This window comes from Desulfospira joergensenii DSM 10085, from assembly GCF_000420085.1.
Classification (GTDB): domain Bacteria; phylum Desulfobacterota; class Desulfobacteria; order Desulfobacterales; family Desulfobacteraceae; genus Desulfospira; species Desulfospira joergensenii.
Window position 1 is genome coordinate 515551 of the sequence record NZ_ATUG01000002.1, and the last position, 115343, is coordinate 630893.

General features: G+C 51.5%; 100 protein-coding genes, 1 tRNA gene and 1 riboswitch (2 of these 102 only partly in view). Of the genes, 57 read left to right on the forward strand and 44 right to left on the reverse strand.

The features are described from left to right. From F608_RS0114710 to F608_RS34885, 7 genes are all read left to right on the forward strand, one after another. Positions 1-260 carry the 3' portion of a response regulator gene (locus F608_RS0114710; RefSeq protein WP_022666410.1) on the forward strand. Its footprint begins 193 nt before the window's first position, so the window shows 260 of its 453 coding nt (coding positions 194-453); its start codon lies beyond the left edge, outside the window; the stop codon is at positions 258-260. 19 nt (positions 261-279) lie between these two features. After that, a complete protein-coding gene (locus F608_RS0114715) occupies positions 280-2127 on the forward strand; it encodes an SLC13 family permease (protein ID WP_022666411.1) in 1848 nt (615 codons plus the stop codon). A gap of 25 nt (positions 2128-2152) precedes the next feature. Further along, the gene (locus tag F608_RS36570; protein WP_167332203.1) at positions 2153-2299 is read left to right on the forward strand and encodes a hypothetical protein; all 147 of its coding nucleotides are present in this window, start codon (positions 2153-2155) and stop codon (positions 2297-2299) included. 43 nt (positions 2300-2342) lie between these two features. Then, complete coding sequence (locus F608_RS0114725; RefSeq protein ID WP_027362784.1) at positions 2343-2870, forward strand: YIP1 family protein; 528 nt, start codon at positions 2343-2345, stop codon at positions 2868-2870. A 63-nt stretch (positions 2871-2933) separates the two neighbouring features. After that, positions 2934-3158: a hypothetical protein gene (locus F608_RS0114730; protein ID WP_153307512.1), complete on the forward strand. Its 225-nt coding sequence runs from the start codon at positions 2934-2936 to the stop codon at positions 3156-3158. Beyond that, positions 3155-4066: a response regulator gene (locus tag F608_RS0114735; RefSeq protein ID WP_022666415.1), complete on the forward strand. Its 912-nt coding sequence runs from the start codon at positions 3155-3157 to the stop codon at positions 4064-4066. Before F608_RS0114730 ends, F608_RS0114735 begins: the two co-directional genes overlap by 4 nt. 401 nt (positions 4067-4467) lie before the next feature. After that, positions 4468-6156, forward strand: a complete 1689-nt coding sequence (locus tag F608_RS34885; protein ID WP_022666416.1) for a HAMP domain-containing methyl-accepting chemotaxis protein — start codon at positions 4468-4470, stop codon at positions 6154-6156. A gap of 10 nt (positions 6157-6166) precedes the next feature. On the opposite strand, the gene F608_RS0114745 is transcribed toward F608_RS34885, so the two are convergent. The 11 genes from F608_RS0114745 to F608_RS34895 all read right to left on the reverse strand — a co-directional run bounded on the left by F608_RS0114745 (position 6167) and on the right by F608_RS34895 (position 18160). After that, entirely contained in the window at positions 6167-7591 is a 1425-nt protein-coding gene (locus F608_RS0114745; protein ID WP_022666417.1) for a sigma-54-dependent transcriptional regulator, read from the reverse strand. 11 nt (positions 7592-7602) lie between these two features. Continuing rightward, a complete protein-coding gene (locus F608_RS0114750; protein ID WP_022666418.1) occupies positions 7603-9060 on the reverse strand; it encodes an ATP-binding protein in 1458 nt (485 codons plus the stop codon). 16 nt (positions 9061-9076) lie between these two features. Further along, complete coding sequence (locus F608_RS0114755) at positions 9077-9517, reverse strand: response regulator (RefSeq protein ID WP_027362785.1); 441 nt, start codon at positions 9515-9517, stop codon at positions 9077-9079. A 46-nt stretch (positions 9518-9563) separates the two neighbouring features. Continuing rightward, on the reverse strand, positions 9564-10721 hold the full coding sequence (locus F608_RS0114760) for a sensor histidine kinase (RefSeq protein WP_022666420.1): 1158 nt from the start codon (positions 10719-10721) through the stop codon (positions 9564-9566). A 16-nt stretch (positions 10722-10737) separates the two neighbouring features. After that, a complete protein-coding gene (locus F608_RS0114765) occupies positions 10738-12318 on the reverse strand; it encodes an SLC13 family permease (protein WP_022666421.1) in 1581 nt (526 codons plus the stop codon). Positions 12319-12327: 9 nt separating this feature from the next. Continuing rightward, the gene (locus F608_RS0114770; protein WP_022666422.1) at positions 12328-12768 is read right to left on the reverse strand and encodes a response regulator; all 441 of its coding nucleotides are present in this window, start codon (positions 12766-12768) and stop codon (positions 12328-12330) included. Positions 12769-12776: 8 nt separating this feature from the next. Beyond that, entirely contained in the window at positions 12777-13208 is a 432-nt protein-coding gene (locus tag F608_RS0114775) for a response regulator (RefSeq protein WP_022666423.1), read from the reverse strand. Position 13209: 1 nt separating this feature from the next. After that, positions 13210-14949, reverse strand: coding sequence for a sensor histidine kinase (locus F608_RS0114780; RefSeq protein WP_022666424.1), 1740 nt, complete (start codon positions 14947-14949; stop codon positions 13210-13212). Positions 14950-15467: 518 nt separating this feature from the next. After that, complete coding sequence (locus F608_RS34890; protein WP_022666427.1) at positions 15468-16235, reverse strand: enoyl-CoA hydratase/isomerase family protein; 768 nt, start codon at positions 16233-16235, stop codon at positions 15468-15470. A 20-nt stretch (positions 16236-16255) separates the two neighbouring features. Continuing rightward, positions 16256-16933, reverse strand: a complete 678-nt coding sequence (locus F608_RS0114800) for a CBS and ACT domain-containing protein (protein WP_022666428.1) — start codon at positions 16931-16933, stop codon at positions 16256-16258. Positions 16934-17353: 420 nt separating this feature from the next. Then, a complete protein-coding gene (locus F608_RS34895) occupies positions 17354-18160 on the reverse strand; it encodes a substrate-binding domain-containing protein (RefSeq protein ID WP_022666430.1) in 807 nt (268 codons plus the stop codon). A gap of 516 nt (positions 18161-18676) precedes the next feature. Between F608_RS34895 and F608_RS34900 the strand changes: the two genes are divergently transcribed. From F608_RS34900 to F608_RS34910, 15 genes are all read left to right on the forward strand, one after another. Further along, the gene (locus F608_RS34900; RefSeq protein WP_022666432.1) at positions 18677-20866 is read left to right on the forward strand and encodes a sensor histidine kinase; all 2190 of its coding nucleotides are present in this window, start codon (positions 18677-18679) and stop codon (positions 20864-20866) included. Next, positions 20863-22278: a sigma-54-dependent transcriptional regulator gene (locus F608_RS0114825; protein WP_022666433.1), complete on the forward strand. Its 1416-nt coding sequence runs from the start codon at positions 20863-20865 to the stop codon at positions 22276-22278. The genes F608_RS34900 and F608_RS0114825 overlap by 4 nt, the downstream gene beginning before the upstream one ends. Positions 22279-22514: 236 nt before the next feature. Further along, positions 22515-23573 (forward strand): calcium/sodium antiporter, encoded by a 1059-nt coding sequence (locus F608_RS0114830; RefSeq protein ID WP_022666434.1) that lies wholly within the window; start codon positions 22515-22517, stop codon positions 23571-23573. 62 nt (positions 23574-23635) lie between these two features. Continuing rightward, positions 23636-24688 (forward strand): sulfite exporter TauE/SafE family protein, encoded by a 1053-nt coding sequence (locus tag F608_RS32085; RefSeq protein ID WP_022666435.1) that lies wholly within the window; start codon positions 23636-23638, stop codon positions 24686-24688. Between the two features lie 89 nt (positions 24689-24777). Next, a complete protein-coding gene (locus F608_RS0114840) occupies positions 24778-25275 on the forward strand; it encodes a hypothetical protein (RefSeq protein ID WP_022666436.1) in 498 nt (165 codons plus the stop codon). A gap of 28 nt (positions 25276-25303) precedes the next feature. After that, positions 25304-27025: a sensor histidine kinase gene (locus tag F608_RS0114845; RefSeq protein WP_022666437.1), complete on the forward strand. Its 1722-nt coding sequence runs from the start codon at positions 25304-25306 to the stop codon at positions 27023-27025. Beyond that, entirely contained in the window at positions 27015-29369 is a 2355-nt protein-coding gene (locus F608_RS34905; RefSeq protein WP_051148580.1) for a histone deacetylase family protein, read from the forward strand. Before F608_RS0114845 ends, F608_RS34905 begins: the two co-directional genes overlap by 11 nt. 240 nt (positions 29370-29609) lie before the next feature. Beyond that, the gene (locus F608_RS32090) at positions 29610-31310 is read left to right on the forward strand and encodes a sensor histidine kinase (protein ID WP_022666439.1); all 1701 of its coding nucleotides are present in this window, start codon (positions 29610-29612) and stop codon (positions 31308-31310) included. 31 nt (positions 31311-31341) lie between these two features. Further along, a complete protein-coding gene (locus F608_RS0114860) occupies positions 31342-31791 on the forward strand; it encodes a response regulator (RefSeq protein WP_022666440.1) in 450 nt (149 codons plus the stop codon). Positions 31792-32135: 344 nt separating this feature from the next. Next, the gene (locus F608_RS0114865; protein WP_022666442.1) at positions 32136-32843 is read left to right on the forward strand and encodes a hypothetical protein; all 708 of its coding nucleotides are present in this window, start codon (positions 32136-32138) and stop codon (positions 32841-32843) included. 140 nt (positions 32844-32983) lie between these two features. After that, a complete protein-coding gene (locus F608_RS0114870; RefSeq protein ID WP_022666443.1) occupies positions 32984-33181 on the forward strand; it encodes a hypothetical protein in 198 nt (65 codons plus the stop codon). Next, the gene (locus F608_RS32095) at positions 33168-33647 is read left to right on the forward strand and encodes an oligopeptide/dipeptide ABC transporter ATP-binding protein (RefSeq protein WP_051148581.1); all 480 of its coding nucleotides are present in this window, start codon (positions 33168-33170) and stop codon (positions 33645-33647) included. The genes F608_RS0114870 and F608_RS32095 overlap by 14 nt, the downstream gene beginning before the upstream one ends. A 659-nt stretch (positions 33648-34306) precedes the next feature. Beyond that, positions 34307-34822: a hypothetical protein gene (locus tag F608_RS36205; RefSeq protein ID WP_153307514.1), complete on the forward strand. Its 516-nt coding sequence runs from the start codon at positions 34307-34309 to the stop codon at positions 34820-34822. A gap of 408 nt (positions 34823-35230) precedes the next feature. After that, positions 35231-36370, forward strand: coding sequence for an ABC transporter substrate-binding protein (locus tag F608_RS0114885; protein ID WP_022666446.1), 1140 nt, complete (start codon positions 35231-35233; stop codon positions 36368-36370). Between the two features lie 3 nt (positions 36371-36373). Further along, positions 36374-40120, forward strand: coding sequence for a PAS domain S-box protein (locus F608_RS34910; protein ID WP_022666447.1), 3747 nt, complete (start codon positions 36374-36376; stop codon positions 40118-40120). A gap of 95 nt (positions 40121-40215) precedes the next feature. Here the strand turns inward: F608_RS34910 and F608_RS0114895 are convergent, their stop codons facing one another. Further along, entirely contained in the window at positions 40216-41496 is a 1281-nt protein-coding gene (locus F608_RS0114895; protein ID WP_022666448.1) for an aspartate aminotransferase family protein, read from the reverse strand. Between the two features lie 11 nt (positions 41497-41507). After that, on the reverse strand, positions 41508-42296 hold the full coding sequence (locus F608_RS0114900; RefSeq protein ID WP_022666449.1) for a TrmB family transcriptional regulator: 789 nt from the start codon (positions 42294-42296) through the stop codon (positions 41508-41510). A 173-nt stretch (positions 42297-42469) separates the two neighbouring features. On the opposite strand from F608_RS0114900, the gene F608_RS0114905 reads away from it, so the two are divergent. Then, entirely contained in the window at positions 42470-42997 is a 528-nt protein-coding gene (locus F608_RS0114905) for a single-stranded DNA-binding protein (RefSeq protein ID WP_022666450.1), read from the forward strand. A gap of 125 nt (positions 42998-43122) precedes the next feature. Here F608_RS0114905 and F608_RS0114910 read toward each other — a convergent pair whose 3' ends face one another. The 12 genes from F608_RS0114910 to F608_RS0114955 form a co-directional block, all read right to left on the reverse strand. Beyond that, a complete protein-coding gene (locus F608_RS0114910) occupies positions 43123-43755 on the reverse strand; it encodes a thermonuclease family protein (protein ID WP_022666451.1) in 633 nt (210 codons plus the stop codon). A gap of 74 nt (positions 43756-43829) precedes the next feature. Further along, the gene (locus F608_RS0114915; RefSeq protein WP_022666452.1) at positions 43830-44642 is read right to left on the reverse strand and encodes a 50S ribosomal protein L11 methyltransferase; all 813 of its coding nucleotides are present in this window, start codon (positions 44640-44642) and stop codon (positions 43830-43832) included. Continuing rightward, a complete protein-coding gene (locus F608_RS0114920) occupies positions 44629-44982 on the reverse strand; it encodes a hypothetical protein (RefSeq protein ID WP_027362789.1) in 354 nt (117 codons plus the stop codon). Before F608_RS0114920 ends, F608_RS0114915 begins: the two co-directional genes overlap by 14 nt. 46 nt (positions 44983-45028) lie before the next feature. Further along, entirely contained in the window at positions 45029-45718 is a 690-nt protein-coding gene (locus tag F608_RS0114925; RefSeq protein ID WP_022666454.1) for a YkgJ family cysteine cluster protein, read from the reverse strand. Between the two features lie 12 nt (positions 45719-45730). Continuing rightward, positions 45731-47128, reverse strand: coding sequence for a tRNA uridine-5-carboxymethylaminomethyl(34) synthesis GTPase MnmE (gene mnmE, locus F608_RS0114930; protein ID WP_022666455.1), 1398 nt, complete (start codon positions 47126-47128; stop codon positions 45731-45733). A 6-nt stretch (positions 47129-47134) separates the two neighbouring features. After that, on the reverse strand, positions 47135-47983 hold the full coding sequence (gene jag, locus F608_RS0114935) for an RNA-binding cell elongation regulator Jag/EloR (protein ID WP_022666456.1): 849 nt from the start codon (positions 47981-47983) through the stop codon (positions 47135-47137). Positions 47984-47995: 12 nt separating this feature from the next. Continuing rightward, complete coding sequence (gene yidC / locus F608_RS0114940; RefSeq protein ID WP_022666457.1) at positions 47996-49681, reverse strand: membrane protein insertase YidC; 1686 nt, start codon at positions 49679-49681, stop codon at positions 47996-47998. A gap of 77 nt (positions 49682-49758) precedes the next feature. Then, a complete protein-coding gene (yidD, locus tag F608_RS35740; protein ID WP_425248199.1) occupies positions 49759-49980 on the reverse strand; it encodes a membrane protein insertion efficiency factor YidD in 222 nt (73 codons plus the stop codon). Positions 49981-49985: 5 nt separating this feature from the next. Beyond that, complete coding sequence (rnpA, locus tag F608_RS0114945) at positions 49986-50333, reverse strand: ribonuclease P protein component (RefSeq protein WP_022666458.1); 348 nt, start codon at positions 50331-50333, stop codon at positions 49986-49988. Between the two features lie 12 nt (positions 50334-50345). After that, entirely contained in the window at positions 50346-50480 is a 135-nt protein-coding gene (gene rpmH / locus F608_RS35745) for a 50S ribosomal protein L34 (protein WP_022666459.1), read from the reverse strand. Positions 50481-50623: 143 nt separating this feature from the next. Further along, positions 50624-52162 carry an Rne/Rng family ribonuclease gene (locus tag F608_RS0114950; protein WP_022666460.1) on the reverse strand — a complete coding sequence of 513 codons (1539 nt, stop codon included), beginning with the start codon at positions 52160-52162 and terminating at the stop codon, positions 50624-50626. Between the two features lie 10 nt (positions 52163-52172). Further along, entirely contained in the window at positions 52173-54692 is a 2520-nt protein-coding gene (locus F608_RS0114955; protein ID WP_022666461.1) for a TIGR03960 family B12-binding radical SAM protein, read from the reverse strand. Positions 54693-54779: 87 nt separating this feature from the next. On the opposite strand from F608_RS0114955, the gene asnS reads away from it, so the two are divergent. From asnS to F608_RS0114975, 4 genes are read left to right on the forward strand one after another with little or no spacing between them, the layout of a single operon-like run. Continuing rightward, complete coding sequence (gene asnS, locus F608_RS0114960) at positions 54780-56159, forward strand: asparagine--tRNA ligase (RefSeq protein ID WP_022666462.1); 1380 nt, start codon at positions 54780-54782, stop codon at positions 56157-56159. 10 nt (positions 56160-56169) lie between these two features. Further along, a complete protein-coding gene (locus tag F608_RS0114965; RefSeq protein WP_022666463.1) occupies positions 56170-56373 on the forward strand; it encodes a hypothetical protein in 204 nt (67 codons plus the stop codon). A gap of 16 nt (positions 56374-56389) precedes the next feature. Further along, positions 56390-57238: a class I SAM-dependent methyltransferase gene (locus F608_RS32105; protein WP_022666464.1), complete on the forward strand. Its 849-nt coding sequence runs from the start codon at positions 56390-56392 to the stop codon at positions 57236-57238. Between the two features lie 23 nt (positions 57239-57261). Then, positions 57262-58842: an imidazole glycerol phosphate synthase HisHF gene (locus F608_RS0114975; RefSeq protein ID WP_022666465.1), complete on the forward strand. Its 1581-nt coding sequence runs from the start codon at positions 57262-57264 to the stop codon at positions 58840-58842. Here the strand turns inward: F608_RS0114975 and F608_RS0114980 are convergent, their stop codons facing one another. Continuing rightward, positions 58843-59949: a chemotaxis-specific protein-glutamate methyltransferase CheB gene (locus tag F608_RS0114980; RefSeq protein WP_022666466.1), complete on the reverse strand. Its 1107-nt coding sequence runs from the start codon at positions 59947-59949 to the stop codon at positions 58843-58845. Positions 59950-60375: 426 nt separating this feature from the next. Between F608_RS0114980 and F608_RS32110 the strand changes: the two genes are divergently transcribed. The 10 genes from F608_RS32110 (at position 60376) to F608_RS34920 (ending at position 71784) form a co-directional block, all read left to right on the forward strand. After that, on the forward strand, positions 60376-61392 hold the full coding sequence (locus tag F608_RS32110; RefSeq protein ID WP_161626865.1) for a sigma-54 interaction domain-containing protein: 1017 nt from the start codon (positions 60376-60378) through the stop codon (positions 61390-61392). 295 nt (positions 61393-61687) lie between these two features. Next, on the forward strand, positions 61688-62056 hold the full coding sequence (locus F608_RS0114995) for a response regulator (RefSeq protein WP_022666469.1): 369 nt from the start codon (positions 61688-61690) through the stop codon (positions 62054-62056). A 47-nt stretch (positions 62057-62103) separates the two neighbouring features. Further along, the gene (locus F608_RS0115000) at positions 62104-62628 is read left to right on the forward strand and encodes a chemotaxis protein CheW (RefSeq protein ID WP_022666470.1); all 525 of its coding nucleotides are present in this window, start codon (positions 62104-62106) and stop codon (positions 62626-62628) included. 36 nt (positions 62629-62664) lie between these two features. Further along, on the forward strand, positions 62665-65076 hold the full coding sequence (locus tag F608_RS34915) for a methyl-accepting chemotaxis protein (RefSeq protein WP_022666471.1): 2412 nt from the start codon (positions 62665-62667) through the stop codon (positions 65074-65076). A 90-nt stretch (positions 65077-65166) separates the two neighbouring features. Beyond that, a complete protein-coding gene (locus F608_RS0115010) occupies positions 65167-67650 on the forward strand; it encodes a chemotaxis protein CheA (protein WP_022666472.1) in 2484 nt (827 codons plus the stop codon). Positions 67651-67695: 45 nt separating this feature from the next. Next, the gene (locus tag F608_RS0115015; protein ID WP_022666473.1) at positions 67696-68175 is read left to right on the forward strand and encodes a chemotaxis protein CheD; all 480 of its coding nucleotides are present in this window, start codon (positions 67696-67698) and stop codon (positions 68173-68175) included. After that, positions 68172-69020: an HDOD domain-containing protein gene (locus F608_RS0115020; protein WP_022666474.1), complete on the forward strand. Its 849-nt coding sequence runs from the start codon at positions 68172-68174 to the stop codon at positions 69018-69020. The genes F608_RS0115015 and F608_RS0115020 overlap by 4 nt, the downstream gene beginning before the upstream one ends. Before the next feature lie 26 nt (positions 69021-69046). Continuing rightward, positions 69047-69472, forward strand: coding sequence for a response regulator (locus F608_RS0115025; protein ID WP_022666475.1), 426 nt, complete (start codon positions 69047-69049; stop codon positions 69470-69472). Then, positions 69429-69878 (forward strand): chemotaxis protein CheX, encoded by a 450-nt coding sequence (locus tag F608_RS0115030; RefSeq protein WP_027362791.1) that lies wholly within the window; start codon positions 69429-69431, stop codon positions 69876-69878. Before F608_RS0115025 ends, F608_RS0115030 begins: the two co-directional genes overlap by 44 nt. A gap of 37 nt (positions 69879-69915) precedes the next feature. Then, a complete protein-coding gene (locus tag F608_RS34920) occupies positions 69916-71784 on the forward strand; it encodes a PAS domain-containing hybrid sensor histidine kinase/response regulator (RefSeq protein WP_022666477.1) in 1869 nt (622 codons plus the stop codon). Positions 71785-71792: 8 nt separating this feature from the next. Here F608_RS34920 and cobT read toward each other — a convergent pair whose 3' ends face one another. Both cobT and thiC read right to left on the reverse strand, forming a co-directional pair. Then, positions 71793-72854, reverse strand: a complete 1062-nt coding sequence (gene cobT, locus F608_RS0115040; RefSeq protein ID WP_022666478.1) for a nicotinate-nucleotide--dimethylbenzimidazole phosphoribosyltransferase — start codon at positions 72852-72854, stop codon at positions 71793-71795. Beyond that, a complete protein-coding gene (gene thiC, locus F608_RS0115045) occupies positions 72851-74164 on the reverse strand; it encodes a phosphomethylpyrimidine synthase ThiC (RefSeq protein WP_022666479.1) in 1314 nt (437 codons plus the stop codon). The genes cobT and thiC overlap by 4 nt, the downstream gene beginning before the upstream one ends. Before the next feature lie 87 nt (positions 74165-74251). Next, positions 74252-74413, reverse strand: a riboswitch (cobalamin riboswitch). Between the two features lie 179 nt (positions 74414-74592). Here thiC and F608_RS32125 point away from each other — a divergent pair. Further along, on the forward strand, positions 74593-75294 hold the full coding sequence (locus tag F608_RS32125; protein ID WP_022666481.1) for a flavodoxin family protein: 702 nt from the start codon (positions 74593-74595) through the stop codon (positions 75292-75294). Positions 75295-75326: 32 nt separating this feature from the next. Here F608_RS32125 and F608_RS32130 read toward each other — a convergent pair whose 3' ends face one another. From F608_RS32130 to mobB, 4 genes are all read right to left on the reverse strand, one after another. Then, positions 75327-76418 carry a GGDEF domain-containing protein gene (locus F608_RS32130; protein WP_022666482.1) on the reverse strand — a complete coding sequence of 364 codons (1092 nt, stop codon included), beginning with the start codon at positions 76416-76418 and terminating at the stop codon, positions 75327-75329. Positions 76419-76597: 179 nt separating this feature from the next. Continuing rightward, positions 76598-77176, reverse strand: coding sequence for an HDIG domain-containing metalloprotein (locus F608_RS0115070; protein WP_022666483.1), 579 nt, complete (start codon positions 77174-77176; stop codon positions 76598-76600). Positions 77177-77451: 275 nt separating this feature from the next. Beyond that, positions 77452-78339 (reverse strand): hypothetical protein, encoded by an 888-nt coding sequence (locus F608_RS32135; protein ID WP_022666484.1) that lies wholly within the window; start codon positions 78337-78339, stop codon positions 77452-77454. After that, positions 78336-78848: a molybdopterin-guanine dinucleotide biosynthesis protein B gene (gene mobB / locus F608_RS0115080; RefSeq protein ID WP_027362792.1), complete on the reverse strand. Its 513-nt coding sequence runs from the start codon at positions 78846-78848 to the stop codon at positions 78336-78338. The genes F608_RS32135 and mobB overlap by 4 nt, the downstream gene beginning before the upstream one ends. A 385-nt stretch (positions 78849-79233) precedes the next feature. Here mobB and F608_RS0115085 point away from each other — a divergent pair, with 385 nt between their 5' ends. Further along, positions 79234-80154, forward strand: coding sequence for a helix-turn-helix transcriptional regulator (locus F608_RS0115085; RefSeq protein WP_022666486.1), 921 nt, complete (start codon positions 79234-79236; stop codon positions 80152-80154). On the opposite strand, the gene F608_RS0115090 is transcribed toward F608_RS0115085, so the two are convergent. Further along, positions 80151-80903, reverse strand: coding sequence for an anaerobic ribonucleoside-triphosphate reductase activating protein (locus tag F608_RS0115090; protein WP_022666487.1), 753 nt, complete (start codon positions 80901-80903; stop codon positions 80151-80153). The genes F608_RS0115085 and F608_RS0115090 overlap by 4 nt on opposite strands. Before the next feature lie 5 nt (positions 80904-80908). After that, complete coding sequence (locus F608_RS0115095; protein ID WP_022666488.1) at positions 80909-82999, reverse strand: ribonucleoside triphosphate reductase; 2091 nt, start codon at positions 82997-82999, stop codon at positions 80909-80911. Positions 83000-83180: 181 nt separating this feature from the next. Here F608_RS0115095 and F608_RS0115100 point away from each other — a divergent pair, with 181 nt between their 5' ends. Next, positions 83181-83423, forward strand: coding sequence for a hypothetical protein (locus tag F608_RS0115100; protein ID WP_022666489.1), 243 nt, complete (start codon positions 83181-83183; stop codon positions 83421-83423). On the opposite strand, the gene F608_RS0115105 is transcribed toward F608_RS0115100, so the two are convergent. Then, a complete protein-coding gene (locus F608_RS0115105; RefSeq protein ID WP_022666490.1) occupies positions 83420-83989 on the reverse strand; it encodes an NUDIX hydrolase in 570 nt (189 codons plus the stop codon). The two genes, F608_RS0115100 and F608_RS0115105, sit on opposite strands and share 4 nt — an antisense overlap. Positions 83990-84079: 90 nt before the next feature. On the opposite strand from F608_RS0115105, the gene F608_RS32140 reads away from it, so the two are divergent. From F608_RS32140 to F608_RS32145, 3 genes are all read left to right on the forward strand, one after another. Further along, positions 84080-85351: a response regulator gene (locus tag F608_RS32140; RefSeq protein WP_022666491.1), complete on the forward strand. Its 1272-nt coding sequence runs from the start codon at positions 84080-84082 to the stop codon at positions 85349-85351. 234 nt (positions 85352-85585) lie between these two features. Further along, the gene (locus F608_RS0115120; protein WP_022666493.1) at positions 85586-87151 is read left to right on the forward strand and encodes an SDR family oxidoreductase; all 1566 of its coding nucleotides are present in this window, start codon (positions 85586-85588) and stop codon (positions 87149-87151) included. 172 nt (positions 87152-87323) lie between these two features. Further along, the gene (locus tag F608_RS32145; protein ID WP_022666494.1) at positions 87324-88754 is read left to right on the forward strand and encodes a response regulator; all 1431 of its coding nucleotides are present in this window, start codon (positions 87324-87326) and stop codon (positions 88752-88754) included. Here the strand turns inward: F608_RS32145 and F608_RS34925 are convergent. The 3 genes from F608_RS34925 to F608_RS0115145 all read right to left on the reverse strand — a co-directional run bounded on the left by F608_RS34925 (position 88751) and on the right by F608_RS0115145 (position 91242). Next, entirely contained in the window at positions 88751-89458 is a 708-nt protein-coding gene (locus F608_RS34925) for a lysophospholipid acyltransferase family protein (protein ID WP_022666495.1), read from the reverse strand. The two genes, F608_RS32145 and F608_RS34925, sit on opposite strands and share 4 nt — an antisense overlap. Further along, positions 89455-90342: a diacylglycerol/lipid kinase family protein gene (locus F608_RS0115135; protein WP_022666496.1), complete on the reverse strand. Its 888-nt coding sequence runs from the start codon at positions 90340-90342 to the stop codon at positions 89455-89457. Before F608_RS0115135 ends, F608_RS34925 begins: the two co-directional genes overlap by 4 nt. Positions 90343-90513: 171 nt before the next feature. Beyond that, the gene (locus tag F608_RS0115145; RefSeq protein ID WP_022666498.1) at positions 90514-91242 is read right to left on the reverse strand and encodes a MurR/RpiR family transcriptional regulator; all 729 of its coding nucleotides are present in this window, start codon (positions 91240-91242) and stop codon (positions 90514-90516) included. A gap of 381 nt (positions 91243-91623) precedes the next feature. Between F608_RS0115145 and F608_RS0115160 the strand changes: the two genes are divergently transcribed. The 5 genes from F608_RS0115160 to F608_RS0115180 all read left to right on the forward strand — a co-directional run bounded on the left by F608_RS0115160 (position 91624) and on the right by F608_RS0115180 (position 97167). Then, entirely contained in the window at positions 91624-93096 is a 1473-nt protein-coding gene (locus tag F608_RS0115160) for an FAD-binding oxidoreductase (protein WP_022666500.1), read from the forward strand. A 64-nt stretch (positions 93097-93160) separates the two neighbouring features. Continuing rightward, a complete protein-coding gene (locus tag F608_RS0115165; protein ID WP_022666501.1) occupies positions 93161-93955 on the forward strand; it encodes an electron transfer flavoprotein subunit beta/FixA family protein in 795 nt (264 codons plus the stop codon). Between the two features lies 1 nt (position 93956). Continuing rightward, complete coding sequence (locus tag F608_RS0115170) at positions 93957-94916, forward strand: electron transfer flavoprotein subunit alpha/FixB family protein (protein ID WP_022666502.1); 960 nt, start codon at positions 93957-93959, stop codon at positions 94914-94916. Position 94917: 1 nt separating this feature from the next. Continuing rightward, positions 94918-95697: an SDR family oxidoreductase gene (locus F608_RS0115175; protein WP_022666503.1), complete on the forward strand. Its 780-nt coding sequence runs from the start codon at positions 94918-94920 to the stop codon at positions 95695-95697. A 36-nt stretch (positions 95698-95733) separates the two neighbouring features. Beyond that, positions 95734-97167: an FGGY-family carbohydrate kinase gene (locus tag F608_RS0115180; RefSeq protein WP_022666504.1), complete on the forward strand. Its 1434-nt coding sequence runs from the start codon at positions 95734-95736 to the stop codon at positions 97165-97167. Between the two features lie 356 nt (positions 97168-97523). Here the strand turns inward: F608_RS0115180 and F608_RS34930 are convergent, their stop codons facing one another. Then, on the reverse strand, positions 97524-99140 hold the full coding sequence (locus F608_RS34930; RefSeq protein ID WP_022666505.1) for a methyl-accepting chemotaxis protein: 1617 nt from the start codon (positions 99138-99140) through the stop codon (positions 97524-97526). A gap of 356 nt (positions 99141-99496) precedes the next feature. On the opposite strand from F608_RS34930, the gene htpG reads away from it, so the two are divergent. From htpG to F608_RS32165, 6 genes are all read left to right on the forward strand, one after another. Then, positions 99497-101419 (forward strand): molecular chaperone HtpG, encoded by a 1923-nt coding sequence (gene htpG, locus F608_RS0115190; RefSeq protein ID WP_022666506.1) that lies wholly within the window; start codon positions 99497-99499, stop codon positions 101417-101419. Beyond that, the gene (gene rimO / locus F608_RS0115195; protein ID WP_022666507.1) at positions 101416-102750 is read left to right on the forward strand and encodes a 30S ribosomal protein S12 methylthiotransferase RimO; all 1335 of its coding nucleotides are present in this window, start codon (positions 101416-101418) and stop codon (positions 102748-102750) included. The genes htpG and rimO overlap by 4 nt, the downstream gene beginning before the upstream one ends. Beyond that, positions 102747-103730, forward strand: a complete 984-nt coding sequence (locus tag F608_RS0115200) for a polyprenyl synthetase family protein (RefSeq protein WP_022666508.1) — start codon at positions 102747-102749, stop codon at positions 103728-103730. The genes rimO and F608_RS0115200 overlap by 4 nt, the downstream gene beginning before the upstream one ends. A gap of 2 nt (positions 103731-103732) precedes the next feature. Continuing rightward, positions 103733-104998: a hypothetical protein gene (locus F608_RS32160; protein ID WP_022666509.1), complete on the forward strand. Its 1266-nt coding sequence runs from the start codon at positions 103733-103735 to the stop codon at positions 104996-104998. 56 nt (positions 104999-105054) lie between these two features. Next, a tRNA-Val gene (locus F608_RS0115210) sits at positions 105055-105130 on the forward strand. A gap of 125 nt (positions 105131-105255) precedes the next feature. Continuing rightward, positions 105256-105939, forward strand: a complete 684-nt coding sequence (locus F608_RS32165; protein ID WP_022666510.1) for a DUF1722 domain-containing protein — start codon at positions 105256-105258, stop codon at positions 105937-105939. Between the two features lie 22 nt (positions 105940-105961). Here F608_RS32165 and F608_RS0115220 read toward each other — a convergent pair whose 3' ends face one another. After that, complete coding sequence (locus tag F608_RS0115220) at positions 105962-106396, reverse strand: GNAT family N-acetyltransferase (protein WP_022666511.1); 435 nt, start codon at positions 106394-106396, stop codon at positions 105962-105964. 40 nt (positions 106397-106436) lie between these two features. After that, positions 106437-106622 carry a DUF2080 family transposase-associated protein gene (locus F608_RS0115225; protein WP_022666512.1) on the reverse strand — a complete coding sequence of 62 codons (186 nt, stop codon included), beginning with the start codon at positions 106620-106622 and terminating at the stop codon, positions 106437-106439. Positions 106623-107143: 521 nt separating this feature from the next. Between F608_RS0115225 and F608_RS0115230 the strand changes: the two genes are divergently transcribed. After that, positions 107144-108121, forward strand: coding sequence for a TAXI family TRAP transporter solute-binding subunit (locus tag F608_RS0115230; protein ID WP_022666513.1), 978 nt, complete (start codon positions 107144-107146; stop codon positions 108119-108121). 21 nt (positions 108122-108142) lie between these two features. Further along, on the forward strand, positions 108143-109864 hold the full coding sequence (locus F608_RS34935; protein WP_022666514.1) for an ExeA family protein: 1722 nt from the start codon (positions 108143-108145) through the stop codon (positions 109862-109864). A 36-nt stretch (positions 109865-109900) separates the two neighbouring features. On the opposite strand, the gene F608_RS0115240 is transcribed toward F608_RS34935, so the two are convergent. Beyond that, entirely contained in the window at positions 109901-111316 is a 1416-nt protein-coding gene (locus F608_RS0115240) for an HD-GYP domain-containing protein (RefSeq protein WP_022666515.1), read from the reverse strand. Between the two features lie 200 nt (positions 111317-111516). Here F608_RS0115240 and F608_RS0115250 point away from each other — a divergent pair, with 200 nt between their 5' ends. Next, on the forward strand, positions 111517-112545 hold the full coding sequence (locus F608_RS0115250) for an asparaginase (protein WP_022666517.1): 1029 nt from the start codon (positions 111517-111519) through the stop codon (positions 112543-112545). Positions 112546-112609: 64 nt separating this feature from the next. On the opposite strand, the gene F608_RS0115255 is transcribed toward F608_RS0115250, so the two are convergent. Both F608_RS0115255 and F608_RS0115265 read right to left on the reverse strand, forming a co-directional pair. Continuing rightward, on the reverse strand, positions 112610-113911 hold the full coding sequence (locus tag F608_RS0115255) for an N-acetylmuramoyl-L-alanine amidase (RefSeq protein WP_027362795.1): 1302 nt from the start codon (positions 113909-113911) through the stop codon (positions 112610-112612). 373 nt (positions 113912-114284) lie between these two features. Continuing rightward, a protein-coding gene (locus tag F608_RS0115265; protein ID WP_022666521.1) for an NAD(P)/FAD-dependent oxidoreductase crosses the window boundary here: on the reverse strand, positions 114285-115343 show its 3' portion. 219 nt of this gene lie beyond the right edge of the window; only the last 1059 of its 1278 coding nucleotides appear in the window; its start codon lies off the right edge, out of view; the stop codon is at positions 114285-114287.

Genomic DNA, 115343 nt, shown 5'->3' on the forward strand with positions numbered 1-115343 from the left:
CCTTGAAAGCCATTAAAGCCCGATACCCGCTTGTGGAAGTCATTATGCTCACCGGCCACGCCACCTTGGATTCGGCCATTGACGGCCTCAAATCCGGGGCCAACGACTATCTGGTGAAACCTGCGGATATCGATGAAATTATCGAAAAAGCCAAGGCAGCTTTTGAAAAAAACCAACTTCAGGAGCAAAAGATACGTGCGGCCCAGACCAAACGATATATGCGGTCCCCCCGTGAAATCCTGAAAAATGATGACGAATGAAAAAACGGGAGGAAGATAGATGAAAAAAGTGAAAAAAGTAACCGGCTATGACAAGTACATCAACTGGAAAATTTTCATCATACCGGTGATCCTTTTTTTCGGGGTACTGGCTTTACCCACCCCCTATGGGATGAAGGATGTGGGAACCGAGTACAATGTCGGCCCCAAGGCAGTCATCAACCATATTACCGGAAAGATTTTTAAAAAGACCGCCCAGGATGCCGAACAATGGCAGCTGCTCGCCGCGCGGATCATGGAACAGAACATCCGCATCGGGGCCGTTCAAAAGGAGCGCTTCTTAAAACGGGATCTGAAATGGTGTAAAAAATATGGAATCACGGCCGATCAAAAGAATTTTGACCGGGCCCGGGAATACATCAAAACCCGGTTGAGTGATCAGGAATTTTCCACCCTAATGGAGGGGGCCTTAACCTTCAGAAAACATGATCTTAAATATGAAACCCTGGAGGGTAAGGATAAAAAGGCGGCAGACAAGGGGGCCTGGCATATCAAGGTCGCGATTGCCATGGGGCTCTTTGTGGTGGTCTGTTTTTTAACAGAGTGTATCCCCCTTCCTGCGGTTGCCTTCTGCATCGGTCTGATCCTGGTGTTTACCGGGGTTCTTTCCAGAAAGGAGGTGGCCATGCTGTACTGGAGTGATGCCTGCTGGTTCATCATGGGAAGCCTGATGTTTGCCGCCGCCTTTGTCAAGACAGGTGTGGACAAGCGGGTCTGCCTGATGATGTTCAGAAAACTGGCTGTCCCCAACACCAAATGGATTACCCTGGTCTTCTTTCTGATCATCAGTCCCCTGGCCGCCTTTATTTCCGACCATGCCCTGGCCGCCATGTTTCTTCCCATTGGCATGCTCCTGTATCAGAACAGCCTCACCGACGAAATTCCCGAGGACAAGGAGCTGGCCAAGCTGCTCATGATCAGTATTGCCATGGCCTGCAATATCGGCGGTCCCGGGGCCCCCTCAGGCGGGGCCAGAAACGTGATCATGATGACCTATCTCACGGATATGTTCGGCATGGATATCGGATACTTCCAATGGATTACCTATTGCTTTCCCTTTATCCTTGCCATGATTCCCGTGGCCTGGTTTATCACCAATTTAAGGTTCAGACCCAAAATTCTCTCCCTGGCCCCTGCCATGGAACATCTGCAGGTTGAAACCGATAAAATGGGCGGCTGGAGCCGGACCCAGATCTGGGCCCTGGTTATTTTCCTGATCATGGTGTTTGGCTGGTTCACGGAAAAAACCTTTTACAACATGGGGATCTATCCCATCCGACTGGGGATCGGCGTCATCGCCGTGGCCGGTGCCATGGGCTATATCATGACCGGGGTCGTCAACTGGCGGGATTACCAGGAAAAGGTGGACTGGGGAGTTGTCTGGCTCTATGCCGGTGCCATCATATTCGGCAGGACCCTGGATCAGACCGGGGCGGCCTACTGGCTGGCTAGATCGGTCATTGATTTTCTGGCCCAGTTCGGCATGGAATCGGGCATGTCTCTGATGATCATCAGCAACGGACTGACCGCCATTCTTACCAATCTCATGGCAGACGGGCCTGCTGCCGCATCCGTGGGCCCCATTACCCTGAATATGGCCGGTATGGTCCATCCCGGAACCTCCTATCTGCCCTTTATGGCCATGACCACGGCAATTTCCTCTTCATTTGCATATTGCCTGATCATCGGAACGCCTCCCAATGCCATTGTATATGCCAGCGGATACCTGGAGCCCAAAGATTATCTGAGGGCCGGTATTCCCTTGTTTTTCTTTGCCAATATTATTCTGCTGGTTTTAACCGGGGTTTACTGGACCTTCAGGGGCTTTGGATCCCTGCCCGGTTTCTGACCCCATCCAAAAAAGGAATGCCAAAATGAATGGAACCCTAGAAGATAAAAAATCCCGGAAAACCCTGTTAAAGAACGGGATCCTGTTTTTCAGTAAAGAGGCGGAAAGAAAGTTTTTTTTCGTCTTGACCATGATTATGCTGATCATGGGTCTGATTTACAAATGGATATAAGCCAATGCCCGGCAGATCAAAAAAATATCCAAAGGAGGATGTGATGAACCGCCAATCCTTTTTAAGAACCGGCCAGTATTACGCCCAGGCCATGGTGCAGCTCTTAATTGAGCCGGGCCGGTTTTTTTGTGAGCTCCGGGAACAGAGCAGCCCGGGCAGGGCCCTGGGATTTGTCCTGATCAGCTGCGGTTTTTTTGCCCTTGCCAGCCTGCTCACCGGCACCTTTGCAGAACCCCTGTGGCAGATGGCCCCGGCATTTTTTTTCGGGGCTTCGGGCATGATCCTGATCTCCTCTCTTATCGGTTATATCACCATGGTCACGATCCTGGGGAAAAGGACTCCATTTGGCATGGTTTTCAGTCTGTATACCTTTGCCACGGGGATCACCCTGTTTGTTTCCTGGCTGCCGTTTTTACTCTGGCTCACCGAACCCTGGAAATGGTTCCTGGTCTTTCTCGGGTTTAAAAATGTCTGCAGGACATCCGGCAGACAGGCTTTGGCGATTCTTTTGATGTCCATGGTTATCCAGTTCGGTTTGATGATTTCGGCATACCTGGCCTTTGGCCGTTGAAAAAGGACAAACTTTTACAGGATCAGGCGCACCCCAACATTGCATAAAAATTTGAGAAAAAAGATGAAAACATTTGAATTCGCGGAACATGATATGGGAAATAAATGCAACCCAGGACTTCACCCAATAAAGGATTCCGGAAACTCATCTTTTTCCCTCCGGGAAAATGCACAAAGGCTCCATCTCCTTGGTTATCAGGGCTTTGGATATGAAACCTTTCTGACTTTTGCACCGTTGGGGTCTATAAAACCCAAAATCAAACGCTCACTTAAGGAGATAGGAGAATGAAGATAAACGTCTTGATGGTGGATGATGAAAAAAGGTTCCGGGAGACCACCCGTAAACTATTAATGAGAAAAGGATTTGAAACCGAGGTGGCGGAAAGCGGTGAACATGCCCTTGAAATCCTTGAACAGGAGGGAGAGGGAAAAAGGCCCGATGTCATCATCCTGGATATCAAAATGCCGGGCATGGACGGACATGAGACCCTGGAAAAGATAAAGGCCATCCTGCCCCGGGTCCCGGTGATCATGCTCACCGGCCACGGGGACAGGCCCTCTGCAAAAGAGGCCCTGTCAGGGGGGGCTTTTGACTATCTGTCAAAGCCCTGTGACATTGACCTTTTGGCGGAAAAGATCCGGGAGGCTCTGGGCCGTCCGGACAGGCTTTCCGGTGGGAAAGAGAATCCCCTGACCGTCGTGATGATCCCCCTGGCAGAGTACACCATGATCCAGGAGGACAGAACCATAGAGGAAGCCGTGGACGAAATAAAGAGGTCCTTCAGGACCCGGATGGCCACCCGCCAATTGATGGAAACCGGGCACCGGTCCGTCCTTGTCATGGAAAAGGACGGGGGGATTATGGGGATACTGACCATCAGGGATCTTCTGGAAGCGGTCATGCCCGCTTATCTCAATGCGCCCAAACCCTCTCTGGCCGACAGCATAGAGTATTCTCCCATGTTCTGGAAGGGGCTGTTCCATGTCCAGATCCGGGAAAACAGAAACAAGAGGGTCCATGAGATCATGTCTCCCTCTCCCTGTTCCATAGATGCAGGCTCCACCCTCATGGAGGCGGCCTTTCTCATGGTGACGAAAAATCACAGGCGGCTCATGGTAACCCAAAAGGATCAACCCATCGGGGTGATCCGGGAACAGGACCTGTTCTTTGAAATGGAAAAGATGTTGACGGCTTAAATATATCCGATTCTCCGGCCCTTCCGGCCGGTTATGGACGGTCCGGAGGCCACTTCCCTTTGCCGCGCCTCCGGGCCGTCCCGTTTTTACGGGATTCCGGGTACGTTTCGTCTTGATATCCAAAAAAATCATGCGAAGAGGAGAGGATATGGGTAGGCCGGCAGCTTCTTGTGGGGCTCTGGAGTTTTTGGCGATTTCCCTCGGCTGCAGAGAATCGTAACCCTTTGCCTTGATGATCAGAAAAAATAGACGATAAATTTCTTGCTTTCTACGGGGAGAAAATGTATTACGATGCCTGCAATTCGCTTGGGAACTATCTTTGGCCTTTCTCAGCGATTGTTAATTTTTTACAAATCATCAATTTTTTTGGGTGTTGGATCCCGTTCAATAGGAGATCGGTAATGAATTTTATTTTAAATATTAAGATCAGGGTTAAGCTGTTAATTGGGTTTGGTATCATGATTTTGTTGATGGGAATCATCGGCTATACGGGGTATAGAAGTGTGGCAGGGATACAGAAGAACCTCCAGGAGATTTTCGCCGTCCAGATGCCGAGTATTGACCTTTTGATTGAGGCTGACCGGGATCTGCAGCAGCTCTTGGTGGCTGAAAGATCCATGCTTTTCGCCGATCCGGGTTCTCCGATATTTGACAGTTTTCTAAAAGAATATAAGGATAATTTTGAGCAGTCCGATACCCGCTGGAAATCGTACAAGGCCATCGCCGGGACTGAAAAGGAAAAACAGATTTTTCCGGAATACGACAAGGCCCGGAAAGCTTGGGAGTCTTCATCCAAAAAGGTGATTGACCTGGCCCAGAAAAATGAGAACAAGGCCCTTCAGCAGGCAAAGGAATTGAGCCTGGGAGAGGCAAAAAAGCAGTTTGAACATATGCGGGGCTATATCAATCAATTGACTGAAATCAACCTGGAATTGGCGGATTCGGCAAATGAAAATGCAGAGGCCACCTATGGATCCACCGTAAAAATCATCCTTGGTGTGATTTTACTCGGGGCTTTTATCGGTGTCGGATTGGGTCTGGGCATGTCCAGGTTGATCACCGGCCCGGTCAATGCCATTGTCCATGGACTGCGGGACATTGCCAAGGGAGAAGGGGACTTGACCAAACGCCTGGAGCAGAGCTCCAAGGATGAAATAGGGGAATTGGCTTCCTGGTTTAACATCTTCATGGACAAGCTGCAGAATCTTATCAAAGACATTTCAGATGGTGTGGAAACCCTTTCATCCTCCTCCAGCGAACTTTCTTCCATCTCCGGAGAAATGACCCAGGGCGCCCAGGACGTGTCAAACCGTTCAGATACGGTGTCCGCCGCAACGGAAGAAATGAACGCAAACATGGGCAATGTGGCTTCGGCCATGGAACAGTCCAGTGCAAATACCGATACGGTTGCCACGGCAGCCGAAGAGATGAATGTAACCATCAATGAAATTGCCAAAAATGCAGGACACGCGCGCAATATTTCAGACAAGGCCGTTACCGAGGTTGATGATTCCACCCGAAAAATGGATGAGCTCGGGGAGGCGGCACGGGCCATCGGAAAAGTTGTGGAAACCATCAACGATATTTCCGAGCAGGTCAATCTCCTCTCCCTGAATGCGACCATCGAAGCGGCAAGGGCCGGCGAAGCCGGGAAAGGTTTTGCCGTGGTTGCCGGTGAAATAAAAGACCTGGCCGGGCAGACATCCGCGGCCTCAATGGACATCAAACAGAAAATCGATAATATCCAGGAAAGTGCCTCAAGCTCCCTTTCCGGCATGACCGGGATTGCAGATATCATCAGCAACGTAAATGATATTGTGGCCACAATCGCCGCAGCAGTAGAAGAACAGTCCTCCGCCACAAGGGAGATCGCCGAAAATGTCAGCCAGGTGTCCGCAGGAATACAGGAGGTGAATGTAAATGTCAGCCAGACATCCGCAGTGACCGGTGAAATCTCAAAAGATATCTCCAGGGTAAATCAATCCGCCTCGGATATGGCGGAAAGGAGTGAGCAGGTCAACGGAAGAGCCGTTGAACTCTCCCAGCTGGCCGTTGAACTTAAACAATTGGTGAACCAATTTAAAATTTAAGCCGAATCCCTTAGGAAATTTCAGTTTTCAGCCGGATTTGGTACTTATCGATCTTGGCATGAAGGGTGGGCCTGGACACATCCAATAATTTTGCCGCCTGGGAGCGGTTTCCATTGGTGATCTTCAACGCCTCCTCAACCACGATGCTGGAAATGGTATCCACAAAATCATCCAGGCTGCAGGTTTCGGGATGATGGGATAGTTTTTGGGAAACCCAGCCCCGGATTTCATTGAATTCGATTCTTTCTTCCGGGGCCACCAACCCTTCATTCCCGCCGATGATCTGATCCAGCTCCCTGACCGAGACAGGGGCTCCCCGGTTAAAGATCAGCACTTTTTGGAGCAGGTTGGCAAGCTCCCGGATGTTTCCCGGCCACCCATAGCCGATCAGCCGTTTCATGGCTTCGGTCTGGATGCCGGGATTGTCCATATGAAGTTCATTGGAAAACTTTTCCATATAATGGGACACCAAACTCTTGATATCCTCTCTGCGCTTTCTTAAGGGGGGCAGTTCAATGGTCACCACTTTTAACCTGAAGTAGAGATCCTCACGGAAGGTTCCCTTTTCAATGGCCTGTTCAAGGTTTTTATTGGTGGCCGCGATGATTCTGACATCCACGGGGATGGTCTCCTCCCCCCCGATCCTTTCAATCTTTTTTTCCTGGAGCAGCCTCAGGATCTTGGCCTGGATATTCAGGGGCATATCCCCGATTTCGTCCAGAAAAACCGTTCCCTTATTTGCCTGTTCTATTTTGCCGATATGTCTCTGGGAGGCGCCTGTGAACGAGCCCTTTTCATAGCCGAAGAGTTCGCTTTCCAGCAGGTTTTCAGGGATGGCCACGCAGTTGATGATCAAAAACGCCTTCTGCGAACGGACCCCGTGCTGGTAAACGGCCCTGGCCACCAATTCCTTTCCCGTTCCCGATTCTCCCCGGATCAGCACCGTGGCATCGGTTTGGGAAACCCTGCCGATGGCCTTGTACACCATCTGCATGCTCTTGCTCTGGCCGATGATGGCATCTCCCGACTGGGCCTGGGGGGAGGCATCCATCTGTACCGGTGATCTCATGAAATAGCCGGCTTCCAGGGCCTGGCTTATCAGGCTCAGCATCTCCGGGACATCAAAGGGCTTGAGAATATAGTCATATGCCCCTCTCTTGGTGGCCTCAATGGCGATTTCAGTGGTGCCGTAAGCCGTCACAATGATAACGGGAAGTTTGGCGTCCATGGCTCTGATCTTCTTGAACACCTCAAGCCCGTTCATCCCGGGCAGCCGCATATCCAGGATGACCAAATCGAGCCGGTTCTGCTGGGCAACCTCCAGGCCCGCCTCTCCGGAGGCCGCACCGATCACCGCGTAATTTTCTTCCTTGAGCAGCTTGCAGAAACTCTTTCTCAGCTGATCGTCGTCGTCAATAACCAATATGGTTTCCATTGGATTCATCCTTATATGGGAAGGGTGATGGTAAAGGTCGCACCCTGATCCTTTTCACTATGTACGTCCAGCCATCCCTTGTGCTCGTTGATGATATTGAAAGCGATGCTCAATCCAAGTCCTGTCCCTTCGTCTTTGGTGGTGAAAAAAGGATTGAATATCTCATCCATGATCTCCCGGGGGATCCCGGGGCCATTGTCACTGATCCTTATCACGGCCACCTTTGTAGAGGGCTCCAGATATTTTTCTTCTTCCTGGATGGTGATCAATCCCCCCTGGTCCATGACTTCGCAGGCATTGATAATGATGTTAACCAGGACCTCCTTGAGCTGTTCCAGGTCAATATGGGTTTCCGTGAGGGGAAGGCGCCGGATTAGTTTTGTCCTCACCCCGTAAGACTCCAGCCGCTGCTCCAGAAGATGAAGGGCGTTGTCCACGGCGGTTGACGGGCTGATTTTCTTTGTTCTTAATTTGGGGGGGCGGGAAAATTCCAGGAAATTTTCAACGATTTTATTGATCTGTTTGATTTCGCCTGAGATCACGTTGAAATCATCCTGCTGGTCCCCTGTGAAGTGGCAGGACCGGTTCAGGGAAAAAAGCCTCATTTTTACCGAAGTCAAAGGGTTCCGGATACTGTGGGCAGTCCCTGCGGCAAGCCTGCCCAGCAGGGCCATCTTCTCCGACTGCATCAGGGTTTCCCGGCTGTGCTTCAACTCTTCATGGGTCTTTTCGGCATTTTCAATCAGTCCGTATACGCTGTTTTTCAAAGCGGTAACCTCGTTGCCGGAAAATTCGGACCTTCCCATTTTATCGGTTTCCCGGGCAAGCATGCGGATGGGTTCCAAAATATGCCGGGTAAAAATATAATTGATCAGCAGACTGAAAACGATCACCGTGACAATCCCCAGTAAGGCAATATACCGGAGCCGGTTGGATTCTTTCTGACTTTTTTTGACGGCCTGGGCAATCTTATCCTTGTGAAAGGATTTAAATTTTTCGCAAAGTTCAAGAATATTTGAAAAATCCTCCCGGATGTCTTTGTGAAGAACAGATCCTCTTTCGTATTTGCCTGATTTATACAGGGCAATCACCTGGTCTCTGACACGGACATAATTCTCATACCGGGAATGGATCTGGACAACGGCCTGGCGCTCCCATTCCTCGCTAACAATGGCCTCCACTGTTTTCAGGTGTTCATCAAACCGGGCGCGGTACCGGCTGAGCTGGTCCAGCCATGAGGGATTTTTATCCAGAAGATAATAGGATACAAACCCCTTCTGGTTGACAAGGGAGGTGCCAAGGGCTTCGGCAGACTGGTACACAACGATGTTCTTATCAATGATATTTTTAAAAATCTTCTCGGTCTTGTAGGTGTACCAGATCATGAGAACGGCTCCGATCAGGGTGATGAGCAGGAGAATGGCGTTGACCAGGTAGACTCTGTTTTTAAGGCTTAATTGGAAGTTCATTCCGGCAGGTCCAAGGTTAAATGTCTCCGCTTCTTCTGAGCAGGAGCCTTGCCTCGGCCTTACGGATTCTCTCTTCCTGCTCGTCTTTCCGTTTCCTGGCATTTTCCAGTTTGATCTTTATATCCTGGAAATCAGCCGGTTTCATCAGATAGTCAAATGCCCCCAGTTTCATCCCCTCCACCGCGGTTTCCGTGGATCCGTGTCCGGTAAGCAAAATCACCTCCACAATGGGAAAACGGGACTTTATCTGCTTTAAGGTTTCTATTCCGTCCATTCCGGGCATCCGTATATCTAAAATGACCACGTCAATGGCCATTTTATCAAGTATGTCCAGGGCCTGCCTTCCGCTGTAGGCAATTGAAACCTTTTCACCCTGCTCCCCAAGCCGCAGGGAAAACATCTCCACAAAATCTTTTTCATCGTCCACGATCAGGACTTTTGCCGGTATCTTTATCATGGAACCTGTCTCCTTTTCTATTTTTTTAATCAAATTATTTATTTGGTTATTTGTCCGGGCCGGAGGATTCATGCCGGGGCAGGCTGACCCTAAAACAGGATCCCTTGCCCACCCGGCTTTGTACATCGATTTTCCCGTTCAGCTTGGAAAGGATCTTGTGTACGACAAAGAGTCCCAGGCCGGTTCCCTCTTCAAAAGGCTTGCTTGAGAAGAAAGGATCAAATATTTTTCCCAGGTTTTTTTCGGGGATGCCCATCCCGTCATCCTCAATGTCCAGGCGGACGTCATCTTCTGTTTCCAGGACGGTCAGGGTGATGGTCCCCCTCTCCTTTACGGCGTCGATAGCATTGTCCAGAAGATTGATCAACACCTGCCTGACCTGATAGGGATCAGTCCATATCATGCAGGCGGCCGGGCCGGTTTCCCGGACCATCCGGATGTCTTTGTCCCGGATCTCTTTTTCCAGCAGGCCCAGGGTGTCGTTGAGCAGTTGAATTATATCCACTTGGGAACAGGCAGACTCCTGTTTTTTTACATGGCCCAGAAGCTGAAGGGTGATTTTCCGGGCCCGCTGGATGCTGGTGTCAATTTTTTCAAGCCCCTTTATCAGGGCATCCCGTCTCGGAATGGACTGCATCTCCGGCGAAGCCAGCACCTGGCTCATGAATCCGGCAGACTCGTTGATCACGGCCAGGGGATTGTTGATCTCGTGGGCAATCCCTGTGGACAATGTCCCCAGGGCGGCCAGGCGCTCGGTATCAATCATCTTTTTTTCCAGTTTTTCCCGGTATCGGGCCTGGGTCTTCCTTTCCGCCTCCAGCCGGATCATATCAAAAGCCTGGGAAATCTTATTGGCCAGGTGCTCGATCTCCACAGGCTTGGTCAGATAATCAAAAGCCCCTGCCTTGATGCCTTCCACGCCGTCACAGATCACGCCGGCCCCTGTCAGCATGATGACCTGGGTCCCCGGGTGCCTCTGTTTGATTGCCTTTAAGGTGTCCATGCCGCCCATGCCCGGCATTTTAACATCCAGGACAACCACGGCCACAGGGTTGAGCCCAAGGATATCCAGGCACGCCTGTCCGCTTGAAGCCTGCAGGGGAACAAGGCCCCTTTTGCCAAGCCTTCTGGCAATGGCATTCCTGAAGTTGTCTTCATCATCCACCAATACCAGGGGATATGACCGGTTCTCTTCTTCTTTCATCTTTTATCCCTATATATTAAATCAATCCCAGTATTTTCCACCATACCGCGGCAACCCCCACCAAAACCGTGAGCAGAATCGGAGTGGTCACAAGGCCCAACCGGGTCAGATCCGATGATTTAAAATACCGGTAAGAGTAAGCAATGGCATTGGGCGGGCACCCGATGACCAGGAGCATGGCAAAGGAGGTGGCCATGCCCAGGCAGAGAGCCAGGATCGTGGGATTCACCCCCTCCAGCTGGGCCATGGGGATGACAATGGGCAGGATCAGGGCCGCTGCTGCCACGTTTGCCATGGCATTGGTGACCAATGCTCCGAAAACCCCGACTCCGATAAAGAGAAAGAGCCAGCCCTTTCCCTGGATCAAAGGAAAAAACAGGTGGGCAAAATAGTCGGCCGCACCGGAATACCCCATGGCAAGCCCCAGGGAGATGCCGCCTCCAAAGATAAACAAAGCAGTTCCCCATTCCAGGTTGTCGTTGATATCCCGCCATTTCAATACCTTGAACAGGACCAGGGCCGTCACCCCCAGCATGCCGGACACCGAATAGTCAATGCCGTGAAGTCCCTTGGTCAGCCAGAGACCGAACGAGGCGGCAATAATGATCAGGGCTTTTTTTTCCAGCAGGGTCAGAGGGCCCAGGTCTTCGTCAAAATCGGGCAGTTTGAACTTGGGATCCGGACGGTATACCAGATATACGACAAACACGGCAATGGGAACCGTTATCACTGCCGCCGGCATGGCGTATAAGATCCATTGGAAAAAGGTAATCTCAATTCCGGTAAACTCCTTTAAAAATGCAGCCGAGACCATGCACCTTCCTCCGCCCACAAGGGAACCCATGCCGCCGCAGGAACAGGCAAAGGGAAGGGAAAGCATCATGAACTTTGCCGTATTGGTATGGGGTTCTATGCCCACGGCCCGCATCATGGGCAGCATGGTTACAATACCGATGGCGCATGCGGCTGCATCGTGCATAAAAGAAGAGGAAATCCCCAGTCCGATGGCAATGATAAAGGTAAAACGGGTCACGCTGTTTCCTGCCGTTTTTATGATATAGTATCCCAGGCGTTTTGTTAAGCCTGCCTTGTCCAGGGCAATGGCAAAGATCAGGCAGCACATGATGAAAATGACCACCGGATGCATGTAAGGGGCCCAGGCGCTTTTTACATCTGTGATCCCCAGGACGACCAGGGATGCCCCGATGCAGACGGCGGTAATTTCCAGGGGCACGGGTTCAAAGACAAAAAGAAAGACCAGAACCACAAGAATGGCCAGAAACCTTTTGGCCTTTGGGGAGAGTCCGTCCACATAATCCACCTGAACGGCTTCAAGGTTCAGATCAAGGGCCTTTTGGGTCAAAAAATTTGCGCTTGCTTCAGAAGTTCCGGGCAGTTTGGCCTCTACAATATAGGCCTGGGACGAGTTCTCCCCCTCCGTTTTCATTGAAAAATACGGGCCAATATTTTCCATAAGTCTTTGGCCGACATCTCCTGTGATTTTAAATTGTGTTCCCTCGGGTCTCGGCACAAGGAACACGATCACCCCAAGCAATACAGCCACACAAAGCTTAAATTCATTGGTTTTATAAAACATCTTTTCTCCTTAGGTTCTGCGAATTTGAAATCGGCTGTCATCGTCTGTATTACGGTCCCCAGGCCGGTTCAGGGTTTGGTAGGCCTGATCAATTTTATCCATGAGTTCGGCCAGGTCACAGGGCTTTGTCAGATAATCAAAGGCGCCGAACTTCAATCCCTCACGGGTTGATGATCCGTGTCCGGTCAGGATGATGACCGGAAGCTCGGGCGCCATGGTTTTCATTATTTTCAAAACCTCTATGCCGTCCATGTCTTCCATCTTCAAGTCAAGGACAATCACGTGGAAATCCTTTTTGCGAAGAATCTGTATGGCCTGGGTTCCGGAATATGCTTTGGTCGCCTGGATGGACCGCCTGGAAAGCCGGTTGGACAGAACATCCAGAAACCCTTTTTCGTCATCCACAAGCAGAACCTCTATGTTTTTTTTCTTTCGGGAATCCCGGGTCATGATGTCACCTATGCCATGCGCCCGGTGATCTCTTTCATCCGGGCCTCAACGATTTTTTCTTCATGTCTTCTTTTTTTGTTTGCGGCATCATTGGCCTTGCCCAGCAGAAGATCGATGTCACAGGGTTTGAGCAGATAATCAAAAGCCCCGAGTTTCATGCCGTCGATGGCGGTTTCCACCGTGGCATGGCCGGTGAGCATGATCACCTCCACAAGGGGATATTGTCTTTTGATTTCATTTAATGTCTCAATTCCGTCCATGCCCGGCATTTTCACGTCAAGGATGACCGCATCAATATTTTTTTTCTCCTCCAGTTCAGCCAGGGCATCCTTTCCGCTGCAGGCCTTGTGGACGATGACCTTTCTTTTTTCCAACCGCTTTGCAATGGTTTCCAAAAAGGCTTTTTCATCATCTACGAGCAATAATCTTATGGATTGCATCTTAATTCTCCTCGTTCTCTGTTAGTGATTTTGTGCCTAAATCTGTTTCTCCGGTCCCTTCATCCGGGCAGGGCAGGCAGATCTTAAATTGAGTTCCCACATCCACCTGGCTTGCCACCTCTATTTCCCCGCCCATCTTCTGGATGATGCCGTAGCATATGGACAGTCCTAGGCCGGTTCCCTTGCCCACCGGCTTGGTGGTGAAAAAAGGATCAAAAATCCTGTCCAGGTTGTCCTTTGGGATCCCGGGACCGTTATCTTTTATGGAAATAATCAGGCCGTCATTTTTAATGAGCCTGGTTTCGATCTGGATGATTCCCCCTGTTTTTTCCATGGCGTCAATGGCATTGTTGATCAGATTCAGAATGACCTGCTGGAGTTCAGAGGGAGATATCCGTATATATGGGATGTTTTCGCCCAGGCGGGTCTGGATGGTGATATTGTTGTATTTTGCCATTTGAAGGGTAAGAGATACGATTTCCCTGACCGCATCGTTGATCTGGACATCTTTTAATTTGAAATCGGTCTTTCTGGCAAAACTGAGCAGCTTGTGGGTAATTTCCTTGCATCTTCTCCCCTGGGTATTGATCTGCCGCAGGGCCCGGGAGATCTCATCCATATTTTTTACCTGGTCCGGATCCTCTTCTTCCATGAGATCTTCGATCCAGCCCGCCTCCTCAATCATGATGGCCACGGGATTGTTGATTTCGTGGGCTATGCCTGCAGCAAGTTCTCCTATGGTGGCCAGTTTCCCGCTCTCCACCACCTGTTTGTTCATATCCTCGCTCTTCTGGTCCGCATTTGAGATTAATCTGACAATGTTTCTGGGAAGGACAAAGGCCAGGGAGAGAACCGCGCCGCAGCCCAGGATCATTATGATCAGGGAGGGCAGCTGGGCTTTCCATACATCATGAAAGGCATCCTGCAGGTCCTGGCGGAACACCATGAGCCAGTCTATATTTTTGAGCATGGATGTGACATGGATGTATGGGTTGCCGTCGGCATCCTTTTTCCTTGTAAAGAGAGTCTTACCCTCCCTGTATTGGTTGCGGTCGGCCACGGGGAGAATGCCGGCCCGCCTGATTCTGGCGTTTGTCTGGGTCTGCAGGAGACCCTGGGGATTGACGATGAAGGCGATACCGGTTTTTCCGATATGGATATTCTCCACAAGGGAATTAAATTCGGCAAAGTTAATGGTGGACCGGAGGATATAATCGGCATCGTTCAGCCGGACTTTCACCGCAATGATAAAATGGGGGTGACCCCGTAATCCTGCAAATACGTCGCTGATATAATAGGGCATGTCCATTGCTTTCCGGAACCAGTCTGCCTCGGCATAATCGGCTTCCTCAAGGTTGAAAGGCCCCTCATAGGCAAACTGGATTCCCCTGTCGTTGATCAGCCCAAGATCTGTGAATGTGTCTCCGTATTCCTTTTTCAACAGGTTCATGCTGTTGTGCAAAAAACGTTCGGGTTTCTCGTCACTGATCTTTAAAAACCAGGCAATGGTCCGGATGTTTCTCAGCTTTTCCGATAAAAAGGTGTCGATATTCTGGGTATGCTTTTGAACCAGCTCTGAAATATGGGCCTGGATCTTTTCCGTATAGGTATGGTTGAACCGGTAAAACAGGATGCCCGCGGCCAGGACCATGGGAAGAAATGAAACAATAAGGATAAGAACCCGGATTTTCCGGGTCAATGTCAGATAAAATGTCTGCCGGCTGGATAAAGAATCTACCATTGCATCCTCGTTTAAAGTGTCCGTCCAAAGCCCTACAGATCTTGAATTTACAAGATATATGCCAGGGGAAATTCAAATCATTTCAGCCGCAACCTTTTGGAAAGATGGGGAAAATGGATTTTTATTTTTATGGACAGAGAAAGGGGGTGTCAGGTTATTTTACAGAATGTAAATCATCTGAACAAAAAGCAAGGGGATGTCCCGGGCATAAAAGATCGGGCCTTATTCCTCGATCATTGAGTGAGCCAGGCCAGGGGCTCTGGTTCGACAATACCTGAACCAGAGGCGGGAGCTTTAAAGCCCCCCCCTATACAGGGGCGGACGTTTGTTCAAGAGAAAAAGGTCCCGGCTCAGTATTGAAAAACAAATTATCTGCCGGGGCGTCCATTGAAAGCCTGGAAATGGATCCGATGATCTGCAGAAATGATTCATGACCGGCACGATACCGGCCATTCCGTTAAGATGCGCGGCCGGGAACATGGCGGGATCTTTGTTTTTTTGGGAAGAAGCGCTCATCTTCACTGCTCCTTTTCCAGATTGCCGGAATCAATTATTCTGAAAATCTCCTTCTCTTCCATTTCAAAATATCCCTTTAAGTCCTTTTGGGTAAAATTCACAAGCCTTTTTAGCCCTGCAATGGTTCCCAGGCTGCAGGCGGCGAACTTGAAGGCAGTCTCCCGGGCTGTACCGTCCAGATTCCAGGGAGGCACGACACGGTCCACAAGACCGAGTTCCAGGGCCTTGTCAGCATGAATATTCCTGTTTAGAAGAAGGGTTTCCCAGATATTGGCGCTTCTTGCCAGCTTTGAAAGGAGAAAGGGACTGCCGCCCACCGGGATCATTCCCAGGTCAAGATAGGGATTGTGGAATATGGTGTCATGGGAAGCGATCCTGTAATCGCAGGCCAGGCTGACATTGAGAAAGAGTGAAATCACGGAGCCCGAGCAGACATGGATGACAATCCGGTTCAGGTTGATAATCCCGAGAATCAACTGACTTGTCATGTTGAACAGCCTGTGGATGCCGATCCTGTCCATGGTTCGGCTTTTTTCCCTGATGAAACGGGAGTAGGCCTCACAACCGGTTTTACTAAAATCAGAGTTAAGCAGGATTACTTTGATTCTGTCTGATTTGGAAATGCTCTCAATAAAATTGATCACAATGTCCCGCCGGGTAAAATCGATCAGGTGATCGAGAAGATTTTCCTTGAATCTGATCTGGAGGATTTCGTTCTCCTGACGGGCCGTAAAAAAGTCGAAATTTTTTTCCAGTGTATGCGTTTCCATTCATGCCTCCTGATCCTTTTTTAGTAAAGCTTTCTGAAATTCCTAGACAAGTCAGCGACATAATTGAGTTCTCCTGCCTGGAGAAAGCGTTCCACCAGGCTGTCGAATTTTTCAGGGTCAATGTCAAATGTGTGAAAAACCACCTTCCTGAATCCTTCTTCAATATCATCGTAGGAGGTCATGATGCTGCACAGCCGTCCCCCGCTGCCGCGGACCATATCTGTCAGAAGCTTGATGGTACCGGGCCTGTCCTGGAGCTTAAATGAAAAAATCTGTCCCTTATTGGCCACACCGGTAAAAGAAACAAAACACCTGAAGATATCGCTTTTGGTGATCACTCCCCGTAATTTTTCTTCATGATCCACTACGGGCAGTCCGGAGATGCCGTTACCCAGCATGAGCCCGGCCGCTTCGTCAATGGTCTGATCCCAATCTATGGTGATCACGGGTCTGGACATTATTGACCCGATTTCAACGGAATCCATTAAAGATCTTATTTCATACTGGTCCAGGGTGGTGGCATCCGAGGGCATGGCCTTTTTAATATCCCCATCCGTTATAACCCCGGTAATTTTCCCTGAGTTTATTACGGGAAGCATGGAAATCACCCGTGTCCGGAACAACTTGGCCGCATCGTTCATGGAATCCTTGGGGTCAATGGTTACAACGGATTTGCTCATCCAATCTTTTATCAACATGTTCGCCTCCTGTTTATTTCAGATTCATTTGCTGCCCTTATCCTTGATCTGAGCAACAGGTGTGCCACTGGAACGAATAATGGCAAGGTTATGTTTTTAAAGGGATTTATATCAATGGAACAAATTAAGATTACGGGATGGAAGGAAATGATTTTGTCAAAGTGTAAAAAAAGAAGACAGTTGACCCCTGCTTTGATCCGAAAGGGCCGGTTTCAATTTTCCATGACTATAATTGTTTCTTTTCACACGCAGCCAATGAGAATACCCTGGGCAATGAAACGCCCCGCCGTAAGCGGCGGAGCGTTGAATCCAAAGCTTCGAAATCAAGATGTTTTTTAAAAGCTTATTGACGACCTGACGTTCCTAAATCAATGTCCCGGATTTTTTTGATTGACCGGCTGACCCTAGAAATTCCATTTTCTATTCCATGGGCAGCATTCCCCGTTCCTTGATAATGGATTTGCCCTCTTTGGATTTTATGAAATCTACAAATTTCGCGATGGAACCGGCAGGCTTCCCTTTTGAAATCAGATAAAAAATCTGGTAGTATTCATAATCTGAATCCCCTGGTTTTTTCTCGTCAATACTCAGGACCTTTATTTCAGGATGGATGACCTGAGCTCCTTTGGAAACAAATGAAACCGCACCGATGGGCAATCCTTCAACAGCGTCCAGAACACTGGTCGATTTATAGGTCATATAATCATATTGGATATCCTTATGCTTCATGATTTGGCGTCTGAAATTTTTATGGGCCCCGGTATCTGCATGGGGAACCACCAGCCAGATCTTCAAATTAGGTCCGCCCACCTCTTTCCAGTTGGCAATGCTGCCTGAAAATATACCCCTTAACTGGTCAGAAGTCAGTTCGTCCACGGGAAGGGCTTTGTTGACAATTACAGCCAGAGGATCTTTACAGAAAGGGATCTCTATCAGTCCGTAATCTTTATGCCGTCTGTAAATGGGCCGGGTTGAGCTGGCAACATCGGTCATATCCTGCATGACACGGTAAATACATGAATTTGAGGATGCAATGAACAGATCAACGGGAATCCCGGTCTTTGCCGTAAAAAGCTGCAACCTGGAATTTTCAAAGGCTTCATAAACCTGGGCAGAGCAGCTGTACCGAAGACCTTGCTCCGAATTTGCGAAACCATTGGGAATTCCGATCCAGAAGGCCGCCAACATAATTACCAGAGAATAAATAATGGTGTTTCTCATTTTCATGGTTCTTCCTCCTTAAAAAAATTTGATTATCGTTTGAATATCGAAAAGTTCATCAACTTTTCTTTTTCTATAAGCCATAGCACATTGCGTGCCGTTTTCCGGCCGGGCACCGGAACCTGGATCATGTCTTTGTCCAAAACATCATCAATAGATGGTTTGGCTCAATTTTTAATGGAAAGAAGTGGATATCGCCGGAATTAAATCATGCTGAAAATCCATGGCTGGCGATATCCAATCCTTACAACCTGTAAAGTTTTCAGACATCTTTTGCCGGGGAGGGGCAAGTGAAAGCAGGGATGGATATCAAGTATCTTTTCAGACTATCTTTTATCTTTGCCCCAAAGGTTGGCCCCGGCCCCGGCTTTTTTCCCGACCAAGAAGGGATGTCCCCTTTGCCCGGCCTGCTGTCCCGATTCTGGCACGAATGTTGATACACGGGTTTCCATAGTTGGCAGGCGTTGAAATGAAAAGCTCAGCCGGACGGATAAAACAGAGGGAGGACTTTAGATCTCGACATTGTTCAATCCCATAAAACCCCTGGGGGGCCGGGACCGGAAAGAGGGAGAGGCATCCCAGCCCCGGCGTCCGGGCGTTCAAAAGAGCATCATCGTTATCGTTGCCCTGACGGCCCTTGCCTTTGTGGCGGCCAGTGCTGTGATGTCCCAGTGGTCCATCCGGGAGATGAGCAAAATCGTGCGCAATCAGTTCAACCAGGAGCAGATGGTCATCGCCCACAACGTCAAGCACTATATTGAAAACCGATTTTCGTTTCTGAAACGGGAGGTGGATCTGGCAGCCAAGGCCCTGGGGCGGGGAGACTCTCCTGACCGGGCCATCCGTTCCGCCCTGTCCCGGTTAGTCGAATGCGGTGTTTCCCGTATTGAAGTGAGGGACAGGCGGACCGGCAGGGCGTGGTACGGTAAGCCTTTTTGCCGGGACGTAATTCACACATCCGTTGAACAGACCCTGCCGCTTCCCCCGGCACTCCCCCCCGGCACTCCCCTTGATCAGCAGGTGACAGATCCCCGGCTTTCGTCCCAGGGAATTTCACTTGCCATCATCTCTCCTGTGGCCCCTGGAGGAGATCATCTGGTGGTCTGCCACATCAACCTTGCCTGGTTCCTGGGATCCTATCTGAAAACCATCCGGTCGGGAAGGACCGGTTATGCCTGGATCATTGACAAATCCGGTCGGTTTCTATTTCACCCGGATGTCTCCTTTGCGGGGAAAAGCGCATTCGAGGCCCGGCAGGAACGGGATCAGAACATCTCCTTTGTCGAGATCAACAAAATCCAAAGAGATGAAATGCTCCACGGCCGGGAAGGCACCGGCCAATACATCTCCGGCTGGCACCGGGGGCTTACCGGGAAAATGGAAAAGCTGATCGCCTATACCCCCATTTCCATTCATGATCGCCCTTCCCAGAACTGGTCCGTTGCGGTGGTGGCGCCTGTGTCCGAGATCGAACAGGCGGTCAGGGACCGGTACATGCGTCAGTTCTTTGTCCAGCTGGGCGTGGTTTTTGCCATTATTGCCGGAGCCTCGGTCATCATGTTTTTTGAGGTCAAATGGTCCAGACGTATGGAAAAAGAGGTGACCCGGCAGACCGGGGAAAGGGTGAAAACCCAATCCGAATACCGGTCCCTTGTGGAAAGCGCCGAGGACATCATCTTCACCGTAGACCGGCAGGCGGTTTTTCTCTCCATGAACAGTTTTACCGCCGGTTTTTTCGGATGCAGGGCCGGTGACCATATCCGAAAGGATATCTCTTCACTGGTTCCGGAAACCATTGCCCGGGAATTGCGAATGATGATCCAGGCGGTATTTCAAGGCGCGAAGAGTATGCGCAGAGAGCTGGGATTCTTGCATCATGAAAACCTGGTTTTCCTTGATGCCAATCTGGTTCCGGTCCGAACCGGGAACCGGCCGGTCACTTCGGTACTCTGCATTGCCAGGGATATCACCGAGCACAAGAAAATGGAGCGTCATCTGGTCCAAACGGAAAAGATGGCCTCACTGGGGACCCTGGCCGCAGGGGTGGCCCATGAAATCAACAATCCCCTTGGCGTCATCTTAGGGTTCTGCGAATTGATGCTCGGGAAGAAAGAGCCTTGTTCACAGGAGTATGAAGACCTTAAGATCATTGAACGACAGGGATTCCACTGCAAAGAAATCGTAGAAAATCTCCTGGATTTTGTGCGCACCGGGGAAGAGTCCGACTACCAGCGCACCGGGGTGAATTCCTGCCTGGAGAACGCCATTAAAATCATTCGGCATAGGTTTGAAAAAGAAGGAATCGATCTGAACACCGAGCTTGGGGTAAACCTTCCCCCGGTAAAGGCGGGTTTTCGAAAACTCCAGCAGGTTTTTTTGAATCTGATCAACAATGCAGCGGACGCCATGCCCCGGGGAGGGACGCTGACCATTCAAACCTTGATGGACCTTCAATCCGATATGGTGGTGATCCGGTTCAAGGACCAGGGAGTTGCCATTGATGACAAAGACATGGATCATATCTTTGAACCTTTTTTCACCACCAAACCCGAGGGAAAGGGAACAGGGCTCGGTCTGTTCGTGAGTTACGGAATTATCACCGGGTTCGGCGGGGCCATGGAATGCCATAGCCGGAAGACCCGGGCGAAAGATTTGGTCTCCGGGGGCACAACCTTTACCATAAAGCTGTTGAAGGCAAGGGAGGAAAAATGAAAGAACGGATTCTGGTGATAGACGATGAACAGGACATGCTGACCCTGATCGACCGGATCATCTCCGAAGACACGGACTACGAGGCTGTCATTGAAAAGGATCCCAAAAAGGCTTTGGAGCGGTTCAAAAGCCGGTCCTTTGATCTGGTAATGACAGACCTTAAAATGCCGGGCTTGTCCGGCATTCAGGTTTTGGAGCAGGTAAAGGCCCTTCGGCCGGAAGTTGCGGTGGTTATCCTCACGGCCTACGCCACCATAGAAACGGCTGTGGAGGCCACCCGCAAGGGTGCCGACGATTACCTGACCAAACCTTTCCGCAGGGACCGTCTCCTGGTAACCCTGGAGAGAGCCATGAAATTGCAAAAAATGGTCCGGGAGAACAAAAAGCTTAGGCTGGCACTGGAAAAAATGCCCAATATGTCCATGACCGGATCCTCTCCCTCCATGAAAAAGGTATTTGAAAAAATCCGCCAGGCAGCCCCCTCATCTGGAACCGTGCTCATCACAGGTGCCAGCGGCACTGGAAAAGAGCTGGTGGCCAGGGCATTACACCGATACAGCCGTCGAAGGGACAAACGCCTGGTGATTGTCAACTGTACGGCCATTCCTGAAAACATGATAGAAAGCGAGCTTTTCGGCCATGTAAAAGGCGCCTTTACCGGGGCTGTCAGTGACAAGAAAGGCCTGGTCCAGGAGGCAGACGGAGGAACCCTTTTTCTGGATGAGATCGGTGATCTTAGTCCGGCTCTGCAGACCCGGCTTCTCCGGCTGCTTCAGGAAGGGGAGTACCGGCCGGTGGGAAGCGTCAAAACCTGCAGGGCTGATCTGCGTTTCATTGCCGCCACCAACCGGGACCTGGAAGAGGCCATTCAGGAGAAGACCTTTCGGGAGGATCTGTTCTACCGGCTCAATGTAATCCGTTTGCGCCTGCCTTCCCTGGAGGAAAGAAGAGAGGATATCCCTTTGCTTTCCCAGTATTTCTTATGTAAATACGCCGCCATCAACGGTAAGGAGATCAAAGGGATCACTTCGGCTGCCCTGGCTGCCCTGGTGAAAATGAAGTTCCCGGGAAATGTCAGGGAGCTTGAAAACACCATTGAAAGGGGGGTTATTTTCTGCTCCACAGATACCCTCACCCTCTCCGACCTGGGCCTGTCCGTGCCGGAACAAGGCCTTCCCGGCCCGGTACGGGACCCGGACCGGCCATTCATGAACTTTAAAGAGGCAAAAGAAGAAAATATCCGTCTCTTCCATGCCCAATATATCCGGGCACTTCTCAAAAAAAACGAGGGCAATATCAGCAAGGCAGCGGATATGGCCGGAATCCAGAGACAATACCTCCACCGGCTGATGAAGGAGTCGAGGATCGCATCCGACGACTTCAGGGGTAAAAAAGATCCTGTCTCCTTATAGGTGTCACCCCAAGGCTTCACTGTCCACCCCCAGGTGTTACTTCCCTGGGTTCTGATCGAGTCAACTCTAATCTTACCATTATAAATAGTATTTAATTTCAATATGTTGTAAGCAAAGCCTCCGCTTTCATCCCCCTGGCACACCTTTTGTTATCTCTCTTTTTAAAATGGGTAACGGAAACAGGATGAAATCCTTTTCCACAACCCAAGTTCATATTTCTAAATCAAGGAGGCAACATGCAACATTCAATCTGGCAATGGATCGGAGATGAGGCGGTTCTGGCCCATGCATTATCCGGGATGTCCACCCCCATCCTCCTCGGCCTCGTTACCCTGTGCATCATCCTCTTGTCCAAAGGCGCTGACTGGATGATCGACGGGGTGGTCGATCTGGCCAAGCGAACCGGAATTCCCCGAATCGTTATCGGCGCCACCATCATCTCCCTGGGTACAACCCTTCCCGAAGCCTTTGTTTCCGTAATGGCCGCCTTCATGGGAAACCCCGGTCTGGCCCTGGGCAACGGTGTAGGATCCATCATTGCCGACACCGGTCTCATCTTTGGCCTCACCTGCATCCTGGCAGCGGCAGTTCCTGTTAACCGTTTCATTCTCAACCGCACCGGCTGGGTGCAGGTGGGTGCCGCCACTCTGCTGGTGGCAGTTTCCCTGATCTGCCTGGCAGTATCACCGGATACCCCCATGATCGGGAGGCCCGTGGGAATCTTTTTTCTGATTCTCCTGGTCTGCTATCTCTACCTTACCTATTGGTGGGCCAAATCCGGTTCCGCCCAGATGGAGGATGAAGATGAGGACGAGGAACTCAGGGACATCCTTCAATGCTGGCTGATGGTGGGCGGAGGTCTTGTCCTTGTCGTTATCGGAGCCCGGATTCTGGTGCCCGCTGCATCGGAAATCGCATTTCGCTTCGGTGTTCCCGAGGATGTTATCGCTGCAACCATGGTTGCCTTCGGCACCTCCCTGCCGGAACTCATGACGGCAATCTCTGCCATTAAAAAGGGGTATCCTGAGATCACCGTGGGCAATATTGTGGGCGCGGATGTGCTCAACTGTCTCTTTGTCATTGGTGCAGCCGCAACGGCAAGGCCCCTGGCCATTCCCAGCAATTTCTTTTTCTTTCATTTCCCTGCCATGCTCATCATCCTCTGGTCTTTCAGACTCTTTATCACCATGAACAAGGACGGCCGGTTCAAAAAATGGCAGGGATTCTGGCTCATGGGAATTTATCTGGGATACGTGGTGCTTCAATATGCCCTGAATGTGGAAATGCCCGCATAATCCATGGATCAGGTTTTCTATATCTAACCCAATAGTACTCATAAATAGAGGAGGAGTAACCAATGACCGAAAAAATCGAAAAAACCGAAAAAAACATGGGCTGGGAAGTTGCCCGGAATCTGGAGAAGGAAAAACAGAGCATCGCCGACCGCTTCATTCCGGAATGGCGGCAGGTCCGCGCCGCACTGGGAGGCATCTTCGTCTTCTTTCTGGTATTTCTGCTGGGAACCTGGCTGGCCGGTAATCCATTTGAACCCACCGTAAGGATTCAATCCCAATGGACCATTGCCCACGGTCTCCAGGGCAATGACTGGACTATTGTCTGGAGTGTGGTGCTGCTGGCCGCTTTTTTTGAATTCATGGACGCTTCGGCGGGCATGGGATTTGGTACGGCACTGACCCCCATTCTGCTGGTGATCGGATTCGATCCCAAACAGATCGTGCCCGTGGTCATGATCCAGCAGGGCGTGGCCGGCCTGGTGGGTGCCTTCCTGCACCGGGAATTTGAAAATGTGGAGTGGAAATTCAGTCCCATGTCCGAAACCGTTAAGCTCTGGATCATCATTGCCGTAACCGGATGTATTGCCGTGGCCGTGTCCATCTGCGGCATTTACAAGGTCATGCATGTGGACAAGATCTGGATCAAGCTTTACGTGGCCATCCTGCTTTTGATGATGGGATTTATCTCCGTGGTCAGCGCCAAAAAAGATCGTCCCTACAGGCCCAAGAAAATGATAGGGTTTGCAGCTCTGGCCGGTTTTAACAAGGGAGTCGGCGGCGGCGGATACGGTCCTGTGGTTACCATCGGCGGCCTTTTGTCCGGGGTCCCCGTAAAGAGTATGCTTGCCGTGACCGCCATCTGTGAAGGAACGGTCAGCACCTTTGCCATCATCGTTTGGCTGGCATTGCTGACTTCCGGGGTGCAGATCGACTATCTGCTACTTCCTTCGTTCATGCTGGCCACAATGTTTTCGGCCGTGGCCGCGCCTTATATGACCCGGGTGTTTCCCGAGAAGCTCTGGAAGATCATTGTGCCCGCTTACTGCCTGTTTGTTGCGGCCCTTTGTTTCTATAAAATCGTTCCCGGCATCTATGCCAAACTTGTCGGAGGATAATTCCCTCAATCGTCCGGCACCCGGCCGGCGCAGGATGTCTGACTCTCCTGCGCCGGCTTTCCCGGACCCACCATCTTGGAGGACCTGCCATGTCAAATCAATTCCTTACCCAAAAGACCTATCTCCAAAAGCGGGCCCATAATCTGGGCATGACCATGATGGTCATGGGGGCTTGCTTTTTCTTTTATTACCTCGGCCTGTTCGGCAGCGTGGAAGGTCCTCTTTCCCCTGAATCCATAGGCTCCTGGCTGGCCGGCCACGGCGTTACATGGCTCCATGTCAAAATCAGTTTTTTTTCATTTTTTATCCTGAGCCTGGTGTGGAACCATCTGATCAATCTGGTCTGCTTTTTTTCCGGCAAACGCCGCACCTGCATTCATCCGTCCCGGCAGGAGGGAATGTGCGGCCGGTCTGTTAGGAAAATAAAGTTAAATTCAGCAGGAGGAGGCACCGAAATCCTATATGTCTGCAGAAAGGGTCACTCTTCTTCTTCTGCCTGTTTTCATCCCCTTAAAAAAGGATCTGCGGCACATCTGGTCTGGATGACAGTCCTGGTGTGCACCGCCATTTTAATGTTTTACCGATGAAATGGATGAACCCACGGGGAATTTCTCCATGTCCGGAGATGAGGAAAAAACCATGAACAACCGCCTGACACCTTCAATCCGCCGGGATTTCCCCTACTATCGCCGTCTGTGGACTCGTGTGGTGGTGATCCTTACGGTATCGGCCTTTCTTCCCCTGGCCGTTCTTGGGGGAGGCCTTTACGCTTATCTTTCCCGCTCCATCAAGGATAAAACTTTGGAAAATCTTGAGATGGAGGCCGTATTCCATGCACAGACCATCGACGCATTCTTGAGTGACCGGATTCGAAATTTAAGGCTTATCTCAAAAAACAATTCCTTGCAGGATTTGACCGCGCCGGGTAAAATCGAAGAGGTTCTTGGATCCCTGCGGTTGGAACGGCCCTATTTCCAGGACTTAGGGGTCATCGGGCCCCAAGGTTCCCACCTGGCCTATGCCGGGCCCTATGACCTCAAGGCCCGGAACTATCTGGAAAGCCCGTGGTTCAAGGAGACCATGGCCCGTGGCCTATATGTCAGCGATGTTTTTACCGGGTTCCGGAACTCCCCCCACATCATCATTGCCGTTCTGGGCCAGGAGGGGGACACCCGGTGGATTCTCAGGGCCACGGTCATGTCGGAGCTGCTTGACAATATCGTTACCCAGGTGACCGGACAAAGAAAGGGGGATGCCTTTTTGATCAATCAAAACGGGTTGTACCAGACCACTCCCCGGACAGGCGGCTCCCTGATGACCCTTTCTCCGATATCGGTTCCGGACTCGTTCCGGGGGGTGTGCCTGGAGGAGACCCGGGGCTTTGTCCGGCTGACCACCTGGCTGAATACGGTCCCCTGGCTGTCGGTGGTCTCCATGGAAAAACAGGACATTTTCATTGATCTGCAGCGGGTGAGAAACATCTGTCTGCTTGTGGCCCTTTTGGGGGGATTTCTCATGGTTCTGGCCATCTTACTGACCACGGACAATCTGGTTTCCATGCTCGAAACCAAGCAGAAAGACATCCATATTCTGGACCGGCACCTCAGCCGGATTGCTTACATGGCATCCAGCATGGAACTTTCCAAAGGCCTGTTAAGCGACCTTACCGAGATTCTTTCCAATCTTCACGTTACCGCAGCCCTGATCCGTGAAAAGGATTCCATTAACGGCCGGGACCCCTTATCCGGCCAGATCTTATCCGAGGCCAAAAGGGGGCATCTGCTCATCGACCGGTTTGTCCGGTTTGTGGAAAGTGATAATCCAGTGGTCATGGACCTTGATCTCAATCGTATTCTCAGACGGATCATTGATTTTCTCAACACCCGCCTCATTGAAAAGCAGGTCTGCCTCCATACCGACTACGACGAAAATCTTCCCCTGGTAAAAAGCGAAGGAAGCGCCCTGAGCCAGGTTTTACAGAATATCCTGCTCAATGCCGCCCATGTCGTGAAAAAGAACGGCACCCTGGAGGTGGCCACCTCAACCTTTGACCGGGCCGCCGTGGTGACCATTGGGGAGAACGGCCCCGGACTGGAACCTGAAGACATGGAACGCCTCTTCAGGCTGGATCACCGGACCGCCCGGGGGGACCTGGGTTTCAGTCTCTCCATCAGCCGGTCGGTTATGGAACGCCTGGGGGGTAAAATTTTTGCGGAAAACCGGCCGGATCAGGGGGTGATGATCCATATCCATATTCCTTTTTCATTTTTCGGAAAAGAGCCGGTTTTTTCCCCGGATCCTTCCGCCCCCGGAGATGCTGCCGGACATGAGAATTAGGCGGGAAGACCTCAAACGGGCCATTGATGCCATCGCCGGGTATAGACCGGAAATTTCCCACGCCCTTGATACCATGCTGGCCCGGGGGCATATTGACATTCCAGCCCCCGGTAGGGAGGGTGAGTCCCGCCTTTTTTTCCGGTTCGGCAGCCGAAAGATATTCATCAACAAGTTTCAGTTCTTTAACAGCGGTACGGTCCCCCTGGAGCAGGCCCTGGTCATTCAGTACGCAGAGATGGCCCGGGCCCGGGTTCTTCTTCACCAGGATCCTGACGGACTTCCAGGGGCCATTGCCTCCCAGACCCATCGGGCCGGGCTCTCTTTTCTTGTGGACTTTGAGATGGAACGGGCACGACAAAAAATCGAATCCCGCCTGAAGCGGCTTGATGGGAACAAAAAAAAATCTGTCTCTCGAATCTCTGCCTGTCACCGGGGACTGGACCGCCTGGCCGAAATCTCCAGGGAACCCTTGGGATTGCCGCTTTTTGAAGACCCTTCCCAGGATTCACAGATTCTGTTTCGGGGTATCCTCCCAGGCCCTATCCGGGCGGAGTTCCATTCTTTTCCTTTTTGCCGGGAAGCCCTTATTCAGGCAGCTGCACTTGATCTTGAGTTTTTCCACATCCGCTTTCTTATTGACTGCCTGATGATTGGCCGGGCTCCTTTTCTCTTTGCCTGTTCCGTTAAAGGACGGCTCAAAGGCCTGGTCTTCTTGGAACTGAAGAAAAAACTTTTTTATACCGGTCTGGAAATCAAATATATTGCCACCAAGACTGCAGGTCCTGTCAGGGGAAGAAATTCTTCCGGGGGTAAGGGGGCCGGTACTTTTCTTGTGGCCGGGGTATGGATGCACTGGAAAACAGCCCTGCCCCAGGTCAGGGAGATTTTTCTGGAGTCCGAGATTCCGGCAGAAGGGTTCTACAAGGCCATGGGATTTCATCAACGGGGACCCTATCGTTATGTGCTGACCTTCCCCGAAGGCCGCCTTCTCAACGCCGTAGCCGCCATGGCCGCCATGGCAGAACCCTGTTCCCCGGCCATCACCAGCCATCTGTGCAAGCGGGTTTCCGGACGGATCCGCAGGCTGAAAAAACAAAATCCCCGTCATAAAGAGGGCCGCAAGCGGGCCCTTGAGTTTCTTAAGGTCGCTCTTCATCCGGCAAGTTCCCATCTTCTGGCCCAAACTGCCGTGGATCTGATTCGCAAAAACCGGGACAGGATTCCCGAGGCAACCGCCCTTCTGGACCTTGCCAAAGCCTTTGGCCGGACCCATAGTGATCCAGGGGCTTTGTCTTTGCCGGCAGCCATAGTCAGTGACCGGCGGTACCACCGCCATCTGGAAGGGATCACCCACCTGGAAAGCCGGAAACGGATCCTGGCCATGGAAGAAGTCCTCTCTCATCCGGATCTTAAGGGCAGGTGGTTCAAAGTCCCTCCCCGCCATGCCCGGGAAGAGGAACTGGCCTGGGTACACACCCGGTCCCATATCGAAAAAATTCGTCAGACCTCGGGCAAGACCCTGTTGACCCTGGACATGGACACCCAGACCACCGAAACCTCATGGGATACGGCAAGACTGGCCGCAGGCGGCGTATTTTCCCTTGTGGACGCCATCATGGAGAAAAAGGCCTTCCGGGGGTTTGCCTCTGTCCGGCCTCCGGGTCATCATGCCGGAATTGACCGGGCCATGGGATTTTGCATCTTTAACAACATCGCTTTGGGTGCCCGATACCTGAAACATCAATACCAGGCCTCCCGGGTGATGATCATCGATCTTGACGCCCATCACGGCAACGGCACCCAGGAAATCTTCTATGACAGTGACGAGGTGTTGTTCCTGTCCGTCCACGAGTCAAAGTCCTTTCCCGGAACCGGTCTGGTTCATGAGAAGGGCCAGGGCCGGGGCCAAGGGTTCACCATTAACATTCCCCTGGAGAAGGGCAGCCGGGCCAGGGATATCGGAAGGGCGCTCTACTTTATCGCAGGTCCGGTGGCCCAGTCCTATAAACCGGAAATCATTCTTGTCTCCCTGGGGTTTGATTTTTTTATCCACGATTGCCTCTCAGGAATGAAGGTCACACCGGGCGGCTATGCCGTTCTCACCGCCCTTCTTCTGGAAATCGCCTGCCGTGCCTCCGGGGGAAAAATCCTTTTTGTTCTGGAAGGAGGCTACAGCGTCCAGGGGATCCGGGAATGCGGTCTGGCCGTGATAAAGGAGATCTGCGGGATATCAGCCGTGGATCCCGGGCGGGTTGACCGCGTCAGGAAAAGCGACCCCACCCGCCTGGCCTCCCTGCAGAAGGTGGTCCGGGCCCACCGTCCCCATTGGAAAGTTTTGCTCTAACCGGCACGGCTGTCACATCCCATATTCCACCTCTGTCAATTGGTAAGAGACACTTTTTAGATTCAGTCCCGGTGGCGGCAAAATTGCAGAGGCCCAGGACCCAGCCCCTATGGCCTATGCGGGGATCCTTCTCACCCATGCCTTCTCTGGCACGCATATTGAAATTTGGATTTGCAGCCGGGATTTTCCCGGGCGATGGACAGACCCCCAGATATCTGCCTTGTGTTAAAAGGAGTTTGCATGAACCCGCATTCCATGCCCATTAAGGCAAGCCGATACAACAGCCTTTACCGGAAAATTATTCTGCTCACCATGGTCTGTTCCCTGGTGCCCCTGCTGCTTGCCGGCTGGGCCATCAATATACATTACTCCGGGTTTGCACGGGAAAGGATCATGAATATGTTCCAGACCCGGGTGGAGTACCACCGTGACATGATTGAATTGTTTCTCAAAGAGAATCAGAACCGGTTGGCCTTTATCGCTGAAAGCCTATCCATGACCTCCCTCATAAGAGAAGATCATCTGGCCGAAGTCCTGGCCAGGATCAATCGCGAGGCCTGGATTCTCTCGGACATCGGCATCATTGACGATACCGGCGCCCATCGGGCCTATGTGGGACCATACGACCTCATGGACAAAAATTATGCGAATACGCCCTGGTTCCGGGAGGTGATGGAAAAGGGGAAATACACCAGCGACATGTTCATGGGATTTCGAAAGGAACCCCATTTCGTCATGACGGTGAGCAAAAAAGAGGCCGGGCGCACCTGGATTCTCAGGGCCACCGTGAACGGCGAACGGTTCCGCTCCCTGGTCAAGGGAATCCGCATTGGCAGGAGCGGCGAGGTCTTTCTTCTCAATTCCCAGGGCATCCATCAGATCACCCCCCCGGACGGCGGAAGCATCATGACCTTTATGAAAGGCTTTCAGGCAGAAGAGCACCAGAACCCCGGCATCCGGATCTTCAAGACATCGGAAAGGGGGATTTCCGTCAAAAAGGTATCCTGCCAGGCCAGACTTTCCGACCCCAGGTGGCTGCTCATGATAAGAATGAACGCCAGCGAACTTTTTGAGGAGATCAATCACGCCAAACGATTTACCATGACCTTCCTCCATTTGAGTGCCTTGATCATTTTTCTGGTCACTCTTTTGATGACCCATCACATGATCACGACTCTCCGGAAAAGGGACCGGGAAGCGGAAGAAATGAACCGCCAGCTCATGCAGGCAGGCAAGCTTGCATCCATCGGAGAACTGTCCGCAGGCGTGGCCCATGAGATCAATAATCCCCTGGCCATTATTATGACAGAGGGCCTTCTGCTCAGGGATGCCAACAACAGGGAGCCCCATCCCAGTCCGGTGTTTTCCCGGCAGATGAAAAGCAGTCTGAATCAGATCGACACCCAGCTTCAACGGTGCAAAAGAATTACCCGGAATCTGCTGAAATTTGCCCAGAGAACCCGATCGATCATTGAACCCGTGGATATCAATCTTTTTTTAAGGGAAGTGATTGATCTCATGGAGCGGGAGGCGAAATCCGACGGCATCAGATTTGACAGCCGGCTGGACAGGGCCCTGCCGCCCATTTTGTCCGATCCGTCCCAGCTCCAGCAGGTATTTCTGAATCTCATCAACAACGCCATCGAAGCCCACGAGAAAAAAGGACACGGGGTGATTACCCTTGCCACCCAACGGGCAGAAGACGGTCAGGGAGTCACCATCTCCGTAGCAGACACAGGGTCGGGAATCGAGCCCCATGATCTCGATCATATTTTTGATCCCTTTTTTACCACCAAAGCCCCGGGTAAGGGGACCGGACTGGGCCTGTCCATCTGCCACACCATTGTAGAGCAGCTGGGCGGAAGCATTCAGGTGAAAAGCCGGATCGGAACCGGTACCACATTCATCTTACACTTTCCGCTGACCCTGTCCTCAGGGTGAGCGGAATTTCAAATCAAAAGGAGGAATACCCATGAAAGGAAGCAAAATTTTACTGGTAGACGACGAGAAGATCTTTGCCGACAATATGGCCAAGCTGCTGGAAAGCCGGCATTATAAGGTAAAGGCTGTCTATGATGGTGAATCCGCCATCTCTGCCCTGCAAAATGAAAGTTTTGATGTGATCATCCTTGACCTGAAGATGCCGGGAATGGACGGATTATCCACCCTCAGGGAAATCCAGCGGCTGGATGTCTTTACAGAAACGCTGCTGCTCACGGGCCACGGTTCCATTGACGCCGCTGTGGAGGCCCTGCGGTTGGGGGCCTATGATTTTCTTACCAAACCCTGCGACATCGATCAACTCGTGGGAAAGATCGAAGGTGCCTGGAAAAAAAAAGACGAGGCATGGAAAAAAGACATGGATGAAAAGATTAAAATACTTGTGGAATCCCCCTCTTCGGTGTTCCAGCTTTTTGACTGATGCTGCAGGAACCATGATTTCGGAAACAATTTCGGTCACTTCTAATCATTGCCTTTTGCTCCGATTTCTGCGTTGCAGGAAAATTTTAATTATTAGAGATAGCCTTTCTTTTTCAGGAGCCGGTTGGCAGATTTACGGATCAATGGGCGGTCAGCCGGTTTGATTTACACCCTGATAAAAAACATGACAAACACGGTTTTTTCATGAAACGGCAGAAGGATTATATTTCTTTGAAAAACAAGAGGTTGAAAATATGACCGCCCATGGCACAAAGGTTGCTCTTTGGCTAAACCAAACCGGGCATTTGGAGCCGCGGACAATCCCCCTTAAGAAAAGGAGAAAAAATGAAAAATATAATAAATATTCTAGGAAGTCACCGGTCTGGTAAATTGGGAAGATGGATAAAAGGGCTTGCGCTCTGCCTGGCTGGATCGATTCTTTTGTCAGCCGGGTCCCTGGCAGCGGAGGAGGCCATACCCCTGGATAAATTGATCCGGTACTATTCAGCCAAGGCAGCCGTTGAAAAGGAATTTGGCATGTCCGAAGATTATCTGGCAATCCAGGGCGTGCACCGGTTCCTGCTGGATAAGAAGGCTCAGCTGGCCTCCATCCTTAAAACAAGCGGAAAAGCCCTTCCCTTTGATGTGGCAAACAGGCGTGCATTGCATTGCTACATAAACTGGTCCCAGGACCAGTCCTCTGCAACGGCTGTCAGCCATGCAGATAAAGCCATGTACCTCGATTTCAGGACCAAACATCTGTACGTAAAGAAAACGGATGGAAGCTTTGACGAATTCACCCGAAAAGGGGCTTTTTTTAAAAATGTGCCTGCAGATCATCCCCTGCTTTTGACCGGTAAATCGGTTTACCCTGTTTCAGAGGATAGCTATCTGCTCTATTCCAAGAAAAAACATTTACCTGACCAGACGTTCATGGTCCAGTCGGCCCAGGCCCCTCATCCTGAAGGCTGGGCCATGGAAAACGCCCTGGTGAAGTTAAATTCCCAGAACCTTTCCAGTAAAAGTCTGCTGGCGTTTGGCATGATGAGATAATGGCTTCAGAACAATGGGTCTAAGGGCAGGTCCGGCGGGCCTGCCCTTAGACGTAGAGGACATCAAAATCCAGGTGCCGAAAATCAGTTTACTGCCGATGAAATCGTTGATGCTGCCTACGCTCTGGCTAAGAAAAGCGGGTGGCCATTGCAACGGCCCTCTCCTGCCGGCCCAAACTGCTCATCGCAGATGAACCCACAAGCGCCCTGGACGTAACGGTCCAGGCAGGCATCCTCGATCTTCTGTGCAGGGAAGAAAACATGACCATGATTCTGGTCACCCATGATCTGGGAGTGGCAGCGGGTTCTGATTGGCCGGGCATTGATGACAAGTCCTGAACTATTGATTCTGGACGAGCCGGTCTCCCCCCTGGATGTCTCTGTTCAGGCCCAGATTCTGAACCTTTTGGAAAGATTAAGAAACCGTTACGGCCTGTCCATGCTTTTTATCTCCCATGACCTGTCCGTGGTAAAAAATGTCTGTGACCGGGTGGCGGTCATGTACATGGGAAAATTCTGTGAGATCGCCCCTTCCGAGAGGCTGTATCGATCCCCTGCCCATCCTTATACCCGGGCCCTTTTAAGCGCCATCCCCAAATTAAATCCTTGTTCCGGGCATTCGTCCCAAAAAGGGTTTATATTGGAGGAGATCGTCTCCTCCTTTCCTTTGGAATCCGGATGCCGTTTTCGAGACCGCTGCCCGAATGGCGCAGATCTTTGCCAAAAAAAAGAGCCGGAAATGACCGAGATCATAAAAGGACATTGGGCAGCATGCCATTTTCTCACCATTGATGAACAAGAGTGAAAAAAAAGAGTAAAAATCTCCACCCCTGAGATCAGTAAAATAGGTCTTCTTTATCTCATGGGATTGTCTTGACCTCTAACAGCTTGAATTATAGGTTCTTTCATTTGGGCCAAGACTTTGAAATGAATAATTGACATTTCTCAATAATCTCGTGATATAATGAAAATAAGAAAACAAAGGGGCAAATAGTGAAAAAGGACATCAGTGAATTTTGCAGGAAAAAGCTGGATGAGATCGAATCAAGGCTAAAAAAAACAGCTTCGAGATGGTTCTTAGCCGTATTGGTGGTCTACCCTTTTTTTTTAACAAAACTCAGTCTCTTTTCCGATTCTTTGCTCCTGTCCATTCTACAGTATCTTGTTATTCTTGTGGGCCTTCCCCTTCTGATGTGTTTTTTAAAATATAAGCAGCAGCTTGAAAGGGAAAGAAATAAAATTTTGCATTGGAACCAGAGAGATCTGAAAAGAAGTCGCGAACTGGTCAGATTTTTTAAATATTTAAAAAAAATAAATAAGAAAATTCTTCCCAGTACCGAACGGGACATCCGGGGGAAAAAGGAAGATGGGGACTGGACCGTTCAGAAGGTAGAAGACAGGCCTTCCGGGAAACAATTACAGATATTTTTGAATAGTTTGAACCTTTCGGAAGGACAGAATTATATGGGGTTGGGGTTTGGAATCATTGCGGGAAAAGAGAGTGACAACGAGGACGAGGACAAAGACCCGGACAGCCAGTCGCACAATATTGAAGGACTGGTGGTCCTGCGCAATGCTAAAATGGAAATCAAGGTCCTCATGCCGGGCCCCGGGGCCAATGTCCAATGGCTCTCAAATATGAAAAAATGTATGGTTAACTCACCCCAGGTGCCGGAAGGCTGCCACAGCCACAACATGATAAAAGAAATTCCCTTTGCCGAGATTCCCCTCCAGGACGACAGACGTCTTGAATTGAAAAAGCTCATTCTTGAACAGGCAAAGTCCGGGGATGAGGAAAAAATCCCCGTCCAGCTCAAGGGATATAAATGCCAGGGGAATATTGTCATTGCCACTCAACTCTCCCTGGGGAATCTGGAGGCGGTTTCCCTCTATCGAACGGGATTTTTTAATAATTTTACGGGAAACCTTAAAAAACTGGGAATAATCCCCCAGGTAACCCTTGGGAAGCAGGCGGGATAGTTCTTTTGAGACTGGAATCATCCTGGCAGACTTTTTATAGGGGATATGTCAAAGGCCGTCTAAAGAGCAATATCTTTTAAGTGCGGGGATCCTAAAAAAACCCTTTGTGTTGACAGAGCGAGTTCCTTTTCTTTAGAATAACCGTTAGTTCATCCAAATAGAAAAAATTACAAGACGATAAACAGCCATAGATGATCCTGCCGCCGGGAAGAGGGAAAACCCGGGAACATGGGGTATAGGAATTCCTATACGATATGGGAATTGCAGAATAACCAGGCGGCCTGGTGTGAAAAACCAAAATGTTCATCCTTTTGGTTTCAGTGATGGTCTGTTGCGCCAGTCTCGGGAAGGGGAGAAACGTTAAACAACGGCAGCAGACCTGTCAATAGAATATAGGGGTATCGCACCATGACCATGCGAATATTTGCGGGGCGGATTGTCCTGAAACGGATTGCGATTCTCATTTTCGCCTGTGTTGCCCTGTTGTTCGGCTGCGGCCCCGATGACCCGATTCGGATCGGCTTTGTTGCCAGCATAACGGGACGCCTGGCCGATACCGGTATATCGAGCAGGGATGCGGTTCAGTTGGCCGTGGAACAATGCAATGAACAGGGAGGAATCCGTGGAATCCGGGTAAAGCTGACCATCAGGGATGATCACTGGAATATTGAAGCCGGAAAGAATGCGGTACGGGAACTCATTGAGGAGGGTGTTGGTGCGATTGTCGGTCCCTTGACCAGCAATATTGCCACGGCCGTTGTTCCTTATTTAAATGAGTCAAGGGTGATTGCAATCGGGCCCACGGTTACCACCACACAACTGGCCGGCCTGGATGACTATTTTTTTCGGGTTTGCTTGACCGTCCGGGAATATGCGTACCAAAGCGCCCGTTACCAGCTTCGTTCCGGTAATATGAAGAATATCGCCGTTGCCTATGACGGCAGTCATCAGGCCTTTTGCGAAGACTGGCTGGAAAATTTTAAAAAAACATTTGTTCCCGGCGGGGGTAAAATTCTCAGGCTTGTTGAGTTTAAATCCAATACGGTTCCTTTCTTTTCCAAGGTTGCCGGCCGGCTTTTGAAGACAGATGCCGACGGGATTCTGATCATCGCCAATCCCATGGATTCCGCCTTGTTGTGCCAGCAGATTCGGAAATCCAACCCGTCCATAAAGATTACCCTAAGCAACTGGGCGGCAAGCCCCCGGTTCATTGAAATGGGCGGCAGGGCCGTAGAAGGCGTTACCGTTTCCAGCGCCGTTCTTTCAAAGAGCCCGGGGAAGCCCTTTCAGACATTTCAAAAAATTTATTTCGAACGATTTCAACGGGAACCGGATTATACGGCGATTCTTTCCTATGATGCAACCCGTATCATTCTGACGGCCCTGAAGAACCGCAATCGGGGACAGAGTCTTAAAGAAGCCCTTTTGTCAATCAAAGAGTTTCATGGGCTGAAAGGCAAAATTCAGTTGGATAGCAACGGCGATGTGATGTCTTCCAACGCCCTTATCTGGATCGTCAGAAACCGGAAATTTGTTGGAGCGGAGTAGCCTATGAGATCCCCTATCCCCTTGAAAGGATATTTATCCCTTCACTTCGGCCTGGTAGCGGCCCTGCCGGTGATCATTATTGCCTGTCTGGTCTGGTTTGTCATGGTGCCGGGCCTAGAGGAGAGAACAGAAATCCAGAACCAGGCCATGGCTCTTTCCATGGCCGACCAGGTCTCGGCTTACCTGGGGGTGGGCAAAAGCCAGATGGCCGCCCTGGCTCAATACCTTCAAAACCGGCCGATTCAACCGGATACGGTTTCCCTTTTGGATGCCCATTGCGGTGACGGAGAATTCTTCGAGGCCCTGTTTGTTATGGATAATTTGGATGAGACCATCCAGGTTGTCGGTCTGGCAAAAACCCTTCGTCCGAATCGTGCCGATTTTGTCGGGCTCGATCTTTCCGGCCGCAGGTTTACTGAAAATATAAAAGACCTGAAGGGGGCGGTCTGGTCAAAAACGATCCTGTCAACGGTCACCAGCCGCATGGCAGTCGCGTTGGCCCTTCCCTTGAATGGGGGTTTTCTCATCGGAGAGATCACCCTGGATAAATTGTCTGAGTTTATCCGCGATCTGCCGGTTGAATCTGAATTTCGAACCATGGTGATCGATGGTCAGGGAATCATTGTGGCCGATTCCCAAAAACGGCACTGGGGAGAGAGGTTGAATGTCAATTTTCCGACTCCGGCGGGCCCGGAGAACAGCAACCCGGTAACCTCAACAGTATTTGAGTTGGATGGAGAACAGATGTTGGGGTCCCTGGTAAACATGGATGCGGTCAGATGGAAGATTCTGACTGCCCGGCCGGTTCGCAAGGCCTTTCAGCCGGTTTGGGATACCTTTGTCCTGATTGGCCTGGGTCTGGTCATCGGCCTGGGTCTGGCCATGTCCATATCCTGGCTTCTATCCGGCAAGCTTGCCCGGGTCTTTTCAACCTATGCCCTGCGGGCAAAGTCCATTGCCGATGGAGACTATGAACTGCAATGGCCTGCAGCAAAGACAAGGGAGTTTTTTCAACTGGGTCAAAATCTGCAACTCATGGCCGAAAAAATCCGTCAGAGGGAAAAGGCCCTGATAGACGGAGAGCATCGCTTGAGGGATCTTCTGGCCAATGTTCCCGGGGTGGTGTACCAGTTCACGGCAGACCCGGAAAATCCTGAATCCTATTCATCGGCCAGCGTGCTGAGGGAAAAGGCCCTGGAGATACTCGGATTGGATTCGGAAGAGAAAACCTATTTCAATGATTTTATTGCCTGTTTGCCCCGGGAGGATCAACCCCGGTTTGTCTCCTCTGTCAAAGAAGCGGTCGAGAAGTTCAAAACCTGGTACTACCAGGGCCGTTTTATCAAACCCTCCGGACAGGAGATCTGGGTGGAAGGAAATTCTTCTCCCAGGCGGATAGACAACAAGATCGTTTTTTATGGTCTGATCACGGATATTACCCGGCGAAAGGAGATGGAATCCTCCCTGCACCTGGCCCAGTTCTGTTTTGATAATGCGGCTGTTGGAATCCATCATATCGGAGACGGGGGCCGGATCCTCAATGTGAACGAATATGCCGCCAAGATGCTGGGATACACCACGGACGAGTTGTCCGGGTTATCTGTTTTGGACATTGATCCCTTTGCAGAGATCGAACTCCTGGAGGCCGGGTGGGAAAGGCTTATATCAGAAGGCAAGGATCTTTTTGAAACCACCCATAAGAGAAAGGACGGCTCCCTGGTTCCGGTGGAGATTACCTCCACCCTTTTAGAATACGAAGGCCGGCAGTTTTCCATCTGTTTTGTACAGGACATCACAGAGCGCAAGCAGATGGAGAAGGCTCTCAAAGAGAGCCAGGAGCGCCTGGACCTGGCCCTGGCCGGTGCCAATGAAGGAATCTGGGACTGGCATATGACTGAAGATACCGTATATTTTGACGACCGTTATTACACCATGGCAGGCTATGAGCCCAATGAGTTTCCAGGGACATTCCATGAGTTTGAAAAGCGCATCCACCCGGAAGATCTGGAACGAGTAAAATCGCTTATCGACCGATACCTGGCCGGGGATACGGAAATTTATGAAATGGAGTTCAGATTTTTGCGCAAAGACAAAGAATTTATGTGGATTCAGGCCAAGGGCAAGATCGTTGACCGGGATGACCAGGGAAATCCCGCGCGTTTTGTCGGGACCCATGCCGATATTACCGTGCGCAAACGGGCGGAGGAGGCGTTGCGGGAGAATGAACAGCTGCTTGCCAATATCCTCGAATCCATGGATGAAGGGGTTCTGGTGCTGGATCATGAATTTAAATATCAGATTGTGAATCGAAAACTGGAGCAGCTGGGCGCTTCAAGGGAGCGGATTATCGGGAAAACACCCTGGGAAGCCTTTCCATATATTAAAAATACCGCTGTTGAAGAACGGATGCGAAAAGCCATGAAGGGCCATGTGATGAGCAGCTCGGAAATTAAACTTCATATATCCGATAACCAGAGCGTATGGTCCAGGGATTCTTTTTCTCCCCTTAGGGATGCCAACGGCCGGGTTATCGGCGTGGTCGGAATGATAAACGATATCACCCGGCACAAGCAGGATGAAGAAGAACTGCGGCAGTTGAGAAGCTATCTTTCCAATATCATCGATTCCATGCCCTCGATTCTTGTGGCCGTGGACAGAGAGGGCAAGGTAACCCAGTGGAACCACCGGACAGAACAGGTTACCGGGGTGAGCTTCGAAGACGCCCGTTCCCAGAGTCTGAGCAAGCTGTTTCCCCGCCTGTCCGGCGAAATGGAGCGTATCCGGACCGCCATCCGGGAACGCCGGGTGATCAGTTCTTCCAAGGTGTCAAGGAGATTGGAAAAGGATGTCCGATATGAAGATATCACCATCTTCCCCCTGAAGGCCAACGGAGTGGAAGGGGCCGTGATCCGGGTGGATGATGTCACCGAAAAAGTGCGGCTGGAGGAGATGATGATTCAAAGCGAAAAGATGCTTTCCGTTGGGGGACTGGCCGCGGGCATGGCCCATGAGATCAACAATCCCCTGGCCGGCATGCTCCAAACCGCCTCTGTTTTAAGTAATCGTCTGAATGCCGCGGCAAAGATTCCGGGCAATCGGAAAGCCGCTGAAGCCGCCGGCACCACCATGGCCGCAATTGAAGCATTCATGGAGGCCCGGGGGATTTTTAGAATGCTGAGCGCCATTGATGAATCCGGCCAGCAGGTGAGTTCCATCGTGAACAACATGCTCAGTTTTGCCCGTAAGAGTGAGTCAAAGGTTTTGCCCCATGATCTTGAAGATCTGATCGACAAGACCCTGGCCTTGGCGGTTACGGATTATGATCTGAAAAAGGAGTACGATTTCAAATTGGTCGATATCGTTAAAGAGTACGGAAAGCTTTCCTTTCCCATTCCATGTGAAGCAGGTAAAGTTCAACAGGTGCTGCTCAACATCTTTCGCAATGGAGCCCAGGCCATGCAGGCGGCCGGGACTCAATCCCCCCGCTTCATCATCCGTACCCTGCTGGAAGCGGATATGGCCCGCATCGAGATAGAGGACAACGGCCCGGGCATGGATGAGGCCACCCGAAAACGGGTGTTTGAACCTTTTTTCACGACCAAGCCGGTTGGAGTGGGTACGGGTTTGGGATTAAGCGTTTCCTATTTCATCATTACCCAGAACCATGGGGGGAAGATGAAGGTGGAATCAAAACCGGGACAGGGCACTAAATTCATCATCCTTTTACCGGTGAATGGAGCAAAGGAATAGGGAGCCCTGGCCGGCGGAATCGTTTCAAGATCCGGTCCCGGAGATACAATGGCTGAAGGAAATTTTTTCCTTCAGCCATTGCCTGTTTACGGATCTTAGTCCACCAGGACCTGCTCCAGTTTTTGAACCATGAAATCCATCTCCTCTTCATTGATGACCAGGGGAGGAGAGATCCTTATGGTGTGGCCGTGGCTGTCGTTGACCACCAGACCCAGCTTGAGAAGCTTATGACAGAATTCCATGGCATTGCCTTGTTTCACCTCAATGCCGATGAAAAGACCCCTGCCCCGGACTTCTTTGACATGGGAGGATCTGGCCGCTATGGCCTCGATTTTTTGTTTCAGGATTTTCCCCTTTCGGGCGGCCTGCCCGGCCAGGTCTTCTTCTTCAAATACCTTGAGGGAGGCAGTTCCGGCCACGCAGGCCAGGGGGTAGCCCCCGAATGTGGAACCGTCAGATCCCTTGGAAAAGATCATGTCCATGAGCCTGGCATTGGTGATGAAAACGGACAGGGGCACAAGGCCGCCGGACAGGGCCTTGCCCAGAATGACGCCGTCGGGCACAATCCCCTCGTGTTCAAAGCAGAATTTTTTCCCGGTCCGGCCCATGCCCACCTGGATTTCGTCGCAGATCAGGAGAAGGTCGTGGTCATCGGACAGTTTTCTTAGGCCTTTGAGAAATCCTTCGGGCGGAATGAGCATGCCCCCCTCACCCTGGAAGGGTTCCACCAGGATACCGCAGGTATTTGGGGTAATGGCCTCTTCCACGGCCTTGAGATCCCCGAATTCCACGGACACGAATCCGGGAGTCAGGGGGCCGAAGCCCTCTTTGTACTTTTTGCTGGTGGAAAAGGAGACCACAGAGATGGTCCGGCCGTGGAAATTGTTGTTGAACACGATGATTTCCTGTTTTCCGTCCGGAATGTTCTTCTGCTTGAATCCGTAGTAACGCATTGCCTTGATGGCGGTTTCCACGGATTCAACTCCGCCGTTCTTGGGAAGGACCTTGTTGCCGTGGTTGCCGAACCTGGGTGCCATCTGGGGGGCGAATCTGGCGGTTTCCGCCAGGAAGATGCCCAGAGGGTCGGTGAAAACCACATTGGACAGAACCGAAGCGTAGTTGCCGATCAGGGCATCCATGACCGCATTGGTGATGGAGGGGTGGTGGTGACCGGGGTTGGCCGCGGAATAGGCGGCCAGGCAGTCTAAATAACGATTGCCCTTGTCATCGGTGAGCCAGCATCCCTTGGCCTGGCGTACAACCAGGTTGATCCGTTCGTAATGATGGGCCCCAAAATCACTCTCGAGATTGAAAATAGTGTCATCATTTTCATTGGAAAAACCATCAAAGTAATGAAGTTTGCGCATGCTGGTCATAATGTCACCTCCTAGTGGTCTGCTTTTATAAGTTTGTATATTTTTTTTTCTTGGTCTGTCAGTTTCTGGCCCCGGTCCAGGGTTTTTTCGAGGAAGCAATGATAAAAATCATGTTTCAGGCTGTCCCGGTTGGCAATGACAAACCACTGGTTCCGGGTCCAGTTGATGGGGGATTCATCCTCGTTTCCCACCTCGAAAATACCCACCAGGGCCTCTTTTCTGTCTGTGATGATGTCAAAGGAACGGCCTCCAATGGATTCGACCAGGTTTTCATGGTCCGGATGGATGACCTGGATGTCAAACTGCCGGTCAATTTTTCCCATGGCAATATACCGGATGGCCACGCCCCTTTCATGGGCCTTTTCCAGATCCTTTCCCAGGCGGTTATCCGCTTCCGGGAACAACCGTACATAGATTTCTTTCCTGGCGCTTCGAATCATTTCTATGGCCTTGTTCATTACGTTGTCATATCCGGTCAGGGTCCAGACGAATTCAAACTCATCCTTTTGGGAGGCCTTTTGAATTTCCTTTTCAAAGGCCAAGATATTGTTTTCAAAGCCCAGCTTCAGCCGCCGGATCAGCTCGTCCGAGGGCAGGGGGGAATAAAGACCGGTGGAGACCTCAATGACGTAGCCCTTGGCCGTCAGGCTGCGCAGGACATCGTAGATTCTGGATCGGGCAATGCCGGAAATTTTACTGAGCTGAGAACCGTTTACCGGATGGTTGCGGACCAGGGCCATATAGCAGGCAGCTTCGTACTGGGAGAAGCCCAGTTCTTTTAATTTAGATTTATTTTCCATGCCGGTTCCCCGAAAATAAAAGTTGCTACCTTGATAGCAACATAATCTTCTTGGATTGGATTGTCAACGTTGAAATGCGTTTTCTTCCGGAACAAATAATTGACAATTGAGCCCGGCTGTGGGCATATAAACAATTTAAACAGGACTTTCAAAATCAAGGATAAGGAGTACAAATGGGAAATTTAAACAGAGTAATGCTCATTGGCCGTTTGGGCAGAGACCCTGAGATCCGCTACACCCAGCAGGGAGGAGCCGTGGTTAACAGCGCTCTGGCCACTTCGGATTTTTGGAATGATAAGAATACCGGTGAACGGCGGGAGAGAACCGAATGGCATAGGATTGTGCTTTTTGGCAAACAGGCCGAGACCTTTGAAAAATACATGTCCAAAGGCAGTCAGGTTTATGTGGAGGGAAGACTCCAGACCAGTTCCTATGAAAAGGAAGGCCAGACGCATTACAGCACTGATATTATAGTAAGTAATTTTCAGTTTTTGGACTCAAAGACAGACAGTCAGGCAGGGGCACAGGGCGGCTATTCAGGTGGCGGTCAGCAGGGCGGAGGATACCCGCAGAAGGGCGGGGGAGGATATTCCCAGCAGGGCGGATCTGCCCCCAACTCCAATAATTTTCAGGGACAGACCAGCCCGGGCATGACCGGCGGCGGACAGGCCCCCATTCCTGATGATGATATCCCCTTCTGAAAAATAAACAATCCCAGTCTAAAAAGGCGCAGTTCCATGGAACTGCGCCTTTTTAAATGGAAAATTAAAAATCTTCCGTTGAAAAAGGTGGCAAGCCCAGGCCCCCCCCTTCTTTTTGTGGCTTTTTATTTCCTAGGATGTTCCTTTCGCCAGGCCCGGGGACTTTTATAGTGCCGGCCCAGGGCCCACATGCCCATTCCGGCCTTCCGGGCTTTTTTTTCTTCCCTGAAATAGGCCTCCGTGTCCAGAGTGGCCGGCGTTCTTCCCCTGTATACTTCGGCCAGGCCGGCCCGGATCATTTCAAGGTTAATATTGGTCGAACCTGAGAAAACCTCGGCCAGAATCCGGTTAAACCCGCCGATGCCGTGGCTTTTCAGGATCACATCCCTACCGTTCACAAGCCGGGATAATTTGGCTTTGGCTTTTTGGCCGTAGGGCTGACCAGGGGATCTCCTGTATCCGGTTTCCGGGGAGTCGATTCCGGCCAGCCGGATTTTCAGTTCCAGGTCTGAACCTTGAACCAGGAGGGTATCTCCGTCATATACCTTGGTGACCCTGAAGGTCCGGCCTTCCTGACGGGCCTGTTCGAGCCGTACTTCCTCTTCAAAAAGATCTGTCTCGGAATCCTTTGGCGGTCCGATATTGGAAAAGTGCTTGACTCCGCTCTCATCGGTCCAGAAGTAGACATCCCCCTGGGCAGTGACGATAGAAAGAAACAGTACAAGTCCCGTAAACAGGGTTGTGAATTTTAAATTCATGATTTTTTCAAATTCAGGTTATGGATACAAAAGTATAGAAGATCAGGCCAATCCAGGCAAGGTCTTTTCACCCTTCAGGCTCTATCCTTTAAAACCACGGCTGACCACTCTTTTTCATCCCTCTGCCAGTCAGGAACAAGGCCTGTCTGTGAATAATGAAGGATCAGCTCCTCCCTTTCCCATTCCCGGACCCCGGACAGGATCACAAATCCTCCGGGTTTGAGGCTGGAACGAATCAGGGAGGATAAATTCTTGAGGGTGGGAAAGCGCAGGTTGGCGCAGATTAGGGAAAATTCATTTTCGCAACCGGGCATGGGGCAGCCCATGACCTCAATTTTTCGGGTTAAATGATTGAGTTCAATGTTTTTCCGGGACTCGGATACGGCATTGGGGTCCGTATCCCAGGCCCGGCAGGAGGGCATGCCGGAAAGGCAGAGGGCAATGGCCAGAACCCCGGATCCGGTACCGATGTCTGCACAGGCAGACGTTGTATCCGGTTGGGGAGTGCCGGAATGAAAAAACAGATGGTCGATGGCCTTGAGGCAGAGCCGGGTGGTGGCATGGTGGCCGGAGCCGAATGAAATCCCCGGGAGGAGATTGATGTCGACCTGGCCTGGGTTGGCCCTGGAACTCACCTTTGGAGGTTTGAGGAAAAAATGATCAGTAACCCGGACCGGCTTGGAAAAGCTGATGTCCACATAGGTTGCACCGTAAAGGTCCTCATAGGCCAATTCCTGCCCGTCCACCAGGGTTTTGAGGATTTTTCCGGCCGAGCGTCTGGAAATGGAGAGTTCCGCTGCGATTTTATTGATATAGGCCCGGGAAGTCAGCCGGGTTTCAGACAGTTCAAGGATTCCCAGAATCCTTTTCCGGTCAGAGGGTGTCATGCCCTTCCTGATGTAACAGGGTCTTGTACCAGCAGGCAAAGTCAAACATGCCCCGGATTCTTTCCTCGTCATTGATGATCCCCAGGCACATCTCCAGGGCCCCCTGGGCATAGGTGTTGGAGTAGTCCTCATGTTCGATCCGGGATAAAAACTCCCGGATCAGTTCCTGGGAGGTCCGTTGGGTCTTGTCCTTACGGATGTCGATGGGATCCTTGGGCTCCTGGAAGGGGTCCCATTTATCATACCCCTTTTTCAGGATCTGACGCTGGCCCCGTTTGCCCATGGCATCGAAAATGGCCTTTTTTCTTTTTTCAATTTCTTCAGGGGTAAAATCGTTCATTTTTTCTTCCGGTTTTGTAAAGGGTGAACAAAGCTGGATTCCCCGATCAAGTTCTTTTGCAATGGGGGCGGGAATCCTTTTTCTTTTCAGGCCCCACACCGAGAAACTCCTCGTTGAAATCGGTAATCAGGGCCATGGATACCGGGATCAGCAGCTCATGCATTTTGATGTTCCGGGATTCAATGCCCTTGATCAACTTGGCTGAAATGAGCTGGAGCTGGGTATAGATTTTGTCCATGTTCAGGGTGGGATAGGGGTTGCCCTGGATAAAATTGGTCCGGCCGCAGATATGGCTGGCTCCGGCCGTTGAGACCGGAATTCCGTATACCCGGCAGGTGATGGGCCTGTGTTCGTACATCAGACAGAGATTGTCCTGGCCCAGAAGGGGACAGCGGATCCTTTCCTGGGACATCTTCCCGACAATTTCAAGCTGGTCGGCCCCGTTCTGCACTTTTTTATAGGCATCCCGCTTGAGCTTGATCAGGGCCCGGTCGGTCTTGTCGGCGATTTCCAGGAGTTCGCTTTTCTCTTTTCCGGAAAATTTCTTTAAAAATTGTTCCTTGAGGTAAAGGGCCTCCACCAGGGTCAGGTCAAAGATGGCGTAGCAGCAGTCAGAGCATTTCTCCCGGCAGAACACTTCGTTGGCGTACTCTTGTTTGACCTTGTCAAAGACTCCGTCCACCACCTGGACCAGGGCCTCGTATTGGGTAAAATATTCTTTAAGATCAATGGGCATATCTATATCCTCTTATTTTCCAATGCAGAAATTATTGAAAATGGTATCTAAAATGTCAAGGGATGCGGTTTCTCCGGTGATTTTTCCCAGGGCATCAATACTGTTTTTAATGTCAATGGCCAGGGTCTCCTCTTCCTGTCCCGTCTTAAGTCCTAGTTTGACGGACTCAAGGCCGGCCACGGTTTCCTCCAGGGCCTTTTTATGCCTGAGGTTGGGGATGACGGCCGAGCCTTCCGTATCCAGATCCTGGATGCAGAGATTCACGATCTTTTGCTTCAGCTCCCGGATGCCCTGATTGAGCAGGGCTGAGATCTTAGCCACGGGAATATGGCTGTATTCAGGGGGAGGGAGGGGCAGGTCTTTTTCCCCTTCTTCGGCCAGGTCCATTTTATTGATGACCAGGATGGCTTTTTTCCCTTCAGGCACGGTCTTTTGAAATTCCCTGGCCGTGAATGGGGATCCGGGCTCTTTCATGAAAAGGACCAGGTCAGCCGTTTCTATATGATCCCTGGCTTTTTCGATGCCGATGATTTCCACCAGATCGGCGGTGTCGTGGATGCCTGCTGTGTCAATGATCACAAAGGGGATGCCGTCCATGTTCAACCCCTCTTCAATGGGGTCCCGGGTGGTGCCGGGCAGGGGCGTAACAATGGATTTTTCCCGGGTCAGAAGCCGGTTCATGAGGCTGGATTTTCCCACGTTGGGCTTTCCGCAGATGGCGATGCGGATTCCCTCCTTAAGAAAGCAGGCATCATCATGCTGGCGGATGAATTCCCGGCACTGGTCAATGACCTGGTCCAGGGCCGGAATATCTTTTTCAGAGATGGATGCCGAGTCCTCGTCGTCGGGAAAATCAATGGACACCTCCAGGATGGCCAGAAAGGCGATCAGGGTTTCCCGAAGTTCAAAGATTTCATTTTTCAGGGTGCCCAGGTTTTGGGAGGCGGCAAATTTCAGGGCCCGGCCGGACCTGGCATTGATGATATCTGCCACGGCCTCTGCCTGGGTCAGGTCAATGCGCTGGTTTAAAAATGCCCGTTTGGTAAACTCCCCGGGCTCGGCCAGCCTGGCTCCTTTATCCAATATCCTGTCCAGGATGGTTCTGAGGACAAGTGTGCCGGAGTGGGCCTGGATCTCCACCACGTCTTCCGCGGTATAAGATCTGGGCCCTTTCATGGGGATCACCAGGACTTCGTCAATGACCTCAGCCGGATCATCCAGGATGTATCCGTGGAAAACGGTGTGGGATGTCAGGGATTCAGTGCTTGAACCGGATTTGGAAGGTTCAGGCGTTTTCGTCCGTGAAAAGACCTGGGCCGCAATATCAAGGGCAAGGGGGCCGGAGATCCGGATGACCCCAATTCCGCCGCTCCCGTATGGAGTGGCTATTGCGGCGATGGTATCATTCATGGATTCTTATCTTCTGAACCGCTTTTTTCCCCTAAAGGAATTTTTCTTTTTCGGAAAGATGACCAGGCGTCTGTAGTATCCGTCTCCCATGCTCTGGGTCCTGACGCTGGTGTCGTCTTTCAGGGCCAGGTGAACGATCCGCCTGTCCTGGGCGCTCATCTGGTTAATGGTGGCGGGACGGCCGGTTTTCTTCGCTTTTTCCGCCATCTTAAAGGCCAGGTGTTTCAGGTTGGATTTCCGGGTTTCCATATACCCTTCTATATCCACCTTGACCCTGACCCTTGCCTCGCTCTTCCGGTTGATGATCTTGTCCGTGAGAAACTGCATGGCATCCAGAGTCTGGCCTTTCCGGCCGATGAGGATGCCGGCGTTTCCGCCTTCGATCTTAAGGGTCAGCCGGTCCTGGTCGGTCTCAGCCTCCACCGTTGCATCGTCGGTGATCAGGTCGGCCATTTTCTGAAGGGCCTCCCGGCCCAGATCAACGGACTCCTGGGTGACGTCCACAGGCGGTTCTGCAGGCGGCCGGGGTTCCCGGGGGGGGGGCGGAGGATCTCCGGCCTCTTCTTCATCCTCTTCAAGTTCAAGGGCCTCCTCAACACGGGTCTCCTCGCCAAAGGCTTCATCCACAATGGAGCGGATTCCTTCCATCTCTTCTTCGGAGGCCTGGTCCGGCCCGGTGTCCGGAACACGGACCTTTATTTTGGCATCTTTCCGGCCCACAATGCCGAAGATGCCTGAGGCCCCGGTGGAAACCACATCGTATTTAAGTTCTTCCTTGGTCAGATTCAGGGCTTCGCAGGCACTGTCTATAGCCGCTTCAAGGCTCTTTCCACTGAATTCCTGGGTTTGTTTCATACTTACCTCCTGCTATTTGGAAAATTTCTTCTGGGTATAAAACTGCTGGCCCATGGAAATGATATTATTCACAAACATGTACAAGACCAGGCCGGCTGGAAAATTGATGAACAATACGGTCATCATGATGGGCATGAGCATCATCATCTTCGCCTGCATGGGATCCCCTGCCGTGGGGGTCATCTTCTGCTGGAGCAGGAAGGAGGCGCCCATGAGCAGGGTGAGAACCGGTATGCCGGAGGGCTCCTGCATCATGGGAATGGAGAAATCAAAGTGGAAAAGCCGGTCCGGGCCGGAAAGGTCGTTGATCCAGCCCACAAAAGGGGCGTGCCGCAGTTCAATGGCCTGGTAAAGCATACGGTAAAGGGCAAAGAAAATGGGCATCTGCACCAGAAGGGGCAGACATCCCGAGGCCGGGTTGACCTTGTAGGTCTTGTAAAGCCCCATGATCTCCTGGTTCATCCGCTGTTTGTCGCCTTTGTACTTCTCCCGGATCTCCATCATCAGGGGCTGGACCTTTTTCATCTCATTCATGGATTTATAACTTTTGGTGCCCAGGGGCCAGAAGATCAGTTTGATGAGAATGGTCAAAAGGATGATGGCCACCCCGTAATTGGGAATCACATCGTGTATGGCGTTCATGGTGATGAGAAGGGGTTTGGCAATGATATCGAACCAGCCGAAGTTAATGGCTTTTTTCAGCATATTGTCATACTGGCTCAGCACCTTGTAGCTTTTGGGCCCCATATAGAGCTCATAGGTATATTTGCCCTGTTTCCCGGGATCCAGCCGGTCGAGCTTCTGGATAAAGTCATTGGAAACGATATCATTGGCATAGGAGAGGCGGATCCTCCCTTCTACGGGCTGGGCGGGCATGACACAGGTCAGAAAATACCTGTGGCTGAATCCGCTCCATGCAATTTTACCCGGATAGGTATTTTTTTCATCCAGGTCATCTGTGTCAATGGTGACGAATTTGTTGTCGATATATGCAAGGGGGCCTTCAAAGGCAAACCTGGCCCTTTTTTTGATTTCCTCGGTCAGATATCCCGGGGTGGAAAAGACAAGGGCATCGTTCAGGGGCATGTTTGAACCGTTCTGGATCAGGATGTCACAGTCGATGAGATAGGAATCTGCCCGGAAGGTGAAAATTTTCCGGACGGAAATTCCCTGGTCATTGGTCCAGGAGAAGGTCAGCTTTCTTTCTCCCTGATTCAGGTCAAGGGAGTTGGTTTCCGTGTCCGCGGAATAGACGGCATTGCCCAAGCCCTGGATGGTTCCCCCTTCTACGTCAAAGGTCATGATGCCCTTGACCAGCTGTTCCGGGATCAGCTGTTTCAAGGGGGAGCCTTTCTGGATGCTCTCCTTGTAGTTCCTGAGTTCAAGACTTTTTACGGATGCCAGATGTTCGGACAGAACAATCTCATACAGGGGGGTTGACAGGGAGATGGTCCTGAAGTCCCGGGCAGCCGCGCCGGCAGACGGTTGGGCCTGGGCCGGCAAAGCCTGTGTCGTATTATAATCTGAAACGTTTGAACTATTTGAACTGATGGATTGGGGCTGTTCCTGTTTGGGTTGTTCCTGAACATCCTGGGGAAGATTATTGACTTCCGGGGGCGTCACAAAAAAGAACTGATAGCCCACCAGGACAATGATGGAAAGCACCACTGCCAGCAATAATCGTTTCTGCTCGTCCATTTTCTCTCCTAAACGGTTAAAGTAAAGGTTTACGAGGAAAACAGTCCTGCGTTAGAATTGAAACGGTACAGAGCGGATTATGGGACCGGGTCATAGCCGCCTGAATGGAAAGGATGACAGCGCAATATCCTTTTTGCGGCGAGGGCGCTGCCTTTGAAACAGCCGTGTCTCTGCACAGCTTCAAAGGCATAGGCCGAACAACTTGGATAAAACCTGCAGTTTCGACCTGTCAGCGGTGATATAAAAAATTGATAAAATTTAATCAATATCAACAATAGCTTTTTAACCATGAGGTGCATATCTTTTATGCCGATGCTATTTTTGTAAAAAGTTTATCAAGCTTCTCAATAATCTGGCTGTGCGTCAGCCGGGTCAGACCCTTCCTGCCAATGATATTTATGTCCCTGATCCCCTGGAAAGAACCCTTTCTGTGTCTGAAATACTCTCTGATAATCCGTTTAATTCTGTTACGCTCTACTGCGTTCCCAACTTTTTTAGATACTGTAATTCCAATTCGATTGTTTTTTTCTGCCCCTTTAAGGACAGCGGCGATGAAATAGTCGGTGTGTATCTTTTTCCCATGTTTCGAAAGCGTTAAAAATTGGCCTCGCTTTAAAAGCCTCGATGTTTTGGGGTAAGAAAAATCACTCAATAAATTACCCTATCAAAGAGCCAGTCTTTTTCTTCCCTTTGCCCTTCTGGCGTTGATGACCCGTCTTCCTCCCGGAGTGGACATTCTTTTGAGAAATCCGTGTTTTCTTGTCCTTTTACGGTTGCTTGGCTGAAATGTACGTTTCATAAATCTACAGTCCTTAAAATTTACTTGATCCTAGGGTTAATCATTCTTGTGCTTATAAACCACAATAAACGCAAGACTTTAATATTTTTACCCTAAAAAGTCAACCGTAACATTGGATAAAAACAGGGAAGAATGAAGTGCCCCTATTCCACCAGGGATTCAAAGATGTGGTACTCTTCGATGTGATAGTGGGGTTCGGGATAAATGGCTATGGGTTTTGAAAAACGGGCTTCCAAAGAAGATATCAGATGTTTTTCCGGGCCGTGGAGGAGCTGGGCTATCTCGGGATGGACCTTTACCGTGAACCGGTTGCCCATGATGTCTCCGGCTTCGGAGATCAGGTCCCTGTGAATTTTATGGCAGATGGATTTTCCGGATAAAAGATGGCCGTTGCCGTTGCAGTAGAAACAGGGTTCGCAAAGGGTCCGGGTCAGGTTCCTCCGGATCCGTTTCCGGGTCATCTGCACCAGGCCCAATTCGGTCAGGGGCAGGATATTGGTCTGGCTCTTGTCTTTTTTCATGGCCTCGTTGAGTCTGGACATGACCTTTTCCTTGTGGGAGTCTTTTTTCATGTCGATGAAATCGATGATGATGATGCCGCCGATGTTCCGAAGCCGGATCTGGTAGGCGATCTCCTTCACCGCCTCCAAATTGGTTTTCAGGATGGTCTCATCAAAATTATGCTTGCCCACGTAACGGCCCGTATTGACGTCAATGGCCACCAGGGCCTCTGTCTGTTCGATCACGATGTACCCGCCGGACCTGAGCCAGACCTTCTTTTTCAGGGCCCGGGCCACGTCCGCCTCGATATTGTAAGCGTCAAAGATGGATTCCCTTCCCTGGTATAGTTCAACGTTCAGATGGACGTCGGGCATGAATTTTTTCAGAAATTCTCGGACATTTTCATATTCGGTCCGGGAGTCAATGATCAGTTTATCGGCCTTGTCGTCCAGAAGATCCCTGACCGCCCTGAAGGTAACGGTCAGATCCTTGTAAACCAGGCAGGTGGCTGAAAGGGACTTGGACCGGGAGAGAATATCTTCCCAGGTTTTGTTGAGAAAATCGATCTCCTTTTTGATGGTGTTCTCATCAATGCCGTTGGCCTGGGTCCTGAAGATATACCCGCAGCTGTTTTTGCGAAGCCCCAGGAGCAGGTCCTTGAGCCGGGTTCGTTCACCTTCATCCTGGATGCGCTTGGAGATGCCGATGTGGTCCACCGTGGGCATAAGGACCATGTACCGTCCGGCCAGGGAGATATGGGTGGTAACCCTGGGGCCTTTGCTGCCGATGGCGGATTTGGCCACCTGGACCAGGATCTCCTGGCCTTCGGTCAAAAGGTCTTCAATGCCCGTGTCGGGTTTCCAGGCAGGCTTGTTCATCTCCTCTTCGCCGTTACTCGCCTCGCCTTCATCATCCCGGTCCTGTTCAAATTTCTGGAACATCTTGTGGCTTGCCGTATCCAGGACATCATCCACGTAGATAAAGGCGGCCTGGTCGAAACCGATGTCCACAAAGGCGGCCTGCATGCCCGGGAGAACCCGCTGAACCCTTCCCTTGTAGATGTTGCCTGCAATGCTGGTCTCATCTTCCCTTTCGATGAAAACCTCAACAATGGTGCTGTTTTCAAGCAGGGCCACCCGGGTCTCGTGGGGGGCGGAATTCACAACAAGCTCTTTTAGCATGGCATCTTCCTTAGGTAGCGGACCTTTGTCCGGCCAGTTTTTTTATCCGGGCGGTCCGGACCAGGGTGTCGTCCAGATGAAATCCCTTTGACAGAATTGCTGCGGGCCGGACCGTTCTTTCATCCTGGGGCAACAGCTTCATTTTAAGACATTTTTCATCGATAAAAGAGATGAACGCCGTTGATTTTCTCAGGTCTGTCCGTCTGATTTTACCTTTTTTACTGATATCTTCAACCATAAATTCGCTTAAAGCCATGAACCGGTCAACCATGGATCTGTCCAGGCAGGGAGTTGAAAAACAGATCTCATAGACAGATCCGGCCGGGTCCTTGCCCCCGGATTTTGAATGATGGCGGCAGGAATTAACGGAGAGACCACCGGGCAGGACCCGGTTCAGGCTCTCGACGACCTGATCGGGCCTGAGTCCCTTTTCCAGGAATACAGACATGGCCTCTTCTTCGCTTTCCATACCCAGGGGCAGGGCGGTTTCAAAGGACATTCGCATGGACGGGTTAAACCCTTTGGAGTATTTTATTTTGAAACCGGTCCGTTTCAGGGCCCGCTGAAAGATGGTGGCCAGCTCCAGATGGCCGAAAAACCGCGCATCTCCCAGTTTGGAGAACCGGATTTCATATTTCATGAAATCCTCATCCGGCAGGACCCGGCGATCGTATAGTTCCGGGCCGGGTGCCGGTTCTGACCGGACGTCATGGAGAACCGGCCGGATCCTTTTAAAGTCACAGATACCGCATCCTGTGCATTCCTCATCCCTACAGTCCGGGGTCAGGGCCCTTTGCTCTGCCTTTTCAAGTTCTTTTTTCAGAAACCCGGCTGTAACCCCTGAGTCGATGTGGTCCCAGGGAAGGGGTTCGTCTGCTCCCCGGTCCCGGGTGGTGTAAAAGGCCGGGTCAATGCCGGTTTCTTCAAAGGCTTGGCGCCAGAGATCAAAATTGAATTTATCGCTCCATCCGTCCAGGCGGCAGCCCTTGGCATGGGCAGATACCAGAAGGCTTGAGAGCCTGCGGTCCCCCCGGGCCCAGACTCCTTCCAGCAGACTCATCTGGGGGTCCTGCCATTTTAAATTGATTTTCGGATGGCGCAGGTTGGCTTTTAAATAGGCCAGCTTTTCCAGGGTCTGGTCCAGGCTCATCTGGGAATGGCGCTGGAACGGGGTGTGGGCCTTGGGAATAAAACAGGTGGCGCTGACGTTGATGCTTTTCTTTCCCTTGGCATGGGCCGATGCCAAATCCCTGGACAGGCGGCAGATGCCGTCGATGTCTTCCATGGTTTCAAAGGGCAGGCCGGTCATGAAGTAGAGCTTTATGTTTTTCCATCCCAGTTCAAAGGCATTTTCCACGGTTGCCCGGATGCTCTCTTCTGTGAGGTTCTTGTTGATGATATCCCTCAGCCTCTGGGTTCCGGCTTCCGGGGCAATGGTAAACCCGGTTTTCCTCACCGTGCGGATGATGTTCATGAGTTCCGGGGTAAGCTTTTCCGCCCGGATGGAGGGCAGGGAAATGGAATTGCACTGGCCCTGGCTCATGGCCAGCAGTTCCTGCATGAGCAGGGAGAGATTGGAGTAGTCCCCGGTGCTCAGGGAGAGCAGGGAGATGTCAGAATACCCGGTGGACTTGAGGGAGGTCCGGGCAATATCCAGGATGTCCTCCAGGGACCTTTCCCGCACCGGCCGGTAGATCATGCCGGCCTGGCAGAACCGGCATCCCCTGGAGCATCCCCGGGCAATTTCTAGCCTGAGCCGGTCATGGATCGGTTTGCCAAAGGGCACAATGGGGTCCACGGGGAAATTGTCCACGGTCAGATCGGGCAGAAAGGCCCTTTTGACCCGGGTGTAGTCTTCATATAGCGGGGTCAGGGTCTGAAACCCGTGTTCATCCCGGGAGGGCTCAAAAAAAGCAGGCACATAGACCCCGGCGATTCCCGCCAGGATCCGCAATAGGTCTTTTTTGGATCCCCTGCCCTGTTTTTTGAATTCAATGACCCTGTTGGATATTTCCAGGATCGCCTCTTCCCCGTCCCCGATGACAAAGAGATCAAAAAAGTCTGCCAGGGGCTCCGGGTTGAAGGCGCAGGGGCCGCCCCCGATGATCAGGGGAAAGGTCTCGTCCCTTTCCCGGGCAAAAAAGGGGATGCCGGACAGGTCCAGCAGGGTCAGGATATTGGTAAAGTTCAGCTCGTACAGAAGACTGATGCCGATGAGATCAAAGGAGGAAAGTTCCCGCCTCGATTCCATGGAGAGGCAGGGGATTTGCCTTTCCGCCATGAGGGCCTCCATGTCCGGAGCCGGGGCAAAGAAACGTTCAGCTGCGATATTTTCCTGATGGTTCAGTATGGAGTACAGGATCTGGAGCCCAAAGTGGGAGGTCCCGATTTCGTATAGGTCGGGAAAAACCAGGCCAAAGGTTAAATCCACATGGCCGGGATCTTTTTTGACGGCGTTGGTTTCATTGCCGGCGTAGCGCGTGGGCATCTGGACCCGGGAAAGGATGTCTTGATAATTTTGTTCATGCATGGTACTGAATCTGCTATTAATATTGTTCATAGAAAGTTTTAGATCAACCCAAATTTTTTAATATATTATTTTTTGCGGAATTAGGCAATGGAAAGAACAAAAATCAACATCCTGGAAGGGATGGATCACTCTTTGGGCCGGGTGCTTGTCAAGGGATGGGTGAGGACCCGGCGGGACGCCGGAAAGTTTTCTTTTATGGAAATCAATGACGGATCAAGCCTCAAAAATATCCAGGTGATTGCCAATGAGGACCTTGGTAACTATCCGGATATCCAGAAGATTACCACGGGAACCTCCCTGGCCGTGGAAGGGGAGATGGTGGCCTCTCCGGGCAAGGGCCAGAAGTGGGAAATCCAGGCCGACCATGTGGATATCATCGATATTGCCCCGGACACCTATCCTTTACAGAAGAAAAGGCATTCAGACGAGTTTTTAAGAACCATCGCCCATCTGAGGCCCAGGACCAATAAATACGGGGCCGCCTTCAGGATCCGTTCGGAGATGTGCTATGCCATCCATAAATTTTACAGGGACAAGGGGTTCAGATACCTGACCTCCCCCCTGATCACCGGGTCTGACTGCGAAGGGGCCGGGGAGTTGTTCCGGGTCACCAGTCTTGACCCGGCCGAGGTGGCCAAGCAGGGAAAAATGGATTTTGCCCGGGACTTTTTCGGCCAGGAATCCAATCTCACGGTGTCCGGCCAGCTGTCGGCCGAGATGTTTGCCCTGGCCCTGGGGGATGTCTATACCTTTGGCCCCACCTTCAGGGCGGAAAATTCCAACACCAGCCGCCATGCGGCGGAATTCTGGATGCTGGAGCCTGAAATGGCCTTCTGCGATTTACAGGGAAATATGGACCATGGGGAAGAGCTGGTAAAGACCCTGGTGGCCCATGCCATGGACAATTGCGAAGAGGACCTGGCCCTGTTCAGCAAGTTTGTGGACAAGGGGCTGCCCAAACTCATGGACACCATTATCCATCAGGAATTTCAAAGACTGACCTATGCCGAGGCCATTGACATTCTGGAGAAGTCAAAGAAGAAGTTTGAATTCAAGGTGGAATACGGGGTGGATCTCCAGTCCGAACATGAGCGTTTCCTGGCAGAAGAACATTTTCAAAAGCCGGTATTTCTCATCGACTACCCAAGGGAAATCAAACCCTTTTACATGCGCATGAACGATGACGGCAAGACCGTCGCCGCCATGGACCTGCTGGTCCCCAGGATCGGGGAACTCATCGGCGGGTCCCAGAGGGAGGAGCGGTTGGATCGGCTGGAAACCCGGATGGAAGAGATGAATCTTCCCAGGGACCCCTATTGGTGGTATCTGGATTCCCGGCGGTACGGAAGCGTACCCCATTCCGGGTTCGGCATGGGCTTTGAACGGTTTTTAATGATGATCACCGGAATCAGCAATATCAGGGATGTCATTCCCTTTCCCCGGACCCCGGGAAGTATTGACTTTTAAGGAGAAAATCATGCCAACACTTGAAGAGAGATCCAGTGAAAGTCCGGAACAATTAAGCCTGAGACTCGAAGGAAAGACCAAGGAGCTGGGAATCACCTATACCTTTTCCCAGTACCTGGAGCAGATGGAACGCTATCTTTTGGAGCTGGAAAAGCGGGTGTCGGTCCTGGAAATCGAAAACCAGGAATTGAGAAAAGGGGCGGCCAGGTCCTGAAAGATTCACCGGCATAATGACGGGGCGCTACTATTTTTTCCAGGGTCCTGTCCAAAAAATTCTGGATGCCATGGACAGGGGACAGAGTACCGTGGCGGTTTCCCTGGACCTGAACCGGTCTGTCCGGAGTTTTGAAATTCAGGCCGGACGACTGGTCCTGGAGAAAGGACTGACCGTGGAAAAAGACCGGCTTGAGGCGATAGCGCCGGTGGAGAACAAGGTTTTTCTTTTACGGGATAAGGAACTTTCCCCTTTGGAAGTCCGAAGCGAGGGCTATTACAAGCTGGTTCCCACCCGGACAGCCCCCACATTGGAGATCAACGGGATCAAGATGCACCGGTCCAAGGATATCGATCCCCTGGAAGATGCCCGGCTCAAGGCCGGGAAAATTGCAAGGTCCGGAGATGTGGTCCTGGATACCTGCGGAGGACTGGGATATTCGGCCCTGGCTGTTCTCAGGGCCGGGGCCCGGAAAGTGGTCTCCACCGAGAAAAGCCCTGAAGTGGTCCGGATCAGATCCCTGAATCCCTGGCTCACCCACAGCCGGTATAAAGAGGGTATCCATCTGATAAATGCGGATATTTTCCAATATATCAGGGGATTGGAAAAGGAAAGCTTTGACGCCGTCCTCCATGATCCGCCCAGATTCACCTCTGCAACGGGAAACCTTTACGGAAAAGAATTTTACGGACATCTGTTCCGGGTGATGAGACCCAATGGCCGGCTGTTCCACTATACGGGCAGTCCCAGCAGAATAAAGCATGGGGACCGGTTTATGAAAAATGCTATCAAACGGCTGGAAACGGCCGGGTTCGGCAGATTGGAATTTCATGTCCGGCTCCAGGGAATCCTGGGGCTTAAATAATTGAAAATTGAGAGTTGAGAAGAATGATTACTTTATTGGATTACGGGGCCGGCAACGTCAGAAGTGTGATGAATGCCGTGAAAAAACTGGGGGCAGACCTGAAACTGGTGACCCGCCCCGAAGATATTCTGGACGCTGAAAAATTGATTTTCCCAGGTGTGGGCAATTATGTGACCATGATTCAGATCCTTCACCAAAAGGGGTATATCGAGCCCCTGCGGGAGTACCTTGGGGCGGACCGGCCCTTTTTCGGCATCTGCCTGGGCATGCAGGCCCTTTTCGAGGGAAGCGAGGAAGATGCTTCCGGTCTTGAAAGTCTGGGATTTTTCAAAGGGAAGGTCAACCGTTTTGACACCGGCCTGGCCGTACCCCACATCGGATGGAACGGGGTGAACATCAAACAGGATTCCCCGGTTCTTCAAGGGGTGGGGCCGGATACCAAGTTTTATTTTGTCCATTCCTATCATATTGTCCCCCAGGACCCCGAGGTCATCCTGACCACCACCACCTATGACTACGAGTTTGCCAGTGCCGTCCAGAAAGGAAATGTCATGGGCACCCAGTTTCATCCGGAAAAAAGCGGAGAAGCCGGTATGAAGCTTCTGGATGCCTTTATCCATACCCGGAATCTGCATTCACAGGGGCCGGCAGACATCCGGGGCAAAGGATTGTCCAAGAGAATCATCGCCTGCCTTGATGTCCGGTCCAACGACCGGGGCGACCTGGTGGTGACCAAGGGAGACCAGTACGATGTCCGGGAAAAGGGAGATGTCCGGAACCTGGGCAAGCCCGTGGAACTGGCCGGGCGGTATTACCGGGAAGGGGCCGATGAGATCACCTTTCTTAACATCACCGGGTTCAGGGATTTTCCCCTCAAGGATATGCCCATGATCCGGGTCCTGGAACAGACCAGTGAACATGTTTTTGTGCCCCTGACCATCGGCGGCGGCATACGGGACTATACGGACAGCAAGGGGAAAACCTATACTGCCCTGGATGTGGCGTCTCAATACTTCAGGTCCGGAGCCGACAAGATCTCCATTGGAAGCGATGCGGTCCATATTGCCATGGAGTATATCAGAACCGGGAAGAAAACAGGTAAAACCTCCATTGAAGAGATCTCCAGGGTCTACGGCAACCAGGCCGTGGTGATCTCCATAGACCCCAAACGGGTCTGGGTCAAATCCCCTGGGGATGCACCCGGCCATCATGTGGTCAAGACCGATATCCCCGGACCGGACAAGGAGGGATTTTGCTGGTTTCAGTGCACGGTCCAGGGCGGGCGCAGGGCCATGGACCTGGACGCCGTTTCTCTGGCTGCGGCCTGCGAGGAACTGGGGGCCGGCGAGATCCTGCTCAACTGCATTGACCGGGACGGGACCAACTCGGGATTTGACCTTGAACTGGTCAATGCGGTCCGTGGTCATGTGACCATCCCGGTGATCGCCTCTTCCGGGGCCGGGTGTGAAGAACATTTTTCACAGGTGTTCAAAAAGACTTCGGCAGAAGCGGCCCTGGCCGCAGGGATCTTTCACAGACAGGAAGTCCCCATCCGGGCCGTAAAAAATCACCTTGCCGAAAACAAGATCGAGGTGAGACTCTGATTATCTTCTGCCGCAGATATGGTCAAGGGCAGAGCCTGCAATAAGATCGATGTTCAGGGAGAGGTCTACGGCCCCGGCCTTGACCGCCTCCTTGGGCATCCCGTAAACCACACAGGACTCTTCATCCTGGGCAATGTTGAATGCCCCTGCTTTTTTCATGGCCAGCATGCCCATGGCCCCGTCGGCTCCCATCCCCGTGAGGATGATTCCCAGGGCGTTGGCTCCGGCATACTTTGCCACGGAGGTGAACAACACATCCACGGCAGGCCTCTGGTGGTGGACCATGGGACCGCCTTTGACCCGCACAAAATATCTGGATCCGTTTCGTTTCAGCAGCATGTGAAAATCCCCGGGTGCAATCAATGCGATACCGTTGATAAGGGTATCCCCGTCCCGGGCTTCTCTGACATTGATCCGGCTTAAGTCATCAAGCCTCTGGGCAAAACTTCTGGTGAACTGCGCCGGCATGTGCTGGACAACGAGAACTCCGGGGGAATTTTCAGGCAGCCGGGTTAAAATCCTTCTGACGGCCTCGGTTCCCCCGGTGGAGGATCCGATGGCGATGAGCTTGTTTCTGGTTTCTGCCAGGGCCTTTGAAAGGCGGGGTTTGAGTGGGGCGGGTGATTTTTTCGCAATGACCACGGCTCCGGCAACCGCCTTGATTTTTTTGACCAGGTCATCTCCCATATCCCCTGCTGAATAGGCACTCCCCGGCTTCTGTGCCACCTCAAGGGCGCCGGCGGCAAAAGCCTCCATGGCCATTTTGCCCCCCCTGGCCGTCAGGGAGGAGACAACGATGACGGGCAGGGGATTGTACTGCATGATTTTCTTTAAAAAGGTAATCCCGTCCATCCGGGGCATTTCAATGTCCAGGGTGATCACATCCGGTTTCAGCCTGACGATCTTTTCCCTGGCCACATAGGGGTCCGGAGCGGTTCCCACCACCCGGATGCCCTGTCTGCCTTCCAATTCCTCTGACAGGACTCTCCGGACAATGGCGGAGTCATCTACGATTAACACCTTGATCTCTCTCAACTGGGGAACCCTTTCATCATGGAGATGCCTTTGGAATAAACTGTCTGTCAGGTTCTTTCCGGACCGGTTCAAGGTACATGATCCCCATTGGTAAAGTCAAGAATCTGTTCTCAAAATAAGATTCCGATTCATGCCGGGAGGAGCAAAGATTTTGCGCTCATTCTCGAAAATCATCCATGATTTTCTCCGAGGAGGGATCCCTTCTCCAGCGGCGTCCTGCCGCCCGAAGGAATCCAATCCGCGAAAACCTCCGCTCCTCACTGAGTCCGGGCTCAGTCCAAATCTAAAGTAAAAAATAAAGGAACCTATTTTTGAGAACCGCCATAAACATGGGAATCCGGGCGCCGGGTCAGGGATAAACAGAATTTTTTTTGCATATTCACTGTTTTTAAGATAATCTGGGAGTGAATGTAATCATCGGGAAAATAGCAAACAAAAAATATCATCTCCCAGAACCGGGACCGCATCATGGCGGATGCTGATCAATGTAAGGGTTCCATGAAGATTCAAACAGAAGACAGAGACCGGCAATCGGCGGGCTTGGCCTCTCCTCTTCCTAGCCGGTACGGGCTGGGCGAAATTGTTGGGCAGAGCCATAAAATGCGGGAGCTGTACGATCTTATCCTGGAGGTGGCACCCTCCGAGGCCGGTGTCCTGATCACAGGAGAATCCGGAACGGGAAAGGAACTGGCAGCCCGTGCCGTTCACAGGCTGGGGCCCAGGAAGTCAAACCCTTTTCTTCCCGTGAACTGCGGGGGCATTCCCGGAAATCTCGTGGAGAGCGAATTTTTCGGCTATAAAAAAGGGGCCTTCTCAGGCGCCCATATTGACAAGTCAGGATTTCTGGAGATCGCAGACAAGGGGACCCTTTTTCTGGACGAGATCGGGGAGATCAATGTAAGTATGCAGGTCAAACTGCTGCGGGCCCTGGACGGGGACGGGTATACCCCCCTGGGAAGCAACCTTGTCCTCAAACCGGAGATACGCATCATATCCGCCACAAACAGGGATCTCAGGGACCTGGTGCAAAAGGGAGGGATGCGGCCGGATTTCTTTTACAGGATCAATGTGGTTCCCCTATATCTTCCCCCTTTGCGGGAAAGAAGAGAAGATATCCCTTTGCTGATCCGTCATTTTCTGGAAAAATTTGATCCCGATCAGACCCTGCCCCGGATTCCCGGACCTGTCATGGCCCGGCTTGAGCAGCATGACTGGCCGGGAAACATCCGGGAACTCCAGAATATCATTCACCGGTACGCTGCATTGAAACGCCTTGATGTCTTTGACCTGTTTTTTGAGAACAGGGGAGTTGGGAAAGACTCAACTCCGGATGAACCCGGTCCGGAAGATCTTGGATTAAACCTGTCCCAGGCCATGGCACAGTTTGAAAAGCGCATTCTCTTGCATCACCTGGAAAAGAACAGGTGGAACCAGACCCGGGTTGCTTCTTTCCTTGGCATCAACCGGAAGACCCTGCATTCCAAAATCAAGAAGTATCGACTGGAAAAAGTCTGAAATCCATCTCTACATGGGGCATTATTGCCCTAATTTAAAATTTCTATTATAAATTCAAGTAGTTATATTTTTTTTACAGCAAAATGTCTAAAAAAAGCCCCAATTTGGAAAGGGTGCCCTCGGATAGGTTTTTTATTATTAATTTATAAAATCAAGGAGTTATGCGCGACAGACTCCAATGGCACAGAGATTGCTCTTCTTTTATACCGGTCTAGGTTGTGCTTTAGATTGGCAGCCAACAGATGGAACGACAATCCGGTGGCTTAAAAAGATTTCAGCATTGGTAAGGGTAAATATGAAAATTCTGATTATTGAAGATACCGAGCAGGTTTCGAGGCTGTTAAAAATAAAAATTGAGAAGTGGGGGCATGAGGCCAGGATTGCGGCAACCGGAAAGGAGGCATTGGACATCGTTAAACAAGAGATGTTTGACCTTGTTTTACTGGATATCTTTCTGCCGGATGCCATTGCCTATGATTTGATTCCCAAATTGAAACTGGGCTGGTCCGGAATGGAGATCATCACCATGACCGGCCACAGTTCAAGGGATGTGGAGGAAAAGGTGCGAAGCCAGGGGATTCTGTATTACATGGTAAAGCCCATTGACCTTGGCGAGCTGGAAAGCATTATCGTCCACATGAGCAAAAAGGTTTCGTCAAGATAAAGTCAAACCGGCGAAAAGACAAAATCATCAAAAAAAGGAGGGTTCTGATGGCAGACGCTGCAGGAACCCTGGATCAGACCATCCGGGACATTACCATAAAAACAGGGAAATATCTTACATTCTCCCTGGCCGGGGAGAGCTATGGAATCGGCATCCTCAAAGTCAAGGAAATCATCGGGATGATGCCCATCACCCCAGTCCCCAGAACACCGGAATTTATGAAAGGAGTGATCAATCTCAGGGGAAAGGTTATTCCTGTCATTGATCTGAGGCTCAAGTTCTCCATGCCGCCCATGGAATACTCCGAACGGACCTGCATTATCGTGGTTGAAATCGATTCCGAAACAGACACGGTGCTGACCGGAATCGTGGTGGATGCCGTATCCGAAGTTATGAATATAGGGGAACAGGACATTGAAGACCCGCCGACCTTTGGAACCCGTATGGACACAAACTATATCACGGGCATGGGCAAAACCGAGGATGACGTAAAGATCCTGCTCAATATCGACCGGGTCCTGAGCAGCACTGAAATATCCAGGTTAGAAGCCGCGTCCAGGCCGAGTGACTAAAAAACAAACAAAAGGGGATAAACAAAAGGAGAAAAAATGAATTGGAATACTCTGACCATAGGAAAAAAAATAATCACGGGCTTCGGGGTTGTGATTCTGCTTCTGATGATATTGGGAGGGCTGAGTTTTACCGGTGTCGGCGGTATTGTTGACAATGCCGAAGAAGTCATTGACGGCAACAAACTGGACGGCAACCTGGCCCAGAAGGAAGTGGATCATCTGAACTGGGTCAATAAGGTAAATGGACTGCTGACGGATAAAAATATTGTGAAACTGGATGTGGAGACGGATGACCATAAATGCGGTTTCGGGAAATGGCTCTACGGTGAAGGACGCGAGCAGGCGGAAACCCTGGTCCCTTCCCTGGCGCCCCTTTTCAAGGAAATTGAAAAACCCCATAAACAGCTTCATGATTCTGCCGTCGCCATAGGAAAGGTCTTTAATCAGGCAGATGAAGGCCTGCCGACTCTATTGACGGAACGGGAACTGGATCATCTGAATTGGGCAGCCAAAATCCGGGATGCCTTTGTCCAGAAACATGATACCCTCGGCGTCGCAACGGACCCGTCCCAGTGCGCCCTGGGCAAATGGCTCAAATCCAAGGCGGCCAGGCAGGTATATGAAAACGGGGATACGGATTTTAAAAATGCCTGGGATGATATGGTGGCGGGTCATGCAGAACTTCACAAATCCGCTGTCGGCATTGAAACCCACTTGGCCTTTGAAAAACTGGCCGGGCTGGAGAAGACAAGAAGGGAAATGGACATTGAATTCAAACATCTGAGCAAAATCCTATTGGATGAACTGGAAAAGGGAATGGTCAATGTCATTGATCCGGCAAAGGAAAAAGCCAGCCGATCCGGGAATACGGCAGCGATGGACCGGTGGAGCAACATCGACATGGTCATGAATGAGCAGATTGTCCAATCCCTCTTAAATGCCCGCCTGGCCATACATGAATTTGAAGCCGAAAGGACGGAGGAGAAATGGGCCGCCTATCAGGATGAGGCAGATAAATTCCAGGCAGGAATCGATTCCTGGCAGAGGCTGTGCCGGGGGGAGCCGGTTCTGGAAAAGATCGCAAACCGCCTCCAGGAACTCAAGGAAAAATGGTCGGCCAAAGCTGAAATCTATCATGGGTCAATAATGGAGGACAAAGAGGCGGAAGCATCGGTTCAGAAAGCCCTGGAAATATACAACAGCCAGACCCTGCCCCTGCTGAACAAGACCGTGGGCAGGCTTCAGGAGTTGAAAAAAGAAGCGGAACATGAGCTTCACGGAATGCGGGAGGCCGGCCGGATTTATGCCGGCCAGACGGTTCCTGCGCTGGAAAAAGTCCAGCAGCTTCTGGGGGATATCCGGAAAGAGGCCAAAAAGCATATCATGACCGATGAAATCATGCTGAGTGCGGCCACCGGAACAAAAAGAAACGTGATCGTCACGGCCGTGGTCGCGATCATCGCCGGGATCTTTCTGGCGCTCATCATTGCCCGGGGCATTATCAGTGTCCTGACCCGGATCACCGACGGTCTGGGCGAAGGCGCCAATCAGGTGGCCTCTGCCTCCACCCAGGTCTCTTCATCCAGCCAGTCCATGGCTGAAGGCTCTTCCCAGCAGGCCGCATCCATAGAGGAAACCTCGTCTTCCATGGAAGAAATGGCCTCCATGACAAAGAAGAATGCCGAGAATGCCATCCATGCAGACAGTCTGATGAAGGAATCCAAAAAGGTTGTGGCCGGCGCCAATCAATCCATGGTTCAGTTGACCCGGTCCATGGAAGATATCTCAAAGGCCAGTGAGGAGACATCCAAAATCATTAAGACCATTGATGAAATCGCCTTTCAAACCAATCTCCTGGCCTTGAATGCAGCAGTGGAGGCGGCCCGGGCCGGAGAGGCCGGCGCCGGTTTTGCCGTGGTGGCCGATGAGGTCAGGAATCTTGCCATGAGGGCGGCCAACGCAGCCAAGGATACGGCTGAACTCATTGAGGGCACGGTAAAAAAGGTGAATGACGGCTCGGAGATTGTGGCCACCACCAACGAGGAATTCGGCCAGGTGGCCCAGAGTTCGGAAAAAGTGGCCCAGCTGGTGGCTGAAATTTCAGAAGCCTCCAGGGAACAGTCAGACGGGATTGATCAGGTGAACAAGGCCATTGCGGAAATGGATACCGTGGTTCAGCAGAATGCGGCCAATGCCGAAGAATCGGCCTCTGCCGCAGAAGAGATGAATGCCCAGGCCGAGCAGCTCCGGGATTATGTCAGTGAGCTGGTCTTGATGGTGACCGGAAAAAAGGAGGCCCTTTCCCTGGAAAAGCCCAGAAAATCCATTGCATCCCTCCCCCAATCCAGGGGAAAAATTGGCAAAAAGATGCTGGCCCGGGGTTCGGGCGAGGTCAGTCCGGATCAGGTGATTCCCTTTGATGAGGATGAGGATTTCAAGAATTTTTAAAAGAACCCATTATCGTCAGTCCAGGGGTGCAAGCCCCTGGGTTGACGATGAACCCAGAGACTCCAATGCTGCATTAACAAGGATAAAATCATGGCTTCTGAATCCATTGCCCATTTGATTGATAAACTTTCCTGTGACCTGGTTCTGGCCGATCCTGAGGAGCCGAAAACATTGTCCGGCCTGCTTCCGCAGCTCAAAAGAATTCATTCCGAGTATGCAAAACAGGACAAGGCCTCTGAGGCCAGGACAATTGTAAAGATAAGAAATCGAATTACCGCCCTTTTAAATGATCCCGGGGATCTTGAACGGGAAATGGAGGCCATAGAAAGGCTGGTCTCTGAGTTGTCCCGGCCCGGGGATCAAACCACTTCCCAGGGAGCAGAACCGGCAGGCAGCCCTTACGGACAATTGGAAGACTGCCTGGATCATATGACACTCCATATGGGCTCCCTGGGGCCGGACCTTCCCCAGGCCACCGGTGAGATCCTGAAAGATCTGGAACAGGTTATCCGGCTTTCAAAGGAGATTGACCCGCCCACGTTTCATCAGGTGGCCATTGCCTGTAAAACCTATGCAGGAAATATGGGGCCGGAGGATATGGTCCATACCCGTCCCCTGGAAGACGGGCTAATCCTTCTCAAATCCCTGCTGACCCATCTGAAACAAAAAGAGCCCTTTGCCTTTGACTATGCCGATGTTCTTGAACTGCTGAACCAGAGGTTTGACCAGGAACCACGGGAGGACGAACCCGGACCCGAGGAATCAAAGAGAGAAACGGATTCCTCCGGGGACCGGAGCGGGGAATCTCCGGAGAGGATATCCGAGGAGGATATGGAAGTCCTCATGGATTTTGTATCCGAGGCAGAGGAGAGCCTCTCCAGTATTGAAGTGAGTCTGGTGGAGCTTGAGCAGGATCCCACAAGCAAGGATATCATCAACGATATTTTCCGGCCCTTTCATACCATCAAGGGGGTGTCCGGGTTTTTATCCCTGAACAAGATCAACCGTCTGGCCCATGCCACAGAAAATCTGCTGGACAGTGCCCGCAGCGGAGAGTTCATCATCAACCGGGCGGCCATCGATGCCATCCTTGAGTCCGTGGATACCTTAAAATTATTGATAGACCGGGTGAACCAGGGGATCCAGTCCGGTTTTATGGAACCGGACCATGATATCTCGGTTGAGGGTCCCAGGGAACGCCTGCAGCAGCTTCAAACCTCCCTGGCAGGGGAAAGGAAGCCCATCGGTGAAATTCTTTTGGAGCAAAAGAAACTGGACCGGGACAGTCTGGACAGGGCCCTTGAAAAGCAGAAAACCTGTCCGGATAAAAAAATCGGTGAGATCCTGGTGGAGGACAAGAGTCTGCCTCCGGAAGAGGTGGCTTCGGCCCTGCTCCGGCAGAACCAGGCCGTTAAAAGGGTCGATGCCCAGGTAAAGGTGGATACCCGGAAACTGGATGACCTGGTGGACTATGCCGGCGAACTGGTCATTGCCCAGTCCATGCTCCGCCAGCAGACATCGGGAGATCCGGATCTGGGCCAGAACGTTGCCCAGCTCGGGCTCATCGTTAGTAAAATGCAGAATATCGCCATGTCCATGCGCATGATCCCCATCAAGGCCACGTTCATGAAGATGATCCGCCTGGTCAGGGACCTTTCCAGGAAATCGGGAAAAGAGGTGAACCTGGTCATGTCCGGGGAAGAGACGGAAATCGACCGGAATGTGGTGGATGCCCTGTACGAACCCATGGTTCACATGATTCGAAACTCGGTTGATCACGGCATAGAACCCCAAACCGGGCGTCTGGATCAGGGAAAACCTTCCCAGGGCAACATCTGGTTACGGGCCTTTCACAAGGGGGGAAGCATTGTCATCGAGATTGAGGATGACGGCAAGGGACTGGACCGCGGCAGGATCCTTGAAAAGGCGAAGTCCACGGGGCTTGTCCAGGGAGGCGAGCAGATGACCGATACCCAGGTTTACGATTTGATCATGGAACCGGGTTTTTCCACGGCCAAGGAGATCACCGATGTCTCCGGCCGGGGCGTGGGCATGGACGTGGTCAAGGATGGAATTGAAAAGTTCAGGGGGCATTTGACCATTGAATCGGAAAAAGGCAGAGGGACAAAGTTCACCATCAGCCTGCCCCTGACTCTGGCCATCATCGACGGCATGCTGGTCAGGGTGGAGGACAAAAAATACGTGATTCCCACCACAGCCGTTCAAAAGGCATTCAAACCCGGAGCCGACGAATATTTTACCGTGGAGGGAAAAGGGGAGATGGTGAAGAACCAGGGCCGCCTGATTCCCCTGATCCGGCTGAACGGGATCTTCAACAACTGCCACGGGGGCGGATCCGTCCGGGACGGCCTTGTGGTGGTGGTGGAATCAAAGGATGAAAACAGGGCCATCCTCATTGATGAACTGCTGGGAAAAGATGAATACGTGATCAAAAGCCTTGGCACAGGTCTGGGGGATGTAAAGGGAATCGCAGGGGGGGCGGTGCTTGCCGACGGCAGGGTCGGTCTGATTCTGGATATCCACGGTATCTTCTCCATTGCGGAAAACGGATAGGCCAAGGCCAGGTGCAGGGAAGAATTTTATAAAAAGGTGCATTCAATGAGACAGATCGTCGGTGTTGCAGATATGAAGGTCAGCAATAACACGGCTGAGTCGGTAATTACCTATTCCCTGGGCTCCTGCATCGGCCTGGTGATATATGACCCGGCGGTCCGGGTGGGTGGAATCCTTCATTATATGCTGCCTGAATCTTCCATTGACAGAGAAAAGGCGGCCAGAAAACCCTATATGTTTGCCGATACCGGCATCCCCAGGCTGTTTAAAACCGCCTATGCCCTGGGAGCCAAAAAACCCCGCATGAAGATCTATGTGGCCGGAGGGGCAGAAATCCTGGATCAGAAAGGATTTTTTAATATCGGCAAGAGAAATTACATGGCCTTAAAGAAAATTTTTTTTAAGAACAAGGTGATGATCAGCCAGCAGAACGTGGGCGGGAACGTTAACCGGACAGTAAGGATTGAGATTGCCACCGGAGACATCTTTGTGAAGACCTCCGGATCAAAGGAGGTAAGGATATGACCACCCTCCAGCAGCTTATCAAGGAAATCAAGCACCTGAAACCCATACCGGCCGTGGCCAATCAGCTTCTGGCCATTGTGGATGATCCGGATCATTCCATGGAAGATATCGCCAATGTCATCCAATATGATCCCATGATCACGGCCAGTATCTTGAAAACCTGCAACTCTGCTTTTTTCGGGCTTAAGCATCCGGCCGAATCCATCCGGGATGCCGTCAGTCTCCTGGGAACGGATCAGATCATCGAACTGGCCTTGATTAAATCCGGAGCCCGGGTTCTTGGGACAAGCCAGGAAGGGTACGGACTGGCCAAGGGAGATATGTGGACCTACTCGGTGTCCTCGGCTGTGATCGCCAAGCAGATTGCCTCAAGACTTTCCCTGGAAAATAAGGCCACCATCTTCACCTCTGCCCTGATCAAGGACATTGGAAAAATTATTCTGGAAAAGCACGTGTCCCATTCAGATAGACAGATCAGGGACCTGGTGGAAACCGGGGAGTATAGTTTCAGGGAAGCGGAGAAAAAGGTTCTGGGAATTGACCATGCAGAGATCGGGGCCATGATTGCGAAAATGTGGAAATTCAGTCCGAGAATGGTAAAAATTATCCGCCACCACCATCTGGCAGACGAATCCCTGATCCAGGACAGAGAAATTGCAGCCGTCTACCTGGCCGACTGCATCTGCATGATGACCGGCCGCGGTGTGGGGGCCGACGGACTCTCCTACCGGTTCAAGAGCCGGGTTATGGAGGAATTGGGAATAACGTCTGATGATGTTTCCATGATCATTGCGGATTTCGGCATGAACATGGAGAAGATCGAAGCCTTGCTGCAGATGGCGTAACAGGATCCAAACCAAAGGAAAGGACAATGGCATATTCAATACTGATCGTGGATGATTCGCTGCCCATGCGGCTGGTCATCAAAAGGACCCTGAAGGCGGCCGGTTACGGCAGGTCAGAACTGCTTGAGGCTGCCAACGGCCGGGAGGCGGTTGAGTTGATGAAGAATAACTGGGTGGATATGGTTCTTACAGACTACAATATGCCGGTCATGAACGGCCTGGATTTTATGAAAGCCATAAAAAAAGATGATCTGTTCAAAGATATTCCCGTGGTTGTCGTTTCCACCGAAGGAAACGAGTCTAGAATCAGGGAATTCATGGACTGGGGAGCTGCGGGCTATATTGCCAAACCCTTTACCCCGGAAGCGATCAGGGATTTAATCGTCAATATACTTGGAGAGACAGACTATGAAGAAGATTTTAACGAAGGCGATGGAGAATTCGATTTCTGAGGTAATGGAAACCATGTTCTTTCTTCCCGTGGAATTCGGGAAGGCATCTTCCCTGGAAGCGGCAGGCCTTGGAGACGAACTCATGGTCGCAAGCTTAAGATTCGTAGGAGAGATAACCGGTTCCGTGAGTTTATTTGCCCCCAGGGAACTGGTCAGTGAAATGGGGGCAAATTTCATGGGAGAGCCCCGGGAGAATCTCACGGAAAACCATCTGTCCGGCACGTTGACGGAGATGCTCAACATGGTTTGCGGCAATGCATTGAGCAAGGTTAAAACCAAAGAACCATTTGAACTTGGCATTCCTGAAATCCTGGCCCATCCGGATATTCCAGGAACCGAACCGCTGAATATCGTTGAAACCCTGTCGGGCAGGATGGGATTCTATCTGGTTCTGGATGGATCCTGAAAAGGGTCTGGGGCTTGAAAATAAAAAGGATTAAATCGTGGATGAAAAAATAAAAGAACTGGAAAGTATTCTCAGGATCGCACCCACAGGGATCGGACTTGTTCGGGACAGAGTCCTTTACCGGGTTAGCGAACGTTTCTGTGAGATCACCGGGTATTCAAAGGAGGAGCTGATCGGGAAAAGCTCCAGAATACTCTATCCCACGGAAGAGGACTTTCAATACGTGGGAAGGGAAAAATACCGGCAGATCAAAGAAAAAGGCACGGGAACCGTGGAAACCCGGTTTCAACGCAAAGACGGGAAAATCATTGATGTCCTCATGAGTTCGACGCCTCTGGACACGGAGGATTTAAAGGCAGGGGTCACCTTCACAGCACTCGATATCACCTCCGGTAAACAGGCAAAAAAGGATCTGGAAAAAAGTGAGAAGCGGTATCGTTCCTTTATCAACTCCATGGATGATGCCGCCTATATCTGTTCTCCGGACTACAGGATCGAATTCATGAATCCGGCCATGACCTCCATTGCGGGAGAAGATGGACTTGGTGAGTACTGCTACCGGGCCATATACGGATTTGATAAGATCTGTCCCTGGTGTGAACATGAACAGGTCATGACGGGAAAGACCGCTAAAAATGAAGTCCGGAATCCCAAGAATGATCTGATTTATCATACCTCCTCCACCCCGGTCGCCCATGGAGAGGATTCCGTTTCCGTGCTGTCGGTTTTCAGGGATATTACGGAATTGAAAAAAATGGAGAACCGGATTCAGCAGTCCCAGAAAATGGAATCCATCGGGACCCTGGCCGCCGGGATTGCCCATGATTTCAATAATATTCTTTTCCCGATTATCGGCTACGCAGAAATGCTTCAGGAGGATGTCAGGGAAAACAAAATGGCCCTGGAAAACCTGGAACAGATCCGGACCGCTGCCCTCAGGGCAAAGAGACTGATCCAGCAGATTCTGACATTCTCCCGCCAGGAGCAGAGAGAGGCCAAGCTGATGAAGGTCCAGCCGGTCGTAAAAGAAACCTTGAAGTTTGTCCGGTCCGGTATTCCTTCCACCATTCAGATCAAGGCGGATATCCGGCCGGACTGCGGAGTAATCAAGGCCGATCCCACCCAGATTCATCAAATCGTATTGAACCTGGCTACCAACGCATTCCATGCCATGGAAGAGTCGGGCGGTGAACTGAGCGTGATCCTGAAGCAGGTTGAAATCGATCCCCGGGACAGGCCGGCTTCAGGCCTTTCCCCGGGGAGCTACGCATGCCTTATTGTTAAGGATACCGGGATCGGTATGGACAGGGATGTGATAAAGAGTATCTTTGATCCGTTTTTCACCACCAAAGGCCAGGGCAAGGGAACCGGGATGGGACTCTCCGTGGTCCATGGGATTGTAAAGGGAGGGGGCGGGGAGATAGGTGTTTACAGTGAACCGGGCAAGGGAAGTGAATTCAGGGTCTTTTTTCCCATAGCCAAGGCATTTTCAGACACAGCCCAAAAGGCCGCCGGTGACAGGCCGGTCCAGGGAGGAAGCGAACATATCCTTCTTGTGGATGACGAACAGCCCATCATCTCCATGGAAAAGCAGATGCTTACACGTCTGGGCTATGAGGTCACCTCCCGGGCCAGCAGCATTGAGGCCCTGGAACTTTTCCGGTCCAACCCCGGACAATTTGATCTGGTGATCACGGACCTGGCCATGCCCAATTTGTCCGGGGATAAGCTGTCGGAGGCGTTGAGCAGGATCCGTCCGGATATCCCCATCCTTTTGTGCACGGGCTTCAGCGAGACCATGTCCCGGGAAACGGCGGAAAGGATGGGGATCCGGGGTTGTTTAAACAAACCGATCCTCACGGCAGACCTGGCCCATAAAATCCGGGAGGTGCTGGATATCCAATGAGGGCATGATCATTGAACGTTGGTGATCCCGACTTCTTCAAAGGTCTTGATATCGGCCAGAATCCGGGTGGAGAGGTCCAGAAGTTCCATGCAGACCGCCGCCCCTGTCCCTTCTCCCAGCCTGAACTTCAGATCAACCAGGGGTTCCAGTTCCAGGTGCTCATGCATGTAAACATGGCCGGCCTCCACGGATCTGTGGCTGGCAAATAGATAATTTTTTGCAGCCGGGGCCAGTTCACAGGCAATCAGGGCTCCGGCAGTGGAGATCAGGCCGTCACAGATGACCGGAATGCCCTTGGCGGCCGCACCCAGGACCAGACCGGCCAGCCCCCCGATTTCCAGCCCTCCGACCTTGGACAGTACGCCAATGGGATCCCCGGGGTCGGGCCGGTGCAGGTCAAGTCCCCGTTGAATCACCCTGATCTTGTTGGCCAGGGTCTGGTCGTCAATGCCTGTTCCCCGGCCGGTGAGCTTTTCAACTTCAATCCCGGAAAAAGCCGCAATTATGGCCGATGAAGGGGTGGTGTTCCCAATGCCCATGTCCCCGGTTCCCAGAATATCCACTGCTTTCTTTTGGTTGAGTTCATTGATGATTTCAATGCCCGCCTCAATGGACAGGACCGCCTCTTCACGGGTCATGGCCGGTTCCCGGGTGAAATTGGCCGTGCCGTGCCTGACTTTTTTATGGAAGATGGGCAGATCCGGTTCAAAATCATGGGCCACCCCGATATCCGCCGCAGTTACCTCGGCATGGGCATGTTTGGCAATGACATTGACCGAAGCCCCGTTGGCGGCAAAGTTATAGACCATCTGGGGGGTGACCTCGGAGGGGAAAAGACTGACCCCTTCCTCCACCACCCCGTGGTCTCCGGCACAGGTGACAATCTGCTTGTTCTTTAAATGGACGTCAATGCATCCCTTGATCCCGGCCAGCCGGGCCGAGATCTCCTCCATCATCCCCAGGCTGCCGGCGGGCTTGGCCTGGTTGGCCAGCCTGTCCCTGGCCGCGTTCAGGGCGTCCTCGTCAATGGACGGGCGGATGGATGAAAGGGTATGATCGAGTAAGCTCATGCGGATTTCCTCTTGTCCTTAATATCTTTTTCAAAGATCTCCATGCCCTTTTTCATGGCGCAGAAATCCCCGCACATGGTGCAGGTTTTTTTCTCCGACGGGGACCGGCTTTCCCGGATCTGCCGGGCTTTTTCCGGAAAGAGCAGATATTTTTCCAGGTCGTCCCAGCGCATGTCCCTGCGGGCCATGGCGGCCTGGCGTTCGTTTTCCCGCCGGTCCGGGTACTTGGAGATATCCCCGATGCGGGCGGCCAGCCGGGTGGCCCTGACCCCTTCCCTGACATCTTCCACATGGGGCAGGGCAAGGTGTTCCGCCGGGGTGATGTAACAGATCAGGTCTGCGCCGAACCGGGCCGAGCTGGCCGCTCCGATGGCCGCGGTAATATGGTCGTATCCGGCTCCGGTGTCACAGGGAATGGGGCCCAGGACATAGTAGGGGGCATTGCCGGACATGCGTTTTTCCAGCATAATATTTCCTTCGATTTCGTCCAGGGGCACGTGGCCCGGACCCTCCACCATCATCTGGCATCCCTGGTCCCGCCCGATTTCGGCCAGTTCGCAGTTGATGATCATCTCTGCCATCTGGGCCCGGTCATGGCTGTCATGGATGGCTCCGGCCCGGATTCCGTTGCCCAGGGAGAGAACGGCATCATATTTTTTCATGAGGGCGCATACCCGGTCAAATTGTTCGTACAGGGGGTTTTCCTTTTTGTTGATATCCATCCAGGCCACCATATAAGTCCCTCCCTTGGAGGCGAGTCCACCGTAACGGAAACCCTGTTTTCTCAGGCGGTCGATGGTGTACTGGTTGATGCCGCAGTGGATGGCCATGAAACTCAGGCCGTCCTCCAGCTGCTGTTCGATGAGGTCGAAGAGATACTCAGGATCCAGTTTGCCGGGATTCTGATGTTTCCGGATGGTCTCCTTAAAGGCCTGGTAAAGGGGAACATTTCCCACGGGCAGGTCTGTGGCGGAAAGAACGGCTCTCCGGACCTGGTCCAGGTCCCCGTCGGCAGACAGCTCCATGAGGGTGTCTGCCCCCTCTTCCTGGGCGGCCTTGGCCTTGTCCACTTCAAAGGAGATGTCGCAAATGTCTGAAGAGGTTCCAATGGAAGCGTTGACCTTTGTTCTCAGGCCTGTACCGATTCCGGCAACCCGCTGGAATTTCCGGTTGGGATTGCAGGGGATGACGATTTCCCCCTTTGCCACATGGTCCAGGATAAACTCTTCGGTGAGGTTTTCGTCCCGGGCAAGAATCTGCATTTCCCGGGTGAGGATGCCTTTGCGGGCGTTTTCAAGCTGTGTGGTCATAGTGTCCTCGCTATGCCTTATGTCCTGCAGAAACAAAAAGGTCCTGCAGAAACAGAATTTCTGCAAAACCCTTTGCCATCAGGTTTTCCACCAAGCTTTCCCCTGGCACGTCTTCTGACTTCCGGCCTTAAATCCGTCTTAGCCTTCCCGAAATCCAGTGGCCTAGTTAAAACAGATATTTCCGGTTACAGCGGCGGGACCGTCAAGGCGTTTCACCTTGTTCCGTTTGCCGGGGACTTCCTAAGTTCAGGAAATTATATAACCGGGCAGATGGGACAAGTCAAGACCTGTTTTTCTTTAAATCCATGGCGAAAAATAATTGTCGGTTCATCCTCATATTCTTCTGACAATCCTTCCATGGACGGATTTTACAAAAAAGGGTATAGATCAAACGGGGTTAATCTGTTGACAGGTGAAAGGAGAAAAAAATGAAGATCTTAGGAATTTCCGGAAGTCCGCGAAAAGAGGAAAAATCAGGAACCTTTTCTCTGGTTCAAACCGTCCTGGAGAACACCGGCCTCGACTATGAACTGGTTTCACTGAAAGGCAAAACCATATCCGGATGCATTGCCTGTCTGGGGTGTGTCAAGGATAATATCTGCAAGGTGGAGGATGATCTGACACCCATACGGGAGAAGATCGTTGAGGCCGACGCCTATGTGTTCGGGACGCCCAATTATTACTCCACGTTGAATGCGGTTTCCCATGCCTTTCTGGAACGGTTCTTCCAGTTCCGGCACCAGACCGGGAATACCCTCTGGGGAAAACTGGCCGTTTCCGTGGGCCTGGGCGGAACCATGGGCCAGGCACCGGCAGATGATATTGAGCGGTTTTTCCTGTACAATTTTATCGAAACCATTGCCAAGGTTACGGGCCAGGGGGCGGCATCCTGCTACAGCTGCGGGTTCGGGGAAACCTGCCAGGTAGGGATCCCCCTCATGCTCCACGGGGAGGGAGTCAAGATCGCCCCGGACATGATCCCGGATGTGAGAAAACAGGATGAGGTCATGGCCTCGGCTGCCCGGGCCGGAAAGCTTTTGGGGGAACGTCTGAAGGGGAGTCATGACCGGATGAAGGTGACCCAGGCCATGCAGGAAAAGATGATGGCCCTGTTGGGTGAGTCCGTCTGAAAAATTGATCCGGTAAGAAAAGTGTGAAAAGCCTAAACAGGCCCGGGGCAGGTCTTAAACCCATCTTCTTTTGAACAGGTCTCCCTGGTCACACAGACCTTGAACAGGCCGGGCATGACCGTGTTCCGGCCGTTGAGCTTGGCCTTGTAGAGCATGGTGTCGGCATCCTGGATCAGCATGGTCATATCCTTGTCCGGGGTCAGCTCGGAAACCCCAAAGCTGGCCGTCACACGGATCAGGGAATTGTCAAAGGGCAGGCAGAGATTTGAAATTTCAGATCTGAGCCGGTCTGCCAGATCCATGGCCTTGGTTTTCCCGGTTTCGGGCAGGATGGCGATAAACTCCTCCCCGCCGTACCGGGCCAGGATATCTCCCTGCCTCATGCTCTTTTTGACCAGGCCGGCCACCTGTTTGAGGACCATATCCCCGGCCAGATGTCCGTGGGTGTCATTGATTTGTTTAAAGTGGTCCAGGTCAAACATGAACAGGGAAAGGCTGTTTCCGTGGCGTCTGGCATTGGCCAGGTTACGGGTGAGCTGGCTTTCAAATTCCCTGCGGTTGTAGCACCCGGTCAAAGGATCGATCACGGCCGCATTTTTAAGGTTTTCCATCTTCAATTGTTTGGACAGGGCCGTTGCACATCCCTGGAGAATGAGATTCACCATCTCATCGTGAAAGGGGTAGAATTTTTTTTGGGGCAGCATATAGAGCCTGGCATAACAATTTTCTTCCTTGAGTTCATAAAAGACCAGGTCGTCCATGCCGAATTCTTCATGAATTTCATGGGGATCAAAATTGTGGTTGATATAGGTCAGGTCTTTTGTCCCCTCAAGATGGAAGTCTTGGACGATGATGTCTTCAATGGATTTTTTGTACATCCTGGGGTCGAGCCAGACTTCCACTCTTTCTTTTTTTTTCACGGCAAAGGCAAAGAGCCGGTAGTCCAGAATTTTCTTGAGGCAGGAGGCCACCTCATTGATGATTTCAGTGGAAGAGTCTTTTTGATTCAGGGCGACAATGTGGCGGGTCAGCCTGGCATGGTCAACCTGCCGGGTCTTCTGGCCAAAGGCCAGTGAAAGCAGGGCCAAAATGCGGGCGGATACTTTTTCAATTGTCTGGTTCATGGATTTTCCTATTCACAAATATGTCCACCCTATGAATAAGCAATCGGCATGCCAGACAGCTCTATTTTAAATTTATCTTATAATTTCAATGTATTGAAAAAAACAGATGTTTTTATCTCCCTTTAACCTGGAAAAATTTGCAGGGTTCCTGATTTTGTCTTGTCAATTTTTTGACGGATCTATAAATTCCCTTTCAGGCCGATCTCCTCCGCCACCGGCCGCATGCCGGCAATCACTTCGGTGATCAGGTCTGACAACTCCATGTCAAGGAATCCGGCTCCCTTGAGTATGACCTCCCGGTCCACGCCCGCAGCAAAAGATTTGGTCTTGAATTTCTTTTTCACAGACTTTGCCTTGATGTCCAGGATGCTTTTTGACGGCCGCATCAGGGCGGAACTGGCCACCAGGCCCGTGAGTTCATCTATGGCATACAAAGTCTTTTCAAGGAGGCTTTCCGGTTTGACATCGGAACAGATTTCCCAGCCGTGGCTGACAACGGCCCGGATGTACTCCTCGGGCCAATGGTGTTCTTCAAAGAGTTCAACACATTTCTTGCAGTGTTCCTCCGGGTACATCTCATAATCAAGGTCATGGACCAGGCCGATAACTCTCCACTTTTCCTCATCTTCCCCGAATTTACGGGCAAAATGTCCCATCACGGATTCCACGGCCAGGGCATGTCTGATCAACCCCTCTTTTTTATTGTACTTCTTTAGCAGTTCAAGGGCATCATTTCTGTCAGGTATCTGGTCGGACATGGCTGTTGTTCCTTAATTTGCAATTGTTAAGATGGTATTTTAGAGGCACCCTATAGCCAAACGCTTTATAAGTCAAGAAAAGGGCTCAGCCCTGATTCACCATCAAAGCACCACCTTCTTCGTTGCTCTCAGTCGCTCCTCCCTGCGGAGTATGAGTTATACACCTCACTCGTCACTCCCTCGGCGCCTTGAATCTGGCACTTTGCTGGTGGCCAGGGGAAAAAGCAAAACCTTGGGGATTTCAAAAAACTGTGAAAGTAGACGGTGGATTTGGGTCAGGGAAGAAACGGCCGGGCATCGGTTACGATGATCACCCGGCATTCCTTTAAAAAAACATGCCGTTCCCTGACCTTTTCCACCCTTTTTGCATCGGTCATGCTGATAATGATGGAAGTATCTTCTTTTCCTGATTTTCGCAGCCCCTTTAATATCAGGGGATTGGATCCTATCCGCTTGTGCCCCGAGGCCCTGTCCATATCGCAGATATAGATGCAGGCTCCGTATTGGACGGCAAATTCACGGCTGATATAGAGGGAAGAGTAAATCTCCTTTCCCTGCTCGCTGACGATGACCGGATAGAGGACCGGTTCAACCGAGAGCCCCCTGGCATCCAGAATCAGTCCGGTATAGGGGACCTTGCCCATGGGTGTCTGAACCGGCAGGGCTTTCTCCAGATTGATCTTGGGGATCTGCCGGATATCATCGGGCAGAACAAGCTGGAGAAGTCCGCCGAATATACTGGTTTCGATGGCCACCTCCACATCCAGGGCAGAGGTATAGGTCTGGCGAATGGTTATGGCATCCCTGGCTGTTTTCTCGATTCCGGCCAGGATAACGTCGTTCTTGGAGGCGTATTTGTCCACGCTCAAATTATTGTAAATTTTTATCTGCTTGAGAATTTCAATGATGTGCCAATTGGCGTCAGCCCTGGCAGATCCGGGAACGGATTCGATATCCCCTTCTTTATTCCCCTTTGGAGCGGCCCTGCCCAGGGCGGTGATTTTTCCCGTACTCCAGTTGATCTTTCCGTTGTCAAAGAGAGTCATGCATTGGGAATCTTCCGGGAAAGTCTCCTGGGCCATGACCGGACACCCGGCAAAGAGCAGGATCAGGCCCGCAGAACATGCCCCCAAAATATCTATGAAGGGCTGAATCCGGATCAAATCGTCTCCCTGTGCGCATGGGAAAGGTGGAGCTTTTCGATAAAAGAGGCAATGGCATCTATCTGGTCAAGTCCGAACAGGGGGACATCCGGACTAAAGTCTGAATCGGTTACAAAGGCGATGAGGTCCGGACTGTCCAGAAACAGGGGCCGGTCATAATCGCCTCCTTTCCTGAAAATTTCTATTTTTGGCAGATGCTCCTGCTTCAGCCCTTCCACCAGGATGATATCCATGTCCCCGAGATAGGCCTCAAGTTTTTCCAGGGCAGGGCGGCGGTCATCTTTGACCAGGGCGGCCTTTGTGCCTGTGACGATAAGTGCTGCACTGGCCCCGGCATTTTTATGGCGCCAGGAGTCTTTTCCCTCTTTGTCTATTTCAAATCCGTCATGGGCATGCTTGACCGATCCGATTTCATATCCGCGGCGGGTGAGTTCCGCGATGAGTTTTTCCATAAGGGTGGTCTTGCCGGCATTGGATTTTCCTGCAATGGATATGATTTGGGGTTTCATGGGCCTTGATTCATTCATATGGATTAATTTTGCTTAAAATAGTGTTCCCGTCGGGTAAAGTCAAGGCGGGCACCAGGGTTCGCATATAGACTTCCACCATGCGGCAGGCAGGTAAGGGGGCTGGAACGGGATATGCCGTCCAGACAGCCCCATGGATGGGAATCTGTTGGCGGCATCCTTGGACCCGGCCATGGACAGGCCGGAGAGAATGCAGTGAAGGCCCCTTGCCTGCCATAATTTTTATGGGCAGTGGCCCTGGGTTGAGCCCGGTTTTGGCTTGCAAAGGCCCCATAAGATGTGTATTAATCTTCTATATATATTTTTAAGATCGAATCGTGTTCAACAATAACCTTAAGATCGTCACAGGATTTACGAAGGGGGAGCCATGGGTGAAATGTTGACTACCAGAGAGGTAGCCAAATTTTTAAATGTGAATGAAAAAATGGTTTATTCTCTGATTGCCGAGAAAGGGCTTCCCGCCTCCAAGGTTACCGGTAAGTGGATTTTTCCCATAGACCTTGTCCGCCAGTGGGTGGAAGCCGGGACCGAGAATTTTCCCATGACAGCCAAACTCCCCCCCTACCACGGGCTGGTTCTCATTGCCGGCTCCAATGACCTTTTAATGGATAAGATCATTGCCACCTTTAACCTCAAGCATGAAAATCATATAGCCATGTTCGGCATGTGCGGTTCCATGGGGGGGCTCCAGGCCCTTCGCCACGATCTCTGCCATATTGCCACCTCCCATCTTGTGGCGGACAATGAAGAGTATAACTTTCCATTTTTAAAGGACAAGCAGGTCCCGGCGGTGGTCAATTTCTGCCAGAGGGAACAGGGCCTGATCATTGAGAAGGGAAATCCAAACCAGATCCGGTCTGTCAAAGATCTGGAAAATCCAAAGATTAAGATTGTGAACCGTTTCCTGGGAACCGGTACCCGCCAGCTTTTTGACAGGGAACTCAAGGCCGCCGGCATAAACGGAGAGGGACTTCCCGGGTACAATCACACCCTGGCCCGGCATATGGATGTGGGGCTTGAGGTGCTGAGGGGCAATGCCAGTGCAGGACCGGGCATCCGGACCGTGGCCAGTATGCTGGGCCTTGATTTCATCTCCTTTGGCTGGGAGCGGTTTGATCTTCTGATCTCCAAGGACCGGTTCTTTGACCAGGGGATCCAGTACTTTCTTTCCCTTTTAAAGGGCAAGGTCATCCAGGAGGCGGCCCAGTCTTATGGAGGGTATGATCTCTCCTTTACCGGGAAGATGGTCTACCCGGAGCCGAATCCGGAAGATTCCGGAGACGCCTAACGGATCTCAAGGGATGTGACGGCCCCGGAGACAAGATCTCCCAAAGCCCGGATCTCTTCAGGAGAGAAAAAGTGGCGGTCATCTTTCAGAAATTCAGGGGTCAGGACATGGACGTCCCTTGAGCAGTTCTGGAGAACGTATTTTTCGGCTCCCCGGATCATCCCTGCAATCTTTTCCATAATCTTTTCCGTGACAAAGGGGCGGACGCAGGTGGTTCTGAACTCATACCCCGGACTCTTTTCCATGATCAGCCGGATACTTTTCTCTATTCTGTCCAATACGTTATCCTTTTCCGATTTCCCCTTTGCAATCCGGGGATAGCTGTCCGGGCCGGTCTTGATGTCCATGGCCGTATAGTCCACCAGCCTGTTTTCAAAAAGCCGGGCCAGAATAGCGGGCCGGGTGCCGTTGGTGTCGAGCTTGACCCGGTATCCCAGTTCCCGGACCCTTTCAAGAAAGGCAGGAAGTCCGGGCTGGAGCGTAGGCTCTCCTCCGGTGATCACCACCCCCTCAAGAAAGGCTTTCCGCTTTTTAAGAAAAGAGAAAATCTCTTCCGGATCGATCTGCCCCGGGCCGGGGACCCCCGGTTCTCCTCCGGAATTGGAGCCGGTTCCCTTTACGGGGCCGGCAGCCAGATCCGGATTGTGGCAATAGGGGCAGTTGAAATTGCACCCGGAGGTAAAGACCACACATGCCAGGGTTTGGGGGAAATCGATCAGGGAGTTCTTCTGAAATCCGCCGATGTTCATGGATTCTAGGCCACGGTATATGTCTTGCGCATGGTAAATTCGGTCTGTTTGCCGTTGTTCCACTGGCCCACCGGCCTCAGGTATCCCACCACCCGGGAATAGATCTCGGTATCTGACTGGCAGCAGTCGCATTTTTCATGCTCTCCGGCAATATACCCGTGGGAGGGGCAGACACTGAAGGTGGGGGTCAGGGTGAAATAGGGCAGTTTGAAACTGTTGGACACCCGGTTGACCAGGTCCTTGACGATCTTTGTATCCTTGACTTCCTCGCCCAGGAAAAGGTGCTGGACCGTTCCTCCCGTGTATTTGGTCTGGAGCCCGTCCTGGAGTTCCAGGGCTTCGAATATGTCGTCGGTATAGTTGACCGGCAGATGGGTGGAGTTGGTGTAAAAAGGGTCGCAGCCATTTTTGTATTCTTCCTCGTTGGCGCAGACGATGTTCTTGAATTTTTTCTTGTCCAGGTTGGCAAACCGGTACGTGGTTCCTTCTGCAGGCGTGGCTTCCAGGTTGAATATCTCATCGGTTTCGTCCTGGAGCTTTTCGATCCTTTTCCGGATATGATCCATGACCCTTACGGCAAAGGCCTGGCCCTGCTCCGTGGCGATTCCCTGATCCATGAAATTTACGCAGGCCTCATTCATTCCCAGGATGCCGATGGTGGAAAAATGGTTGCGCCAGTAAACCCCGGTGCTCTCCTTGATTTTTCTCAAATAGAACTTTGAATAGGGGTACAGGTCTCCGTTGGTGAATTTTTCAAGGATCTTTCTCTTGATGCTCAAAGAATCGGCAGAGATCTGGATGAGAAGGTCCAGCCGCTCAAAGAAATCAGCCTCATCCTGGGCAAGGTAGCCTATCCTGGGAAGGTTCAGGGTCACCACTCCGATGGATCCGGTCAAAGGGTTGGCCCCGAACAGGCCTCCGCCCCGTTTCCTCAGCTCCCGGTTGTCCAGCCTCAGGCGGCAGCACATGGACCGGGCGTCTTCAGGGTCCATGTCTGAATTGACAAAATTGGAAAAATAGGGGATTCCGTATTTTCCGGTCATCTTCCAGATATTCTCCAGGTTGGGATTGGACCAGTTAAAGTCTTCCGTAATATTGTAAGTCGGGATGGGAAAGGTAAAGACCCGGCCCTTGGCATCCCCTTCCATCATGACCTCTGCAAAGGCGGCATTGATCATGTCCATCTCTTCCTGGAACCCGGCATAGGTCTCTTCCCGGTATTCCCCGCCGATGATGATGGGGGAGTCTTTCAGGGTGGAGGGAACGTTCAGGTCCATGGTAATATTGGTGAACGGGGTCTGGAAACCCACCCGGGTGGGGATATTGATGTTGAAGACAAATTCCTGGAGGGCCTGTTTGACCTCTTTGTGATTTAATTGGTCTTCCCGGATAAAAGGGGCCAGGAGGGTGTCGAAATTGGACATGGCCTGGGCCCCGGCAGCCTCTCCCTGGAGGGTATAGAAAAAATTGACAATCTGTCCCAGGGCGCTTCTGAAATGTTTGGGCGGTGAGGATTCCACCTTGCCGGCCACCCCTTTGAACCCTTCCATCAGAAGGTCCTGGAGGTCCCAGCCCACGCAGTATACGGATAAGAGGCTCAGATCATGGATGTGGATGTCCCCGGAGTAATGGGCATCCCTGACTTCGGGGGGATAGATCCGGTTGAGCCAGTACTCGGCTGTGATATCGGAAGAGATATAGTTGTTGAGTCCCTGGAGAGAGTAGCTCATATTGGAATTCTCCCGGACCTTCCAGTCCATCCGGCTGATATAGGACTCCATGAGACCCACGTTTTCCTTTATGGCGATTTTACGAATCTGATTATGCTGCTCCCGGTAGATGATATATGCCTTGGCCGTCTTATAAAACGGAGAATCCAGAAGAACCCGCTCCACAATGTCCTGGATCTCTTCAACTTCGGGTACCGGCCCCAGCTGGAGATCACGGGTCAGGGTCAATACGCGCAATGTCAGTCTTTTGGCTTCCCTGCCGTTGAATTCTCCGGAGGCCTCACCGGCTTTTTCCAAGGCATTGGTAATTTTTGAAGAGTCGAATTCAGCTACCCGTCCGTCCCGTTTTTTAATTTGTTCAAACATCCATCCACCTCTTGAAATCTGATTGAAATTAGCCTATCTTACATCTGCGCAGGAAAAGGAAGATTATCCCCTGCAATGCCAGGTCTAATCTATATGTTGTTGTTTGTCAATAAAAAAAATCTATATATTGTGGTTTTTGACCGGATCTAACATAAAATGAATACAAGAAGTTTTTGAGTCTATGCAGCTTGATCAGAATCCATATTTTAGAAAAGTCATAACCCCCTGGTATGATTCAAATTTTGCCTGCTGGGTCCTGATTGTTTTCATGGTCCTGGTATTTTTCTTTGCCCTGTCCGGAATGGGCGTGGCCTCGGTTCAGGCCCAGGAACACGCCTGGTTTCCCGGGCTGCTGGCATTTTTATCCTTTTATCTTGTGTTGAAGGTCTTCTTCAGAGTAAAGCAGAGAAACAAGAACAACTAGTGTTTCATTAAAATCTCAAGAAGATGGAACAGGATCTTGGCGGTTGCGCCCCAGATCACGACGTCTTTATAGGGATATGTCAGATCCATGATGTTGGGCCGGGTGATGTGATATTTTTTTTTCCGGTGGACCCGGATCAGGTAATCCAAGGGGATGGTAAATATCCGTGAGATTTCCAGGTGATCAAATTCAATCCTGTCTTTCTGGTTCCAGACACCGGCAAACGCCTGAATATCCCTGTTGTTGATGGTTTGAAAATGGCCCAGGGATCCGATAACCTCAACATTTTCCGGCCGGATATCCAGTTCTTCCCGGACTTCCCTCAGGGCGGTTTCAAGGGAGTTTGGATCATCCTTATCCCGGTGGCCGCCGGGAAAGGCCATCTGGTTCCGCCAGGGATATCCTTGGGTGTCTGCCTTCTGGATGAAGAGCAGTTCCGGACTCCTGTCGAACATGAAAAGAGCCATGACGCTGGTGGGCCGGTAGACTTCGGGGTCAGGTGCAAGGGGGTGGTCCGACAGTTCCACGGCAGATCTGATTTTAAGAATATACTCTTCCGGATCCATTTTCCAGGAAAATGCCTTTTAAAATGGTTGAAAAAACTTTAAAACGATACAGGGAAGTACCCGCCTTGTCAAACCCGTCAGGAGCCTGGAATGGAAGAAGACAAAAATTCAGGGTCAGAAGAGAAAACACTCATCCTTACCATTGACGATGAAGAGGCCTTAAGGGAAAGTTTTTCAGACTTTCTTTTGGATCGCGGATATGAAGTGATCCAGGCGGCCGACGGAAAGGAAGGCCTGGAGATGGTTGAACTCCACCAGCCGGATCTGATCCTGTGCGATCTGCGCATGCCTGAGATAGACGGGCTCGAGGTGGTCAAAAGCGTGGCTGCAGACCGTCCGGACACCCCCATCATCGTGGTCTCAGGCGCCGGGGTCATGGAAGACGCCATGGAAGCGGTCCGCCTGGGAGCCTGGGATTATCTTGTCAAGCCCATCTACAATCTGAACATTCTTCTCAAGGCAGTGGAAAAGGCATTTGAGAGGGCCGAACTCATCGCCCGCAACCGGGCATACCAGGTCCATTTGGAAGAGCAGACCCGGAAACTGGCCCATGAGATCAAAGAACGCAAAATGGCCGAGGAAGAGCTTGTCCGGTCGGAAAAACTGGCCGCTTTGGGGGACCTGGTGGCCGGCGTGGCCCATGAGATCAACACCCCTGTGGGGATCGGGGTTACGGCGGTTTCCCATCTCAACGACATCACCGCCAAGTTTAAGCGTCTGTTCTTGGCCAATGAAGCCAAAAGATCGGATCTCGAGGTTTTTTTGGAAGAATGTGAAGAGGCCTGCAGTGTGACCATGGCCAATTTGAGGCGGGCCGCCAGGCTGGTGTCCAGTTTCAAAAAGGTGGCCGTGGACCAGACCAGTGACGAAAAGCGGGCCTTTGAGATGGAATCCTATTTCAGGGAGATCCTCTTAAGTCTCCGGCCCAAGGTAAAAAAGACAAATCACGAGATCCTTCTGGACTGCCCTGAGCCCATCACCATTGACAGTTATCCCGGGGTGTTTTCCCAGATCATCACCAACCTGGTCATCAACTCTTTTCAGCACGGGTTTGATGGGGTGGAAAGAGGGATCATCCGGATCTCCATCCACAGGGAGGGGAAAATGATCCAAATCCGGTACACGGATAACGGCCGGGGTATGGAGCCGGACCAGATCGAAAAAATTTTTGACCCTTTTTTCACCACAAGACGGGGCCGGGGCGGAACAGGCCTGGGCATGCACCTGGTGTACAACCTCGTAAAGGACAGACTCAAAGGGAAAATCGAATGCAGGAGCACCCCTGACCAGGGGACTGAGTTTATCATCCAGGTTCCGGAGACCCTGAAATCAAATCCGGATGACTCCGGGCCGGGCAAATGAAAAGAGTGCCTGTATTGACAAACCATTTTCACCGAATTATGATGCCGCGGTTTTTGGATGAAGGCAGAATTTGAGGATGTGCATCGTGAAAATGGGGGATGGGTTTGCGCCGGACATGGAAAGTTCTTTCTTTTACAATCAGCTCAATGAAAAAGTCTGCCAACACATGAACCCCTGTTTTGATCCGGTGCTCAGGGAAGTGAGCCGGCCGTCGTTCAAAACAGGGGAATTGCCATGACCCGGGACAAAGAGGGTTTGGATGATGATCCCCGGGATATCCTGAAGGCCGTTCAAAAATGTATCCCTGTCCTGGAGAGGATCGTAAGCCAGTCCGATCTGCTGGCCCGCCTGCCGGAATCTGACCGGATCGCCCTGATCCGGGCCGCCGGAAAAATATCCCGGCCGGATAAAGAGGAGATCAAAAAACGGAACAAGGATAAAAAACGGCAGAAACGGGCGGCTATTGTGGAAAAGGAAAAGCGGCTGCGGGCCGGGACCGGGATCCGAAGGGCCAGGGAAGCCTCGGTCTTTACGGCGCCCCGGCAGATTCCAGGTCCTGCCCTCCGGGACCGTGAAACAGCGGACAGGTATCTAAAAACCCCCCGCAATTGTTATGTGTGCAAGGCCGAGTTTACACGGCTTCATCATTTCTACGATACCATGTGCCCGGAATGCGCCGAGTTCAACTATCAGAAACGGTTTCAGACGGCCTCTTTAAAAGACAGGGTCGTTTTAATTACAGGCTCCAGGCTCAAGATCGGTTACCAGGCCACATTGATGATGCTCAAAGCCGGGGCCCGGGTCATTGCCACCACCCGTTTCCCAAAGGACTCTGCCCTGCGCTTTTCCAAAGAACCGGATTTTTCAGACTGGGGTCACAGGCTTCATATCTACGGGCTGGATCTCAGGCATACCCCCAGTGTGGAGCTCTTCTGCGATCATATCGAGCAAACCTGGGCTCGCCTGGACATTCTCATCAACAACGCCGCCCAGACGGTTCGGCGGCCCCCGGGTTTTTACGCCCACCTCATGGAAAATGAAACAAAGGACACGGCCCGTCTGCCCGGGCAGGCCCAGACCCTTTTGGACCAATACCAGACCTGTATTTCCCGGCTGGGAAACGGTCAGAACCCCCATGTCGGAAAAGAAAAGGCATTGCCCGTAACCTGGCAGTCCAATGCGCCCGGAATGGGTTTGCGCATGCCGGCCCAGCTGTCACAGATCCCCTATTCTTATGACCATTCCCTGGACCAGGCCCAGGTTTTCCCGGCGGAAAAACTGGATGCCGACCTCCAGCAGGTGGACCTTCGGAAGACCAATTCCTGGCGGCTGAGGCTGGGAGAGATCCAGACGTCGGAGATGCTGGAGATCCAGCTGGTAAACTCTGTGGCGCCCTTTGTCCTGTGCAACCGGCTGATCAAGGTAATGAAAAAAGATTTCACAGGTCAGAAGCACATCGTCAATGTTTCGGCCATGGAAGGCAAGTTCCTGAGGTTTAAAAAAGGCTCCCGGCATCCCCATACCAATATGGCCAAGGCCTCCCTGAACATGCTCACCCATACGGCTGCCGACGATCTTGCCAAATACGGGATCTATATGAATGCCGTGGACACGGGATGGGTCACCGATGAGGACCCGGCCGAACTGGCCGATGAAAAACGGGAGCGCCATGATTTTCAACCTCCCCTGGATATAGTTGACGGGGCCGCCAGGGTCTGTGATCCGTTTTTTCACGGCATCCTCACGGGAAAACACTGGTGCGGCAAATTCTTAAAGGATTTTTTCCCCATCGACTGGTAAATTCCTCAATAATACTGAAAATGGTTTTCTTTTTTAGTGATTTATTGACTTTGGAATTGGATTTATGCAATTACATTGCAGTAAAAAATTCCGGCAACGGCCGGCAATGTGCTGCCGGGCCGGATAAGGGAGCAGGAAAAAACCGATAAAGGGATTTTTTTGGGGAGAAGGCATGGCCAAACATCAGATTCTCATTGTAGATGACAGCCGGATGATGCGTAATGTCATCAAGGAACACCTGGCTGGATTTGATTGTGACACCATGGAGGCCATAGACGGGGAAATGGGGCTGGGCCTGGCCCGAAAGGCCCATTTCGACCTGATTATCACAGATGTGGAAATGCCCGGTAAAGACGGGATTGAAATGTGCCGGGATCTGAAAGCAGACCCTTCCACCCGGGGAATCCCCATTCTGATTATCTCTTCCTTTGACTCTGAAGCGGATATCCACAGGGGATTTGAAGCCGGGGCCTCAGCCTATCTGTCAAAAAAGGATGTTTTTGACCAGCTCTACTCTTCCGTGGAAGCCATCCTATCCAAATCCGTTTTCAACAGTTCCAAACAGATTCTGGCGGTGGATGATTCCTTTCTGATCCGGCATCTGGTGGAGACCGAACTCTCCAAGTCAGGCTATCGGATTCTGACCGCAAATAACGGTCAAGATGCCTTGGAAAAGATGGAGACGATCCATCCGGACCTGATTCTTTCAGATATCGACATGCCGGTCATGAACGGGTTTGAATTCTGCGAGGCGGTTAAGGGTCATGACCGGTTCAAGTCCATCCCCTTTATCGTCATGAGCACCAACTCCGACCGGGGCCATATGCAGCGCATGCTCAGAAGGGGGGCCCAGGCCTACCTGGTCAAGCCCTTTAACATGGATCAGCTCACCATTCTGGTGGACAAGATGCTGTCCGATCACTTTATCATGCTGCTCAAGGACCGGGAAAACCTGGATTCGGAGCGGCGCATGATGCTGTCTGCCATCACCAGCCTGGTCAATGCCCTGGAAGCCAGGGATTCATATACCAAGGGGCATTCCACGGCAGTGGCCGGGATTGCAGCGGCCATGGCAGAACTTTCCGGGGCTTCCAAAGAAGAGGTCCGGACCGTCCTCATCGGCGGCCACCTCCACGACATCGGCAAGATCGGCATCAGCGATGCCGTGCTCCTGAAACCCGACCGCCTTACGGAACAGGAGTTTGCCTATATCAAGCAGCATCCCGATATCGGAGCCAATATCCTTTCCCCCATTGACAGCCTGGGCGATATCGTCCCCATGGTCCGGTGCCACCATGAGCGCATGGACGGCAAGGGATATCCTGCCGGGCTCAAGGGATCAAAGATCCCTCTCTGGGCAAGGATTACGGCCGTGGCCGACACCTTTCATGCCCTGACCTCCAACCGGCCCTACCGCACGGGCATGAAGGTGGAAAACGCCCTGCAGATCATTGAAGATGTCAGGGGAACCCAGCTCTGCCCTGACTGTGTAGACCTGTTTCTGCAATGGATTGGACAGGATAATTCCAAAAAAATCGAGGAATGGGATGAAACCGGCTCTTTCCAGGGCCAGATGCTGCTTTCCGATTCCCTGCCGGTTTAACTTTCTTTGGCAAGTTTCTGGATTTTTTCAAAGATGAGATCCCTCAACTCCTCCGGGGACAGGGAGGAAACCTCTTCAAAACAGACCGGCTTTCCAATGTGCACCTCCACCTTGCCCGGATTTAGGAGAAACCCGCCCCGGCACTGGAAGTCGCAGAGCCCCCTGATGCCAAAGGGCAGAATATTTGCCCGGGTGTTCATGGCCAGGTGAAACGGACCTTTTTTAAAGGGGCCCATCTTCCCGGTCCGGGTCCTGTGTCCTTCGGGCAATACGGCAATGGACAGCCCGGCGGCCAGGGTTTTTTCGGCCTGTTTCAGGCTCATTTTGGCCTGTTCCAGGTTGGATCGCTGGATGGGGATGCATCCCCATTTCCGGATCAGATGCCCCCAGACCGGTATGGAAAAGTGATAGGCCGCCTCCACCCCGGTAAAGACCAGGGGAACGGCCGAGGGGATTACAAAGAGATCAAACAGGCTCTGGTGATTTCCCATGATCAGGTAGGTCTTTGCAGGATCGATATTCTCCCTGCCCCTTACCTCAAGATGGATGCCCATGAGCCGGATTTGAACGGAAAAGAGACGCCTGGCCAGGGCAAAGGTTTTTTCCCGGGGCAGGGCCGTCAGGCAGAAGGCGAGAATCAAAAAGGAGATCAGAAAAAAGGTTATCCCCACGGTCCATAGAAAAAGAGAGAGTAAAATTCTCATGACAATACTCTCAAATGCTGGGGAAGGACTTCAACGGTTCCGGGCGTGACGCCCATGATCTCCCCGTCCGGCAGCAGGGCCTTGGACGGAAAGGTCTTGATTTCAAGCTTTTTCCCCTGGATGCAGGATACCTCCTTCATCCGGATATGGGTTCCCGAATAGATCCTGGGCAGGGACCCTAAAAGTTTCCTGCGGGTTAAGGGGCCTGCAATGACGATATCCATCAGTCCGTCGTCGATTTCGGCCCCTGGGGCCATGAGCATGCTGCCGCCGGTATACCTGGAATTGCAGATTTCAACAAAGCAGCCGGGCCCGGAAAAAGGCTTGCCGTCCACTTTCAATTCCATGTGAAAGCTGGAGAGGGAGGCGGTCCGGTGAATGACGCCGATCAGATAGGAAAGATCGTGGAAAACCTTGAATCGTTCTGCGGTCACGGCCACATCCGTGACAAATCCCAGGCCCATGAGGTTGATAAAATAAAAGCAATCCTTTCCCCGGGAAAACCGGAGCAGATCCACCGGCCTGGGCCTGTTCCTGACTATGGCCTGGATACCCTGCTCCAGGGTGAGAAGTTCAAGATCCCGGGCAAAGGAGTTTCCCGACCCGGAGGGAAGGAGAGCCAGGGGGGGCAGTTGATCCGGCCTGTGGGCCGAAAGCAGGCCGTTGATCATATGAAAACTGGTTCCGTCCCCGCCCATGGCGGCAACGGCACCATATGCGCCAGGATCCAGGTTCCGGGCAATTTCGGCAAGATGGCCCTTGAACCGGGAAATAAAGATATCCGATTCAATGCCTTTCCCTTCCAGAGCTCTTTTTACCATTGAAAGGCGTTTTCCGGTTCTTTTGCCTCCGGAAAAAGGATTTACCACCAACGCGATTTTCATAAAAAAGATCTATTCTCCTGAAAACCGGTCCAAGTCAAATCTTGGATAATTTTGAAGTAGGCAAAAGGGGGGGGCGTTGACCCATGCTTTTTCCGGGCAGATTTCAGGAATCCGGACATCCTTGTTTCCCATTTTATCGCACTCCCCCTCGGTTATAAAGTTTTCACGGGTCTAGAAATCCTCGTTAACATGGATGCCCTTTCTCTGGAGCAGCTTTTGAACGATTTCTTCCAGGAAAATGAAAAAAAGTGTCCTTGATTTTTCGTATGGTTTGAGATGCGCCGGCTGGGGGCTCGGAGAAAGCCAGAATATTTTGTCACATTGATTAAATAAATCCGTGTTGTATTCCTCTACAAGGATGACCACCTTGCCCTCCCTTTGTTTTGCCGCAGCATATACATCCTGGAAGGAGTGAAACCGTCCTGTCTCGGTAATGATCAGCAGGAGAGTGGATTTGTCCGTCATATTGCCCAGGGTCACCTCGTCTGATACAGCCATGAAGGTTTTATCCGAGCAGTTTCGAAATCTGTACTCAAAGTACTGGGCACAGAGCAAAGAGGGGCCGTATCCGAATAAGACAATTTTATCATGGCCGTCAATCAGGGATAATAATTCATCGACCATGGTCGTATCAAAGGTTTTGATGAAGGATCCGACCCGGTTTAATTCATCTGAAACATCAATTGGCCTGATCTCTTTTCCGTATAAAAAATCGAGATACTGCCTGTAGTTCCTGAACCCGAGTTTTTTGACAAACTTGGATATTTTTGAAACCGAACATTGGCAGAACTCAGCCGCCTGGCTGATCCGGATGGCCGGCATGGTCTTGCTGTGCAGGATCATCTGTTCGTGTATCTGCTTTTCCAGCGGGTTGAGAGCATTTAAATCGATGGCAATCATAATCTTTCTAAAGGCTGTTTTTTCCCATAAAAAGCTCCCGGCAACAGACTTCAGGTTCCTCCCTGTTTTGCGGGCCGACCCGGATGAAACAGCAGATCAGCCCATGGCGGTTATTGAATGCGGATGACTCTACCATGCCTTCCTGAAAGGTGTAAAGAAAAGAAATCGCTTAAGAGGTCTGTGTTTATTGAAGTTGAGGAATTTTCAACTCAGAATCGGCAATGGAAAATTTTCCATAAAATACAGATATTAAAAATTAAAATGGAAATATTTCTATTTTTTATTGACACTTGAAGCTAGTATCTTTACTATTTTCCTGGTTAAAAGATCAGCAGGATCAAATGATTCTGCCAAACAAAATTTAGACTCCGGAGGTCCGAATTGGATAAAAATAAAATTATAGAAAAATTAAGTAAAATAGTGACGCCTTCCCAGGTCAACACCGATGCCGAGGACCTCTATGATGCCTCGGCAGACCGGTATAAAAAGTACGCGAAAGTCCGGCGGGTCCTGGACGTTCCCATGCCTGCAGCCATTGTATACCCCAAATCCGCCCGGGAGGTCAGCAAGGTGCTGGCCTTCTGCAATGATTCCGGTCTGAATGTCATTCCCCGGGCCGGAAAAACGGCAACAGAGGGGGGATTGGAAAACTGGAAGGAAAATACCATTGTTATCGACGGTCTGCATCTGGACAAGATTCTCAATATCGATACCTATAATATGCAGGCCACTGTGCAGGCGGGCGTTCCTCTCCAGGAACTGGAGGATGAACTGAGGGAAAAAGGATTCACAGCCGGTCACTCCCCCCAGTCAAAACCGGTGGCAAAGTTCGGCGGGCTTGTGGCCACACGAAGCATTGGTCAGTTCTCCACCCTCTACGGGGGCATTGAGGACATGGTTGTCGGTCTGGAATGTGTATTCCCCGATGGTCACATCTGCCGGATAAAGAACGTTGCCAGAAGATCCGGGGGCCCCGATATCCGGCATATTGCCATTGGAAATGAAGGTTCCCTCTGCTATATCACCGAAGTGACGGTTAAAATCTTCCGATTCTATCCTGACAACAACCGGTTCTACGGCTACCTGATCAAAGACATGGACACGGGAATCAAGGTATTGCGCGAGGTCATGGTAAACGGGTTCCGTCCTTCCGTGGCGCGCGCCTATTCTGAAGAGGATGCTGCCCAGCACTTTTACCATTTCCATAAAAACAAATGTGTTCTCCTCTTTATGGCCGAAGGCCCTGAAGGCATTGTCCAGGCCACCGGCAAAGCCATCGAAGAGGCAGTGGAAAAATTCAAAGACGGCATTGTAGAGCAGGTGGATTCCCGGCTGATCCAGGACTGGTTCAATAATCTGAACTGGTCCCAGAAAGATATTGATGATGAATTTGAGGGAATGAAGGAGAAGGATTCCCACGCAGGATTTACCACCGAAATATCCGCCGACTGGGAAACCATCCCTAAAATTTACAATTCCGTGCTCCAGAGGATCCGGCAGGAATATCCCCGTGCCCATGATCTTACCCTGCTGGGCGGCCACTCTTCCCACAGCTATATCAACGGCACCAATATGTACTTTGTATACAATTACAACATCCAATGCGCCCCTGAAGATGAGATGAGGGTCTATCACCATCCCCTGCAGAGAATCATTGTTGAAGAGACCCTTAAGCTCGGCGGTTCCATGTGCCACCACCATGGGATCGGGAAATTCAGGAATGAATGGACCAGGGAAGAGCACGGGTCTGCCTTTTACATGCTTGAAAAGCTCAAAGAGGTATTTGATCCAAAGGGAATCATGAATTTCGGCACCATCTATTTCCAGGAAGAAGGGGCAAAATACCAGAAATAAGAATGGCCGCCCGGGGATTTCCCCGGGCTTGCCCAGAACAAAAATCAGATGGTAATTCGTTGGCATGAAGATTATCTGTGTGGTCAAGTATGTTCCGGATGTGGACAGCATTGCCTTTGACGCTGAAAACAATACATACCCCGGAAAGAATATCAGGATGATTTTGAATCCGGATGACGCCTGCGCCCTGGCCTTTGCCCTTCAGGTGAAGGCCGGAGATCCGGACTGCTTTGTTGAGGTGGTCACCATGGGAACCTTCGCTGTGCGTCCCCACATGGAAGACCTGCTGAGGCTTGGCATAGACCGGGGAACCTTGATTTGTGATCCGGTTTTTGAAGGCAGCGACACCTTTGTTACAAGTGAAGTGCTGGGCCGGTACATCGCCACCCGTCCCTTTGACTGTCTTTTGACAGGAAACCTTTCCCTGGACGGCGGCACCTCCCATGTGCCTGTGCAGCTGGCCGAAACCCTTGGCCTGGATCAAATGCTGGGGATCGTCCGGATCGACCTCCACCGGTTCGACAGCACCCGGGCGGTGTTTGATGTGGTGGATGAGAAGAGCGTCACCACCTATGAAATGGCCATGCCCTGCGTATTGAGTGTTACCCGGGAGAGCGGTTATAAACTGCCCTATGTCAAATTAAAGGACATGCAACGGGAGGTTTCGGATGAATTGGCCATCGTCACCAACAAGGATCTTTGTTTTTCCGAAACCGAGGTCGGATCTTTCGGATCGCCCACACAGGTCGTGAAAACCTATCCCAAAACATTTGAGAAAAGAAAGAGGCAGATCGTTCAAAATGATGAAGAAGGCATCTCCTATGTTTTTGATTTTTTAAAACAGAAAGGGTTTCTCTGATATGAAGAAAACGTGTATTTTTCAGGATACTGAAAATATAGAGAAGACCAAAGACCTTCTGGAGGTGGCCGAACGGATGTACGGCCAGGGGCAATTCCAATCCCATGCAGTTCTCCTGGAGGCTTCTTCTCATTGTCTCCACGGATCTTTTCACCATATTATCCGGGTGGCCGAAGGCCTTGTGGACGCTTATGATCCCCGGGGAATTAGTGATGTCCTGGAAAACCTGCATCAAAGAAATCGCTTTGACTCTATTTTAATTCCGGCCACAAGCCTTGGAAAGATGATTGCACCCCGGCTGGCCAAAAGGCTTGGGACAGGCCTGTCCGCCGGGGTAACGGATGTTAAAAGGCAGAAAAACCGGATTGAAATCATCCGTCCGGCCTGTTCAGGAAAAATCCTTGAGGTCATTCACCATAGAGGCGCGGGACCCGTGATGATGAGCATCCGGCCCGACGCCTTTGAATATAGATCCCGGGGCGGGCTGCAGACCCAAATTTTAGAGTACACCAAACCTGTGACATCCCGCAGCACTGTCCAACGCCTCCATGTTGAGGAAAATAAACTATCCTATGATATCCGGGAAAGCCGGGTTCTCATTTCCGGCGGAGGAGGGGTAAAAGATGATTTTCCGGAACTTTTCCGCCTGGCGGATGCATTGAACGGAAGTGTTGCGGCCAGCCGGAAACTGGTCGATCAGGGGATCGCTCCAAGAAGCATACAGGTGGGCCAATCCGGGAAAACAGTCTCCCCCAGCCTCTATATGGCCCTGGGAGTACACGGAACCATGCAGCATATCGCGGGTTTGAGAAATATTGAAACTATCATTTCGGTAAATAGAGCGGACAACGCGCCTATTTGCAGCCTGTCGGATATCGTTGTGCAGGGGGATGCCGCCGAATTCATCGACAGGCTAATGGAGAAAATTTCTATCTACAGATCAGAAAAAAAGGAGAGTTGAGATGGACCCAATTGATTTTAATATGGGCTTTTTTTCCCTGAAAGGAAAGAACGCCGTTGTCACAGGCGGGAACAGCGGTCTGGGACAGGCCTTTTCCGTTGCCCTGGCCAAAGGGGGGGCAAACGTGATGGCCGCAAGTATTATGGATGATGACGGCGAAACCCGTCAGTGGGTTAAAGAGTGCGGTGTGGCCTATAAATACATATACGGCGACATCACAGCAGAGGGTGAATGTAAGAGAATTGTGGATGAATGCGTAAACACCTGGGGAAGCATCGACATCCTGGTGAACTGTGCCGGGATTTGCATCAATGTCGAAGATGTGACAAAGTTTACCCGGAAGGAGTGGGACCAGATGGTCTCGGTCAACCTTACGGCTGCCTTTGAGATGACCCACGAAGCCTGCAAGCATATGATTGAGCAGAAAAGCGGCAAGGTGGTGAATATCGCTTCCCTCTATTCTTTTTTAGGAGGGCAGTGGTCTCCGGCCTATGCCGCCACCAAGCACGGTATCGTCGGTTTAACCAAGTCCATGTGCGATGAACTGGCCCAATTCAATATCCAGGTGAACGCCATTGCCCCGGGATACTTTGCTACCCAGCTGACGGAAAAAACAAGGAGCGACGAAAAAATGAATGCAAAGATTCTCTCCCATATCCCTGCCAATCGCTGGGGGTGGACCGCCGATCTCATGGGGGCCTGCGTTTTCCTTTCCAGTGATGCATCCAACTATGTGAACGGAACCGTTTTAACCGTGGACGGCGGATATTTGATGCGGTAATTTCCCAAAGCACTTGCTATTGAGTAAGGAATTGAGATGGAAAAATATATTGTTGCAATTGACGGGGGCACGCAGAGCACCAAACTGGCCGTATTTGATACCTCCGGCCGGGAGATCTGTTCGGAAACGGTCCCGCTTCGGCCCATCCGTTTTTACGGCGATACCCGGGCCGAACATCCTGAGGATGATCTGTGGGAGAGTCTGAAAAAGGCAGGTCAGGGTCTGTTTGCAAAATTCAAGGGGGATAAGAACAGGATCATTGGCGTGGGTCTTGGATCCATACGGTGCTGCCGGGCATTGATACGGTCGGACGGGAATCTTGCCTCTCCCGTGCAGAGCTGGATGGACCTGCGCCTGGCAAGTCCCTATACACACGAAGATGACTCGGTCCGGTATGTGACCACCACCACCGGATACCTGACCCATCGATTGACCGGGGAGACAAAAGATACCCGGTGCAATTACGTCGGACCATGGCCCATAGATCCCCAGACCCTGGAATGGTATGGGGACAAAGAGCGCTTTGACGATTACACCACGCCCCGGGAAATGCTTTTTGAACTGGTGGATCCTTCAACGGTGCTGGGGAAGATTACAAAGCAGGCCGGCAGCGTTACGGGGATTCCAGCCGGAATCCCCGTGGTGTCCACATCAAATGACAAGGCCGTGGAAGGATTGGGCGCAGGTCTGGTCAACGACGGAACCCTTCTGGTTTCCCTGGGAACCTATATCACATCCATGATGGTGGGGACTAAATTTTATCCCGATACTATCAACTATTGGAGCAACCCGGGAGCCGTGCCCGGGGAATTCCTCTATGAAAGCTGCGGCATCCGGAGAGGGATGGCCACGGTCACATGGGTGAAAGAGCTTCTCGGTTCCGACATCCTTACGGCGGCAGAAAAAATGAACCTTTCCCCCGAGGCCTATCTCAATCTCCTGGGGGCGGATGTGCCGGTGGGATGTGACGGGCTCTATACGGTTCTCAACTGGCTGGCCTCTCCGTCCAATCTCCATGAACGGGGAATGATGATCGGATTTAACAGTACCCACAAGGGACCGCATATGTTCCGATCGGTTCTGGAAGGCATTGCCCTGACCATGAAAAATCACGCCCAGGCCATGTGTGATGAAATGGGTGTGGAACTCACCCATATCGTGGTCAGCGGCGGCGGTTCCAACGGAGATCTGTTCATGCAGATTTTTGCCGATGTTTTCGGGGTGCCGGCCCGTAGAAATGTGGTAAACGGCTCCGCCAGCATGGGGGCGGCCATTTGTACCGCTCTGGCTTTGGGCATATACAAAGACAGGCAGGAGGCCATTGACAATATGGTGTGTCAACGGGATACGTTTCAGCCCGTCAAGGAGAATGTGGAACTCTATCATAAGATCAACAAAGAGGTCTATCAACATATTGTTCCGGCCACGGATGATCTTTTAAAGAGGTCCCATGGGATCTTTAGCTCCTAACAGGGGGGCATCCTGGCTCTGGTATGCCCGGAACTGCAGAGTTCAACAATGCGGCAGAGACCCTTCCAGATCCCTGCCAATGAACTCATCCAGACGGGTCGGAGGGTCGGCATATTCTTTGTCATACATATTTTTCTCGCGGGTGTGGCGCCAAGCTCCAACAGCCGGATTCAAGATGGATCGGTCCTGTTTCTGGCAATGGCCCGGATGCACTCTTCCCGGGACTTTTTGACGCGGGGCGATTTGTTCCCGTGCTTCTTTTACCGAAAAAGAGGAGCACCACCGGAGCGATTTTCATAAATGAGCCCTGTTAACCTGAATACAGGGGGAGCTCAATTGTGCATCTTTCAGGTGGATCAGGTATGTATCCGGCCCATTATCCCGCGGATTTCCAGATTCAGCTTCAGCAGTTTTTCAGCACTGTCGCTCACCAGGGAGGCAGTGGCATGGATGTTTTTTGCGGCATCGTCCACTTCTCTGATATCTTTTGACATGTCGCTTGCAGCTTCGGCTCCCTGATTCATATTGTCACGGACCCCCTGAATTTTTGACGAAGTGGTCTGAAGGTTTTCTGCCATTTCTCGGGTTGAAGTGCTCTGTTCGTTTACAGAGGTGGAAATGCACGTGACAATTCGGTCTATTTCTTTGATGATGCGGGTGACTTGCTCGATTTCCGAAGTGGTTGCACTGGTGGTCTCCTGAACCTGTTCAATCCCATTTTGAATATCAAGGGTTGCGTCGGAGGTCTGTTGGGCAAGAGCTTTTATTTCATTGGCCACAACGGCAAATCCCCGGCCGGCTTCTCCGGCGCGGGCAGCTTCAATGGTCGCATTCAGTGCCAGAAGATTGGTCTGTTCGGAAATATCATTGATGATTTCGGTCATCCTGTCGATCTGTTGGGCCGCCCCCTCCATCTCCATTATCCGGGCTGAAGCGTTCCGTGCCCTCTCCACTGCTTCACAGGTGATGGTGCCGGCGGCCTCTGTGCTCCGGGCAAGAGCGGAAATGCTGCTGTTCATCTGTTCAGTGGCCAAAGCCATGACCTCTATGCGTTGGGTGGTATCCTTGGAGGCTTGTGCAACAAAATCCATATTTGCACTTAGCTGGATGCCGGCCGAGGTCATGGCCATGGATTTATCCGATGTCTGCTGTGAATGGTGTTCCAGGTCTCCGGATATTTTATCCAGAAGGGCGGATTCATCTGTCAGTATGGTAAATTGACTTGAGATATCCATGAAAATGGAATGGATTGCAGCGACAAAGGTATTGAAACTTGCGGTAAGTTCTCCGATTTCATCCTTTCGCCGGACAGCAAGCCGGGATGTCAGGTTCCCCTCTTTGGCAGCTATCTCACCGAGCATCCGGGCGACTTCAGTCACCGGGCGGACGATGTGGATGATCAGGACATACCCGAAAACGCCCAGGGTGAAAAGGACCATCCCCCATAGGGTGTAGGTGATTTGGGCCGATTGCCGCATGATCTTCTGTTTCTGTTTTGTTTCCATTTTCTGGATATGGGCGACCCGTTCCTGGGCCTTTCTGGCCCGTGCCACGATCCGTTTATCCTGGGAGTCGCCCCAAGGGCTCTCTGTTTTTTCAAAGGCCTCCACCTGTTGATAGAATTCAAGGCGGTAAGCTTCAATCTCCTTCCGGATTTCGGTAACGGTTTCTTTGTATGCCGGAAGAATTTTTTTTTCTGCAGCATGGGTCAAGGAAATGGAATCCTCGACATTTTTTTGCCATTTTTGAACTGCATCAAGTGTGTCTGTTCCGTGTTTGCCCCGGCCGCGGAGCTGATAATTCTTCTCCTGGCGCCGGCATTCCAGAAGCAGGATATTGATCTGGCTGAACAGCTTTACCTGCCCGTCAATACCGGCAATCCGGTTGAGACTGAAAATTGAATTCAAGCAGATCAAGGTGACAACTCCGGTGAGCAGTCCTGTCAGAAGCCATGCCTTGGTTCGGATTTGCATTCTGTGTATACTCCTTAACAAGTCAATTCCGTTTGCGATTTCCAAAACTGAGAGATGGAAGAGCAATAAACATGCCTTGACCGAAAGAAAGCCCGGAACGATGGTAAAGCGAATCCAAGAAACATTATTCACATTGCCGGATTAAAGAATCTGAGCCGTACCGCCGGATGCGAAGATCAGTTTTTTTTACACAAGTTCAGAATTTTTTACACTGGGTTTTGGTTCAACACAGATATCCATCCGTGAAAATATGCCGGGGAAGACCGTTTCCCAGCCTTGACAATCCTGTTTTTGCAACAATTATTATACAAAAATATTGTTGCTCTAATGAATTATAAACAGGAGTTAAATTTAAGATGGGAACCAAGAAGACACGCAAATTCAAAACCGAGGTACAGCAGCTGCTGCACCTGATCATCCATTCTCTTTATTCCAACAAGGAGATCTTTGTCCGGGAGCTGATCTCCAATGCATCGGACGCCATTGACAAGGCAAGGTTCAAGGAGCAGACCGAGCCGGAACTCTTTGCCGAGGACAATGATTTTCACATCCGCCTGGCCGTGGATCCCGAGGAAAAAACCTTTGTGATTTCAGACAACGGCATCGGCATGACCTTTGATGAGGTCAACGACAACATCGGAACCATCGCCCAGTCCGGTACGGCCGCCTTTATGGAGGCCCTTGAAAAATCCAAGAACGAGACCGGTCTGAGCCCGGAACTCATCGGTCAGTTCGGCGTGGGATTCTACTCGGCCTTTATCGTGGCGGATAAAGTCCGCCTGGACACCCGGGCTCCGGGAGAGGAAAAGGGCGTCCGCTGGGAATCCGACGGCCAGGGAACCTATACGGTCCAGGAAATCGATAAACAGGGCCGGGGAACCACCATCACCCTTTATCTCAAAGAGCCTGAAGAGGGTGACCAGGATTTCACCGAAGAGTATACCATCCAGCACATCGTCAAGAAGCACTCCGACTTTGTCACCTATCCCGTGATCATGAACCTGGAAAAGAACGAGCCCATCCCGGAGAACGAGATCATCAAGGATTCCGAAGGCAAGCCCATTGGAGACACCTTCAGAAAGGTGAGAAAGGATAAGACCCTCAACTCCATGAAGGCCATCTGGGCCAAGGCCAAGGAAGAGGTCACGGCTGAGGAGCATGAGGAGTTCTACAAGCATATCTCCCACAACTGGGACAAGCCCATGGAGATCATCCACAAGAAATTCGAGGGAGTGACCGAATACGATGTGCTCATGTACATCCCGGAAAAGGCCCCCTTTGATCTGTTCCGTCCCGAGAGAAAGCACGGGATGCAGCTTTACTGCAAGCGCGTCTTTATCATGGACGATTGCAAGGAGCTTTTGCCCGAATACTTCGGCTTTGTCCAGGGCGTGGTGGATGCCCCGGACCTGAACCTCAACGTGAGCCGGGAGATCCTCCAGGAAGACCGCCTGGTCAGAAATATCCGGAAAAACCTGGTCAAGCAGATCTTTTCCCTTTTGGAAGGCATGGACAAGGAAAAATACCAGGAGTTCTACAACGAGTTCGGCCAGGCTTTGAAGGCCGGCGTGCCCACGGATTTCGAGAACAAGGAGCGCATCGCCTCCCTGCTCCGGTACAAGACCACAAAGTCCGGAGACAAGTTCGTGACCCTGGACGAGTACATTGAGAATATGAAGGAAGACCAGAAGGACATCTACTTTCTCACCGGCGAGAACCTGACCTCCCTGATGAACTCTCCTCTGCTGGAAGCCCTCAAGGAAAAGGATTACGAAGTCCTGCTCATGGTGGATCCCATTGACGAATGGGTGGTCCAGTCCCTGCCCGAGTATAAGGAAAAGAAGCTCAAGAGCGCTGAAAAGGGCGATCTTGACGTGGAAAAGGTGGACGATGAAAAGAAAAATGAATTTTCCGCCCTTCTCTCCTTTCTCAAGGGCAAGCTGGAAAACCGGGTCAAGGACGTGGTGGTTTCCAACCGGCTCAAGGATTCCGTATCCTGCCTGTCCGGGGATGACTACGGCATGAGCGCCTATATGGAGAAGATCATGAAGGCATCGGGCCAGAAGACCCCGGAACAGAAGCGGACCATGGAGGTCAACGTCAACCATCCGGTCATGGCCAAGATCAAGGAGATCTTTGAGACCGATACCACCAGTCCGGTGCTCACAGACTACAGCGATCTTCTCTATGACGTTGCCGTGATCAGTGAAGGGGGGAAACTGGACAATCCGGCCCGGTTCTCCAAGCTCCTGGGTGATCTCATGTCCAAGGCCATATGATCGTCCATATCGAAACCCTGGGGTGTTCCCGGAACCAGGTGGACAGCGAGATCATGCTGGGCCGCCTGGTCCACGCCGGGCATACTTCTGCGGATGATCCTTCCCAGGCCGAGGTGATCGTCGTCAATACCTGCGGATTCATATCAACCGCCTCTGAGGAGGCGGTTGATGTTCTTCTGGATATGGCCCGGTATAAGAAAGAGGGCAGATGCACGCGGCTCATTGCCACGGGATGTCTGGCCCAGAGGTACAAGGACGACAAGGATCTGGCCTCAAGCCTGCCCGAAGTAGATGCGTTTTTGGGAACCGGGGCCTGCGATCTTATTGTGGATGTGGTGGAGAACAGGGCTTCTTCAGCCCTGGTCCTGTTCCCGGACCCAAACAAAAGAGGCTTCCAGGACCTTTCCATCCTTCGGGAACTGAGCCAGGAAAAATTTGCCTATGTCAAGGTTTCCGAAGGGTGCGACCGCCACTGCACCTATTGCATCATCCCCGAACTCCGCGGACGGCAGCGGTCCCGGCCCGGGGAGGATATCGAGAAAGAAGCAGAGATCCTTTTGTCAAAGGGGATAAAAGAGATCATCCTCACAGCGGAGAATACCACGGATTACGGACGGGATCTTTCAGAGGGAACAGGCTTCAGCCGGGTTCTGGCCCGGACCGCCCGGACCATGGCCGCAAGGGATGAGACGGCCTGGCTTAGGTTTTTGTATACCCATCCCTCCTCCCTGGACCTTGAGACCATTGAAACGGTCCGGGATCACGCCAATATCTGCTCCTACTACGATGTGCCCATCCAGCACGCCTCTTCGGCAGTACTCAAACGCATGGGCCGGCCCTATACCAGAGAAAATCTGAAGGACCTGTTTAAACTCATCCGGAAGACAGACCCGGAGGCGGTTTTAAGGACAACTCTTATCGTGGGATTCCCCGGAGAGACCCAGAAGGATTTCAAGATTCTTTTGGAGTTTATCCATGAGATCGGGTTTGACCATCTGGGGGTATTCACCTATTCCGACTCGGAGGATCTTGCCTCCCACAGACTGGGGGATCCTGTGTCGGCAGAGCTTGCCGAGCAGCGCCACGATCAAGTCATGGCGGCCCAGGCCGGGATCTCTTTACAGGTCAATGAAAAACATGTGGGAAGGGTCTATCCGGTCATGGTGGAGGAAAACCCCGAGCCCGGTGTCTATATCGGGCGGACCATGTTCCAGGCCCCTGAAGTGGACGGGGTCACCTTTATTTATTCCGACGGACTTGAAATCGGAACCCGATTTCATGTAAAGATAACAGATGCGTATGAATATGATATTGCCGGAGAGATTGCATGACCCTTGATTTAAAGACCCGGATCATTCAGCAGGTGGCCCCTGATCTTGAACAGGTGGAAAAGAGTCTGGAGGAAAACCTGGATCCCAATCTGGACCTGGTCAAAGAGATTGCCTCCCATCTCCTGTTCAGCGGGGGAAAGCGCCTGCGGCCCCTTCTTGCGATCCACAGCGCCCGGATGTGCGGGTATGCCAACGGATTTGAGGTCCTGTTCTCCACTCTTTTCGAATATCTCCATGCCGCTACCCTTCTCCACGACGACGTGGTGGACGGGGCAGACATGCGCCGGGGAAGAAAGGCCGCACAGAAGCAATGGTCCGCCCCCAAGGTGGTCCTGACCGGAGATTTCCTTCTGGCCAAGGCCCTGGATATTGCCGCCCAGACCCAGGAGCCCCGTCTGATTTCCGTGATAGCCGCCATCACCCGGGACATGTCCCAGGGGGAGATCGACCAGTTGGAGAAAAAAGGCAAGGCGGATCTGACTCCGGAAGAGTACTTTGAGATCATTCGGAGGAAAACAGCCGTTCTGATCCAGGGCGCCTGCCAGGGCGGTGCCATCATTGCCGGGGCCGGTTCCAAAAAGGAGGAGGCCTTGAAAACGTTCGGGTTTCATCTGGGTATGGCCTTTCAGATGGCAGACGATCTCCTGGATTATACGGCCACGGCCCAAGAACTGGGAAAGAATCCAGGGGCGGACATGAGGGAGGGAAAACTGACCCTCCCCCTGATCCACAGCCTGGCCCACGCAGATCCTCTGGAGCGGGAAAAAATGCTGGAACTGGTTTTCCATCCTGAGTTTGATCCGGATAAGTTTGAAGTGCTGAAACAGAAGATCATTGCCCTGAAAGGAATTGAATATACCCAATCCCTTGCCAGAGAACATATTGAAAATGCAAAGAAGCAGCTCCGGCCTTTTGAAGCTTCAGAATCCAAATCCCTGCTGGGTCTGATTGCAGACTATGCCGTTGAGAGAAAGGGTTGAACATGGGTAGAAAAAAGAGTCCGGGTCTTCCGGCGGTTCCAAAATGGATTTTTCCGGTCCTTATTTTTATGGGAATGGTAGTGGCCGCATGTCCCGGATCCGCAGCAGGACCGGAAGCCGGCCAGAACCTCGTGACCACGGGAAAAAGAGTCATCACTAACCAGAATATCCCCAGGGCAAAACAGGAAGCCGTGGATGAGGCCCTTAGGGCCGCAGTCCAGAACGCCGTGGCCGCCCTGGTCCCCCGTCAGGCTCTGGCCGCCAATCTTGAATTCATCTATGACAGGCTCCTGGCCCATACCCGGGATTTCGTCGTCACCTACCGGGTATTGGGGGGAATTGCCCACGAAGGGAATTATCTGGTGGGTGTGGAATCAAAGATCAACCTGGAGCTGCTGGAAAAAAGGCTCACAGACGCCAGGATTCTCAATGCAGCCAATGACAAGCCGGCCCTGCTTTTCTTCATTGCCGAGCAGACCCCCGGGGAAATCCTTCCAAAGTACTGGTGGGGCAACCACCCGGATCCCTATACCTCCCTGTGCGAAACCATTCTCCTTGAAAAGATGACCCAGGAGCGGTTCCGGCTGGTCCATGCCAGGGGAGCCTACCCGGATCCCGGAGCCTATAATATTGATTTCAAGTCCATCTATGATGCAGATGCCGCCATGGACCTGGGGACAGAGCTCGGAGCAGACATGGTGGTCATGGGCCGGGTCAGGTCATCCGAAGCCATCAACCGCATGGGAGACGAAAAGACCTTTGATGCCGTCATCGAACTTCAGGCCTATGATCTTGAATCCAGACGGCAGGTTCTCCAGTTCAATGTCAAGGCTGTCGCCAAAAGCCAGACCGACCGGGAAGGCAGCACCGATGCCATTGCCAAAGCCTCGGATCTTGCCGCACAGGAACTTTCCCGGAAACTGGATCAATTCTGGGTCCAGAACCTGAGAAAGGAAAACACCTTTGACCTGGCCGTTGAAGGGGAGGATTTTCTGTCGCGGTTCATTGCCCTGAAAAAAAGATTCAAGGAGATGCCGGACATTGAAAACATCCAGCCCAGGGAAATCGGATCTTCCAGTGCGGTCATGGAGATGGTGTACAAGGGGTCTGCTTCCCAGTTCGCCGATACCCTTATGCTGAAGACCTTTGAAGGATTCGGCCTTGAAATCGCCGAAGTCACGGACAGCCGGGTCTTTATCCGCTTTATTGAAAAACAGGATCAGAACCCGGAAGAACCGCCTGAAATTGGAGAAAGTTCCCATGAATAATCCGGTTTTTCTTGACAGGGAATGGCGGGTCTGGTAAAAACCTGGCTGAATCATAAAGGCGCGTAACTCAGTTGGTAGAGTGCTACCTCGACACGGTAGAAGTCAGCGGTTCAAGTCCGCTCGTGCCTACCAGTAAAATCAAGGGTTTTGGAAGGTCTTCCAAAACCCTTTTTTGATATGAATCCAATCTATTCTCAATTTGGCGGTCCGGTTAAGGGCCGAAGAGCCTGCCCTTTTATGATTGGGAAAGGAGAAAAATGCGCATCTGGGATATTGATCCCGGTTTTCTCAATGACCAGAGTCTTCTGGGGGAACACCGGGAACTCCACGGCCTGGTCTCCATCCATGTGAATCAAAAAAAGGGGTATTCAAGGCATCCGGAGACCCTGCGGTGGACAAAGGCCCTGACCGGGCTTTATCTCAGACACGAGATCCTGGTGCAGGAGATGGGGCTGAGGGGCTTCAGACACAATAGCCCAATTGAGCGTCCTGGAGAGGGGCTTGCCTGGCCGGACACCTTTATTGATCCTCCCCATGACCAGTTTTCCCTGCTGGGCGTCAAGTACAGGGACAGGCCCATGGGCCGGATTCCCCTGCCCGGTAATATCTGTGATCTCTGGACCGCTTCCAAGTACTCGGTTATGGCCCGGGATCCGGAGCAATACCGGGATATCGGTCCCAGGGTCGCTTCAGGTTCCATCTCATTTGAGCTCCTCAGCCGGACCCTGGTGACTCTGATGAGGACCCCACCTTCCAGAGGAAGGCTCATCAATGCCCTGGATCATATGTGGGGGTATGTGTCCGATAAAAGCCGGGCAGATCGAAAAGATCTCGGACTTTCTGAACTCCTGAAAGAGATCCGGGTCCAGACCCGGGCAAATCGCATTGACTATTTAGCCCGGTCCACGGCCCTGGGGGAGTTGGGGGCCTGGATTCCTTGAACCGGAATCGCCTGGAATCGGCCTAGAGGTCCTTTTTCAGGTTGATAAAGTCGCTGCGCCGGAATCCCAGCTTTTTGAAAAAAGAGAGCATGTCGCTGGAATCCCAGAGCACAGAGGAGTAAATGGACTTCACCCCTTCTTTCCTGTACAGGTCACAGGTCCCATTGGCAAGCTCCAGGCCGATGCCCTGGCCCATGTAGTCGGGATGAACTCCCAGGGCCATGATCCAGGCGCTCTTTTGAATACCGAATCCGGCATAGAGGGTGGTGGAAAGCATATACCCCACCACTTTTTTTTCGGTTTCGGCCACCAGGCTGATCCGGCTGTTGTCACCGGCGGCATGCTGCTCCACCAGGAGGCGGAAGTCCGGCCCGGCCTCTTCATTGGAAATAGCCGTTCTTATCCCTAAAACCGCCTGGATATCTTCTGTTGAAATTCCCCTGATAGTAAGGTTCACAAAACCCCTCCGTCTGTATTAAAACCTGTTGGATAATGGGTTATTCCACTTTTATAATCTTGACGACATGTCCGACCCAGTTGGGGGGAAGGTAGATTCTGCCGCTGTTGCCCGATGATTTTACCTCTTTTTCAATCATCTCTTCTCCGTACACCTCGAATTTTACCTTGGCCTGGTGACCGGGCCGGTGTTCTGTCGCAATATTTTTTCTATCTTTATCAGTCATATAAGATCCTAGTTTTCCAGAAAAAAGAAAAATCTATACTATGTTTTGTTCCCTGAGTCAATTTTTGTCAGGGGTATTGTAAACCGGCCCTGGAATAAGGGGTGATGAACTGTCTACTTCCTGATCAAATCCCCCGTGGCCGGATCTTTCGTCGAAGCCGATCTACAGACCATTAATATCAGATCACGACCCTTGGTGATTGGGGTTGCAGGGCATGCCCTCCCGGATTGCGGGAAGAAAAATTCCCTGAACAAAGATCTGAATCGTACCTATATAACAGCTGTTTAATAGTGATTTAATGGCCATTCTGTCAAGAAAAAAAGGAATGCCCGGGAAATGTTCTCAGCTAGAGGTTGACTTTGTTCGTAATTCTGATAAACCAAATTAAACCCTTCACAAATCGTGTCCAAGAGATCTCTTTGGCAAAGAGGGAAGCTGTTTCGCTTGTATCGTCCGGGCAATTATGGAACAGATCCGATTCAGCAGATAACCAATATTGGGTTCAAAACAGGGAGGATAGGATGAAAAAAAAGAGGCTGGCAGTTTTTCTGGTGGTTTTATGGGTACTCATGTCGGGGATTGCCTGGGCGGTCGACCTGGGAATGATCACCGGCGGCAGAAAAGGAACCTATTTCCAATTCGGATTGAACATGATGGAATTGAGCAAGCAGTACGGGTTTAATCTTTCCGTTTACAACTCCAGGGGATCCGTGGAAAACGTCTACGCCGTATACAAACGGCCCAGAACCCAGATGGGGATCGTTCAGTCGGATGTTCTGGCCTTTGTCCTGAAGGTGAAAACAGACAAGACCCTGAAACGGATCGCCAGAAAAACCAAGATGATCTTTCCCCTTTATAACGAAGAGATCCATCTTTTGGGCAAGGAGCAGCTCCTCTCCTTTGATGACCTGGAAGGAAAGAGAGTTGCCATCGGTAAAGAAGGGTCCGGCACCTATCTGACATCCATGCTGTTGTTCGAGGTTTCGGGAATAAAACCCGGAAAAACCGTTCCCCTGGGAACGGAACAGGCCCTGGACCAGCTCAAGGCCGGGAAAATTGACGCCATGTTTTATGTGGCCGGGCTGCCGGTTAAATTGTTTTCCGAAAGCATCACCGGCAGCGAAGGTCTTCACCTGATCCCCATTACCAATAAAAGTATCACCGAGTTTTACCCCATGGCCGATATACCGGCCAACACCTATGCCTGGCAGGGAGCACCCATCCATACGGTGGCGGTAAAGGCCGTTCTGGTCTCCTTTGATTTCAGGCGGAACAACTGCGATCATGTGGGCAGATTCGCCGGCATGGTATACGATAATCTGGACTGGCTCAAGCAGAACGGCCATCCCAAATGGAAAAACGTGGATCTTGATTATCCTTTAAAGGGGTGGTCCCAGTATGACTGTGTAAAAAAATATCTCCACACCGTTTCCGGTGAAGAACAGATGGCGCCCATGGAAAAAAATCCCCTGCTCAAGGCCATTAAAGAAATCCTGTAACCCAAAGGATCGGAAACAGGGATGTATTGTCAGCATTTCAATTTAAAGAAAAAACCATTCCAGATCAGTTCGGACAATGATTTCCTCTGGCTGGGAAAGGCCCACGGAACGGCCCTGGACCTATTGAAAAAAGGCATGGAACAGGATCACTCCCTGCTGGTTCTGACCGGGGATATCGGAACCGGGAAGACAACCCTGGTCAATGAAATCATCAAGACCCTGGATAAACGTACCCGGTACGTGAAAATTGAAGATCCAGGGTTTGAACTCCACGCCCTGTTCCAGGTCATTGCCCAGGCTTTTGGTTTTGAGAAGCAGTATAACGGACAGGAGAAGTTCTCCTCCGGGGTTCTTTCTTTTTTAAGGCGAATGGAAACGGAGGGAAAAAAGGTGCTGGTGATCGTGGATGAATCCCAGCGGATCCCCAAGCGCTTTTTAAGGGAAATGGTTTCCTGGTCGCAGTTTGGCCTAAACCATGTCCTGACCGTCCTTCTGGCCGGCCAGCTGGAACTGCTGGAAGTTCTCCGGCTTTATCTGGGCAGGGAATGGCCGGATCATATCCATGTCCAGACATCTCTCGGCCCCCTGGACCTGGAAGAAACCCGGGCCTATATTTCAAAGCGCCTTTCCATCGCCGGAACAGACCGGCCCATTTTCCTGGACACCGCTGTTCAGGAGGTGCACAGGTATTCCAAGGGCATTCCCAGGGTGATCAATATTTCCTGCGATCAGGCCCTGATCCAGGCCTTTGCAGACGATAAAGATACAATTGACGGCCCCACCGTTCAAAAGGCCGTCCTTTCCCTGGAACTTCCCCTGACAGGCGGACGGGAAAGGCCTCCGGATGTCCAAAACCAGCAGGATACGGGAAGAGAAGACCCGGACCGGGAAATGGAATTTTTGGAATCACACCCGCCAAAGAAAACCCGGGGAGGGAAAAGAATAGCCGCAGGCCTGGCCGCAGCCTGTATCTGCCTTTTTATGGGATATCGGTTTTATTGGGGCCCGGTTTTCGCGGTAAAACAAGAAAAAACAGGGAGTGTTTTATCCGGTCCCGGCCCGGAACCCGAATCCATTGAGCAGGGGAAAATAAAAGAAATAAAATCCATTGACCTCCAAGTCATTAAAAATTCCAAAACACCGGAACCGGAAATAAAGGATTCTGTTCCGGCGGTAAATGTCCTGTCCCTGCCTTCCCCTTCCGGGATAACGGATAAAAAGGGCACCGGACTGGGATATACACCTGAAGATGAAGTAAGCCGCCTTGACCCGGATCCGGTAAAAGCTGAAAATCGGACATGGATAGAAGATCCAGCCGGGGAGGCGTCTACTTCAGAATCATCCGGACCCTCTCCGGGTGAAGGGATTCAGCCCATCCTGTCAGATCCCCTGGAAAGGGAGTCAGAGGCCCCAAGGGATATTGATTCCTTTGTCCGGAAGGTTTTTTTATCGGAAGAGAAGAAATCCGTGTTTATGGGCTCAATTGTTCCGCCTCCGGAGCATGACTTCCCGGAAGGTCAGGGCCTGGAACCCGGAGATTCCAGTGAGCAAAAAAAAGGTGCAGACCCTTTGGTTGAAACGGAAAACAGGGGGCAGGATTCCGGATTAGAATCCGGTCTGGAGCCCGAACCCTCCGGTCCAAAGTCCGAACCGTTCGATCCAAAGTCCGAGTCCTCAGGTCCAAAGCCCGAACCCGACGCCATCATCGACTGGCTGCTGAAAAAAAGGGCAGCCGGAAAATAGGCGTCCGGGAAGGATCCCTGTGCCTATATCCAAACCTCAGGCTGCGATTTTCCTTAAGTAGGGCGGCAGCAGGTTAAATACATCCTTGGGTGATTTTACACTTCTTCTATTGTCAATGAGCTGGGAATCCTTGATGTCAGGCGCGTTGATGTCAACGGGATCCTGCTTGCTGTTCAAGGTCAGTTCATGGGCGTCTGTAAAGGGAATGACAATGGGGCCCCTGCTTTCAAGGACATAGGCCAGCTGTCCGTTCCTCAGGTAGACAATGCTGCCCGGGGGATAAATCCCGATGCTTTTTACAAAGGAATGGAGGATAAACTGGAGCATGCTGTCTTTTTTGGCATAGGTCCTGAACAGACGGGTCACCACGTTGATGGGGTTGACGGCCTCCTTATAGCATCGTTTCGAGGTCATGGCATCGTAAATGTCTGCCAGCTTGCAGATCTTGGTATAAACGGGGACCTTGTTGAATTCTCGTCCCCGGGGATAGCATCGTTCTTCGTCTTTTAAAAGCGGGGCATGGTGATATTCGACGATATTCCGGACAAATGAATTTTTAATACGATTTTTTTCCAAAAGTTCCACCCCGTATTCAAAGGAGTGGCGCTGAACTTCGGCGTATTCCCGGTCGCTCAGTTTTCCCTCTTTGTTCAAAACCGCGTCCGCCACCAGAACCTTGCCGATGTCATGGAGAAAGAATCCCAGGGAAATATCCTGGATATCCTCTTTATAGTAGCAGAAATAAGACTGGTCCTTTGTTCGGCCGTTGGTTTCAAAAGGATCGTGGATATCAGGGGAATTCCCCTTGATTAAATGGTCCACATGTTTTGAAAAGTGGGAATTAAAGCGGTTGAGCATGGCTGTTCCGATGGTGCAGACATTGATGGAATGATTGTAAAGATAATCATCATATGAAAAAATTTCCTGGGTCAGGTAGGAAAAGGGGTTTTCCTCGCTTTCCAAAAAAGAGACCATTTCCGAAACATGGGACTCAACCGCATTGAAATCAAATTCGCCCCCGGTTTTCTCGATATCTCCCAGGACCTTTTTAATACATCCTTTTGCATTGTCGTACTTTTCCTGGGCCTGGGCTTTCATCTCCTCTATTTCAATGAGCCGCATTTCAACGTCATTGGTCACCGTATCCGGGTAGGGGGTTGTTCCCTTTTCGCCGCTTTCTTCGTCAAAAAAAATAGCGATTTTTTCCGGTTTCACGATGATCTGATCCCCGTTCTCATTCCAGAAGCCCCCGTTCTGGGAGGTATCCACCATGACATGTTTTATTCCGTTCTCTTTGATAATATTCAATGTTTTGGCTTTTCTTACCAGGATGTCCTTGTCCAGAAGCAGCATGCCCTTTGAGTTGTACACGTCAATTCCGGTCTTTACGACCCCGCCCTGTTCTACGATTTTAATCAACTGGTCAATGGAAAATTTTCTCAGATTGGTCATCTATCTCCGTCTCCTGGTCCGATTGCAGATTCGCATACATTTTTATAAGTCAAATTTGAGTATCCAAAGGTTTATACTAGAGTATCTCATGGTTTATCAATGGGAAATTCATTTTTTCTTTCGATTTGGGGTGGATTTTCCCCGGGCCCTGCTTTATGGTCTGGGGGGTGGAAAAAACAAGGATTAGTGAGGAGAGAAAAATGGAGACATCATCATTGGAATACAGGGACCTGAAAAGTGAATTGCCCTGTGTCGCGGTCCTTGCCACCGGCGGCACCATTGCCGGTTCTGCAGAGTCGTCTGCCCAGGCAGGGTACAGGTCCGGCATGGTTGACGTCGAGGCGATGATCCAATCTCTCCCCGAACTTGAGAAAATCGCCCGGGTCAGGGGAGAGCAGATTGCCAATGTGGGGTCCCAGGACATGTCCTTTGAGATCATGGCCCGGCTTTCCAGGCGGATCAACGACTTGCTCTCCGGGGATGATATTCACGGGGTGGTGGTCACCCATGGAACAGATACCCTGGAGGAGACGGCCTATTTTCTCAACCTAACGGTGAAGAGCCCCAAGACCGTCGTCATGACCGGGGCCATGCGGCCGGCCACGGCCATCAGTGCAGACGGCCCCCTGAATCTTTTTAATGCCGTTGCCGTTGCCGCCGATCCCCAGGCCCGGGAAAAAGGGGTGCTGGTGGTCATGAATGACAGGATCCACGGGGCCCACTCCCTGACCAAAAGCAATACCACCTCTGTGGAGACCTTTATCTCTCCCATAAACGGATTAATGGGAACCGTTAATTACGGAAAGACCACCTATTTCAGGGCCCCTTCCCGCCGCCATACCTTTTTAAGCGAATTCTCCTTTGAATTTGATCTGCCCCTTCCCAGGGTGGATATCGTCTATGCCTGTGCAGACATGCCCCCGGATCTCATTGAATGCTCTGTAATAAAAGGCGCCAGGGGGATCGTCATTGCCGGGGACGGGAACGGAAATATGAATGATGTCAGCGTGAAGATGGCAGCCTCCATGGCAGAGAATGGCATATGGATTGTTCGAAGTTCAAGGGTTCCCACCGGGCGGGTGGGCAGAAATGTGGAGGTGGATGACGATGCCAATCAATTTATCGCATCCGATGAACTCAATCCTGCCAAGTCAAGAATTCTTCTTATGCTGGCCCTTTTAAAAAATCCGACCCATGACCAGGTTCAGGATCTGTTCTATGCGTATTGATCCTGTCCCAAGAGTGAAGATGTGAATTTCAAACCCGGGAAAAAGAAGGCTGTCCAGGGATTTTTTACAGGGGCAGGTAAATTTCAGTTCCCCTGGGCAATTGGCTGAAGTCCTTAACCTTGTTCCCGGTGGTGACCCGGCCCGACGGAAAGTGGTAAACGGTCTTTTCCGATTTATAGGCAGAGCCGGCAATCCTGTATGCGGTCCGGTCCTTTGTTATTTTATGGGGACCCTGATATCCGATGATCAGCCGGGTTTTTATGGGCAGATCATCCCAGTCCGATATCTGGGCGCCTGACCGGGTTTTCCCGGAGGGCAGAAAATAGACCGTGGTTTTTTCCTTGTAGGCCTGGCCGGCATGGGACCAGGCCGTCATGGAGGTGGAGATGATTTTAACGGGAAGGTCGGGTACAGAGGCCTGTTTTTCACCGGTATCCTGGTTCAGCAGCACCCGGGTGTTGACCGGGAGGTGGCTCCAGCCGATGATTTTCTTTACCCGGTCCCCGGGAAGGGCTTTTCCTCCAGGCAGAATATAAACCGTGGTCTGGCTGTCGTAATCCTCCCCTGCAATGGACCAGGCTGAGTTTTCTTTGGATATGAGGTTGGAGGCCTGGGCAAGGATCCTAACCGATCCGGATTTCTTGTAAAAAAGGCTGTCCAGCTGGGGATCGGGCATGAGCAGTCCGGCCCTGACATCCGGATCATGGCTCCAGGTGGGTCCCAGACCGGCCCGGGCCCTGTCAAAGTTCTTTGCGCAGCGCTTGCGCCCCCTGTGATCCTTTCTGAACCAGGGGTTGGGCAGCCCGTATGCGATCTGGCTGTGGGTCAGGACAGCCAGGTCACTGAGATTGTATACCTTTTGAAGGATGTCAATGAGCATGGCAGCCGAACGGTACTGCCTGTCGGTTAGTGGGGCATAATGGTATCCCACAAGTTCTATTCCCAGGGAAACGGAACTGATATCCTTTTGCCGGTTCCACATGGACCGGCCGGCATGATCCGCCCGGAAGGCCTTGTTCATGATTCGGTAGACCCGGCCGTTTCTTGCGATCACGTAGTTTGCATGACCCCCCGGAGTCCGGAATCCGCTTTTAAATTGTTTGCCGCGGGACACCACCCTCAGGGTGGCCTTCAGCCCCAGCTCGGAGGTATGGACAATGATATACCGGGTCTGTTTTCGCCTGATTTTCCTAAATTTTTTATTCAGCCGGTTCTGGTAATTTATGATCCCGGCCTGGAACCGTCGGTATTCGGAGTTTGTGAATCCGGGGGCGGGTTCCGGATGAATCATGATCATGCACAGGGCTGCAAAGCACAGGACCGCCCACCTGGTAAACAATTGTCTTTTGAGTCTTTTAAATTTCACCGGCCTCTCTTCTTTGTTTATATCCCCGTATCCGGAAAACAGGTATCATATATGAATCCGCTGGGAAACAAAAGCCCCGGTTTGAAGTCCGGCACCTCCCCTTGCAAAGGAGTTTAAAATTCAAACCCCTCTGGATCTTTCAGTTGATTTTAAAAGTCCGGGAACCGATATCCATGCCTTGGGCCAGGGGGAAAGAGCATTGAGAATTTCATTTTTTTGTACGGGGCGGGATGAACAGAATAAGGCCGGTCACGGCCAAAGGAAAATGTTTTTTTGTATGGATCCTGCATGGATGATTCTTCAACAGAAAAATCATCCATGCAGGATCTGAATTCAGGTCTGAAATGAACCGGTTATATCTCCGGCAAAGAAATCAAATTCTTCTCTGGACAAAATGGTATAGTCTTGACCCGGCCTCATAGAACAGACCCCTTAAGGTTCGCATGGAAACCGGCTTGATCTCGGATACGGGCAGGGGGATGTCCTCCACGGAGCCGCCGGATATGTATTCGGCCAGAAGCTTGCCGAATACCGTTCCCGGACCGATGCCCCGGCCGTTGTAACAGGTGACCATGGCCATGTTCTTGCCCATGATGTGAAATCTCGGGATATGGTTGGTGGTCATGGCGATTCTGCCGAACCAGCCGTGTTCAAATTCAATGTTTCCCACCTGGGGGAAGACCTTTTTTATGCTCCTTTTTGCCCAGGCCCGGTTGAGGTTCCAGGCAGTTCCTTCCACCTTGCCCACGCTGCCGATGATGAGGCGTCCCGCCTCGTCCAGTCGATAGGAAGAGAGGATGAGATTGGTATCCCAGGCGCCGTTTTTCCCCGGCAGTACGGTTTTCAAGATATCCGGGTCCAGGGGGGGAGTGGCAAACTGAAAATAATTAAAGGGAACGATGTTTTTCATCTGGTCCTTGAATGCCGCTTCCGGGTATCCGTGGACGGCGACAATAACGGATTTTGCCCTTACCGATCCCGAGGGCGTGGTCAAATGCCAGGAATGATTTTCCCTTTTGAGATCCAGGACAGGGGTGCGGTCATAAAGGGCGGCCCCTTCTTTTAAGGCGGCTCCTGCCATTCCATAGGCATAGGACAGGGGCTGGATGGTTCCGGCCCTTTTATCCAGAAGGGCCCCGAGAAAAGCCCGGGTCCCCAGCTTCTCTGCCGCCTCTTCCCTGTTGAGCAGCTTGACGGGTGCTCCCAGGGCCATCCATTGTTTTTCCCTTTCCTGGAGCGCCTTAAGCCCGGCTCTGGAGTCTGCGCAGTGAAGTGTGCCGTGATGCCAGGGCTCACATTCTATGCCGTATTTTTTGATATTGCCGTAGACCAGATCCGGGGAGGCGCCCAGGATGCGGATCAGTTGCTCTCCATGCTTTTGCCCCACCAGCTTGATGACATCCTCGGGCATGAGCCAGAGTCCGGCATTGAC

Excerpts from the sequence above, each read along its gene's own strand:
- mobB (WP_027362792.1), bottom strand. The coding sequence starts at position 78,848 with ATGAAACCCCAAATCATATCCATTGCAGGAAAATCCAATGCCGGCAAG.
- F608_RS0115030 (WP_027362791.1), top strand. The coding sequence starts at position 69,429 with ATGAAGAAGATTTTAACGAAGGCGATGGAGAATTCGATTTCTGAGGTA.
- F608_RS32085 (WP_022666435.1), top strand. The coding sequence starts at position 23,636 with ATGACCGAAAAAATCGAAAAAACCGAAAAAAACATGGGCTGGGAAGTT.
- F608_RS34895 (WP_022666430.1), bottom strand. The coding sequence starts at position 18,160 with ATGAAAATGAGAAACACCATTATTTATTCTCTGGTAATTATGTTGGCG.
- htpG (WP_022666506.1), top strand. The coding sequence starts at position 99,497 with ATGGGAACCAAGAAGACACGCAAATTCAAAACCGAGGTACAGCAGCTG.
- jag (WP_022666456.1), bottom strand. The coding sequence starts at position 47,983 with ATGAAACAAACCCAGGAATTCAGTGGAAAGAGCCTTGAAGCGGCTATA.
- F608_RS34885 (WP_022666416.1), top strand. The coding sequence starts at position 4,468 with ATGAATTTTATTTTAAATATTAAGATCAGGGTTAAGCTGTTAATTGGG.
- F608_RS34935 (WP_022666514.1), top strand. The coding sequence starts at position 108,143 with ATGTATTGTCAGCATTTCAATTTAAAGAAAAAACCATTCCAGATCAGT.
- F608_RS0114780 (WP_022666424.1), bottom strand. The coding sequence starts at position 14,949 with ATGGTAGATTCTTTATCCAGCCGGCAGACATTTTATCTGACATTGACC.
- F608_RS0114995 (WP_022666469.1), top strand. The coding sequence starts at position 61,688 with ATGAAAATTCTGATTATTGAAGATACCGAGCAGGTTTCGAGGCTGTTA.
- F608_RS0114920 (WP_027362789.1), bottom strand. The coding sequence starts at position 44,982 with ATGAACGATTTTACCCCTGAAGAAATTGAAAAAAGAAAAAAGGCCATT.
- F608_RS0114760 (WP_022666420.1), bottom strand. The coding sequence starts at position 10,721 with ATGAAAGAAGAAGAGAACCGGTCATATCCCCTGGTATTGGTGGATGAT.
- F608_RS34915 (WP_022666471.1), top strand. The coding sequence starts at position 62,665 with ATGAATTGGAATACTCTGACCATAGGAAAAAAAATAATCACGGGCTTC.
- F608_RS0114800 (WP_022666428.1), bottom strand. The coding sequence starts at position 16,933 with ATGTTGATAAAAGATTGGATGAGCAAATCCGTTGTAACCATTGACCCC.
- F608_RS0114925 (WP_022666454.1), bottom strand. The coding sequence starts at position 45,718 with ATGCCCATTGATCTTAAAGAATATTTTACCCAATACGAGGCCCTGGTC.
- F608_RS0115020 (WP_022666474.1), top strand. The coding sequence starts at position 68,172 with ATGACCACCCTCCAGCAGCTTATCAAGGAAATCAAGCACCTGAAACCC.
- F608_RS0114840 (WP_022666436.1), top strand. The coding sequence starts at position 24,778 with ATGTCAAATCAATTCCTTACCCAAAAGACCTATCTCCAAAAGCGGGCC.
- F608_RS0114730 (WP_153307512.1), top strand. The coding sequence starts at position 2,934 with ATGAAAACATTTGAATTCGCGGAACATGATATGGGAAATAAATGCAAC.
- mnmE (WP_022666455.1), bottom strand. The coding sequence starts at position 47,128 with ATGAATGATACCATCGCCGCAATAGCCACTCCATACGGGAGCGGCGGA.
- yidD (WP_425248199.1), bottom strand. The coding sequence starts at position 49,980 with ATGCACCTCATGGTTAAAAAGCTATTGTTGATATTGATTAAATTTTAT.
- F608_RS0114775 (WP_022666423.1), bottom strand. The coding sequence starts at position 13,208 with ATGCAATCCATAAGATTATTGCTCGTAGATGATGAAAAAGCCTTTTTG.
- F608_RS0115100 (WP_022666489.1), top strand. The coding sequence starts at position 83,181 with ATGCAGCTTGATCAGAATCCATATTTTAGAAAAGTCATAACCCCCTGG.
- F608_RS32125 (WP_022666481.1), top strand. The coding sequence starts at position 74,593 with ATGAAGATCTTAGGAATTTCCGGAAGTCCGCGAAAAGAGGAAAAATCA.
- F608_RS0114885 (WP_022666446.1), top strand. The coding sequence starts at position 35,231 with ATGACCATGCGAATATTTGCGGGGCGGATTGTCCTGAAACGGATTGCG.
- F608_RS0115025 (WP_022666475.1), top strand. The coding sequence starts at position 69,047 with ATGGCATATTCAATACTGATCGTGGATGATTCGCTGCCCATGCGGCTG.
- asnS (WP_022666462.1), top strand. The coding sequence starts at position 54,780 with ATGGAAAGAACAAAAATCAACATCCTGGAAGGGATGGATCACTCTTTG.
- F608_RS0115170 (WP_022666502.1), top strand. The coding sequence starts at position 93,957 with ATGAAGAAAACGTGTATTTTTCAGGATACTGAAAATATAGAGAAGACC.
- F608_RS0114975 (WP_022666465.1), top strand. The coding sequence starts at position 57,262 with ATGATTACTTTATTGGATTACGGGGCCGGCAACGTCAGAAGTGTGATG.
- F608_RS36570 (WP_167332203.1), top strand. The coding sequence starts at position 2,153 with ATGAATGGAACCCTAGAAGATAAAAAATCCCGGAAAACCCTGTTAAAG.
- F608_RS0114955 (WP_022666461.1), bottom strand. The coding sequence starts at position 54,692 with ATGCATGAACAAAATTATCAAGACATCCTTTCCCGGGTCCAGATGCCC.
- F608_RS0115105 (WP_022666490.1), bottom strand. The coding sequence starts at position 83,989 with ATGGATCCGGAAGAGTATATTCTTAAAATCAGATCTGCCGTGGAACTG.
- F608_RS32105 (WP_022666464.1), top strand. The coding sequence starts at position 56,390 with ATGACGGGGCGCTACTATTTTTTCCAGGGTCCTGTCCAAAAAATTCTG.
- cobT (WP_022666478.1), bottom strand. The coding sequence starts at position 72,854 with ATGAGCTTACTCGATCATACCCTTTCATCCATCCGCCCGTCCATTGAC.
- F608_RS0114745 (WP_022666417.1), bottom strand. The coding sequence starts at position 7,591 with ATGGAAACCATATTGGTTATTGACGACGACGATCAGCTGAGAAAGAGT.
- F608_RS0114845 (WP_022666437.1), top strand. The coding sequence starts at position 25,304 with ATGTCCGGAGATGAGGAAAAAACCATGAACAACCGCCTGACACCTTCA.
- F608_RS32090 (WP_022666439.1), top strand. The coding sequence starts at position 29,610 with ATGAACCCGCATTCCATGCCCATTAAGGCAAGCCGATACAACAGCCTT.
- F608_RS32165 (WP_022666510.1), top strand. The coding sequence starts at position 105,256 with ATGCGCATCTGGGATATTGATCCCGGTTTTCTCAATGACCAGAGTCTT.
- F608_RS0115145 (WP_022666498.1), bottom strand. The coding sequence starts at position 91,242 with ATGATTGCCATCGATTTAAATGCTCTCAACCCGCTGGAAAAGCAGATA.
- F608_RS0115240 (WP_022666515.1), bottom strand. The coding sequence starts at position 111,316 with ATGACCAATCTGAGAAAATTTTCCATTGACCAGTTGATTAAAATCGTA.
- rpmH (WP_022666459.1), bottom strand. The coding sequence starts at position 50,480 with ATGAAACGTACATTTCAGCCAAGCAACCGTAAAAGGACAAGAAAACAC.
- F608_RS0115085 (WP_022666486.1), top strand. The coding sequence starts at position 79,234 with ATGGGTGAAATGTTGACTACCAGAGAGGTAGCCAAATTTTTAAATGTG.
- F608_RS32095 (WP_051148581.1), top strand. The coding sequence starts at position 33,168 with ATGACAAGTCCTGAACTATTGATTCTGGACGAGCCGGTCTCCCCCCTG.
- F608_RS0114755 (WP_027362785.1), bottom strand. The coding sequence starts at position 9,517 with ATGATAAAGATACCGGCAAAAGTCCTGATCGTGGACGATGAAAAAGAT.
- F608_RS0115010 (WP_022666472.1), top strand. The coding sequence starts at position 65,167 with ATGGCTTCTGAATCCATTGCCCATTTGATTGATAAACTTTCCTGTGAC.
- F608_RS0114915 (WP_022666452.1), bottom strand. The coding sequence starts at position 44,642 with ATGACACCCTCTGACCGGAAAAGGATTCTGGGAATCCTTGAACTGTCT.
- F608_RS0114735 (WP_022666415.1), top strand. The coding sequence starts at position 3,155 with ATGAAGATAAACGTCTTGATGGTGGATGATGAAAAAAGGTTCCGGGAG.
- F608_RS32110 (WP_161626865.1), top strand. The coding sequence starts at position 60,376 with ATGAAGATTCAAACAGAAGACAGAGACCGGCAATCGGCGGGCTTGGCC.
- yidC (WP_022666457.1), bottom strand. The coding sequence starts at position 49,681 with ATGGACGAGCAGAAACGATTATTGCTGGCAGTGGTGCTTTCCATCATT.
- F608_RS0115180 (WP_022666504.1), top strand. The coding sequence starts at position 95,734 with ATGGAAAAATATATTGTTGCAATTGACGGGGGCACGCAGAGCACCAAA.
- F608_RS0115015 (WP_022666473.1), top strand. The coding sequence starts at position 67,696 with ATGAGACAGATCGTCGGTGTTGCAGATATGAAGGTCAGCAATAACACG.
- F608_RS0114750 (WP_022666418.1), bottom strand. The coding sequence starts at position 9,060 with ATGAACTTCCAATTAAGCCTTAAAAACAGAGTCTACCTGGTCAACGCC.
- F608_RS32160 (WP_022666509.1), top strand. The coding sequence starts at position 103,733 with ATGGGTAGAAAAAAGAGTCCGGGTCTTCCGGCGGTTCCAAAATGGATT.
- thiC (WP_022666479.1), bottom strand. The coding sequence starts at position 74,164 with ATGACCACACAGCTTGAAAACGCCCGCAAAGGCATCCTCACCCGGGAA.
- F608_RS0115000 (WP_022666470.1), top strand. The coding sequence starts at position 62,104 with ATGGCAGACGCTGCAGGAACCCTGGATCAGACCATCCGGGACATTACC.
- F608_RS32140 (WP_022666491.1), top strand. The coding sequence starts at position 84,080 with ATGGAAGAAGACAAAAATTCAGGGTCAGAAGAGAAAACACTCATCCTT.
- F608_RS32145 (WP_022666494.1), top strand. The coding sequence starts at position 87,324 with ATGGCCAAACATCAGATTCTCATTGTAGATGACAGCCGGATGATGCGT.
- F608_RS0115135 (WP_022666496.1), bottom strand. The coding sequence starts at position 90,342 with ATGAAAATCGCGTTGGTGGTAAATCCTTTTTCCGGAGGCAAAAGAACC.
- F608_RS0114910 (WP_022666451.1), bottom strand. The coding sequence starts at position 43,755 with ATGAATTTAAAATTCACAACCCTGTTTACGGGACTTGTACTGTTTCTT.
- F608_RS0115225 (WP_022666512.1), bottom strand. The coding sequence starts at position 106,622 with ATGACTGATAAAGATAGAAAAAATATTGCGACAGAACACCGGCCCGGT.
- rimO (WP_022666507.1), top strand. The coding sequence starts at position 101,416 with ATGATCGTCCATATCGAAACCCTGGGGTGTTCCCGGAACCAGGTGGAC.
- F608_RS0114900 (WP_022666449.1), bottom strand. The coding sequence starts at position 42,296 with ATGGAAAATAAATCTAAATTAAAAGAACTGGGCTTCTCCCAGTACGAA.
- F608_RS0114830 (WP_022666434.1), top strand. The coding sequence starts at position 22,515 with ATGCAACATTCAATCTGGCAATGGATCGGAGATGAGGCGGTTCTGGCC.
- F608_RS0114860 (WP_022666440.1), top strand. The coding sequence starts at position 31,342 with ATGAAAGGAAGCAAAATTTTACTGGTAGACGACGAGAAGATCTTTGCC.
- F608_RS0114715 (WP_022666411.1), top strand. The coding sequence starts at position 280 with ATGAAAAAAGTGAAAAAAGTAACCGGCTATGACAAGTACATCAACTGG.
- F608_RS34925 (WP_022666495.1), bottom strand. The coding sequence starts at position 89,458 with ATGAGAATTTTACTCTCTCTTTTTCTATGGACCGTGGGGATAACCTTT.
- F608_RS34905 (WP_051148580.1), top strand. The coding sequence starts at position 27,015 with ATGAGAATTAGGCGGGAAGACCTCAAACGGGCCATTGATGCCATCGCC.
- F608_RS0114825 (WP_022666433.1), top strand. The coding sequence starts at position 20,863 with ATGAAAGAACGGATTCTGGTGATAGACGATGAACAGGACATGCTGACC.
- F608_RS0114865 (WP_022666442.1), top strand. The coding sequence starts at position 32,136 with ATGAAAAATATAATAAATATTCTAGGAAGTCACCGGTCTGGTAAATTG.
- F608_RS0115175 (WP_022666503.1), top strand. The coding sequence starts at position 94,918 with ATGGACCCAATTGATTTTAATATGGGCTTTTTTTCCCTGAAAGGAAAG.
- F608_RS32130 (WP_022666482.1), bottom strand. The coding sequence starts at position 76,418 with ATGAACCAGACAATTGAAAAAGTATCCGCCCGCATTTTGGCCCTGCTT.
- F608_RS0115120 (WP_022666493.1), top strand. The coding sequence starts at position 85,586 with ATGACCCGGGACAAAGAGGGTTTGGATGATGATCCCCGGGATATCCTG.
- F608_RS0114725 (WP_027362784.1), top strand. The coding sequence starts at position 2,343 with ATGAACCGCCAATCCTTTTTAAGAACCGGCCAGTATTACGCCCAGGCC.
- F608_RS0115250 (WP_022666517.1), top strand. The coding sequence starts at position 111,517 with ATGGAGACATCATCATTGGAATACAGGGACCTGAAAAGTGAATTGCCC.
- F608_RS0115070 (WP_022666483.1), bottom strand. The coding sequence starts at position 77,176 with ATGTCCGACCAGATACCTGACAGAAATGATGCCCTTGAACTGCTAAAG.
- F608_RS34890 (WP_022666427.1), bottom strand. The coding sequence starts at position 16,235 with ATGGAAACGCATACACTGGAAAAAAATTTCGACTTTTTTACGGCCCGT.
- F608_RS0115090 (WP_022666487.1), bottom strand. The coding sequence starts at position 80,903 with ATGAACATCGGCGGATTTCAGAAGAACTCCCTGATCGATTTCCCCCAA.
- F608_RS36205 (WP_153307514.1), top strand. The coding sequence starts at position 34,307 with ATGGGGTTGGGGTTTGGAATCATTGCGGGAAAAGAGAGTGACAACGAG.
- F608_RS0114905 (WP_022666450.1), top strand. The coding sequence starts at position 42,470 with ATGGGAAATTTAAACAGAGTAATGCTCATTGGCCGTTTGGGCAGAGAC.
- F608_RS0115095 (WP_022666488.1), bottom strand. The coding sequence starts at position 82,999 with ATGTTTGAACAAATTAAAAAACGGGACGGACGGGTAGCTGAATTCGAC.
- F608_RS0114765 (WP_022666421.1), bottom strand. The coding sequence starts at position 12,318 with ATGTTTTATAAAACCAATGAATTTAAGCTTTGTGTGGCTGTATTGCTT.
- F608_RS34910 (WP_022666447.1), top strand. The coding sequence starts at position 36,374 with ATGAGATCCCCTATCCCCTTGAAAGGATATTTATCCCTTCACTTCGGC.
- F608_RS0115230 (WP_022666513.1), top strand. The coding sequence starts at position 107,144 with ATGAAAAAAAAGAGGCTGGCAGTTTTTCTGGTGGTTTTATGGGTACTC.
- F608_RS34930 (WP_022666505.1), bottom strand. The coding sequence starts at position 99,140 with ATGCAAATCCGAACCAAGGCATGGCTTCTGACAGGACTGCTCACCGGA.
- F608_RS0114965 (WP_022666463.1), top strand. The coding sequence starts at position 56,170 with ATGCCAACACTTGAAGAGAGATCCAGTGAAAGTCCGGAACAATTAAGC.
- F608_RS0114950 (WP_022666460.1), bottom strand. The coding sequence starts at position 52,162 with ATGCTAAAAGAGCTTGTTGTGAATTCCGCCCCCCACGAGACCCGGGTG.
- F608_RS0114895 (WP_022666448.1), bottom strand. The coding sequence starts at position 41,496 with ATGACCAGCATGCGCAAACTTCATTACTTTGATGGTTTTTCCAATGAA.
- F608_RS0115200 (WP_022666508.1), top strand. The coding sequence starts at position 102,747 with ATGACCCTTGATTTAAAGACCCGGATCATTCAGCAGGTGGCCCCTGAT.
- F608_RS0115165 (WP_022666501.1), top strand. The coding sequence starts at position 93,161 with ATGAAGATTATCTGTGTGGTCAAGTATGTTCCGGATGTGGACAGCATT.
- F608_RS0114770 (WP_022666422.1), bottom strand. The coding sequence starts at position 12,768 with ATGACCCGGGATTCCCGAAAGAAAAAAAACATAGAGGTTCTGCTTGTG.